The sequence below is a fragment of the Ancylobacter sonchi genome (assembly GCF_018390695.1).
Classification (GTDB): Bacteria; Pseudomonadota; Alphaproteobacteria; order Rhizobiales; family Xanthobacteraceae; genus Ancylobacter; species Ancylobacter sonchi.
This window is the reverse complement of the sequence record NZ_JAHBGF010000013.1, coordinates 57,443-143,783: the sequence shown is the minus strand read 5'-3', so window position 1 is coordinate 143,783 and position 86,341 is coordinate 57,443. Positions and strand designations below refer to the sequence as shown.

General features: G+C 64.6%; 80 protein-coding genes, 1 tRNA gene and 3 pseudogenes. 47 read left to right on the top strand and 37 right to left on the bottom strand.

The features are described 5' to 3' along the window. Nucleotides 1-337 precede the first annotated feature (337 nt). A complete protein-coding gene (locus KHC28_RS06815) occupies nucleotides 338-802 on the top strand; it encodes a CBS domain-containing protein (protein ID WP_214007591.1) in 465 nt (154 codons plus the stop codon). 47 nt (nucleotides 803-849) lie between these two features. Here KHC28_RS06815 and rpoH read toward each other — a convergent pair whose 3' ends face one another. Both rpoH and KHC28_RS06805 read right to left on the bottom strand, forming a co-directional pair. Then, entirely contained in the window at nucleotides 850-1,758 is a 909-nt protein-coding gene (gene rpoH, locus KHC28_RS06810) for an RNA polymerase sigma factor RpoH (RefSeq protein WP_214007590.1), read from the bottom strand. 147 nt (nucleotides 1,759-1,905) lie between these two features. Further along, nucleotides 1,906-2,958: an RluA family pseudouridine synthase gene (locus KHC28_RS06805; RefSeq protein ID WP_214007589.1), complete on the bottom strand. Its 1,053-nt coding sequence runs from the start codon at nucleotides 2,956-2,958 to the stop codon at nucleotides 1,906-1,908. Nucleotides 2,959-3,004: 46 nt separating this feature from the next. Here KHC28_RS06805 and KHC28_RS06800 point away from each other — a divergent pair, with 46 nt between their 5' ends. The 4 genes from KHC28_RS06800 to KHC28_RS27260 all read left to right on the top strand — a co-directional run bounded on the left by KHC28_RS06800 (nucleotide 3,005) and on the right by KHC28_RS27260 (nucleotide 4,097). After that, the gene (locus KHC28_RS06800) at nucleotides 3,005-3,295 is read left to right on the top strand and encodes a hypothetical protein (RefSeq protein ID WP_312893117.1); all 291 of its coding nucleotides are present in this window, start codon (nucleotides 3,005-3,007) and stop codon (nucleotides 3,293-3,295) included. Between the two features lie 106 nt (nucleotides 3,296-3,401). Beyond that, nucleotides 3,402-3,476, top strand: a tRNA-Glu gene (locus KHC28_RS06795). A 78-nt stretch (nucleotides 3,477-3,554) separates the two neighbouring features. Then, nucleotides 3,555-3,737, top strand: a complete 183-nt coding sequence (locus KHC28_RS27265) for a hypothetical protein (RefSeq protein WP_246564435.1) — start codon at nucleotides 3,555-3,557, stop codon at nucleotides 3,735-3,737. After that, nucleotides 3,738-4,097 (top strand): hypothetical protein, encoded by a 360-nt coding sequence (locus KHC28_RS27260; protein ID WP_246564433.1) that lies wholly within the window; start codon nucleotides 3,738-3,740, stop codon nucleotides 4,095-4,097. Here the strand turns inward: KHC28_RS27260 and KHC28_RS27255 are convergent. The 3 genes and pseudogenes from KHC28_RS27255 to KHC28_RS06780 form a co-directional block, all read right to left on the bottom strand. Then, nucleotides 4,035-5,084: pseudogene (locus KHC28_RS27255) on the bottom strand (recombinase family protein); the annotation flags it as partial. The gene KHC28_RS27260 and the pseudogene KHC28_RS27255 sit on opposite strands and share 63 nt — an antisense overlap. A 34-nt stretch (nucleotides 5,085-5,118) precedes the next feature. After that, nucleotides 5,119-5,406: a hypothetical protein gene (locus KHC28_RS06785; protein WP_214007587.1), complete on the bottom strand. Its 288-nt coding sequence runs from the start codon at nucleotides 5,404-5,406 to the stop codon at nucleotides 5,119-5,121. Nucleotides 5,407-5,834: 428 nt separating this feature from the next. Beyond that, on the bottom strand, nucleotides 5,835-6,611 hold the full coding sequence (locus KHC28_RS06780; RefSeq protein ID WP_214007586.1) for a DeoR/GlpR family DNA-binding transcription regulator: 777 nt from the start codon (nucleotides 6,609-6,611) through the stop codon (nucleotides 5,835-5,837). Nucleotides 6,612-7,069: 458 nt separating this feature from the next. Here KHC28_RS06780 and KHC28_RS06775 point away from each other — a divergent pair, with 458 nt between their 5' ends. The 6 genes from KHC28_RS06775 to KHC28_RS06750 all read left to right on the top strand — a co-directional run bounded on the left by KHC28_RS06775 (nucleotide 7,070) and on the right by KHC28_RS06750 (nucleotide 14,228). After that, nucleotides 7,070-7,579, top strand: a complete 510-nt coding sequence (locus KHC28_RS06775) for a TRAP transporter small permease subunit (RefSeq protein ID WP_214007585.1) — start codon at nucleotides 7,070-7,072, stop codon at nucleotides 7,577-7,579. After that, the gene (locus tag KHC28_RS06770; RefSeq protein ID WP_214007584.1) at nucleotides 7,579-8,916 is read left to right on the top strand and encodes a TRAP transporter large permease; all 1,338 of its coding nucleotides are present in this window, start codon (nucleotides 7,579-7,581) and stop codon (nucleotides 8,914-8,916) included. Before KHC28_RS06775 ends, KHC28_RS06770 begins: the two co-directional genes overlap by 1 nt. Before the next feature lie 49 nt (nucleotides 8,917-8,965). Further along, a complete protein-coding gene (locus KHC28_RS06765) occupies nucleotides 8,966-10,060 on the top strand; it encodes a type 2 periplasmic-binding domain-containing protein (protein WP_214007583.1) in 1,095 nt (364 codons plus the stop codon). Nucleotides 10,061-10,201: 141 nt separating this feature from the next. After that, nucleotides 10,202-11,611 (top strand): NAD(P)/FAD-dependent oxidoreductase, encoded by a 1,410-nt coding sequence (locus tag KHC28_RS06760; protein ID WP_214007582.1) that lies wholly within the window; start codon nucleotides 10,202-10,204, stop codon nucleotides 11,609-11,611. Continuing rightward, complete coding sequence (locus KHC28_RS06755; protein ID WP_214007581.1) at nucleotides 11,608-12,834, top strand: NAD(P)/FAD-dependent oxidoreductase; 1,227 nt, start codon at nucleotides 11,608-11,610, stop codon at nucleotides 12,832-12,834. Before KHC28_RS06760 ends, KHC28_RS06755 begins: the two co-directional genes overlap by 4 nt. Further along, nucleotides 12,834-14,228, top strand: a complete 1,395-nt coding sequence (locus KHC28_RS06750) for an FGGY family carbohydrate kinase (protein WP_214007580.1) — start codon at nucleotides 12,834-12,836, stop codon at nucleotides 14,226-14,228. The genes KHC28_RS06755 and KHC28_RS06750 overlap by 1 nt, the downstream gene beginning before the upstream one ends. Before the next feature lie 33 nt (nucleotides 14,229-14,261). On the opposite strand, the gene KHC28_RS06745 is transcribed toward KHC28_RS06750, so the two are convergent. Continuing rightward, the gene (locus KHC28_RS06745) at nucleotides 14,262-14,897 is read right to left on the bottom strand and encodes an NrsF family protein (RefSeq protein WP_214007579.1); all 636 of its coding nucleotides are present in this window, start codon (nucleotides 14,895-14,897) and stop codon (nucleotides 14,262-14,264) included. A 13-nt stretch (nucleotides 14,898-14,910) separates the two neighbouring features. Beyond that, on the bottom strand, nucleotides 14,911-15,459 hold the full coding sequence (locus KHC28_RS06740; protein ID WP_214007578.1) for a sigma-70 family RNA polymerase sigma factor: 549 nt from the start codon (nucleotides 15,457-15,459) through the stop codon (nucleotides 14,911-14,913). A 197-nt stretch (nucleotides 15,460-15,656) separates the two neighbouring features. On the opposite strand from KHC28_RS06740, the gene KHC28_RS06735 reads away from it, so the two are divergent. The 11 genes from KHC28_RS06735 (at nucleotide 15,657) to KHC28_RS06685 (ending at nucleotide 25,865) form a co-directional block, all read left to right on the top strand. After that, nucleotides 15,657-15,944: a BufA1 family periplasmic bufferin-type metallophore gene (locus tag KHC28_RS06735; protein WP_214007577.1), complete on the top strand. Its 288-nt coding sequence runs from the start codon at nucleotides 15,657-15,659 to the stop codon at nucleotides 15,942-15,944. 64 nt (nucleotides 15,945-16,008) lie between these two features. Further along, nucleotides 16,009-16,893, top strand: a complete 885-nt coding sequence (bufB, locus tag KHC28_RS06730) for an MNIO family bufferin maturase (protein WP_214007576.1) — start codon at nucleotides 16,009-16,011, stop codon at nucleotides 16,891-16,893. 3 nt (nucleotides 16,894-16,896) lie between these two features. Continuing rightward, nucleotides 16,897-17,655 (top strand): HvfC/BufC N-terminal domain-containing protein, encoded by a 759-nt coding sequence (locus tag KHC28_RS06725; protein WP_214007575.1) that lies wholly within the window; start codon nucleotides 16,897-16,899, stop codon nucleotides 17,653-17,655. Continuing rightward, nucleotides 17,652-18,116 (top strand): DoxX family protein, encoded by a 465-nt coding sequence (locus KHC28_RS06720; protein ID WP_214007574.1) that lies wholly within the window; start codon nucleotides 17,652-17,654, stop codon nucleotides 18,114-18,116. Before KHC28_RS06725 ends, KHC28_RS06720 begins: the two co-directional genes overlap by 4 nt. 280 nt (nucleotides 18,117-18,396) lie before the next feature. Continuing rightward, complete coding sequence (locus KHC28_RS06715) at nucleotides 18,397-19,416, top strand: Zn-dependent oxidoreductase (RefSeq protein ID WP_214007573.1); 1,020 nt, start codon at nucleotides 18,397-18,399, stop codon at nucleotides 19,414-19,416. A gap of 70 nt (nucleotides 19,417-19,486) precedes the next feature. Beyond that, on the top strand, nucleotides 19,487-20,461 hold the full coding sequence (locus KHC28_RS06710; RefSeq protein WP_312893116.1) for a TRAP transporter substrate-binding protein: 975 nt from the start codon (nucleotides 19,487-19,489) through the stop codon (nucleotides 20,459-20,461). A 61-nt stretch (nucleotides 20,462-20,522) separates the two neighbouring features. Then, nucleotides 20,523-21,017 (top strand): TRAP transporter small permease, encoded by a 495-nt coding sequence (locus KHC28_RS06705; protein WP_214007572.1) that lies wholly within the window; start codon nucleotides 20,523-20,525, stop codon nucleotides 21,015-21,017. Continuing rightward, a complete protein-coding gene (locus KHC28_RS06700) occupies nucleotides 21,017-22,294 on the top strand; it encodes a TRAP transporter large permease (RefSeq protein ID WP_214007571.1) in 1,278 nt (425 codons plus the stop codon). Before KHC28_RS06705 ends, KHC28_RS06700 begins: the two co-directional genes overlap by 1 nt. A gap of 13 nt (nucleotides 22,295-22,307) precedes the next feature. Next, the gene (locus tag KHC28_RS06695; RefSeq protein ID WP_214007570.1) at nucleotides 22,308-23,810 is read left to right on the top strand and encodes a mannitol dehydrogenase family protein; all 1,503 of its coding nucleotides are present in this window, start codon (nucleotides 22,308-22,310) and stop codon (nucleotides 23,808-23,810) included. Nucleotides 23,811-23,823: 13 nt separating this feature from the next. Then, a complete protein-coding gene (uxuA, locus tag KHC28_RS06690; protein ID WP_214007569.1) occupies nucleotides 23,824-25,011 on the top strand; it encodes a mannonate dehydratase in 1,188 nt (395 codons plus the stop codon). 2 nt (nucleotides 25,012-25,013) lie between these two features. Next, nucleotides 25,014-25,865 (top strand): sugar phosphate isomerase/epimerase family protein, encoded by an 852-nt coding sequence (locus KHC28_RS06685; protein WP_230360797.1) that lies wholly within the window; start codon nucleotides 25,014-25,016, stop codon nucleotides 25,863-25,865. Here KHC28_RS06685 and KHC28_RS06680 read toward each other — a convergent pair. Next, a complete protein-coding gene (locus KHC28_RS06680; RefSeq protein ID WP_214007567.1) occupies nucleotides 25,853-26,599 on the bottom strand; it encodes a GntR family transcriptional regulator in 747 nt (248 codons plus the stop codon). The two genes, KHC28_RS06685 and KHC28_RS06680, sit on opposite strands and share 13 nt — an antisense overlap. Before the next feature lie 302 nt (nucleotides 26,600-26,901). Here KHC28_RS06680 and KHC28_RS06675 point away from each other — a divergent pair, with 302 nt between their 5' ends. The 3 genes from KHC28_RS06675 to KHC28_RS06665 all read left to right on the top strand — a co-directional run bounded on the left by KHC28_RS06675 (nucleotide 26,902) and on the right by KHC28_RS06665 (nucleotide 31,685). Beyond that, nucleotides 26,902-27,882 carry a TAXI family TRAP transporter solute-binding subunit gene (locus tag KHC28_RS06675; RefSeq protein WP_214007566.1) on the top strand — a complete coding sequence of 327 codons (981 nt, stop codon included), beginning with the start codon at nucleotides 26,902-26,904 and terminating at the stop codon, nucleotides 27,880-27,882. A 16-nt stretch (nucleotides 27,883-27,898) separates the two neighbouring features. Beyond that, a complete protein-coding gene (locus KHC28_RS06670; RefSeq protein WP_214007565.1) occupies nucleotides 27,899-29,986 on the top strand; it encodes a TRAP transporter permease in 2,088 nt (695 codons plus the stop codon). Between the two features lie 439 nt (nucleotides 29,987-30,425). Next, nucleotides 30,426-31,685, top strand: coding sequence for a hypothetical protein (locus KHC28_RS06665; protein ID WP_214007564.1), 1,260 nt, complete (start codon nucleotides 30,426-30,428; stop codon nucleotides 31,683-31,685). Here the strand turns inward: KHC28_RS06665 and KHC28_RS06660 are convergent. Next, nucleotides 31,682-33,790, bottom strand: a complete 2,109-nt coding sequence (locus KHC28_RS06660; protein WP_214007563.1) for a DUF3363 domain-containing protein — start codon at nucleotides 33,788-33,790, stop codon at nucleotides 31,682-31,684. The genes KHC28_RS06665 and KHC28_RS06660 overlap by 4 nt on opposite strands. Nucleotides 33,791-34,424: 634 nt before the next feature. Continuing rightward, nucleotides 34,425-34,640 carry a transcriptional regulator gene (locus KHC28_RS06655; protein ID WP_214007562.1) on the bottom strand — a complete coding sequence of 72 codons (216 nt, stop codon included), beginning with the start codon at nucleotides 34,638-34,640 and terminating at the stop codon, nucleotides 34,425-34,427. A 156-nt stretch (nucleotides 34,641-34,796) separates the two neighbouring features. Here KHC28_RS06655 and KHC28_RS06650 point away from each other — a divergent pair, with 156 nt between their 5' ends. Continuing rightward, the gene (locus KHC28_RS06650; RefSeq protein WP_246564431.1) at nucleotides 34,797-35,549 is read left to right on the top strand and encodes a hypothetical protein; all 753 of its coding nucleotides are present in this window, start codon (nucleotides 34,797-34,799) and stop codon (nucleotides 35,547-35,549) included. Nucleotides 35,550-35,688: 139 nt separating this feature from the next. Here KHC28_RS06650 and htpG read toward each other — a convergent pair whose 3' ends face one another. After that, nucleotides 35,689-37,563 (bottom strand): molecular chaperone HtpG, encoded by a 1,875-nt coding sequence (htpG, locus tag KHC28_RS06645; RefSeq protein ID WP_376772617.1) that lies wholly within the window; start codon nucleotides 37,561-37,563, stop codon nucleotides 35,689-35,691. A gap of 148 nt (nucleotides 37,564-37,711) precedes the next feature. Beyond that, nucleotides 37,712-38,623, bottom strand: coding sequence for a LysR family transcriptional regulator (locus tag KHC28_RS06640; RefSeq protein WP_214007560.1), 912 nt, complete (start codon nucleotides 38,621-38,623; stop codon nucleotides 37,712-37,714). Nucleotides 38,624-38,974: 351 nt separating this feature from the next. Here KHC28_RS06640 and KHC28_RS06635 point away from each other — a divergent pair, with 351 nt between their 5' ends. The 3 genes from KHC28_RS06635 to KHC28_RS06625 are packed head-to-tail and all read left to right on the top strand — an operon-like array spanning nucleotide 38,975 to nucleotide 41,847. Continuing rightward, a complete protein-coding gene (locus tag KHC28_RS06635; protein WP_246564429.1) occupies nucleotides 38,975-40,069 on the top strand; it encodes a serine hydrolase domain-containing protein in 1,095 nt (364 codons plus the stop codon). 33 nt (nucleotides 40,070-40,102) lie between these two features. Continuing rightward, on the top strand, nucleotides 40,103-40,984 hold the full coding sequence (locus tag KHC28_RS06630) for an NmrA family NAD(P)-binding protein (protein ID WP_214007559.1): 882 nt from the start codon (nucleotides 40,103-40,105) through the stop codon (nucleotides 40,982-40,984). A gap of 35 nt (nucleotides 40,985-41,019) precedes the next feature. Then, nucleotides 41,020-41,847 (top strand): aldo/keto reductase, encoded by an 828-nt coding sequence (locus tag KHC28_RS06625; protein ID WP_214007558.1) that lies wholly within the window; start codon nucleotides 41,020-41,022, stop codon nucleotides 41,845-41,847. Nucleotides 41,848-41,942: 95 nt separating this feature from the next. Here the strand turns inward: KHC28_RS06625 and KHC28_RS06620 are convergent, their stop codons facing one another. From KHC28_RS06620 to KHC28_RS06610, 3 genes are all read right to left on the bottom strand, one after another. Next, on the bottom strand, nucleotides 41,943-43,328 hold the full coding sequence (locus KHC28_RS06620; RefSeq protein ID WP_214007557.1) for a transposase: 1,386 nt from the start codon (nucleotides 43,326-43,328) through the stop codon (nucleotides 41,943-41,945). 157 nt (nucleotides 43,329-43,485) lie between these two features. Continuing rightward, nucleotides 43,486-44,259, bottom strand: a complete 774-nt coding sequence (locus tag KHC28_RS06615) for an IS110 family RNA-guided transposase (RefSeq protein ID WP_214007556.1) — start codon at nucleotides 44,257-44,259, stop codon at nucleotides 43,486-43,488. A gap of 374 nt (nucleotides 44,260-44,633) precedes the next feature. Continuing rightward, on the bottom strand, nucleotides 44,634-45,218 hold the full coding sequence (locus tag KHC28_RS06610; protein WP_214007555.1) for a TetR/AcrR family transcriptional regulator: 585 nt from the start codon (nucleotides 45,216-45,218) through the stop codon (nucleotides 44,634-44,636). 108 nt (nucleotides 45,219-45,326) lie between these two features. Here KHC28_RS06610 and KHC28_RS06605 point away from each other — a divergent pair, with 108 nt between their 5' ends. The 6 genes from KHC28_RS06605 to KHC28_RS06580 all read left to right on the top strand — a co-directional run bounded on the left by KHC28_RS06605 (nucleotide 45,327) and on the right by KHC28_RS06580 (nucleotide 50,928). Beyond that, complete coding sequence (locus KHC28_RS06605; protein ID WP_214007554.1) at nucleotides 45,327-46,115, top strand: SDR family NAD(P)-dependent oxidoreductase; 789 nt, start codon at nucleotides 45,327-45,329, stop codon at nucleotides 46,113-46,115. A 57-nt stretch (nucleotides 46,116-46,172) separates the two neighbouring features. After that, on the top strand, nucleotides 46,173-47,255 hold the full coding sequence (locus KHC28_RS06600; protein WP_214007553.1) for an alkene reductase: 1,083 nt from the start codon (nucleotides 46,173-46,175) through the stop codon (nucleotides 47,253-47,255). Nucleotides 47,256-47,359: 104 nt separating this feature from the next. After that, nucleotides 47,360-48,346 (top strand): acrylyl-CoA reductase (NADPH), encoded by a 987-nt coding sequence (gene acuI / locus KHC28_RS06595; protein WP_214007552.1) that lies wholly within the window; start codon nucleotides 47,360-47,362, stop codon nucleotides 48,344-48,346. A 39-nt stretch (nucleotides 48,347-48,385) separates the two neighbouring features. Next, complete coding sequence (locus tag KHC28_RS06590) at nucleotides 48,386-49,387, top strand: NADP-dependent oxidoreductase (RefSeq protein WP_214007551.1); 1,002 nt, start codon at nucleotides 48,386-48,388, stop codon at nucleotides 49,385-49,387. 29 nt (nucleotides 49,388-49,416) lie between these two features. Beyond that, nucleotides 49,417-50,268 carry an alpha/beta fold hydrolase gene (locus KHC28_RS06585; protein ID WP_214007550.1) on the top strand — a complete coding sequence of 284 codons (852 nt, stop codon included), beginning with the start codon at nucleotides 49,417-49,419 and terminating at the stop codon, nucleotides 50,266-50,268. 204 nt (nucleotides 50,269-50,472) lie between these two features. Next, nucleotides 50,473-50,928: a MaoC family dehydratase gene (locus tag KHC28_RS06580; RefSeq protein WP_214007549.1), complete on the top strand. Its 456-nt coding sequence runs from the start codon at nucleotides 50,473-50,475 to the stop codon at nucleotides 50,926-50,928. Nucleotides 50,929-51,011: 83 nt separating this feature from the next. Here KHC28_RS06580 and KHC28_RS06575 read toward each other — a convergent pair whose 3' ends face one another. From KHC28_RS06575 to KHC28_RS06530, 10 genes and pseudogenes are all read right to left on the bottom strand, one after another. After that, entirely contained in the window at nucleotides 51,012-51,794 is a 783-nt protein-coding gene (locus KHC28_RS06575) for an SDR family NAD(P)-dependent oxidoreductase (RefSeq protein ID WP_214007548.1), read from the bottom strand. 52 nt (nucleotides 51,795-51,846) lie between these two features. After that, nucleotides 51,847-52,884: an NADPH-dependent curcumin/dihydrocurcumin reductase gene (gene curA, locus KHC28_RS06570; RefSeq protein ID WP_214007547.1), complete on the bottom strand. Its 1,038-nt coding sequence runs from the start codon at nucleotides 52,882-52,884 to the stop codon at nucleotides 51,847-51,849. Nucleotides 52,885-52,960: 76 nt separating this feature from the next. Continuing rightward, complete coding sequence (locus tag KHC28_RS06565; RefSeq protein ID WP_214007546.1) at nucleotides 52,961-53,365, bottom strand: tautomerase family protein; 405 nt, start codon at nucleotides 53,363-53,365, stop codon at nucleotides 52,961-52,963. 22 nt (nucleotides 53,366-53,387) lie between these two features. Then, nucleotides 53,388-54,572, bottom strand: coding sequence for an acetyl-CoA C-acyltransferase (locus tag KHC28_RS06560; RefSeq protein WP_214007545.1), 1,185 nt, complete (start codon nucleotides 54,570-54,572; stop codon nucleotides 53,388-53,390). A gap of 30 nt (nucleotides 54,573-54,602) precedes the next feature. Continuing rightward, a complete protein-coding gene (locus tag KHC28_RS06555; protein WP_214007544.1) occupies nucleotides 54,603-55,610 on the bottom strand; it encodes an aldo/keto reductase in 1,008 nt (335 codons plus the stop codon). A gap of 26 nt (nucleotides 55,611-55,636) precedes the next feature. Further along, nucleotides 55,637-56,841, bottom strand: a pseudogene (locus tag KHC28_RS06550) (MFS transporter). Between the two features lie 150 nt (nucleotides 56,842-56,991). Further along, nucleotides 56,992-57,390, bottom strand: coding sequence for a MarR family winged helix-turn-helix transcriptional regulator (locus KHC28_RS06545; RefSeq protein WP_214007543.1), 399 nt, complete (start codon nucleotides 57,388-57,390; stop codon nucleotides 56,992-56,994). A 634-nt stretch (nucleotides 57,391-58,024) separates the two neighbouring features. Next, nucleotides 58,025-58,870, bottom strand: coding sequence for an MBL fold metallo-hydrolase (locus KHC28_RS06540; RefSeq protein WP_214007542.1), 846 nt, complete (start codon nucleotides 58,868-58,870; stop codon nucleotides 58,025-58,027). 21 nt (nucleotides 58,871-58,891) lie between these two features. Beyond that, complete coding sequence (locus KHC28_RS06535) at nucleotides 58,892-59,218, bottom strand: hypothetical protein (protein WP_214007541.1); 327 nt, start codon at nucleotides 59,216-59,218, stop codon at nucleotides 58,892-58,894. 5 nt (nucleotides 59,219-59,223) lie between these two features. Next, on the bottom strand, nucleotides 59,224-59,769 hold the full coding sequence (locus KHC28_RS06530) for a sugar ABC transporter (RefSeq protein ID WP_214007540.1): 546 nt from the start codon (nucleotides 59,767-59,769) through the stop codon (nucleotides 59,224-59,226). A gap of 165 nt (nucleotides 59,770-59,934) precedes the next feature. Here KHC28_RS06530 and KHC28_RS06525 point away from each other — a divergent pair, with 165 nt between their 5' ends. Both KHC28_RS06525 and KHC28_RS06520 read left to right on the top strand, forming a co-directional pair. Continuing rightward, nucleotides 59,935-60,834, top strand: a complete 900-nt coding sequence (locus tag KHC28_RS06525; RefSeq protein WP_214007539.1) for a LysR substrate-binding domain-containing protein — start codon at nucleotides 59,935-59,937, stop codon at nucleotides 60,832-60,834. 639 nt (nucleotides 60,835-61,473) lie between these two features. After that, nucleotides 61,474-61,983 (top strand): annotated as a pseudogene (locus KHC28_RS06520) (transposase); the annotation flags it as partial. 257 nt (nucleotides 61,984-62,240) lie between these two features. Here the strand turns inward: KHC28_RS06520 and KHC28_RS06515 are convergent. The 9 genes from KHC28_RS06515 to KHC28_RS06475 form a co-directional block, all read right to left on the bottom strand. Beyond that, nucleotides 62,241-63,080 carry an ABC transporter ATP-binding protein gene (locus KHC28_RS06515; RefSeq protein ID WP_214007538.1) on the bottom strand — a complete coding sequence of 280 codons (840 nt, stop codon included), beginning with the start codon at nucleotides 63,078-63,080 and terminating at the stop codon, nucleotides 62,241-62,243. Further along, nucleotides 63,073-63,993 carry a FecCD family ABC transporter permease gene (locus tag KHC28_RS06510; RefSeq protein ID WP_312893114.1) on the bottom strand — a complete coding sequence of 307 codons (921 nt, stop codon included), beginning with the start codon at nucleotides 63,991-63,993 and terminating at the stop codon, nucleotides 63,073-63,075. The genes KHC28_RS06515 and KHC28_RS06510 overlap by 8 nt, the downstream gene beginning before the upstream one ends. A gap of 29 nt (nucleotides 63,994-64,022) precedes the next feature. Continuing rightward, nucleotides 64,023-64,988, bottom strand: a complete 966-nt coding sequence (locus tag KHC28_RS06505; protein ID WP_312893113.1) for a FecCD family ABC transporter permease — start codon at nucleotides 64,986-64,988, stop codon at nucleotides 64,023-64,025. Nucleotides 64,989-65,034: 46 nt separating this feature from the next. Beyond that, a complete protein-coding gene (locus KHC28_RS06500) occupies nucleotides 65,035-65,967 on the bottom strand; it encodes an iron-siderophore ABC transporter substrate-binding protein (RefSeq protein WP_214007536.1) in 933 nt (310 codons plus the stop codon). Further along, entirely contained in the window at nucleotides 65,964-66,791 is an 828-nt protein-coding gene (locus KHC28_RS06495; protein ID WP_246564427.1) for a (2Fe-2S)-binding protein, read from the bottom strand. The genes KHC28_RS06500 and KHC28_RS06495 overlap by 4 nt, the downstream gene beginning before the upstream one ends. A gap of 140 nt (nucleotides 66,792-66,931) precedes the next feature. Next, on the bottom strand, nucleotides 66,932-69,382 hold the full coding sequence (locus KHC28_RS06490; protein ID WP_214007534.1) for a TonB-dependent receptor: 2,451 nt from the start codon (nucleotides 69,380-69,382) through the stop codon (nucleotides 66,932-66,934). Between the two features lie 106 nt (nucleotides 69,383-69,488). Next, a complete protein-coding gene (locus KHC28_RS06485; protein ID WP_214007533.1) occupies nucleotides 69,489-70,442 on the bottom strand; it encodes a FecR family protein in 954 nt (317 codons plus the stop codon). Nucleotides 70,443-70,529: 87 nt separating this feature from the next. After that, a complete protein-coding gene (locus KHC28_RS06480) occupies nucleotides 70,530-71,027 on the bottom strand; it encodes an RNA polymerase sigma factor (protein WP_214007532.1) in 498 nt (165 codons plus the stop codon). A gap of 821 nt (nucleotides 71,028-71,848) precedes the next feature. Continuing rightward, a complete protein-coding gene (locus KHC28_RS06475) occupies nucleotides 71,849-73,225 on the bottom strand; it encodes a transposase (RefSeq protein WP_214007531.1) in 1,377 nt (458 codons plus the stop codon). A gap of 475 nt (nucleotides 73,226-73,700) precedes the next feature. On the opposite strand from KHC28_RS06475, the gene KHC28_RS06470 reads away from it, so the two are divergent. From KHC28_RS06470 to hxsA, 4 genes are read left to right on the top strand one after another with little or no spacing between them, the layout of a single operon-like run. Beyond that, nucleotides 73,701-73,937 (top strand): hypothetical protein, encoded by a 237-nt coding sequence (locus KHC28_RS06470; RefSeq protein WP_214007530.1) that lies wholly within the window; start codon nucleotides 73,701-73,703, stop codon nucleotides 73,935-73,937. Beyond that, on the top strand, nucleotides 73,934-75,343 hold the full coding sequence (gene hxsB, locus KHC28_RS06465; protein ID WP_214007529.1) for a His-Xaa-Ser system radical SAM maturase HxsB: 1,410 nt from the start codon (nucleotides 73,934-73,936) through the stop codon (nucleotides 75,341-75,343). Before KHC28_RS06470 ends, hxsB begins: the two co-directional genes overlap by 4 nt. Continuing rightward, entirely contained in the window at nucleotides 75,340-76,443 is a 1,104-nt protein-coding gene (gene hxsC, locus KHC28_RS06460) for a His-Xaa-Ser system radical SAM maturase HxsC (RefSeq protein ID WP_214007528.1), read from the top strand. The genes hxsB and hxsC overlap by 4 nt, the downstream gene beginning before the upstream one ends. After that, entirely contained in the window at nucleotides 76,440-77,093 is a 654-nt protein-coding gene (hxsA, locus tag KHC28_RS06455) for a His-Xaa-Ser repeat protein HxsA (RefSeq protein WP_214007527.1), read from the top strand. Before hxsC ends, hxsA begins: the two co-directional genes overlap by 4 nt. A 252-nt stretch (nucleotides 77,094-77,345) precedes the next feature. On the opposite strand, the gene KHC28_RS06450 is transcribed toward hxsA, so the two are convergent. From KHC28_RS06450 to KHC28_RS06440, 3 genes are read right to left on the bottom strand one after another with little or no spacing between them, the layout of a single operon-like run. Next, nucleotides 77,346-78,686, bottom strand: a complete 1,341-nt coding sequence (locus KHC28_RS06450; RefSeq protein ID WP_214007526.1) for an anti-phage deoxyguanosine triphosphatase — start codon at nucleotides 78,684-78,686, stop codon at nucleotides 77,346-77,348. A 39-nt stretch (nucleotides 78,687-78,725) separates the two neighbouring features. Further along, nucleotides 78,726-79,637: an ImmA/IrrE family metallo-endopeptidase gene (locus KHC28_RS06445; protein WP_214007525.1), complete on the bottom strand. Its 912-nt coding sequence runs from the start codon at nucleotides 79,635-79,637 to the stop codon at nucleotides 78,726-78,728. Further along, entirely contained in the window at nucleotides 79,624-80,022 is a 399-nt protein-coding gene (locus tag KHC28_RS06440) for a helix-turn-helix domain-containing protein (protein WP_214007524.1), read from the bottom strand. The genes KHC28_RS06445 and KHC28_RS06440 overlap by 14 nt, the downstream gene beginning before the upstream one ends. A 158-nt stretch (nucleotides 80,023-80,180) precedes the next feature. Between KHC28_RS06440 and KHC28_RS06435 the strand changes: the two genes are divergently transcribed. The 6 genes from KHC28_RS06435 (at nucleotide 80,181) to KHC28_RS06410 (ending at nucleotide 86,153) form a co-directional block, all read left to right on the top strand. Then, the gene (locus KHC28_RS06435) at nucleotides 80,181-80,891 is read left to right on the top strand and encodes a multiubiquitin domain-containing protein (protein ID WP_214007523.1); all 711 of its coding nucleotides are present in this window, start codon (nucleotides 80,181-80,183) and stop codon (nucleotides 80,889-80,891) included. After that, the gene (locus KHC28_RS06430; protein ID WP_214007522.1) at nucleotides 80,888-81,220 is read left to right on the top strand and encodes a hypothetical protein; all 333 of its coding nucleotides are present in this window, start codon (nucleotides 80,888-80,890) and stop codon (nucleotides 81,218-81,220) included. Before KHC28_RS06435 ends, KHC28_RS06430 begins: the two co-directional genes overlap by 4 nt. Further along, nucleotides 81,217-81,720 carry a hypothetical protein gene (locus KHC28_RS06425; protein WP_214007521.1) on the top strand — a complete coding sequence of 168 codons (504 nt, stop codon included), beginning with the start codon at nucleotides 81,217-81,219 and terminating at the stop codon, nucleotides 81,718-81,720. Before KHC28_RS06430 ends, KHC28_RS06425 begins: the two co-directional genes overlap by 4 nt. Then, on the top strand, nucleotides 81,717-82,616 hold the full coding sequence (locus KHC28_RS06420; protein WP_214007520.1) for a HesA/MoeB/ThiF family protein: 900 nt from the start codon (nucleotides 81,717-81,719) through the stop codon (nucleotides 82,614-82,616). Before KHC28_RS06425 ends, KHC28_RS06420 begins: the two co-directional genes overlap by 4 nt. Before the next feature lie 175 nt (nucleotides 82,617-82,791). After that, a complete protein-coding gene (locus KHC28_RS06415) occupies nucleotides 82,792-83,919 on the top strand; it encodes an AAA family ATPase (protein ID WP_214007519.1) in 1,128 nt (375 codons plus the stop codon). Between the two features lie 8 nt (nucleotides 83,920-83,927). Beyond that, complete coding sequence (locus KHC28_RS06410; protein WP_214007518.1) at nucleotides 83,928-86,153, top strand: S8 family peptidase; 2,226 nt, start codon at nucleotides 83,928-83,930, stop codon at nucleotides 86,151-86,153. Nucleotides 86,154-86,341 lie beyond the last annotated feature (188 nt).

Here is an 86,341-nt window from a genome sequence, read left to right as displayed (position 1 = left end):
ACCCCGTCCGAGTGATCGGGCGGATCCCGTCCCCGGCTTCCCGGCCCGTTCGTCGCCATCGCGACATCGACACACGGCAGAGGGCGCTCTCCCACCCGGGAGGGCGCCCTTCGTGTTCAGAGCCGGCCGCAGGCCCGAGGCGCCCCGCCACGCTGGCCCCACCCGACAACCAACCCGCCAGATCGGCCCCATCGGCGACCCCACTGCACTGCAAAGTGGTGTGCTGCGGCGCGCAACGTCTTCTCGTTGACAACAGGTGTATTGCATACCAGCATTAGGCCTAAGAATAAGTCCAAGATGCTGATGACCGTGCAGGCCCCACAGGGAGAGGACCGCCATGCTCGTCGCCGATCTCATGCAGCTGAAACCCGCGCGCGTCCCCACCGTGCGCATGACGGAAAGCGTTGAAATCGCAGCTACTTTGCTTAATCGCGAGCGCATCGGCGCCGTGGTGGTGAAGGACGCCTGCGGCTCGGAGGGCGACACCGTCGTCGGCATATTCTCCGAGCGTGACGTGGTGCGCGCCATTGCCGAGCGCGGCGTCACCGCACTCAAGACGCCGGTCGCCGACCTCATGTCGCGCAACATGATCTCCTGCCAGATGGATGACAGTGTCGACCATGTCCGGGCGCTGATGGATACGCACCATGTCCGCCACCTGCCGGTCCTTGAGGACCATCAGCTGGTCGGGGTGCTCTCCATCCGCGACGTGCTCGCCTATGATGTTAGAAAAGCTGCGGAATCTTCCCTGCGGCCGAACACCGAGCGCTCAGGAGTCGAGGCTCCTCGGCTGCAGGCCTGACAGGCGCAAGCGATTTCCGGCGCCCGGGACGGGCGCCGGCCGCCGCCTCAATGCGCCGGCACGGCCTCGCGCGCACCGGTCGCCTCCATCTGGCTGACCCGGTCGATGACCGCCTTCTGCACCTTCTCGAAGGCGCGGACCTCGATCTGGCGGACACGCTCGCGCGACACGCCGAACTCGGCGGCGAGGTCCTCCAGCGTCATCGGATCGTCGGACAGGCGGCGAGCCTCGAAGATCCGCCGCTCGCGGTCGTTCAGCACCGAGAGCGCGCCGGCCAGGGCATTGCGCCGGTTGTCGAATTCCTCGGTCTCGGCCAGCAGGGTCTCCTGGCTGTCGCGATCGTCGGCGAGCCAGTCCTGCCATTCACCGCCGCCCTCGACATCGCCGCGCAACGGAGCGTTGAGCGAGGAATCGCCGCCGAGGCGACGATTCATCTCCACCACGTCCTGTTCGGTGACGCCGAGCTTGGTGGCGATCTGCGCGACCTGGTCGGGCCGCAGATCCCCTTCCTCGAGGGCGGAAATCTGGCTCTTCGCCTTGCGGAGATTGAAGAAAAGCTTCTTCTGGGCCGCGGTCGTGCCCATCTTCACCAAGCTCCAGGAGCGCAGGATGTATTCCTGGATCGAGGCCTTGATCCACCACATGGCATAGGTGGCCAGGCGGAAGCCCTTGTCGGGTTCGAAACGCTTGACCGCCTGCATCAGGCCGACATTGCCCTCGGAGATCACCTCGGAAATCGGCAGGCCATAGCCGCGATAGCCCATCGCGATCTTCGCCACGAGGCGCAGATGGCTGGTCACGAGTTTCTGAGCGGCATTGGGATCGTTATGCTCGCGCCAACGCTTGGCGAGCATATATTCTTCCTGCGGTTCCAGCATCGGGAACTTGCGGATCTCGGCCAGATACTGGCCAAGGCCGCCTTCGGCCGACGGTATCGTCATTGCGGAACGGGCCATGGCAGCGCCCTCCTTTCGTTTTGGTCCCCTGAGGGCGACCAGAATGCTCGGCCGCATGTCGCCGGCCGGGAAACTAGCATAGCAGCATCGTATCGGTTTTGCGCAATGGCATCATGAAAACCGGTCACGATGGCTTGAGCCGGAGGATCAACCCGCGTCGGCGAGGGCGGCTTCCAGCCGGGCGAGATCGGGTCGCAGCGAGCTCTCGAAACGCATCACCTCGCCGCTCGTCGGATGGGCGAAGCCGAGCCGGGCGGCGTGAAGCGCTTGACCGGAAAGGCTTTCCAGTGCCGTGCGAGCGGGCGCCGTGAGCCGTGCGGCCTTGGTGCGGAAACCCTGGCCATAAAGCGCGTCGCCGAGCAGCGGATGGCCGATATGTCCCAAATGCACGCGGATCTGGTGGGTGCGGCCGGTCTCCAGCTGGCACTCGATGCGGCTCGCCACCGGCCGCCCCTCGGCGTCGACATAGATGGCCGTGCGCTCCCAATGGGTGATGGCGAAGCGCCCGCTAGGCCGCACCGCGATGCGCTCGCGCGAGACCGGATGGCGGGCCAATGGCGCCTCCACTGTGCCGCGCGGCTGCTCCGGGACGCCCCAGGCGAAGGCGACATAAAGCCGCTCCAGCGGGCCGGTGCGGCCATGGTCGGCGAATTGCTCGGCGAGGGCGCGATGGGCGCGATCGTTCTTGGCGACGACGAGCAGGCCGGAGGTCTCCTTGTCGAGCCGGTGCACGATGCCGGGGCGGCGCACACCGCCAATACCGGAAAGACTGTCACCGCAGTGATATAGGAGCGCGTTGACCAGAGTGCCATCCGGGTTGCCCGGGGCGGGATGCACCACCATGCCGGCGGGCTTGTCGACGACGATCAGGTCGTCGTCCTCATAGACGATGGCAAGCGGGATGGGCTGGGGAACCGGCTCGGCCGGCTCGGGGGGCGGCAGGGTCAGGGCGAAGCGGGCGCCGGCCGTCACCCGCGTCGCGCCGCCGGTGACCGGCCTGCCGTCGCGGGTGAGGCGCCCGTCGGCGAGCAGCGCCTGCAGCCGGGTGCGGCTCATATCCGGCAGGTGACGTACCAGCATGCGATCGAGCCGCAGGCCTTCATCCTCCGGCGCGGCGATGATATCGAGGCGCGTGCCGTCGGCCGCAGCGTCGTCGGCATCATCGAAATCCTCCAGCGGCTCGTCCGGCGGTATGCTCATGACTTCTCCCGATACAGACGACAAGCTTGATCCCCAGCAGGAGCGCGTGCTGCGCAAGCTGCGCGGCTTCGCGGCCTTTTCCGGCATATTGATGGGTTTCGGCTTTCTCGCCCTGTTCGGGGCCATCGGATACAGGGTCATGGTCGGCTGGAAAAGCGCGCCGAAGGAGATCGGCGGCACAATTTTGCTGCCGCAGGGCGCGCAGGTGCTGTCGAGCACGGTGGCCGACGGCCTGCTGGCCGTCACGGTGAACCGCCAGGGCGTGGTCGAGACGCGGCTGTTCGATCTGGAGACGCGGGCGCCGCGCGGTGTGGTGAGCTACGCTCACGAGCCGTGAGGCGATTTCCGCCGATGAGCGGGGGGCTGTGGACATGCCGCGTGAATTTCGCGGGACGCCCTTGCCATGCATCCGCTTTGCCCTTATGAGACGCGCCTGTCGCTAAGCTCCCATCGTCTAGCGGTTAGGACGTCGCCCTCTCACGGCGAAAACTGGGGTTCGATTCCCCATGGGAGCGCCACTTCCGTACAAAACCGCGAACACCTGGCTGGGTGGCTTGATCGGCGAGTACGGCTCTTTCAAGCACTGACCTTGATCCGTGAATGCGCACGACGTGCTGGTCGACCTCGACAGCATCGATCAGCGAGCGCAGATAGACTTTGCGGAACGACACTTCACCATTCGTGATGTTTTTGCGTATCAGCTGCCCGAAGCGGGCAAGCTTCTCCGGGTCAAGCCGACCAGCGGCTGCACCTTGATTCGCGATACGCTCCAGCGCTGAATGCGACCGATCCCGGTCTGCTTTGAGCTTGGTGAGCTGCTCCTTGAGCATGTCGTCCGGTTCGGCGATGCCGTCGGCGACAAGCTGGTAGAGCCGGCGAAGCTTATCTTCCGCCGTCGTCCTTTCGCGCGACAATTCATCGATCCGCGCCTGAACTTCAGCATCGGCCTTCGTTCGCCGCTCGACGACAGACTGCAGCAGCGCCTCCAGCCGCTCGGGCATCAGGACCCGTTCCGCCACATGACGCGTGACCAGATGGTCGAGCTTTTCCATCGGCACCGTTCGTCCTTTGCACGCGGATTTACCGACACGGCCAGAAGTGGAGCAGCTGTAATAGCGATAGACCCTGCCGCTCTTTGATGTGCCGGTGCGCAACGTCATGGCGCTGCCGCAACAGGCGCAGTAGGCAAGCCCGGTGAGCAGGATCGGGCCTGAAATTGCCCGAGGTGGGCTGTTGCGTGGGTTTTTCGCTCGAAGCGTTTTGTGCACTTTCTCAAAAGTACTACGCTCAAGGATCGCCGGCACGGCAATCGGAATGACCTCATGCTGCGGCTTCACCTGGCCGGTTTTCGAGCTGCGCTTATTAAAGCTCCACTCCCCGATATAGACGGGATTGGTCAGGATTCCGTGGATAGTGCCGACGCCATAACGGGCTCCCACGCGGGTGCGGTAGCCCTTGGCGTTGAGGTGCTTGGTGATCTCCTTGATGCCCATGGGGCCAGATGTGCCGTCTCCCTGCAGGTAAAGATCGAACATGAGCCGCACCAGTTCGGCCTCAACCGGATCGATGACGATCCGCTTCTTGGTGCGATGGCCGCGCTTCTCGACCTCTTCGAGCGTGAAGCCGAGCGGCGGGCGGGCGCCGTTATAGAAGCCCTGCCGGGCATTCTCCTTCATGGCCCGCAGCACGTGCTTGGCGTTCTCGCGCGACTGGTACTCGTCAAACAGGGCGATGACCTGCCGCATCATCACCTGGGCCGGATCATCCCCGAGCTCCTGGGTGATGGAGACGAGTCGCACGCCGTGTTTCGCGAGGCGGCGGATATACATTTCCAGCCCAAAGGCATCGCGGAAGAACCGGCTGAAGCTATGGACGACGATGACATCGAATGGGCGATCATCATCGCTGGCGCGTTCGATCATCCGCTGGAATTCATGCCGACTGTCGTCCATGGCCGACGCACCGGGCTCCACATACTCCGCAACAACGGACCATCCTTGCCGTTCGCAGTAGGCGGCGGTCTGGAGGCGCTGGTCTGGGATGGAGAGGTCAACGTCGGCCTGCCGTGTGGTCGAGACCCGAAGATAGAGGGCGGCCCGGCTGGTGATCGGCAAGGTAACGTTCACGGCCCATCGTCTCCCTAAGGTTCCTTCGACACCGTCACCTTAGCAGCGCATCAATCTCGCGCCTGAGGAAGGCCTCGATCACATCGACTTCTTCATGTGTGATCGGAACGCTCGATGGCCAGTCATCGGTGACATGCAAGATCTTGGAATCATGACCGCCTAACCCAGCCGGCGCAAGGCTTTGGGCGGAACTTTGAACGTTGCACGCATCACGGGACCGCATCTTTGAGAGCGGAGCGCCAGCCGAGCTCGCATTTTGCGATGCCGCTTCACTGCCCACAATGGCTGATTTCTTTGGATTGAAAGGGCGGGGCTGGCGCATGGGCGGAGGATCACGGGCATCCCCCACTTGGCCAAGGCACCAATTCTACGCCGCAGAGCAACCGCGTGCAGCTGCGCAAAAATACTTGTCAGATGCGGCGCGGAAGGCTTACCGGGGATGCGCTTGGTGGAGCGCCCTAGCGGCAATGACCCATACTTGGCGTTCGACTGCCCGTGTAGCGACGTCTGCTTTGCGCCGCGATCTCGGTCATTGATCTGGTAACGGCCGAGGCCCGAAGGCATCCATCAGCGAAACACGGCACTTCGGCACCTTTGCGCCATTTGCGGACTCTCGACCGACGCCCGGGAGCAGACACTCAGCGGTTCGAGAAATCTGCTTGGAGGCGAAGACTTATGATCCCAGACCACATGCGCTGGCCGTTGCGAATGCCGGTGTTCAGGAATGAGGGCTGATCCAGCAAGCCACACTCACGGTTCGGCGACGATCAGCTCTATCCCTGCGTTGCGGATCGCGCTCTTCATCGTCTCGGCAGGCGGGAGGTCGGTGACGAGCGTGTTTATGCGGCCAAGCGGAGCGACCTCGAAGACCGCCCTCCGGTCGAATTTCGAATGGTCGGCCAGCACCGTGACCCGATCCGCCCTCGTGATCATCGCCTTGGCGACCTCCGCTTCCTGAAGATCGAAATCCATGATGCTGGTCTGGTCGATCGCGCCGACGGTGAGCACGGCGTGGCGTACCCTGAACTTGCCGATCTGCTCCAAGGCGAGCGGGCCTAGGCTCTCGCCCGCATCCACGCCATAGGCTCCCCCGATCAGGAACACCTTGTGGGTATGATCGCTCGCCAGCGTCGCGGCGATGCGCGGGGAATTGGTGACGATCACCAGCGAATGCCGCGCTGTGAGCGCGTCGGCGAAAGCGATGGTCGTGCTGCCGGTATCGATGAACAGCGAATCGTCCGGCTGGAACAGGCGGCTCGCTGCCGTGGCGATCGCCCGTTTGCCCGCCGCGTTCAGCGCCATGCGGTGAGCAAACGGCCATTCGGTCTCGATCGTCGGGCCGGGAGCGGTGAGGGCCATGGCCCCGCCATGCCGTCGCCGGATCCGTCCGGTCGCGTCGAGGCGCGCGAGATCGCGCCGTACCGTCTCGCGCGACACGTGCAGATGCTCGGCAAGCGCCTCAACGCTCATTTCGCCGGAGCGAGCGACCAGCGCGATGATCTCATCATGACGCGAGGAAATGGCCACGCTCGTTACCCCAAATCAGGATCGGGAATTTCCAACGCCTGCCGATGGCATGGCATGGATCCTAGCCTGCCGGCCAATGCCCGTATGTCAGTCCCTTCACACGGTCAATGTGACGTAACGGCGGCACGGCGCTTGCAACGCTTGTCCGAACAAGCAGCCGCCAAGGCACAGCATCACACACTGACCGATCGGGCAACATAATCCGGCTAAAATTGCCCGATTATCCCTTAATGTCGGTCACGATGATAATCGATCAGGCAATACAGCCAAAATTCGGGCTTCCCAATGGGAAGGATCCCGGTACATTGCTCGTCCGTGCCGCCAAAGCGAGCAAGCGTAAAGCGGGTGCAGTTCCGTTGCGCCGCGACGGCCACTCGTGAGGTGCCGGCACGCCGGGAGCAGAAAACGAACGGAGTGACGGCGTGGATGCAGATGTAGTGACAGGCGAGCGGGCAGGCATGTGGCGGTTCATTGCCTGCTATGTCCGCTGGACCGACCGGATTTCCGACTATGTCGGCTATCTCGCCGCCTCGCTGGTGTTCTTCATGGGCGCCGCACTTATGTTCGACGCCGTCACCCGCAACCTGATCAAGATGCCGGTGCACTGGGCGGTGGAACTCACCCAGTTCATGCTCGTCGCCTATTACTTCATGGGCGGTCCGTTCACGCTGAAGAACAACGAGCATGTGCGGATGGACCTCTGGTACTCGACGCTCTCCGAGCGCGGCAAGGCCAAGGTCGAGCTCGCCACGCTGTGGATGCTCATCCTCTATCTCGTCGTGATGTTCATCGGCTCGATCTCGAGCCTCGAATACGCCATCGCCACCAATGAGCGGCGCTTCTCGATCTGGAACCCCTCGGTGATTCCGATCAAGGCGCTGCTAGTGGCCTGTCTGTTCCTCATGCTGCTGCAGAGCTTCTCGCTGGTGTTCAAGAAGATCGCCACCCTGCGCGGGGAGACGCTCTGATGAGCTATGAGATGATCGCCCTGCTGATGTTCGCCTCCATGCTGCTGGCACTCGGCACGGGACAGCTGGTTTTTGCCGGTATCGGTGCCGTCGCCTCCGCCGCCGCGCTGCTGCTTTATGGTCCCGGCGCCATGGACCTGCCGTTCAACCAGGTCTTCAAGCTGTTCAACTGGTACGCGATGCTTACCCTGCCCATGTTCATCTATATGGGCTACATCCTCGCGGAATCCGGCATCGCGGAGGATCTGTACAAGGCCCTGCATGTCTGGTTCGGCCGCTTCACCGGTGGCCTCGCCATCGGCACCATCTTCCTGATGGTCATCATCTCGGCGATGAACGGACTTTCCGTCGCCGGTATGGCGATCGGCGCCACCATCGCCCTGCCGGAGATGATCCGCCGCGGTTATGACAAGGTGCTGATCTCCGGCGTGGTGCAGGGCGGCTCCTCGCTCGGCATCCTCATCCCACCCTCGGTCGTGCTGGTGCTCTACGGCATGATCGCGCGCCAGCCGGTCTCGAAGCTGTGGTTCGCCGGCGTGTTCCCCGGCCTGCTGATGGCGGCGCTGTTCATCCTCTACATCTACATCCGCGTGAAGATGAACCCGAAGCTCGCGCCGAAGCTGACGGATGAAGAGCTCAACATGCCGTTCCGCGAGAAGCTGGCGCTGGCGCGGGCGGGCATCATTCCCTTTGCCATCTTCTTCTTCATGACCGGCCTGTTCGTGTTCGGCATCACCAGCCTGGTGGAAAGCTCGGCGGTCGGCGCGACCGCGGCCACACTCGCCGCCATCGCCAAGGGTCGGTTCAACTGGCCGCTGGTCCGCGAGACCTCGCTCAAGACGCTGAACGTGTCCTGCATGTTCATGTGGCTGATCCTCGCCGCTCTGGCGTTTGGAACCGTGTTCGACGGGCTCGGGGCTGTGAAGGCGATCGAGTTCCTGTTCGTCAAGCAGTGGGATCTCAACCCCTGGACCATCATCATCATGATGCAGCTCAGCTTCATCGTCATGGGGATGTTCCTCGATGACACCGCGATGCTGGTCATCGTCGCGCCGCTCTACATCCCGCTGGTCAAAGCGCTCGATCTTGGCTTCGACAACCAGCTGATCTGGTACGGAATCCTGTACACGATTACCTGCCAGATCGCCTACATCACCCCGCCCTTCGGCTACAACCTGTTCCTGATGCGCTCGCTGGCGCCCAAGGAGATCAGCCTGATCGACATCTACAAGTCGATCTGGCCCTTCGCCGCGATCATGGCCTTCACCATCGTCATTCTGATGGTGTTCCCGCAGATCGCGCTGTGGCTGCCCGAGCAGATCCGGGTGAAGGGCTGACCTGCTTCCATCGCCAATCGTCTTCCAGAAAAATCCAGAGGAGAAACCGATGACCGACGTGAAGAAGCACGATCCTGCCGCCGACAAGATCCTTGCCACACGCCGCAACTTCCTTGGCAAGGCCGGCCTTGGCGCGGGCGCCGCGCTGGCGAGCACCACGCTGGCGGCGCCGGCCATCCTCGCCCAGACCGGCCCGATCAAGTGGCGCTTGCAGACCTATTCCGGCGCGCCGCTCGGTGCCCATGTCATCAAGCCGCAGATCGACGCCTTCAACGCCGCGGCCAATGGCGAGATGGTGATCGAGCTCTATTATGCCGACCAGCTGGTGCCGACCTCCGACCTGTTCCGCGCCCTGCAGTCCGGCACGCTCGACGCCGTGCAGTCGGACGAGGCGACCATGGCTTCGCCGGTCGATATCGCGGTGTTCGGCGGCTACTTCCCCTTCGCCACCCGCTACAGCCTCGATGTGCCGGCGCTGTTCCGCTACTACGGCCTCAAGGAGATCTGGGAAGAGGCCTATGCCGGCGTGCCGAACGTCAAGTGGCTTTCCACCGGCGCCTGGGATCCGCTGCATATCTTCACCGTGAACAAGCCGATCAAGAGCCTCGCCGACATGAACGGCCTGCGCGTGTTCGGCGTGCCGACCGCCGGCAAGTTCCTGTCGAAGTACGGCCTCGTGCCCGTGACCATCCCGTGGGACAATGTCGAGGTGGCGCTGCAGACCGGCGAACTCGACGGCGTGGCCTGGTGCGGCTTCACCGAGGCCTATGAAGTCGGCTGGGCGGATGTGTGCAACTACGCGCTCTCCAACTCGGTCACCGGCGCGTGGTTCGGCAGCTATTTCGCCAACACTGCGAGCTGGGACAAGGTGCCGCCGCACCTGAAGGAACTGTTCTTCATGAGCATCGACCAGTCGCACTATTATCGCGACGTCTGGTACTGGGGCGGCGAGGCCAAGCTGCGCGTCGAGGGCCAGAAAATGGAACTCACCGCGCTGCCGCCGGCCGACTGGGACAAGGTGGTCGCCGATTCCAAGGGCTTCTGGGACGAGATCGCCGCCTCCAGCCCGCGCGCGGGCCGGGTGGTCGCCGCGTTCAAGAAGTATGACGAGACCATGCAGAAGGCCGGCTACCCCTATCGCTGAGCCGTCCGCCGGCTGCCGGCACGACGATCCCCGCCGCTTCCGGGCGGCGGGGGCCTGACAACCCGGCCTTGCGCCGGGTGCTTCCAAAGTGCCGCGACCGGCCAGGCTGGTCGCGGTGGGACGACTGAAGGGGGAGCGGTCATGCTCCATAAATCGGCTCCCGACATTTCCGCCCCGTTCGACGTCGCCATCATCGGCGCGGGCGTGGTCGGCTGCGCGGTAGCGCGGCGCTTCGCGCTCGCCGGGGCCAAGGTCGTGGTGATCGAGAAGGGCAGCGACATCCTCTCCGGGGCCTCCAAGGCCAACAGCGCCATCCTGCACACCGGCTTCGACGCGCCGCCGGACAGCCTCGAGCTGGAGCTGGTGAAGGCCGGGCGCGAGGAATATCTCGACGTTCACGCTGGCCTCGGTCTCTCGCTGATCCCGACCGGGGCGCTGGTCTGCGCGTGGAATGCCGATCAGGCGGACCGGCTGGAAGCGATTGCCGGGCAGGGCCGTGCTAACGGCATCGCCGAACTGAGACTGCTGAGCGCCAGCGAAGCGCGGGGTTCCATGCCTTCGCTCTCCGATCGGCTGGTCGCGGCGATCGAGGTAGCGGGCGAGTACATCATCGATCCCTGGACCGCCCCTCTGGCCTACCTCACGCAGGCGGTCGCGCTCGGCACGGTGCTGCTGCGCAACGCGGAACTGAGGCAGGGCCGTTTCGACGGTGACTGGCGGCTGTCGACCTCGGCCGGCGAGGTGCGGGCGCGTGCCGTGATCAATACGGCCGGCCTCTATGGCGACGTTGTCGACCAGCGGCTCGGCTTCACGCCGGAATTCACCATCAAGCCGCGAAAAGGCCAGTTCGTGGTGCTCGACAAGGCGGCATTCGCGCATGTGCCGCGCATCGTGCTGCCGGTTCCGACCGAGATCACCAAGGGCGTCGTGGTGTGTCCCACCGCCTTCGGCAATGTGCTGGTCGGCCCCACCGCTGAGGAGCAGGACGACCGTGTGCGGGCTACCGTCGAGACCGATACCCTCAAGGCGCTGCTCGCGCGTGGTGCCGAGATCGTGCCCGCGCTCGCCGACGTTCCGGTAACGGCGGTCTATGCCGGCTTGCGCCCGGCGACCGAGAGCAAGGGCTACCGTGTTTTCGCCCGACCGGAGCAGCGCGCAATCACCCTTGGCGGCATCCGCTCGACCGGGCTTTCCGCCGCGCTCGGCCTCGCCCGGCATGCGGTCGAGCTCCATGCGGCATTCGGACTGCCCGCGACGGCTCCCGCGACGGCGCCGCCGGTTCGCCTTCCCAATCTTACCGAAACGGCGGAGCGCGACTGGCAGCGGCCGGATCACGGCGAGATCGTCTGCCACTGCGAACTGGTCACCCGTCGCGAGATCGAAGCGGCGCTGGCGAGCGCGGTGCCGGCCGGTGATTTCGGCGGGCTGCGGCGACGTACCCGCGCCGGCATGGGGCGCTGCCAGGGCTTCTACTGCAATGCCCGCCTTGCCGAGATGACGCGCGGCCGCCTCGCCGAGCCGCTGGCGGTCGAGGAAAGCGAGCCGGCATGAGCGGGCCGGCGGATGTCATCATCGTCGGCGGCGGGCCTTCCGGCGTCGCCGCGGCGGTGGAACTGCGCCGTCGCGGCGTTGAGCGGGTGATGTTGCTCGAGCGCGAGCCGCATCTCGGCGGCGCGACCCGTCACTGCGTGCATTCACCTTTCGGCATGCGCGAATTCGGCCGTGTCTATCTCGGACCGTCCTACGCCCGCCGGCTGGCGCGCGAGGCGGCAGAAGCCGGTGTCGATGTGCGCACCGGTCATTCGGTAGTTCGGGTGGGCGCAGGCGGTGCGCTCGATATCGCCAACATGCATGGCGTCGAGACCCTCGCCGCCCGGCGCATCATGATCGCCACGGGCGCGCGCGAGCTGCCGCGTTCCGCGAGCCTGCTGCCGGGCGACCGGCCGGTGGGCGTGCTGACCACCGGCGCGCTGCAATCCTATGTCGCGTTTCACGGGCTGATGCCGTTCCGGCGGCCGGTAATCCTCGGCTCCGAACTGGTGAGCTTTTCCGCCGCGCTCACCTGCCTGACCCACGGCGCCCGTCCTGTCGCGATACTGGAGAGTGCGTCCAATCCGCTGGCCCGAGCGCCGTTCCATTGGCTGCCGAGGCTGGCCGGGGTGCCGTTCCATCTCGGCGTGGAAATCGTCGATATTCGCGGCGCGGGCCGCGTCGAGGCGGTCAGCTTCCGCCGGCCGGATGGCACGGTCGAGACGCTCGCCTGCGACGGCCTTCTGCTCACGGGCTGTTTCATTCCGGAAGCGGCATTGTGCCGGCAGTCCACGCTCGGCATCGCGCAGGGCAGCGCCGGTCCGGCGATCGATCAGGACGGACGCTGCGCCGATCCGCTCTTCTTTGCCGCCGGCAATGTGCTCCGCCCCGTCGAGACCGGCGGCTGGGCATTTCGCGAGGGCCGCGCCGTGGGGCGCGCGATCGCCGAAGACCTCGCGCGAGCCGACAGCGCGGCGGAGGCCGTGCCGGTGACCTTCGATGCCCCGCTCAAGCTGGTGGTACCCGCCCTGTTGCGGCGGGGCGGCAATGCCACGCGCGCGTTTCGCGATTTCCAGCTCCGCTTCCTGCGCCGCGCGCGCGGCCGGCTGTCGCTGGAGCTCGATGGTCGCGAGTTCTGGCATTCGCAGGGGCACTGGCTGCCGGAGCGGCGCATTCTGGTGCCGATCCCGCCACACGCCACCAGCGCGCAGAACGTCCATTTCCGCCTCCGGGAGAACGGCTGATGCGCGTCGCGGCGATCGATCAGGGCACGACCTCGACCCGCTGTCTTCTGGTCGAGGATGGCGGGACGGCCCACCTCGTCGCGAGCCGCCGTCACGCGCAGCACTATCCCGCGCCCGGCCGTGTCGAGCATGAGCCCGAGGAACTGCTCGCCAATATCCGGGCCGTGCTGGCTGCGGCGGGCAAGGTCGATGCCATCGGCATCGCCAATCAGGGCGAGAGCTGCCTCGCCTGGGACGCCAGGACCGGCGAGGCGCTCTCGCCGGTGATCGTCTGGCAGGACGCCCGCACGGCGGAAAGCCTGGCGCGGCGTGGTCCCGAGGCGCAGGCGCGCTCCCGGGCGATCTGCGGCTTGCCGCTCGATCCATATTTCTCGGCAAGCAAGCTGAGCTGGATGATCCGAAACCTGCCCGCCGTGGCGTCTGCGCTCGCGGCGGGACGGCTCCGGCTCGGCACCACCGACGCCTTCTTCCTCGACCGGCTGTGCGGGCATTTCCGCACCGACATGGCCACGGCCTCCCGCACCGGGCTGATGGACCTCGCCGCCGGCCAATGGAGCGAGGAGCTGTGCGCGCTGCACGGCGTGCCGCTCGCCTGCCTGCCGCCGATCGGTGCGGTCGACGCCGAATGCGGCGCCGTCGATGGGGTACCGGTCAAGGCTTCCATCGTCGACCAGCAGGCCGCTTTGTTCGGCCATGGCTGCCGCAAGCCCGGGGATACCAAGATCACCTTCGGCACCGGCGCCTTCCTTCTGTCGGTCACGGGTGGAGCGCCTCGGTCGGACGCCGGTCTGCCGCCCACGCTCGCCTGGCAGCGCAACGGCGAACCGCCGGTCTTCGCCCTGGAGGGCGGCGTCTATGATGCCGGCGCCGCGCTGGAATGGCTGCAGCGTCTCGGCCTGTTCGCGACGCCCGCGGAGCTTGACGGTTTTGAGCGCAGCTCCGCCCTGTCGCGCGGGCTGGTTTTCGTGCCGGCGCTGTCGGGGCTCGCCGCGCCCTATTGGGACCGCAACGCCGCCCCGCTGTTCATCGGCATGGAGGCGGCGACCGACCGCCGCGACATGGTGCAGGCGGCTCTCGAGGGCATCGCCTTGCTGACGGCAGGATTGATCGAGGCAGCGGAGGCCTCGGTCGGGCGGATCGAGGAAATCTCCATCGATGGCGGCCTGTCGCAGAGCGGCTATTTCGCGCGGTTCCTCGCCAGTGCCAGCGGGCGCAACGTGCGGGTGCCAGCCATGCATGAAATGACGTCGCTCGGCCTTGCGGAGCTTTGTGGAGCCGATGTCGAACATCTCCGCGGCGCCGCACCCCGCTTCGAGCCCGATGGCTCGGTGACGGCCCGCGATCATCAGCGTTTCGCTGCCGCGATTGCCCGCAGCCGCGACTGGCGCGAGTGAAATTCAGTCTCGCGCCGCCGCGTCAGCCGCATGCTACCACGACAGCGTGCGTCGGCCGATCAGTGCGCCGGCGGCGGTCATGAAGCCGATGGCCAGTCCGTACCAGGTCAGCACGAAGAGCGGGGAATCGTCGACGCAGTGTAGCGCGTAAAGGGCCGCGCCCAGGCTTCCCGCCAGCGCTCCGCCGGCCGCGCCGGCCCATGCGGGATGTTCCGGCGCCCCGCGCTTCAGCGCAAACAGCGCTGCCGCGAGTACCGGTGCGCCCATCAGCGTCACCAGGGACAGGCAATAAACCGCGTTGTGGCCGACAAGGCCGGGCATCCAGCCTTGCGCCGGCGTAACCAGCAACTCCGCCGCGACCCCGACGGCGAGGACGCTGCCGGGCACGGCCAGCGCCCAGGCCAGTGGCCGCGCATCCGCGCCCGGACGGGCGAGGCGCAACGCCAGCCAGACCGACACTGCCGCGAGCGAAAGCGACACGACGAATTTCATCAGCACCCGCGGCTCCATGAGCAGTCCGGGCATGCCCGCGCGAGGCGACAGGATCATCGCGAACAGCGCCACCGCGCCAGCCAGCCCGGCGGCGAGCGCGAGAGCAAGACCGCTCTCCAGGCTCCGCTGGCGCTGCGCATCGGCGGCGAGGCCACGTATGAGATCGTCGGTCTTCACGTCACATCGTCCTTCATTCGTCCGCTTTCAACCGGGCCGAGAGGCTGGCAAAGGCGCGGTGCAGCGCCACGCGGACCGCGCCCGGCGTCATTCTCATGCGTTCGGCGGTCTCGCCGACCGAGGCTCCTTCGACCGCGATCGAGCGTATCACTGAGCGCTGCTTGTCCGGCAACAGCGCCAGATGCCGTTCCACGTCGTCTGCCTCGGTGCTGGGGCGCTCTTCGGGCGCCGCCAGCAAGTCGGCGAAATCCTCCACCGGCACTTCGGCGCGCCGGCCGCGACGGCGCAGATGATCGACCAGCTTGTTACGCGCGATGGTCCGCAGCCACGGTCCGAGCGGATCGCTCGGCCGCCATGTATGCCGCTTCAGATGGACCGCCAGCAGCGTCTCCTGCACCACGTCCTCGCTCTCGCCCGTCGGCGCGCCCATCTGCCTGAGGCGCCGCTCCACCACGGAACGTATCGCAGGCGCGATCTCGCGCAGCAGCCGCTCATAGGACGGCTGGTCGCCGGCCAGCGCGGCCTGCATGAGCTGCATCCAGCGCCGCTCGCGATCGTCCATCAATACATTCCCGAAGGTAAGTTCGCCGGCTACCGGCCGATCGTTACAGCCCGCCCGGCACGGCCGGAGAATTTTTCCGCGTGGCATATTTCGTCGCCCGCCGCTGTAACGCAATGGCGCCGGCCGCCGAAAGAGGAGGTAGCGCCGGGGCAAACGGAGGCCTCGCGCTCAAGCCAACCTCACAGAGGACACACCCCATGACCACCAAGACCACCTTCGTCGCCGCCACCCTTGCCGGGTCGCTTGCCGCCGCGCTCGGTATGGTGGCCAGCGCCGCCGCCACCCCGGCCGCGCCGCAGCCGAACATGGACAAGTGCTACGGCGTCTCGCTCGCCGGCCAGAACGACTGCGCGGCCGGTGCCGGCACCACCTGCGCCGGCACCTCCAAGGTGAATTATGACGCCAGGGCCTGGAAATACGTCGCCAAGGGCACCTGCGAGACCATCAAGACCCCCAAGGGCATGGGCCATCTGAAGGCGATGTGACGTCGGGGTTCGCGAACCGGGGGGCGCCCGTCGGCGCCCTCCGTGCCCTAGGCAGGAGATTCTCATGACCACGCGTCTTCCCGCCGGCGCCGGCGTCGGCTTCAAGCCCGAGCATTTCGACGCCATCCTCGCCGATCCCGCCGTGCCGATCGCCTTCCTCGAAGTCCATGCCGAAAACTATATGGGAGCCGGCGGCCGGCCGCATGCTCAACTGGCCGCCTTGCGCGAGCGCTTCGCCCTCTCGCTCCACGGCGTCGGCCTCTCCATCGGAGGCGAAGCGCCGCTCGACAGGGCGCATCTCGCGCGGCTGAAAGCGCTGATCGAGCGCTACCGGCCGGAGAGCTTTTCCGAGCATCTCGCCTGGTCCTCCCATGGCGGGGCGTTCTTCGGCGACCTGCTGCCGCTGCCCTACACGCCGGCGACGCTGCGCCGTGTCGGCGATCACATCGCTGAGGTTCAGGACACGCTTGGCCGCCGCATGCTGCTGGAGAACCCCTCGACCTATGTGCGCTTCGAGGAGAGCACCATTGGCGAGGTGGATTTTCTCGGTCGGCTGGTCGCACGCACCGGTTGCGGCCTCTTGCTCGACATCAACAATGTGTTCGTCTCGGCCGTGAACCACGGCACCGATGCGCGGGCCTATCTCGCCGACTTTCCGTTGGAGGCGGTGGGCGAAATCCATCTCGGCGGCCATGACGAGGACATCGACGACAGCGGGGCGCCGCTGCTCATCGATGCGCATGGCAGCCCGGTGGCCGATCCGGTCTGGGCTCTTTTCACCGAGGTGATCGCCCGCACCGATCCGCTGCCCAGCCTGATCGAGTGGGACAATGATGTGCCGGCCTGGCCGGTATTGTGTGCCGAGGCGGCGCGGGCCGGCGCGGTGCTGGCACGCCATGCGACGAGCGCGGCGGCAAGCAGTGCGGCGGCAAGTAGCGTGGCGGCCTGAGCCATGACCTCGCTCGCCTGCTTCGCCGCCGCGCTCACGGCGCCGGACCGGCGCTCGCCGCCTGAGTTCGCCGGACGTGCCGAACGTCGTTTCGCGGTCTATCGCAACAATGTCGCGGTCGCGCTGATCCGCGCGCTGGAGACGCGATTTCCGGCGCTCGTCTCGCTGGTAGGCCAGGAGTTCTTCCGCGCCATGGCGCAAGAATTCATGCGGACCCGTCCACCGACCTCGCCCTTGCTCACGAGTTTCGGCGACGAACTCCCGGGCTTTCTCACCAGCTTCGCGCCGGCGGCGGACCTGCCTTATCTCGCCGATATCGCGGGGATCGAGGTTACCCGCACCCGCGCCTATCACGCCCCGGACCCGGCCCGTCTCGGCGCCGATGCGTTCTCGGTGCTCGTGTCGCGGGGGATCGCGGCCCTGCGGGTTGAACTGCATCCGGCGGTCGTCGTGATCCGTTCGCCGCATCCGGTCTGGACGATCCTCGCCATGGCGAGCGGCTGGCAGCCTGTCGCGGCCATCGACGACTGGCAGCCGCAGGCGGTGCTGGTCGATCGCCCCGAACTCGACGCCATCGTGCGTCCGCTCGCCCTGGGGACCGCGTTGTTCGTCGAAGCACTCCACGCCGGCGAACCGCTGGGGACCGCGGCGAACGCGGCGGCGTCCGAGGTCCCGGATTTCGATCTGCCGGCCGCGCTCGCCACCGTCATCGGCGGTGGGCTGGCGACCGGCATCCATGTTCTCGATGGAGATCTGCCATGACCGCGATCAACCCCTCTGCAAGGGCGACCAACAGGACATCCGCGGTGTTGCGTCTGCGCGACCGTCTCGATGCCGTCCCGCTTTCGTTGGTACTGTTTTGCGCGCGTGTCTTTCCCGCCGCCGTGTTCTGGCAATCCGGCCAGACCAAGGTCGAAGGCTGGCAGGTCACCGACAGCGCGGTTGCCCTGTTCCAGGAGGAGTACCGGTTGCCGCTCGTCGATCCGTGGCTGGCCGCGCATCTCGCCGCTTTTGCGGAGCACTTCTTCCCGGTGCTGCTGGTGGTCGGCCTTACTACGCGGCTCTCGGCCCTCGCGCTTCTCGCCATGACGATGGTGATCGAGATCTTCGTCTATCCCGACGCCTGGCCGACGCATGGCGTCTGGGCAACCTGCTTTCTGCTGCTCGCGCTGCGCGGGCCGGGGAGCCTTTCGCTGGATGCGATCATCGCCCGGCGCTTCTGAGTTTTGGCGATGCGACGGTTTCTCGGTACCCTGTTGCTGTGGGGCGGCCCCTGAAAGCGGCTGCTAGGACCCCTCGCCGCGTCGACGGATGGCCCGGTTTCCACATCGGGCATCTCCTGGCAATCAAGCACGGCAATGGTTTGTGCGCGGCGACATGGCAAAGGCCGGTCGGCCGGAATGGTGGGTTCTGCACGGGCCTGAAAGGTCGCCGATCCATCGATTGACAACTTGCATACTAGTGTTGCAATGTCACCTCAAGCCATAAGGCAGGAGGAACGCCATGATCGCCGTCAGTGTCGCTCGCCCTCACGATCTGCGTGTCGTCGAGGCCGAGATACCCGCGGTCGCGTCGGGCGAGGTGCTGGTCCGTGTGGTGCGCGCCGGCATTTGCGGCTCGGACATGCATATTTTCCACGGCAGCAATCCCTTCGCCCGCTACCCGCGCATCATCGGCCATGAGTTCGCCGGCGAGATCGCCGAGGTCGGGCCGAACGTTACCGGCTTCAAGGCCGGCGATCGCGTCGTGGTCGATCCGGTCGTCGCCTGCGGGCATTGCTATCCCTGCCGCATCGGTCGCTCGAACGTCTGCGCCCATCTCGAAGTGATGGGCGTGCACCGCGACGGCGGCTTCCGCAACTTCATCGCCGTGCCGGCGGGCAATGCGGTGAAGCTCAAGGCCGAAACTCCCATCGGCATCGGCGCGCTGGCCGAGCCGTTCTCCATCGCCGCCAACATTCTGGAGCGCACCGGCTGCGGGCCGGACGACACCGTGCTGCTCTACGGCGCCGGCACGGTCGGGGTGACAGTGATGCAGGTCGCCAAGATGAACGGCGCCCGGGTGATCGTCGCCGATCCCGACCGGGCCCGGCTGGAGCGCGCTCTCGGCTTCGGTGCCGACAAGGTGCTGGTCTCTGGCGTCGACGACATTCCCGCCCGCGTCGCCCCGGAGACCGACGGTCTCGGCCCGACGCTGGTGATCGACTGCGCCGGGGTTCCCGCGCTGCTGGAGGAGGCCTGCCGCGTCGCCTCTCCGGCAGGGCGGGTCGGGGTCATGGGGTTCTCCCCGGCGCCTTGCAACATCTCGCAGCAGGAGATCGTCAAGAAGGAGCTCACGCTCTACGGCTCGCGGCTCAACCGCCGGCTGATCCCGAAGGTGGTCGAGTGGCTGGAGGGCGGCAAGCTGAAGCCCGAGGCGATGATCACCCAGACCTTCGCGGCAAAGGATGCCGCCGCCGCCTTCGAGCTCTTCGAGAAGGAGCCGGGCAAGACCATCAAGATCCAGCTGGATTTCGCGCAGTAACGCCGCTGCCTGCCGGCCTGCTGCCAAGTCTTGCTGCCAGGCCGAACATCAAAAAACTGGGAGGAAAGACGTGTTTGCACATCTGAAGAGCGCCATTCTGGCCGGCGCGATGACCGCCGCGCTGTTCGCCGGCACCGCCGACGCCAAGACGGTGATGAAGCTCGGCCATCTCGCCAACGAGCAGAACTCGTGGCACCTCGCCTCGCTGAAATTCGCCGAGGAGGTGAAGAAGCGCACCAATGGCGAGATCGAGATCCAGGTCTTCCCGAACGACACGCTCGGCAAGGAAGTCGACCTGATCAAGGGCATGCAGTTCGGCACCGTCGACTTCACCATTTCCGGCGAGTCCATGCAGAACTGGACGCCCTATGCCTCGCTGCTGGCGGTGCCCTATGCGATCCGCGACCTCGATCACCTGCAGAAGGTGGTGGACGGCCCGGTCGGCCAGAAAATCTCCGAGGAGATCCAGAAGAGCGTCCGCGTCATCCCGCTGACCTATTTCGCCCGCGGCCCGCGCGAGCTGACCTCCAACCGGCCGATCAAGAGCCCCGCCGACCTGCAGGGGCTGAAGATGCGCGTCTCCAACGTGCCGCTGCATGTGGTGTTCTGGAACGCGGTCGGTGCCAAGGCGACGCCGATGGCGTTCTCGGAAGTGTTCACCGGCCTCCAGAGCCACGTCATCGACGCGCAGGAGAACCCGCTGGCGCTGATCCGCTCGGCGAGCTTCAACGAGGTCCAGAAATACGTGAACCTCACCGATCACGTGCGCAGCTGGATCTATCTCGTGGTCAGCGAGCGCAACTTCAACAAGCTGACCAAGGAACAGCAGGAGGCCATCCGCGAATCCGCCAAGATCGCGCAGGCCTATGAGCGTGAGCTGTTCACCAAGACCGACGCGGAAGACCGCGCCGCCCTCGAGAAGGCCGGCATGGAGTTCGTCACCGTCGACAAGGAGGCCTTCGCCAAGGCCGGCCAGGAGGCGGTGTCGAAGGCGCTCGGCGACCAGCTGCGTCCGCTCTACGAGCAGATCCTCTCGACCAAGTGACGCCCTCCCGTGGCGCGGCCTCGATGGGGCCGCGCCGTCCTGCCTGTCGCGGAGCATCTGGATGCGTACGCTGTTCGAGCTGGCGCTCTGCGCCATGAAATGGATTTGCCGGATCGGCACGGTGGTCGCGTTCGTCGTGCTGATCGCCGTCGTCACCATGCAGGTGCTGGGGCGGCTGCCGAATGTCTACGTGCCGGCCTGGACGGAAGAGGTCTCGCGTTTCGCGCTCATCCATCTGGTGTCGTTCTCCTGCGGGCTCGCCCTGCTGGACGGCGAGATGGTCAATGTCGACATCGTCACCTCGATGCTGCCGGAGCCGACGCGAAGCCTCGCCGCCAAGCTGGTTGACGTGGTCATCCTGCTGTTCGGCCTCGCCATCATTCCCAGCGCCTGGGTCTATCTGGAGATGAGCCTCGGTGAGCGGGCGCGCTCCTTCGACGCGCCGATGCTTTGGTCCTATGTCGACGTGATGATCATCCCGGTCTGCCTGGTGTTCTTCGCCCTGGCCCGGCTTCTCGGCTATGGCCGTACCCCCACGCTTGAGGAGCTGGTCTGATGCTCGTCGCGCTCCTGTTCGGTACCTTCGCTGCCTGCCTGATGCTCGGCGTGCCGGTCGCCATCTCGCTCGGCGTCGCCTCGCTGGCCTATCTGCTCGGCGCCGGCATCGACCTCACCGTCGTGCCGCAGTTCATGTACACCGGAATGGACAGCTTCGTGCTGCTCTGCATCCCCGGCTTCGTGCTCGCCGGCAATCTGATGAACCGCGGCGGCATCACCGACCAGATCGTGCGGTTCTCCAGCGCGGTGCTCGGCCATATTCGCGGCGGCCTCGGCCTCGCCAATGTCGGCGGCTCGATGATCTTCGCCGGCATCTCTGGTACCGCCGTGTCCGAGACCGCCTCGATCGGCGCGGTGATGATCCCGGCGATGAAGAAGTCCGGCTATTCCGCCGGCTTCGCCGCCGCGCTCACCGCCTCGGCCTCGACCGTCGGTCCGATCATCCCGCCCTCGGTACCGATGATCATCGTCGGCACGCTCACCGGCCTGTCGGTCGGGCGGATGTTCCTCGCCGGCGCCATTCCGGGCGTGCTGATGGGCCTCGGGATGATGGTGACCTGCTATCTCATCGCGCGCGCCCGAAACTATCCCAAGGGCACGTGGGCCGGCTTCGGCGAAATCTTCAATTCCGGCAAGGCGGCCTTCTGGGCCATCCTGATGACGGTGATCATCCTCTACGGCATCGTCGGCGGCATCTTCACCCCGACGGAGGCCTCCATCGTCGCCTCGATCTACGCCTTCCTGGTCGGCCTGTTCATCTACAAGGGGTTCCGGCTGCGGGAGCTGCCGAAGATCCTGCTCGACAGCGCCATCGGCTCCGGCGCGCTAATCCTCCTGGTCGGCCTCGCCAACCTGTTCGGCTGGATCCTTACCTCCGAGCAGATCCCCCAGCAGATCGCCGCCTCGATGCTGGCGATGACCGAGAACAAGTACGTCATCATCCTCCTGGTGAACGTGCTGCTGCTGATCGTCGGCACCTTCATGGAAACCATCGCCGCGCTGATCATCCTATTCCCGCCGCTCTTGGCGGTGGCGACGGCGGTCGGCATCGATCCGATCCACTTCGCGATGATCTGCGTCATCAACCTGATGCTGGGCCTCACCACGCCGCCGGTCGGTGTCTGCCTGTTCGTTGCCGGCAACATCGCGCGGGTGCCGCTCGGAACGGTGGCGCGCGAGACTGTCCCCTTCCTGCTGTGCAACATCCTCGTGCTGATGCTGGTCTCCTTCATGCCGGCGATCTCGCTGTGGCTGCCTAGCCTGATGTTCGACTGAGCCGGGAACACCGATGACGGACACGACGTCTTCCTTCGAGCGCCTCGACCGGCGCAGCCTTCCGTGCGCCCGCGCCCGGCTGCCCGGCTTCGATCCCGCCCATGTCGGCACCGGTATTGTCCATATCGGGCTCGGTGCCTTCGTGCGGGCCCATGTCGCCGCGTTCAACGACGAGGCGATGGAGGCGACCGGCGACCTGTCCTGGGGCCTCGCCGGCGTCAGCCTGCGCAGCCCCGATCAGAAGGCGCGGCTGGAGCCGCAGGACTTCCTGTACACCGCCGTCGAGCGCGGGCCGGGCGGCAGCCATGCCCGTATCATCGGCTCGCTCGCCGCGGCCATCCACGCGCCGAGCGAGGGTGAGCGGCTGGCCGCGCTCATGGCCGATCCCGCGACGCGGATCGTCAGCCTGACCATCACCGAGAAGGGCTATTGCCACGACCCGGCGACCGGGCATCTGCGCGCCGACCATCCGGAGATCCGCGCCGACCTTATGGCGGGGAGCCGGCCTGCCACCGCTCCCGGCCTCATCGTCGCGGCGCTGGCGGCGCGCCGGGCGGCCGGCGTCGCGCCGTTCACCGTTCTGTGCTGCGACAACCTGCCCGGCAACGGCCATGTCACCCGCCGCGTCGTCACCGACTACGCGGCGCTGAAGGACGAGGCGCTGGCGGCGTGGATCGAACGGGAGGTGGCGTTCCCCTCCACCATGGTCGACCGCATCGTGCCTGCCGTCACGCCGGAGGGCATCGCCGCGACGGCGGAGCTGATCGGCCTGCGCGACGAGGCGCCGGTGCTGCACGAGCCGTTCCGCCAATGGGTGATCGAGGACAATTTCCCGTCCGGCCGCCCGCGCTGGGACCTCGCCGGCGCGCAGATGACGACCGACGTCGAGCCGTTCGAGCTGATGAAGCTGCGCATGCTCAACGGCACCCATTCGGCGATGGCCTATCTCGGTACGCTCGCCGGCGTCGAGACGGTCAGCGCTGCCATCGCCGACCCGGATATCGGCCCCTTCGTCGAGGCGCTGTGGCGCGAGGAGATCATCCCCACCGTGCCGCCGCCGCCCGGCGCCGACCTCGCCGCCTATGCCGCGCAATTGCGCGCGCGCTACGAGAACCCCGGCGTGCGCCATCTCACGGCGCAGATCGCCATGGACGGCTCGCAGAAGCTGCCGCAGCGCATCCTCGCGCCGATCCGCGACCGCCTGGCAGCGGGGCAAAGCTTCGAGCGGCTGGCGCTGGTGGTGGCCGCCTTTCTGCGCCACGCCGGCGGGAGGGCCGACGACGGCGCGCCGCTTCGCGTGTCGGATCCCCTGACCCCGAAGCTGGCCGAGGCGCGGCAACAGGCCGCCGACCCGGCCGACTATGTGCGGCGGGCGGTCGGCATCGAGCCGATCTTCGGCACGCTGGGCACGGTCGACCCCTTCGTCGCGGCCGTCACGGCCGCTCATGCCCGGCTGGCAACCGCCGGGACGCGCTCCACGCTTCGCCGCCTCCGCGAGGCCGGCACCTTCCGATAGACCGGAGACTTTCATGGAACAGACCTGGCGCTGGTTCGGCCCCGACGACGCCGTCGAGCTGAAGCACATCGTGCAAGCCGGGGCGACCGGCGTCGTCACGGCGCTGCATCAGATCCCCTATGGCGAGGTGTGGACGCGCGAGGAGATCGGGCGGCGCAAGGCGCTGGTCGAAGATCCCGCGCTCGGCCTGCGCTGGAAGGTAGTCGAAAGCCTGCCGATCCACGAGCGCATCAAGCTCGGCGATGGCGACCTCGCGCCACTGTTCGACACCTACCGCGCCTCGATGCGCAACCTCGCCGCCGAGGGCCTCAAGGTCATCTGCTACAACTTCATGCCCATCCTCGATTGGACGCGCACCCAGATCTACGCGCCGCTGCCGGGCGGCGGCACGGCGCTGCGCTTCAATATCCACGAATACGTCGCCTTCGACCTGCACATCCTTAAGCGCCCCGGCGCCGAGGCTGGCCACTCGCCGGAGGTGCTGGCGCGGGCGGCGGAATGGTTCGCGCTCTCGACGCAGGACGACCGCGACCGGCTGCTCGCCAACATCATGGCCGGCCTGCCCGGCGCCTATGACCGCTATGACGTGCCGCAGCTCCGCGCCATGCTGGAGCGTTATGACGAGGTCTCGCACGAGGATCTGAAGGCCAACTACAAGCGTTTCCTCGAGGAGATCATCCCGACCGCCGAGGAATGCGGCATGCGGATGTGCGTGCACCCGGACGATCCGCCGCGCGCGCTGTTCGGGCTCGACCGCATCGTGTCGAACGCCGAGGACATCGCCTTCGTGCTCGGCTGCGTGCCCTCGCCGGCCAACGGGCTGACTCTGTGCTCGGGCTCGCTCGGCGCCAATCCCGCGAACGATGTCCCGGCCATCGCCGCCCGCTTCGCCGACAAGATCCACTTCGCCCATTTGCGCAACGTCCGCAAGGATGCCGACGGCTCGTTCATGGAGGCCGACCATCTGGGCGGCGACACCGACATGGTGAAGCTGGTGCGCACGCTGATGGCTGAGGAGCGCCGTCGCAAGGCGGAAGGCCGCGCCGACTGGGAAATCCCGATGCGTCCGGACCATGGTCATGAGCTGATCGACGACGCCACGCGCAAGACGCATCCCGGCTACCCGATCATCGGCCGGCTGCGCGGCCTCGCCGAGCTGCGCGGCGTGATGGCGGCGGTCGATCAGCTGGAAGGCACGTGACCATGGCCAATCGCTCGATCCACTCCTTCTCGTGGATTCCCGGCTGGTCCGCCGAGGCGGCCGACTATGTCGCGCCGCGCGCGGCGGCCGCCGGCTTCGACCATGTCGTGGTGCCGCTGCGCGACCATTCGGTGATCGATGCTCCGGCCATCGCGCGGATATTCGGCGCGCATGGCATCACCGCGGTCGGCTCGGCCAACCAGCTGCCCAGCGCCGACATCACCAGCGATGATCCGGCGATCCGCAAGGCGGGGATCGAGCGGCACCGCGCCGCGCTGCGCCTCGCGCGCGACATGGGCGCCGTCCATGTCGGCGGCATCACCTACGGGCTGTTCGGCAAGGCCGACGCCGTCGCCACGCCGGATATGCGCCGGCGCAGCGCCGAGGCGCTGGCCGAGATTTCCGAGGAGGCGAAGGGCTTTGGCCTGCGCTTCGCGATGGAAATGCTGAACCGCTACGAGACCAACATGCTGACCACGGTGGAGGAGGGTCTGGCCTTTCTCGATCTGGTCGGCCGCCCGGCCAATCTCTGGCTGCATCTCGACACGTTCCACATGCACATCGAGGAAGCCGATCCGATGGCGGCGCTGGACGCCGCGCTACCGCATCTCGCTTATTTCGAGCTCGACCAGAACGATCGCGGGCTGCTCGATCGCGGACAGATCGACTTCGCGCCGTTCCTCGCCCGGCTCAAGGCGGCCGGCTACGACAAGCTGATCGGCGTCGAGGCGTTCTCCTCGGCGGTCAGCGGGCCGGACGTGGCACGCGGCGTCGCCGCGTGGCGGCCGCTGTTCCGCGATGGCGACGAGGTGGCGCAGAGCGGGGGCCGCATCCTCGACCGTCACGGGCTCTGAGGCGCGTCGAGGTCGTCGATGATCAGGTCGGGGTGGCGTTCGGCGAGTTCGAACGTCACCTTGAGCACTTCCGAGAGGTGGATCTTCACCGCCTCTTCCGCCGCCATCGGATCGCGGGTGCGCACTGCCTCCAGCATGGCGCGATGCTGGCCGATCAGCGTGTCGATCGGCGTCACATTGGGTAGGCTGAGAAAGCGGATCCGGTCGAACTGCGCCTTCTCCTGCTCCAGCACGGTCCATAGATCGCCCATGCCGATGCCGTCGGCGAACAGCCGGTGGAAGGCGTCGTCGGCGCGGGTAAAGCGCTCCGGGTCGGCCTCGGCCGCCACCTGCTCGTCGATGACGTCCTCCGCCGCCCCCAGCATGGCACGCGACAGGCCCTGCTCGGCGGCGCTGCGGAAGATCGCGACTTCCAGCGCCAAGCGCAGGAACCGCGCCCGCCGCACGCCCTTCAGCGAAATATAGGTGATGTAGGTGCCGCGCTGGGGCAGCACCGCGATCAGCCCCTGATCGACGAGACCGAGCAGCGCCTCCCGCACAGGAGTGCGGCTGGTGCCGAAGCGGGCGGCCAGCTCGTTCTCCGAGACACGCGTGCCCGGCTTCAGCTTCAGGGCGATGATGTCGCGGCGGATCGCGTCGCGAATGCTGGCGGTCGACGGCGGCGCGCCGACGAGTTGTCCATCCTCGCCGCGCCGAATGCCGTCGAACTTGCCCAGGCGAGAGCCGCTGCCCATTGCATCACCCGATGAGAAAATGCGATTCTAATATGTAGAAAACTAGTATGCAAGTTTGCGACCGGGGATGGCAACGGCTTCGACCTCCCGCCCACCGCGAAAACCGGGCCGCCTACGCAAGGTGATTCGTCGGACATTCCCAGTCCGACAGCAAGACCGCCGCACCGGATCGGCCGGATGTGCGTACAGATCGGCTGTTTCCGGGGCGTCCGGCGCAATCTTCATGCGTCTCTTGTCGGCTCCGCAACGAGAGGGCACCATCATTGCTTCGCGATCACCGGCGCCCGTAGCGGAGACGATTCATGAAGTTCTTCGGCAAGTTGAATCTCGTGGCGGCCCTTGCTGGCCTCACCGCGATGACGGGGCTGGCGCTGGCTCAGCAGCCCACCTTCTTCCGCATCGGCACCGGCGGCACGGCGGGCACCTATTATCCGGTCGGCGGCCTGATCGCCAACGCGATCTCGGCGGCCGGCGACAAGGGCGTTCCCGGCCTCGTGGCGACCGCCATCGCCTCCAACGGTTCGGTGGCCAATGTGAACGCCATCCAGTCCGGCGCCGCCGAATCCGGCTTCTCGCAGTCCGACGTCGCTTATTGGGCCTATACCGGCACCGGTCTCTATGACGGCAAGCCGAAGGTCGGGGACCTGCGCATCATCGCCACGCTCTACCCGGAGACCATCCACCTCGTCGCCGCCAAGTCCGCCGGCATCAAGTCGGTGAAGGACCTCAAGGGCAAGCGCGTCGCGCTCGACGAGCCGGGCTCCGGCACGCTGGTGGATGCGCGCATCGTGCTCGGCGCCTACGGGCTGACCGAAAAGGACATCAAGCCGGAATATCTCAAGCCCGGCCCGGCCGGCGACCGGCTGCGCGACGGCGCGCTCGACGCCTTCTTCTTCGTCGGCGGCTACCCGACCGGCGCCATCTCCGAGCTCGCCTCCTCCTCCGGGATCGAGCTGGTACCGATCACCGGGCCGGAAGTCGACAAGCTGCTCGGCGAGTACAAGTTCTTCGCCAGGGACAAGGTGCCGGCCGATACCTATAAGGGCGTCGGCGCGACCGACACCATCTCGGTCAACGCGCAATGGCTCACCAGTGCCAAGCAGCCGGACCAACTCGTCTACGACATCGCCAAGGTGCTGTGGAACGATGCCTCGCGCGCCGCGCTCGACGCCGGCCATGCCAAGGGCAAGCTGATCACCCTGCAAAATGCCACCAACGGCCTCGGCGTCCCGCTGCATCCCGGCGCCGAACGCTTCTACAAGGAAGCCGGCGTGCTGAAATAGCCCCGGCGACCGCGCCATGAGCGTCCGGGAAAACTCCTCCTCTCCGGCTGTCGAAACCGTTCCCGCCGAGACCATCCCGCTCGAATTCGACGAGGCGAAGGTCCGGGAGCTGGAAGAGGCCTATGACCCCGAGATCCGCTTCCGGCCGCTGGCGCCGGGAGCCGGCTATCTGGTCGGCGGGCTGCTGGTCGTCCTGTCGCTGTTCCACTACTACACGGCGGGCTTCGGGCTCTTGCAGGAGACGATGCACCGGGGCATCCACCTGTCCTTCGTGCTCGGCCTGGTCTTCCTGGTGTTCCCGGCGGCGCGGCGCGGCTACACGCAGCCGGCGCGGTCCGGGCTGCTGCGCCCGCTCGGCATCGGGCTGCCGGACTGGGCGCTGGCCATCGCCGCCGTCGTGGCGGTGATGCACATCCCGCTGATCCCGCTGGACGACCTCGCCTTCCGGGTCGGCAACCCGACGACGCTCGACGTCGTGCTCGGCGGCCTGCTCATCCTGGCGCTGCTGGAGGCGACGCGCCGCTCGCTCGGCGTGCCGCTGCCGATCATCGCCATCGTCTTCATGGCCTATGCGCTGTGGGGGCCGCACATGCCGGGCATCCTGGTGCATCCCGGCGCCAGCGTCTCCCAGCTCATCGACCATCTCTACCTGACCACGCAGGGCATTTACGGCGTCGCGCTGGGCGTGGTGGCGACCTATGTGTTTCACTTCGTGCTGTTCGGCGTGTTCGCCACCCGCATCGGCCTCGGCCAATTGTTCCTCGACTGCGCCGCCTGGGTCGCGGGGCGCTATGCCGGCGGCCCGGCCAAAGTGTCGATCTTCGGCTCGGCGCTGTTCGGCATGATCTCCGGCTCCTCGGTTGCCAATACGGTGACGGTCGGCTCCCTCACCATCCCCGCGATGATCCGCCTTGGCTACAAGCGCCACTTCGCCGCCGCGGTGGAGGCGACCGCCTCGACGGGCGGGCAGATCACCCCGCCGATCATGGGCGCCGCCGCGTTCCTGATGATCGAGTTCCTGAACCTGCCCTATACCACGATCATCCTGGCGGCGATCGTGCCGGCCTTCATGCATTTCTTCGGCGTGTTCATCCAGGTGCATTTCGAGGCGAAACGCAACGGCCTGCGCGGCCTCGAGCCGCACGAGATGCCGGACGTGAAGGCGGCGCTGAAGCGCGACTGGCCGACCATCATCCCGCTGGTGGCGCTGATCGGCATCCTGCTCGCCGGCTACACGCCCTATCTCGCCGCCTTCTGGGGCATCACGCTGTGCATCGCCGTCGGCCTGCTCAATCCGCGCAACCGGATGAGCATCGCCGACATCGCCGCCGGATTGCGCGACGGCGCCAAATATGCGCTCGCCGTCGGCGCGGCGGCGGCCACCGTCGGCATCGTGGTCGGCGTGGTGACGCTGACCGGCGTCGGCTTCAAGGTGTCGTTCATCGTCACCTCAACCGCCGCCTCGATGGCGTCCTGGGCCGGCGCGGTGCTGCCGGCCGTGCTGGTGGCGCCGCAGACGCTGACGCTGCTGTTCACACTCCTGATGACCGGCGTGGTCTGCATCCTGATGGGCTGCGGCATCCCCACCACGGCCAACTACATCATCATGGCGACCATCGCCGCGCCGGCGCTCGGCCTGCTCGGCGTCGAGCCGATCGTGGCGCATTTCTTCGTGTTCTATTACGGCGTGCTCGCCGACATCACGCCGCCGGTGGCGCTCGCCGCCTATGCCGCCGCCGGCATGGCCAATGCGGATCCGTTCCGCACCGGCAACACGGCGTTCCGCCTCGGGCTCGGCAAGGTGCTGGTGCCCTTCGTCTTCGTGTTCTCGCCCTCGCTGCTGCTGGTCACCAAGGGGTTCAACTGGCCGGACTTCGTCCTCGCCTTCGCAGGGTGCGTGATCGGCATCACCTGCCTCGGCGCCAGCATATCCGGCTGGCTGCTGACGCGGCTGCAGGCATGGGAGCGGCTCGTGCTGGCGCTCGCCGCCATGCTGCTGGTGGCGCCGGAGCTCTATTCGTCGCTGCTCGGCCTCGCGCTGTTCGTGCCGGTGCTGCTGTTGCAGCGCAGGAGAAAGCCCGAGATTGCTCAGAGCCTGAGCTGATCGCTGCAAAGCGGACATTCTCAGAGGCAGCTTTGGGTCAATTTCGGCCTCAGTCATTCATCGACGATAAGTTCGCTTCTCGTTTTAAAGTCCCCAATAGCGGACCGTCCACAACCGGCCACAATCTAACCTTTCGTTAGCCCGCAGCGAGCTTCCGCTTGCCGCGCGCCCTGACCGTTCTGCTTCTCTCGCTAGCGGAGCAAGCTGCTCGCACTCCGCGTTACGCGATGGCTAGCCCCTGCCGGTCTGCCGCGGCGGGGTCAAGGCCGTAGCCGCGTGAGCGGTGGTGCGAAGCGCCAGCCTTGATGCGGCTGCGGCGGACCGGCCTACTCGTTCTTCGCGAAAGTTCTTTTCTGTGAATGGCGTTGGTCGGCTGGCGGGAGATGTCATCGATCAGCGATAGATTGCGGGCTTCCGTTGACGTCGCTCGCATATCCGCATGATTGCCCATATCACCCGCCGCGAGATGTACGATCTCGTTTGGGCCGAGCCGCTTGAGGCCGTCGCCGGCAAACTCGGCCTTTCGCATTGGCGGTTGAAAGATCTCTGCGTCCAGCATCGCGTGCCGCTGCCGACGGGAGCCTATTGGCGTGACCGAGCGGCCGGCAAGAACCCGAGGCAGACAATCTTTGCCTCCTCGGCCGATCCCGCGGTCGAGCTCATCAGCCTCGATCCGACGAGCCCGTCAGATCCGTTCGTAGAGGAGCGCCTCGAACGGGCGCGCAAGGCAGCGAGCGCGCCTCGCCGGCTCATGAAGCCGCGAGAGCCGAACACACGGACGATCGAGTGCAGCCGGGTGAACAGCCCCCACACTGCCGTATCGCTGACCGCCCATACGCTGCGCCACGCCAAGCCGGATCACGACGGCATCATCGCCATTAGCGGGGAAGGCCTGCTGTCGATGCGGCTGGGAGCCGGTTCGATCGAGAGGGCGATCTTCATTCTCGACAGCATCGCGCGCGGGATGGAGGCGCGGGAAATTTCCTGCACCCTCGCGGGCAAGCACGTCGAAGTTCGCCGGGGCGTCGACAAGGTGCCCTTCATCCTGGCGGAGACGATAAAGCGCCGAAAGCACGATCCGACGGTCGATGAGTTGAAGGCGGAGGAACGCTATCGGCGCTCGGCCCGCTACCGTGATTGGGATTTCGCCTACGAACGCCAATATCCCGAGTTCGATTTCATCCCGAGCGGTGAGCTGACGATCTCCATTGAAGCCTGGAGCATGGACCAGCGCCGTCGCAACTGGCGGGACAACACTCGTGCGACCCTAGAGGCCCAACTCAACTCCATCATCGAGGAACTCCACGGCTGGATCGACTACCGGCGCGATGACCGTCTCAAAGACGAGCGCAATGTACGTCTACGCCGCCGCGCGGAGGAGAACCGGAAGCGGACGGAGGCGCGCACGAAGCGCGAAACGGAGCGCGACGAACTGCTCGACGAGATTGTCGAGATGGGCCGCAGGGCTGACCAGCTGCGCTCGTGGATCGTCTGGGCGGAGGGGATCGAGGACACCGAGACGCAGCGCATGCTGGACTGGTCTCGCCAGCGCCTCAGCGAACTGGAGCGTGCGCTCGATCCCGCCTCGTTTGGCGATTGGCTGCGTGAACGCACGCTGTTCCCGGAAGTCGACCCCTTCTCTCCGCTGCCGGCCGATCCTGATCTGGAGACACCGCCGCCGCAGGAAAGCTCGATCTAAAGCCCAAGTCCCCGATTGCGGCCAAGGCTCCACTCGACCCCGCCGTCGCGGGAGACACCGGAGATGTGCCGGCCGATCTGCTTCTCCAGCACGGGCTGCCAAGGCACGAGCTGGAAGCCGAGACCGTCGTCCATCATGGCGAAACGCCCGCTGACCAGATTGACCGAGCCGGCGAGCCGGCCGGACACATAGTCGCCCGGTTGGCTCGGAGCGTAGGCCAGGCCGCGCTCCGCCGCTATGGCACGTCCGACCCGATCGACTTCGACCGCCTCAAGCCGGGCGAGGATGTCGCGCGGCGCACGGATATTGCCGTTCTCCAGCCGCACGGCATGCCCTTGATCGACGAGGCTCTGACGGCGACGCTCCAGAGCGTCGTTCACCTCGCGGCCGAAGCCCGCGTCGGAAAGCTCGGTGCGTTGGCGTGAGGCCAGTTCCCGATCGAGCCAGGTGGCGCCATCGCTGGCAACCTGCTGGTCGAGATCGAAGGCGGAGAGCGTGCGCACCGCAAAGTCCTTCCGCTCGGTTCGCGCATCATGGGCGATGCCGCGCTCGGGAAGATCGTCCGGGATCTTCCAGTGATCCGCATCGATGCGCTCGATATGGCCCGCGCGGCGTAGCGATTCCAGCCGGCGCACATGAGCGCGAATGAAGGCATCCGGATCGCCGCGCTGCTGCTCGATCGCCGGGCGCGCCAGCTCCAGATGCTCGCTCGGCCGATATATGCCGCCGCTCCTCTCGGCCATGGAGGCGATGTTGAGGTCCGCAGGTCGTGGGGCTGATCTCGTCGGCAGCGGGTCGAGCGCGACGATGTGGCCGCGCTTGATGTCGTCCAGCCGGGAGGCGTCGCTGGTCTCGACATGATGGGTGCGTCCGTCCACCCCATCGATGACCAGATAGAACCGCTCGCCCATCTCAGCTCCGGCCAGTCCCTTGTCGAGCACGCGTCCGACGAGGGCATGGGAGATGCGATTGCCATGGGTGACGTATTGTTCGGCGCCGCGCTCGTCAGCGAGCCCGTGATCGGTCAGCGCGCGGTGCATGGTGCGCAGAATGTCCTCGCGCTCGCCCAGTGCCAGGAGCGTGCGCTCCGCTCCCTCGGCAATGCTCCAGCGTCCGGGCTCGATCTCCTCCGCGATACCGAAGTTCTCCAGCCGCTTCACCCGGTCGATGAGGAAATGCCGGTTGGTCCGTACGAGGTAGCTCTCGCCAGCGTCCGGCCGCAGATCAAGGACACCATGGTCCCGCTGCTCGGCGATCATCATCCGGTCCAGTCGGGTGAGGCGGTCGGCGTCCACCTCATGGCGCAGCTTGTTCTGCAGCTCGACCTCGGTCTGCGGGCCGAGCTCCAGCGTCATCAGCTCGCTCGCCCGATGGCGGATGCCATGGGCGATGTAGTCGCCGGCGATGTTGAGGATACGGCCATCATCCAGCACGCCACGCACGAGGATGTGGCTGTGCGGGTGGCCCGTATTGTGATGATCAACGGCGATCCAGTCGAGCTTGGTCCCGAGGTCACTCTCCATCTGCCGCATCAGGTCACGGGTGAAGCGCTTCAGGTCGCCGAGCTCGGCGGCATCCTCCGGTGCGACGATGAAGCGGAACTGGTGGCGATCCTCACCGCTCCGCTCCACGAAGACCTTGGCGTCGACTTCGTCACCAACCGCCGAGTAGGCGCGGCCCTTCTCGCCGTCGCGGGTGACGCCGTCACGTTCGAGGTAGCGCAGATGAGCCCCGACCGCGCCAACCGAGACGGCGCCGCGCATCTTCGGGGCCCGCGCGCTCTTCCCATTTCCGGCAAGCCTCACCACCCGCGCCTTGACCACGACGCGGCGAGAACGGAACCGGCCGGACGAACCGCTCTGCCATCCACCACTGTCGCGCGGCAGCGACGCCATCACCTTGGCGCCGCGCCCCCGCGCATTGAACCGGCCGCTGCCGCCCCCTTCCCAGGCAACTCCACCACTCGACCGCGCCCCGCCACCGGCATGGCGCGTGGCAATCAGCGCCTGCTGGACGAACGGTAGCTCGTGCGTCTTCAGCCGCGTGTCACGGCTTCGCGGGCGGCCCGGCGTGATGCGGAAATCATCGTCGTCGCGGCGTGTCATGATCGCAGGTTTGGCCGCGCAATCGCTTCCTGCAAGGTGAAATTCAATCGATCAAAGTATAGCGTGGAAACGTCGTCTCTGGCGCAGGCCTGGCGGAGCGCACATTGCGCATGCGCGCGAAAACTAGAAATCTATCAATAGTTTGAACGATCAGGGTGCAAACTAGCACCTTTCAAAAAGCCACTAAGATCCGTTTTCCGGCACGGAAAACAACGTGCAGACAACGCACTAAGGGCACCGCCCGCGCGGATTTAAAATCCGCTTTATCTTGCCATCAATCCCCTATGCTTTATCTCTGGCCATCAATCCCCTATGCTTTATCTCTGGCTAAAATAAGCAAAAAATACATGCCAAATATACTATGAAGCTGGAACCGATCAACGTCAGCTACTGCCCAGGTCAACCTATGACGCGCTAACGCCGCCTCAGCTGCTGCAGCCAGCCTGGTAGGGGCGAATATTGATGCCGCGAGTTTGCGGTCAAATGCCGATTAGGCCGCAGTCGCGCTGCTGTCGAACCTCAATCGAAGATGCGAACGAGTGTCCGCTCCCGTGCTGAAACATTGCAACAAAACTGCCGTCGAGCTGCGTTGAGCCCGCAGCTTCTTCACGCGTCAGCTGCAGCCAACGCATCCTTATTCGGACGCTGATGGTTTGCGGAAGCGCACGCCGACACCGCCGCCGTTCTCTGGAATGAATTCGATGCCGGCGGCTTCGAGAGCGTCCCGCATCGCTGAAACGGTTGAAGAACGAAGCTGTTCACCGCGTTCGAAACGCACGATCGTCTGCGTGGAAATAGAAGCCTCGCGAGCGAGATCGAGCACTCCCCACGTCAACGCCGCGCGCGCCATCCTGCACTGCGCCGGGGTCACGAAGTCACCATAATATGGTGATTTTTATTGTTCATCGATCTACAGAAGTGTACCTTTGGTGACTCATGACGGCCGAACGCGTGTTTGCACCACGCGCCCGGCCTGACCACACCCAAGCTGAGTGGAGCTCGGATCATGGCTGATTCTGAGATTAGCACGAGTCTGTCCAGACCATCCCGGAGGGACGTTCTCTCTGCCGCCCTGATGACGATCGGCGGCACCTCCTTCAACAATTCCGCTGCAGCTGCGCCGCAGGATGGCGGCGCAGCGGATGCGGCTGTCCTTGCATGGGAGGCGTGGCGCGCCGCGCATCGGCGCACGCTTGCTCTGTGCCGGAAACAGCAGCGAATGGAATCCGAACTGGCGCGGACGATCGGTTTTCCGCAGGCGGTCCTTACTGTAGCCGAGCTGCCGTCGCCGATTCGGATCGGCTCGTTGCGGCAGCTCGATGAGCTTACGGTCGATCTGCCATCGCTTTGCACACGGCGCGTCGAAGTCGCGGAGGCGCTGCGCGCACATCAGCAGCGCTGGGACGACGCGGATCACGCTATCGGCTATTCCGTCACCCGGCAGGAAGAGACGGCGGCATCCGCCGATGAAGAGCGCTTGATCGCGAGGCTCTTTGCGGCAGACGCCACGTCTCTGCGCGGTCTTTCAGCAAAGCTCGACGTGCTCATTGCCGTCGGCGCTGATGGCGCAGAAGGGCGGCAGTTTCCCTGGCCGGAACTCCGGCGCATTCGCAGGGATATCGGGAGCTTGATGCAGTTGCACCGACACAGGGCAGCCGGCTTCACTGCTTCACGCACTACACGCGTTTCTAACGCAGAAAGTAGGGATGCGGACGTTCGATCGTCCGTTACGCAGCAATGGCGCGTTAGCTCCGGTTGATCAAGGAGCGCACGCCACTTCCCACGCCGCCGCTCAGGTGCTGTTCGAGATTCTCTGCATGTCGGTCACCGCGATGAAGGCACGGCAGGCCTGAGCGAGTACCGGCGGCGGCACGCGCGGCCGCCGGCCAACCCTTGCTTCACGCCCCGAAGCTGCGCGTCACCAGTCGGGTCATGCGCTCCGAGAACGCCTTCGCGTCGCCCGGCCGGTCGCCATCGAGCACGCGCGCGGTATCGAGCAGGAGATGCGCGACATCCGCGCGTGAAGCGTCGTCAGAATGGCCGGCAAGGCCGACAATCATCGCGTGCTTCGGGTTGATCTCAAGGATCGGCTTTGCCGCACTGCCGAGGCGACCGGAAGCGGCGAGGAAGCGCTCATATTGCCGGTCTGGCCCGCTCTCGCTGGCCACAAGGCACACCGCACTATCGGTGAGGCGGTCGGAGGCGCGCACATCGGCCACCTCGTCGCCGAGCACGTCCTTCATAGCGGCGATCAGCGCGACGACCTCCTCGCCCGCCTCACTGGAAGGCGCAGCCTCGGCGTTGAGCAGCGGGATCAGCCCGAGATCGGCGGCGCCCTGCGTGATCGACTTGAACGGCTTGCCCTCATAGTCGATCCCGCTCGCCACCCAGAACGCATCTACCGGATCGGCCAGCAGCAGCACCTCGATGCCACGCGCACGGAAACCTTCGAGATGCGGCGAGTTGGCGATCCGCGCGGCGTCGTCGCCGGCGATGTAATAGATCGCGGTCTGGTTCTCCTTCAGCCCCGCCGCGTAATCCTTGAGGCTGCGCGTGCCTTCGCCCGAAGCCGTGGTCTTGAAGCGCGCGAGGTTCAGCAACTGCTCGCGGCGCTCGAAGTCCTCATAGAGGCCCTCCTTCATCACCGCACCGAAATTCTCCCACACCTTGCCGAACGCCTCGGCGTCCGATTCCGCGAGCTTCGACAGCTCGGAGATCACCCGGTTGGTGACGCCTTTCTTGATGGCGCCGAGCAGCGGGCTGTCCTGAATCATCTCGCGCGAGACGTTGAGCGGCAGGTCGGCGCTATCCACCACGCCGCGCACGACGCGCAGATAGCGCGGTAGAAGCTCGGCATCGTCGGTAATGAAGACGCGCTTCACATAGAGCTTGATGCGGCCCTTGCGGTCGGCGTCGAATAGGTCGAACGGTCGCGCGCCCGGCACGAAGGCGAGCGCGGTGTATTCGTGCCGGCCCTCGGCGCGGAAATGCACGGTGAGCGCTGGCTCGTCATACTGGCCGGCGACGCTGCGGTAGAAGTCGGTATATTCCTGCGAGGTGATCTCGGACTTGGAACGCGTCCACAGCGCCGCTCCATCCGAAAGCGAGGTGGCCTCCTCGCCGGGCTTCTCGACGAAGCTGATCGGCACAGGCACATGGCCGGACTGCTCCTTGACGATGCGCTCCAGCGTCCAGCGCTCGGCATAGGATTTGGCTTCCTCGGTCAGGTGCAGCACCACACTTGTGCCGCGCGCCGGAGCGTCTTCCAGCGCGACCGGCGAGACCGAGAACTCGCCCTTGCCGTCAGAGGCCCACTGCCACGCCTCGTCGCTGCCGGCGCGGCGGCTGATCACCTCGACCTGTGAGGCCACCATGAAGGCCGAGTAGAAGCCGACGCCGAACTGGCCGATCAGTTGGGCGCCTTCCTTGCCCTCAGCCTGCGCGATGCGGTCGACGAAATTGCGAGTGCCGGAGCGGGCGATGGTGCCGAGCGCCTCGATCATCTCGTCGCGGCTCATGCCGATGCCATTGTCGGCGATGGTGAGCGTGGCAGCCTCGGGATCGGCGGAGATGGTGATGCCGAGCTCGGCGTCGCCGCCGAGCAGTTCCGGGCTGGTGATCGCCTCGTAGCGAAGCTTCTCGCAGGCGTCCGCCGCGTTAGAGACCAACTCGCGCAGGAACACATCGCGGTCGGAATAGACCGAATGCACCATCATGTGCAGCAAGCGGGAAACATCGGCCTCGAAAGGGCGGTTTTCGCTGGTCTCGATCATCATAGGATCCCGTCGCGTCGATGAAAAGTCCGGCGCGACAGATGGCAAGGAAGTCCGCGGCTTTCAAGATGACGAGTGCAACGTTCACCTAGCGCCAACTCTGGACATTCGACGCGCGCCGACAATCCGACATTCACACCGCCCTGGTTCACGCCACCCCGGCGTCCAGCGCGATCTCCCGTACGAAGTCCAGAAAGGCCCGGACTTTTGCCGGCGGCAGGTGACGCGAGGGATGATAGGCGTAGAGCGGATAAAGCTCATCCGACCACTCCGGCAGAACCTGCACGAGGTCGCCGCGTGACAGAAAGGGCGCGAGACCGACCGCGAGGCTCTGGAAGATCCCCTGGCCCGCCACACACGCGGATATTGCGACAGAGGGGTCGTCCAGCATTAGGCGGCTGGAGACCTTGACCTCGACGAACTCACCGTCGCGGTTAAATTCCCAAGGGAAGGGCAGACCGGTCTGCGGATCGCGAAACAGCAGCGCCTCGTGATGGGCGAGGTCGTGCGGCGAGTGCGGCTCCCCGTGCCGCTCCAGATAGTCGGGGGCGGCCACCGTCACCACGTGGGTCTCCAGCAGCTTGCGGGCGATCAGAGAGGATGCATCCGGCGGCCCGAAGCGCACGGCCACGTCGAAGCCCGCCATCATCTCCTCGCGATAATTGCTGGTGGAGACATCCACCGACAGCTGGGGATGGCGCTGCAGAAACGTCTGCAGCTTTGACGCCAGCATCATGCGCGCGAACCACGGGTCCACCGAGACACGCAGCCGTCCGCGCACCACCGCTGCGGCACCGGCGGCCTCGGACGCGGCCTCCTCCAATCCGGCAAGCAGTGGCACCACCTGCGCGTGGAAGCGTCGCCCCTCTTCCGTCAGGCTGACTTCGCGCGGGTTGCGGTCGAACAGCCGCACGCCGACCCGGGCCTCCAGCCGCGCGACGGCCCGGCTCACCCCGGAAGACGTCAGGCCCAGCATTTCGGCGGCGCGGGCAAAATTGCCCGCCTCGGTGACCGCGGCCATGACGCCCACTCCGGTCAGAAGTCGCGTGTCGAACACCATGCCTCGCGCGCTCCGTCGTCGGCCAAGAGTGAACCTCAGTCAGCATAGCACTGATAGTAATGCGCGTGAGTCACCCGGCGGCACGGCGTAGAACCGCTTCATCGCAACACCATCGCGGGCGAGCAGCCAAAGGCCGCGTTCTTGCGATCCCCGAAAGGAGCCGGTGATGAACCCGATGACTCGCAGAACCATTCTCCAGCGCGGCGGCTTGCTGGGCGGACTTCTGGCGCTCGACGCCGTCCGCCCGGCTTTTGCCGCGACGCGACCTGCCGCCTCCCTGCCGAGCGCGAGCGCATCGATGCCGCCCTGCGGGGCGGTGTCTCCCGCAACGATGTTGCCGGCGTCGTCGCCATGGCAGCGACGCGCAAGGGCCTCGTCTACGAGGGCACCTTTGGCACATCGAACGCCGCAACCGGAGCGCCGATGACGGTCGACACCGTGTTCTGGCTGTTGTCGATGACCAAGGCCTTCACCGCGACGGCCTGCATGCAGCTGGTCGAGCAGGGGCGTATCAATCTCGATGACGAAGCGTCGAAATACCTGCCGGAACTGGCCGTGCCCCAGGTCCTCGAGGGTTATGCCGCTGACGGCACGCCGCGCCTTCGCCCCGCCAAGCGGGCGATCACCGTGCGCCACCTGCTGACCCACACCTCCGGCTTCACCTATTCGATCTGGAGCGAAGCGCTGACCCGCTACCAGCAGGTCACCGGCATGCCGGACATCGCCACCTGCAAGAACGCCGCCTTCACCGCGCCGCTGGAATTCGATCCCGGCGAGCGCTGGGAATATGGCATCAGCCTGGACTGGGTCGGCAAGCTCGTCGAGGCGGTCTCCGACCAGTCGCTGGAGGTGTATTTCCGCGAGAACATCTTCGACCCGCTCGGCATGAAGGATTCCGGCTTCCTGATCGGAAGTGCGCAGAAGAAGCGCGTCGCGACCTTCCACAGCCGCGGCACCGATGGCGGGCTGGAGCCCGGTCCGTTCGAGATGCCGCAGCGGCCGGAATTCTTCATGGGCGGCGGCGGCGCCTTCTCGACCCCGCGCGACTACATGGCCTTCCTGGAGGCGCTGCTGAACGGCGGCGCAGTGGGCGGCGTGCGCATCCTGCGGCCCGAGACGGTGGCGCTGATGATGCTAAACCAGATTGGCGAGCTGAACGTTCACGAGATGCGCTCGGCGCAGCCGGGCTACTCCCGCAGCTTCGACCAGTTTCCCGGCCAGCCGCACAAATGGGGCCTGTCGTTCGACATCAACACTGAGCCAGGCCCGAACGGGCGTTCGGCCGGCAGCGTCTCCTGGGCCGGCCTGCTCAATTGCTATTTCTGGATCGACCCGGTGAAGCACGTCACCGGCGCACTCTTCACGCAGGTCCTGCCGTTTTACGACGAGCGGGTGGTCGCCCTCTACGGCGCCTTCGAGCGCGAACTCTATGCCGGCCTCGCCTGAGCCGCGCGATCCCAATGCCACTGGAGAACCACCATGTATGCCATCACCGGAATCACCGGCAAGGTCGGCGGCGCACTGGCGCGCAGCTTGCTCGCCGAGCAGCTGCCCGTACGGGCCGTGCTGCGCGACGAAGCCAAGGCGGCCGAGTGGCGCGCCAGAGGTTGCGCCGTCGCCATCGCCGAAATGAATGACGCGACAAGCCTTGCCGCCGCCTTTAGGGATGCGGAGGGCGTCTTCATCCTGCCGCCGTCGGAATTCGACCCGGAGCCCGGCTTTCCCGAAGCCTGTCGCGTCATAGAGGCGGTGACGCAAGCTCTTACAGAGGCTCGCCCCACCAAAATCGTCTGCCTGTCGACCATCGGCGCCGACGCGCCGCATGAGAACCTGCTGACCCAGCGCACGCTGCTGGAGGAGGCGGTGGCCGCACTCGGCCTGCCGGTCACCTTCCTGCGACCCGGCTGGTTCATGGAAAATGCGCAGTGGGATATCCCCGCCGCGCGCGATGAAGGCGTGCTGCGCAGCTTCCTGCAGCCCGCCGACAAGCCCTTCCCGATGATCGCGACGCAGGACGTCGGCCGCACCGCCGCCAGCCTGCTGCGCGAGGACTGGAGTGGAACGCGCGTCGTCGAGCTCGAGGGTCCCGCCCGCGTCTCCCCGAACGATATTGCCCACGCCTTCGCTGTTGCGCTCGGGCGCCCTGTCTCGGTCGAGATCGTGCCGCGCGAGACATGGGAGAGCCTCTTTCGCGCGCAGGGCACCCGCAACCCGGAGCCTCGAGTCCGTATGATCGACGGCTTCAATGAAGGCTGGATCGACTTCGCCGATCAGGGCCGCGCGGCGCGGAAGGGGTCCATCAAGATTGAAAGCGTCATCGCCGAGATGGTGGCAGCCGGTCGCGGAAAGTCTGCAGCCTGAGCCGCCGGCTCCGCAGGCACCTATAGGAGAAGATCATGGAAACCATCACCACGCAGGGCGTCGCCATCCCCCGTCTCGGTTTCGGCACGTTCCGCATGCCCGGCGCCGACGCCCAGCCTGTGGTCGAAAGCGCCATCGCGCTCGGCTACCGGCATATCGACACGGCGGCGATGTATGAGAACGAGACTGCCGTCGGCGCCGCCATCGCAAGTGTCGGCGTCGCGCGGGACGAACTCTTTGTCACCACCAAGGTCTGGCACGACCAGCTCGCACCGGAGGCGCTGCATCGCGCGTTCGACGCCAGCCTGCGCAAGCTCAGTCTCGATCATGTCGACCTCTACATGATCCATTGGCCCTCGCGGGACATGGACATGGCGGCGACGTTGGACGCGCTGATGTCGCTGCGCGAGCGTCGCCTGACGCGGGCGATCGGCGTGTGCAACTTCAACCTGCCGATGCTTCGTCGTGCCGTGGAGGAGATTGGCGCGCCGATCGCGAGCGTGCAGCTGGAATATCACCCGTTCCTATCGCAGGCGCCGATGCTGGCCTACCTCCGGCAGAAGGGCATTCCACTGACCGCCTATGCACCACTGGCGCAGGGGCGGGCAGCGAATGATCCGACGCTGGCCGCGCTCGGCGCCAAGCATGGCCGCAGCGCCGCGCAGATGGCGATAGCCTGGCTGCTGGACCAGCCGGGGGTCGCGGTCATCCCCAAGGCCGCCCGTGCCGAGAGCCAGCGAGCCAATCTCGATGCCCTCACTATCCGCCTCGACGCAGAGGACCGCGCCGCCATTGCCGCGCTCCCGAAGGACCAGCGTTTCGTGCGCCCGCCCTTCGCGCCAGATTGGGACGCGACGGCGTAGGCGACCCATGGACGGGAAGCGCCGATGTCGTTGAAAAAGTCGGTGCTGGAAGGCGGTGACATCACCGCTCGCGTCGGGCGTGCAACCTCTCCTTCTCAGGCTCCCGTGGCTTGCGTCCCATTCGGGAGGAGCTTGGCGAGCTTCCTGAGGTTCTGGGCTGCGGCGGCGAGGTGGAACTCGTCGCGAGCACCGTTCGGGCCGCGTAATCGCAGCCGATCGAGCTTCAGGATGCGTTTGAGATGGGCGAAGAGCATTTCGACCTTCTTGCGCTGCCGTCGTGAGGTGACATAGGCGTCGGTGGCGGCGATGTCCCGTGCCATATCGCGGGCGCCCTCGTGGATCGAGCGTGGGATCTTGCGAGCGGGCGTATTGGGACAGCACCGGGGCTTCAACGAGCAGGCGTCGCAGTCCAGCTTGCTGGCGCGGTAGCGCATCATGCCGTCATCATCGACCAGCGGCCGCGGCGTTCGATAGGCCTTCTGTCGCTGCCGCAACAGCTTGCCGGCAGGACAGACATAGGCGTCGGTATTGCGATCATAGGTGAAGTCGGACCGGCTGAAGGAGCCGTCCTGGCGCTCGGATTTGTCGAACACCGGGATGTGGGGCTCGATCCCGCGCTCGTGGACCAGCCAGGCGAGGTTCTCCGCGCAGCCGTAGGCACTGTCGGCGGCGAGGCGTGCAGGCCAGAGGTCGAACCGGTCCTGCGTACGTTTGATCATGGTACGGGCCGCCCCGACCTCGGCTTGCCGGATGGCGCGGCAAGCTTCGACATCGACGATGACGGCGTGGTCGAGATCGATCAGATAATTCGTGGCATAGGCGAAGAAGGCATGTCCCTTCAGGGCTCCAGTCCATTGTGCCGCTGGATCGGACCTTGAGACGAACTTCGGCTTCACCTCGCTGGCCGCACCCCAGGCCGCCTCGTCGAGCGTGTCGAGATATTCCCGAACCGAGCGGCGGCTTTCGGCGAGGGTGTTCCACTCGACCTCCTCCGAGCCCTCGGCGGAGCGCTGCTTGTTCGCATCCGCCTTGATCAGGCTGGCATCGACGGCGAAACCTTCACCACCCACCAGGCCTTCCTCGATGCAGCGCCGGACCGTGGCCTCGAACAACTCGCGCAGCAGATCGCTATCGCGGAAGCGGCCGTGCCGGTTCTTCGAGAAAGTTGAGTGATCGGGAACTGATCCTTCGAGGCCGAGCCGGCAGAACCAGCGATAAGCGAGGTTGAGATGCACCTCCTCGCACAGCCGCCGCTCCGAACGGATGCCGAAGCAATAGCCGACGAGCAGCATCCGGATCATCAGTTCCGGGTCGACGGAAGGACGGCCCATGTCGCTGTAGAAAGGCCGCAGATGCGCACGAATGCCAGACAAATCGACGAACCGGTCGATCGCCCGGATCAAGTGACTGACCGGCACGTGGCGTTCGAGGCTGAACTCGTAGAACAGCGCCTCCTGCGCCATCGCCCGCTCGCCCATCATCAGCTTCGCCCTCTATCGCCAAGGACGACTGAATCAGGACTTCACCCCCGCAGCAATGCCGAGTTTTTCAACGGTATCCGCCAGAAGCAGAAATTCGCTCCTAACACAACGAATGGCCGGTTTGGGGCCGATAGCAGATCGTCCGCTATTGGCGACTTCAACCGGGAAGCGGACGTGTCAGCCCGAAGTGAGCTCCGACCGTGCGAGAGCTCTTGAAGCGGGCAGGATCGTCCACGGCAGCCTTGAAGCTCAGGGCGGTGATCTCACCAACGCCCGGCACGGTCATGAAGCGCCGACAGATCGCGTCTTCGCGCGCAGCCCGCTTCACCCGCCGATCAAGCTCGGTGAAGGTCTCGAAGAGCATCGCCCGCGCCTCCAGCATTGGCAGGAGCGCATGGCTGAGCGCAGGGTCGGTCTCGATCGTCTCGCGAACAGCGACATCGAAAGCGCCGCGGGATAGCCGGATAGGCAGGACGACGCCGAAGATCCGCAGCAGGCCGCGGATCTCGTTCTCGAGGTCGATGCACTTGCGCTGCATCACCTTGCGGCTGGTCAGCAGCGCTCGCATGTGGTGGCTCTCGACGCTCTTCACATGCACCCGGCTGTACCACCCCGATCGGAGAATCTGGGCGATGCCACGGGCGTCGTGCTTGTCCGTCTTGTTCCGCATGGCCGAAAGCGCAGCCGCGACCTGACGCGCTTCCATGCAGACGACGTCGTAGCCAGCCTCCGTCAGTCCGTACGTGATGGGCTGTGTCAGCGCACCGGCCTCAAACCCGACCTGGTGGATGGGTTGATCGAACCCCGCGAGGCAAAGAAGGACATCGGGAACGTCGGAGCGCACCGAGCGCTCAAGGCAAATCTTCCCGTCATGGTCGATGATGCAGATCGCCACCGAGCGCAGCGACACGTCCAACGCAGCGTAGAACATCGCTAATTCCTCCCTCTTGGATCTGCCAAGATCCTAACGGGAGCTTGAACCCTCGCGGGTCCGCCCGATTACGCATGCTTTTGGGCCGCGGTCGTCACCAGATCAATGACCGAGATGATGGCGCAAAGGTGCCGACGTGCCCCACCTCGCTAATGTCCGTGTGTGGACGCCCTGTTGGATGCAAGAGGTTTTTGAGGCATGTTGCGCGGGTTCAGGTGCTTCCGTGTGTCCGGCCTGTTGATGCAGCCATCATCACGGCTGCTGGCCTGTATGGAGATCGCGGATCGAGTCCAGATCGCTTTTTGGGCGAACGACTTACCGTCGATAACCCGATATTCCCGCCGATTCCACGCTAACGCTTAATGCCCGCATATTCATGCCGCGCGGCCCTTCTGCGCCGGGCTGGGTTTGTCGGGCGCCTTTCTGTCGTCGATCCAGGCCCGAGTCTCGGACAAGAGTTCGTCCGACAACGCGGGGCTATCGATCGATCGGGCGAGGATGAGCGCGCCGACCATTGCCGACCAACTGCCGATGGCCGCCCGGCGGCGCTTGGCGAGATCCTCACCCGGCATGATGTCTGTGAGAGTGGCGATCTGCGCGGCGAGGACCTGGGCCATGGACGCGCGTGCCGCGGGGGCCTGTTGCCGCATGAAGCCCGCTAGGGCGGCCATCGGGCAGCCCAGATCCGGATGCTCACGGTGGGGGTCCGAGAGATAGATGTCGATCCAGGCGCTGAGATCGTCGATCACGGACTGGCTGCCGACGGCATGCGCGATGGTCTGGGCGACCAGATCGTCCTTCGACTGGAAGTGCCCGTAGAAGCCGCCATGGGTCATCCCGGCAGCCTTCATCACCTCGGCGACGCTCACGGCATCGAAACCCTTCTCGCGGAACAGGCGTCCTGCCTCAGTCAGGATGCGACTGCGGTTCTGCGCCTTCTGATCCTGGCTCACTTTCATTCCCGGGGTCTCCGTTCGGCATTGACATTTTGATGACGATGATCATATTTACGCCCATTGATGATGATTGTCATGAATATAGTTTCGATGCCGCGAAAGGGCAATGCCATGACCGCCAAACCGTCCGTCCTCATTACCGGCGCCTCCACCGGCATCGGTGCGGCCTATGCCGAGCGCTTCGCGCGGCGCGGCCACGATCTGGTGCTGGTCGCCCGTAACACCGGGCGCATGGAAGCCCTGGCGGACCGGCTGCGTCAGGAGACGGGTGTGTCGGTCGACATCATCAAGGCCGATCTTACGCAGCCCGCCGATCTGGCGGCGGTGGAGACGAGGCTGCGCGACGACGCGCGCATCGGGATCCTGATCAACAATGCCGGAACCGCCATCGGCGGCAGCTTCATCGAGCAGAGCACCGATACCGTTGCGCAACTGCTGGCGCTCAACACCACCGCGGTCTTGCGGCTGGCCAGCGCCATCACTCCGCGACTTGCAAAGGCCGGCGAAGGCGCGATCGTCAATATCGGCTCCGTGGTCGGTCTGGCGCCGGAGTTCGGCATGAGCGTCTACGGTGCGACCAAGGCCTTCGTTCTGTTCCTGTCGCAGGGGCTCAGCCTCGAACTCGGCCCGAAGGGCGTCTACGTCCAGGCCGTGCTTCCCGCCACGACGCGGACGGAGATCTGGGACCATGTCGGCGCCGACCTCAGCACGTTCTCCGGTGTGATGGAGATAGGCGACTTGGTCGATGCGGCGCTGGTGGGCTTCGACCGCCGCGAACCCGTCACCATCCCGCCGCTTCCCGATGCCGGGCAGTGGGACGCGCTTCAGGCCGCGCGCCAGGCCATGCTGCCGAACTACCGGAACGCACTTCCCGCCGAGCGCTACCGCGCGGGCGTCTGAGCCGTCGCGCAGCCACTCCGGTGATCGAACGAAACAGCCTCACGAGAGAAACGCGACATGTCCACCCCCTCGCTCTTCGAGCCGTACAAACTCGGCCCGCTAAATCTGTTTAACCGCATCGTCATGGCGCCGCTGACCCGGAACCGTGCCGGCTCTGACCTCGTGCCGAGCCCGTTTGCGGCAGACTATTATGCCCAGCGCGCCAGCGCCGGGCTCATCATCACCGAGGCCACCCAAGTCTCGAAGCAGGCTCAAGGCTATCAGAACACGCCCGGGATCTACACGCCCGAGCAGATCGCAGGCTGGCGCCCGGTGACCGATGCGGTTCATGCCAAGGGCGGTCGCATCTTCGTCCAGCTCTGGCATGTCGGCCGCGTTAGCCATGTCGATCTTCATGGCGGTGAAGCCCCGGTCGCGCCCTCGGCGATCCGCGCCGAGACCAAGACATTCGTGAACAACGGATTTGCCGATGTGTCTGAGCCGCGCGCGCTGGATCTGGAGGAGATTCCGGGCATCGTCGAGGATTTCCGTAAGGCCGCCGCCAATGCGATCGAGGCCGGTTTCGACGGGGTCGAGGTGCACGGCGCGAACGGCTATCTGCTCGACCAGTTCCTGCGCGAAACCGCCAATGTCCGCACCGACGCCTATGGCGGTTCGATCGAGAACCGCGCCCGGCTGCTGATCGACGTGACCGCTACGGTGGTAAGCGAGATCGGCGCGCAGCGCACGGGCGTCCGCCTCTCACCAGCGTCGCCGGCAAGCGGCATCGTCCCGTCGAAAGACGAGCAACCGCAGTTCAACCATGTCGTGGAAGCTCTCGATCGGCTCGGCATCGCCTACATTCACGTGGTCGAGGGCGCGACAAGCGGGCCGCGCGATGCAAGGCCGTTCGATTTCGATGCACTGCGCAAGAAGTTCCGCAATACCTACATCGCCAACAACGGCTATGATCTTGAGCTGGCCAAGTCCCGCCTTGCCGAGGGCAAAGCCGACCTGTTCGCCTTCGGCCACAATTTCATCGCCAATCCCGATCTGGTCGAACGGCTGAAAAGCGGCGCCCCGCTCGCCCCGCTCAATCCGGCCACGCTCTATGGCGGCGGCGCGCAGGGCTACACCGATTATCCCACGGTTTCCGGCTGACGCGACCATCGGCCGAACAGGCGGTCGTCAAACCCATCAACCCGATCCATGCCTTCCGCATCCGCATGTGCGCGGTGATCGGCAACCCAAAGGAGGATAGCGCAATGACTTTCAGAGCACTTGTAGCCACGCGAGAGAATGAAGCGCTCTCGACGAAGGTGACCGACTTCGACGACGCCGATCTGATGCCAGGCGATGTCACGGTCAGGGTCGATTATTCGACCGTGAACTACAAGGACGCGGGCGCGCTGAGCGGCCGGATCGACGTCGTCAAGCAGTTTCCGCTGATCCCGGGCATCGATCTGGCCGGTACGGTGGAAGCCTCGTCCCATCCAGGCATCGCGGTGGGTGACAAGGTCGTCGCGAATAGTTGGGGCCTCAGCCAGACCCACCACGGCGGCTATGCTCAGAAGGCGCGGCTGAGCGGGGACTGGCTGGTCAAGATCCCGGCGCCCTTTTCTACAAAGGACGTCATGGCAATCGGCACGGCCGGTTACACAGCCATGCTGTGCGTACTGGCCCTCGAACATGGCGGCATCACGCCCGATCGCGGCGATATCATCGTCACGGGTGCCAATGGCGGGGTCGGTTCGATTGCGATCGCGCTCCTCTCCGGTCTTGGCTACCGCGTGGCCGCCTCGACCGGCCGTCTCGAAGAAGCTGACTATCTGCGTGACCTCGGTGCGGCCGACATCATCGATCGCCGCACGCTTTCGGAGCCGGGAAAGCCGATCGCGGGCGAACGCTGGGCCGGTGCGGTGGACTCCGTGGGTAGCCATACGCTGGCGAATGTGCTGGCCCAGACCCGATATCGGGGCGTCGTGACGGCGTGCGGTCTGGCCCAGGGCCTCGATCTTCCCGCGACCGTCCTGCCCTTCATCCTGCGCAATGTCACGCTTGCCGGCATCGATTCCGTCAACGCGCCGCAGGATGTCCGCATCGAGGCGTGGTCGCGCCTGGCCCGTGATCTCGATCTCAACAAGCTCGCCCGCACGACGACGGTGGTCGGCCTCGCCGACGTGCCCGATATCGCGAGACGCGTCCTTGCGGGCCAGATCCGGGGGCGCACCGTCGTCGACGTCAACGCCTGAGGATTCCGTGAGGATTCTCGAACCGATGAGAGAGACAGCATGAAGGCCTTCATCCTCGACCGCTACAGCAAGAAACAGGCGCTGCGTCTCGGCGACATGCCCGAACCCGTGCCCGGTCCCGACGACGTGCTGGTCGAGGTCGAGGCCGCCGGACTCAACCAGCTCGATTCCAAGATCAGGGACGGCGCGTTCAAGCCGATCCTGCCCTACAAGCCGCCGCTCGTGCTCGGCCATGATCTGGCCGGGACCGTCGTCAAGGTCGGCGCAAATGTGCGGCGCTTCAAGCCGGGCGATGCCGTCTATGCGCGACCGCGCGACGGACAGATCGGCACCTTCGCCGAACGCATCGCCGTCAAGGAAGCCGATCTCGCGCTCAAGCCTGCCAATCTGTCGATGGCGGAGGCCGCATCGATCCCGCTGGTCGGACTGACCGCCTGGCAAGTGCTGATCGAGCGCGCGCAGATCAAGCCGGGACAGAAGGTCCTGATCCATGCCGGATCGGGCGGGGTCGGCACCTTCGCCATCCAGCTCGCCAAGCATCTCGGCGCGACCGTCGCGACGACGGCGAGCGCCGCCAATGCCGCGATGGTGAAAGAACTGGGGGCGGATGTCGTCATCGACTATCGCAGCCAGAAATTCGAGGAAGAGCTGTCAGGCTACGACGTCGTCCTCAATAGTCTGGACGCGGCCACGCTGGAAAAATCGCTGAAGGTCCTGAAGACTGGCGGCAAGCTGATCTCCATCTCCGGTCCGCCCGATCCCGCCTTCGCGCGCGCCCAGGGCTTGAATGTGGTGCTTCGGTTTGTGGTACGCCTCTTGAGCGCGGATATCCGGCGCAAGGCGAAGCGCGCGGGTGTCGGCTATTCCTTCCTCTTCATGCGCGCTGACGGGAGACAGCTCGAGCGGATCACGAAGCTGATCGAAGACGGCACGATCCGTCCGGTCATGGATCGCACATTCCCGTTCGAGAAGCTGAACGACGCGTTCGCCTACATCGACACCGGTCGCGCCAAGGGGAAGGTCGTCGTCACACAGAGGTGACGCGATATCCCGAAACGAGGACTTCGATCATGGCCACTTACACCCGCAGCGCAGACTGGAAGACGACGCCCACCCGTCACGTTGAGGCTGCCGGCACGCGCTTCGCCTATCGTCGTCCCGGGCCTGACGCCGGCGTACCGGTGGTGTTGCTCAATCACTGGGGCGCGAACCTCGACAATTTCGATCCCCCCATCGTCGAGGGTCTGGCGGCCGATCGGCCTGTCTATGCACTCGACTATCGCGGCATCGGCACATCCGGCGGCACGGCGCCGCTCAGCGTGGCCGAGATGGCGAACGACACGATCGCAACGATCCGCGCGCTGGGACTGACATCGGTCGACCTGATTGGCTTTTCGCTTGGCGGCTTCGTCGCGCAGCAGATCCTGTTCGAAGCGCCCGATCTCGTCCGTCGTGCCATCCTTGCCGGCACGGGTCCGGCAGGTGGGACCGGGATCGAACGGGTGGGCGCCGTATCGTGGCCGCTCATCATCAAAGGCCTGCTCACCTTCCGCGATCCCAAATTCTATCTCTTCTTCACATCAAGCGCGGCAGGCAGACATGCCGCCTCTGAATTCCTTGCTCGATTGAAGGAGCGGACGAGGGATCGTGACAAGGCGGTTTCGCTAACAGCCTTCCTGCGCCAGTTGAAGGCGATCAAGGCCTGGGGCCAACAGGCGTCGCAGCCGCTGGAGTCCATCCGCACGCCCGTCCTCGTGGCGAACGGCGATCATGACATCATGGTGCCGAGCGAGAACTCGTCGGACCTGGCGCGCCGCATCCCCGGAGCCGAGCTCGTCCTTTACCCCGACGCCGGGCATGGCGGCATCTTCCAGTACAACGAGGCCTTCCTGACGAAGGCAAAGGTCTTCCTGGCTGCCTGACAGGTGAGGCTCGATCCAACAGGGATACACATGATGAACGATATGACGCTCGGCCGGACCGGCCGTTTACGGCTTCTTCGCCATGGGTTTTGCCCTCTATTTCACATCCCAGGGCGCCGGGCCGCTGGCTGCTGCGGGCCGGAGCCGACGTCACCTATCTCCTGATCGACCCCATGACGACGTAAACGGAAGAGGAAAGCGGCGATGTCCCTGCGCTATCTGGAGGACTTTGCAGTGGGTCAGACCTTCACGGCCGGACCAGTGCGGATCGAGGAGAGTGAGATCAAGCAGTTCGCCGGCGCGTTCGACCCCCAGCCGTTCCATCTCGACAGCACAGCGGCGCAGAGCAGTTTCTTCCGTGGACTGGCGGCCAGCGGCTGGCACACTGCCGCAATCACCATGCGCTTGCTGGTGGAGAGCGAATTGAAGCCTGCCGGCGGGATTATCGGCGCCGGATTCGACGAACTGCGGTGGCCGCGCGCTGTCCGGCCAGATGATGAACTGCGGATCGAAGCCGAAATCCTTGAAGTTCGACCGTCGAAGTCGAAACCGGATCAGGGCATGATCAAGGTCCGGACCACAACGCTGAACCAGAATAACGATCCAGTGCAGATTTCAGTCGGCAACCTTGTCGTGCTTCGGATGCGACCTGCTGAGTAACCAGCCGCATGTTCGCTGCGGTGTCGCCGAGTCGTCAGCTTCCATATCTGATCACGTAAGCCATCCAGCCCATGGGTCAGGGATCAGAAGCTCTCCGACCACGGCCGTAAATCCAGCTCCTGCGTCCAGGCGCTGCGATGCTGATGGTGCAGGGTCCAGTAGGCGTCGGCGATCGCGTCGATGTTCAGAAGACCATCCGGGCCACGCCTGTCCTGCAATTCCGGGCGCTTCGACAGCAGGCGCTCGCCGGCGATTCCCCCGTCGATCACCACATGCGCGACATGCACCCCCCAAGGGCCAAATTCGCGCGCAAGGGACTGGGAGAGGTTGCGAAGCGCGCCCTTCGCGGCGCTGAACGGCGCGTAATTCGCCTTGCCCCGGAGGCTGCCGCTCGCACCCGTGAAGATGAGGCTCGGCCCATGGTTGAAGGGTTGATCGCGGTTCTGGCGGGCGAGGAGCGCGGGCAAGGCTGCGCGCGCCAGATGGTATGCTCCCAGCGCATGTTCGCGCCAATGCGCCTCGAATTCCTCCTGCGCCAACTCGAGGAACGGCGCGGGGCGATTGCTGCCGGCGTTGTGGACGGCGACCGCGAGCGGCGCCTGCTCCTCGGCGGCGGCGACGAAGCGCTTCACATCTTCCTGGTTCGCCACATCGCCTGATGTCGCGCGGACGGTGATGCCATCGGCGTCCAACCGGGATCGGGTCGCTTCCAGCTTCTCGGCATTGCGTCCGGCGAGCACGACAGGATAGCCCTCCCTGCCAAACCGGCGCGCGATGGCCGCCCCAAGGCCTTGGACGGACCCGACACCGGCAATCAGGATGCTTCCGCGAATTGCCGCATCCCCTGGTTCCGAACTGGATATCATCTCGCTTTCCTTCTTCACCCGAGGGCAGACCGCAATGCGGCTTTGGCGGCCGTCATTCGGCGTCACCAACCCGGACGATGAGCTTCCCGAAGTTTTGGCCGTCGAGCAGGCCGATGAAGGCTGACGGGGCGTTGTCGAGGCCGTCGACAACGTCTTCCCGGTAGCGAACCTCACCCGATGCGATCCAGGCGGAGACGTCGCGCAGGAAATCCGGATACTGGCAGACGAACTCGCGCTGGATGAAGCCCCGCAGAAGGAGGCTCTTGCTCAGGATCGCGCGCATCAGCCCGGGCAGGCGGTCGGGGCCGGGAAAGCTCTCTCCGGCATGGTTGTACTGAGCGATGAGGCCGCAGACCGGAATGCGGGCGAAGTCGTTTAGGAGCGGAAAGACCCCATCCCAGACCTTTCCGCCGACATTCTCGAAATAGACATCGATGCCGTCGGGACAGGCGGAAGCGAGTTCCGTGGCGAAGTCCGCAGAGCGATGATCGATCACGGCGTCGAAGCCGAGCTCGTCGCGCACGAAGGCGCATTTGTCCGCCCCGCCGGCGATGCCCACGGCCCGCGCCCCCTTGATCCGCGCGATCTGCCCGACCAGCGAGCCGACCGGGCCGCTGGCCGCCGCGACGACGACGGTCTCGCCGGGCTTGGGCTGCCCGATCGTGAGCAGGCCGGAATAGGCGGTGAATCCGGGCATGCCGAGAACGCCCAGCGCGGTGGTAATGGGCGCTTGTGTGGGGTTGAGCTTCCGCAGGCCGCTGCCGTCGGAGACCGAGAAGCTCTGCCAGCCGGAATAGGAGAGGACAATATCCCCGGCCGCAAAGCCAGGATGGCGGGACAGAAGCACCTGCGCGACCGTGCCGCCCTCCATCACGTCCCCGACTTCGACCGGTTTGGCATAGGACTTTGCGGCGCTCATTCGGCCGCGCATATACGGGTCGAGCGAGAGATAGAGGGTCTTCAGCAGCACTTCGCCTTCGGCCGGATCAGACGCCGGCCGGTCCTCGAAGCGGAAGTTCTCAAGCGTGGGCGCGCCCTCCGGCCTGGAAGCCAGGAGCACCTGGCGATTGAGATAGGGTGGTGTCGTCATGCGGTCTAACTCCCTTATCCGCCGGGCAAAGGCGGGCTCAGCACCGGTCCCTGGCGAATTGTATCGGCTCGGCGGCCTACCAGCGCGGTGCGGCGTCCGCCGACTGAAGCTCACCCCGGCCGAATGAAAAGTTCTCGTTCGGGATCGGGATGAGCGTGATGAAGATAACGTCCGGCGAAATGTCGACGGCTTCGACGACAAGGCGGTTGATGGCGGCCAGCAGATTGCGCTTGTCGTCCAGGGGACGATGAGCGCCAACCATGACGGTGACGATCATCGCATTGGCCGGATCGCGCTCCATGCCGAAGAATGTCGGGTGGATGAACAGTTCGTCGGGGCCGTGCTCGCTCAGGATGACGAAGCGGTCGTCCTCCGGGATTCCGAGGCCCTGGACGAGGGACTGGTTGAGCGCGTCGGCAAGCGCACGCTTTTGCTCACGCGAGAAGCGGCCTGCGGGAATATGGGCGTTGAAAACCGGCATGGCTGGTCCTTTCGCCGCGGGATCAGAGCGCCTCGAGCGCGAGCGCGATGCCCTGTCCGCCGCCGATGCACAGCGTGACGATGCCCTTCGACAGACCGTCACGCTTCATGGAGTAAAGGAGACGCGTGGTCAGGATCGCGCCGGTCGCGCCGATGGGATGGCCATGAGCAACGGCGCCGCCTTCGGCATTGACGATGTCCTCAGGCAACCCGAGTTCCTTGATGATCGCCAGAGGCACGGCCGCGAAGGCCTCGTTGATCTCGATCCGCTCGATGTCGCCGAGCGTCCAGCCGGCGCGGTCGAGCGCCTTGCGCACGGCGGGAACGGGTCCGAGGCCGAACAGACCCGGCTCGACGGCGGCGACCCCGAAGCCGGCCAGTCGCGCGAACGGTTCGATGCCCTTGGTCTCGGCGAAGCCGCGCTCGGCGACGATCATCGCAGCGGCGGCGCTGTTCAGGCCGGGCGCGTTACCGGCGGTGATCGTCCCGTCCTTGCGGAAGGCGGGCTTCAGCCTGGCGAGCGTCTCCGCCGTCGTATCGGGGCGCGGCGCTTCGTCGGTGTCGAAGATCTCGGTTCCCTTGCGGCCCTTGATCTCGACCGGCACGATCTCGTCCGAGAATTTTCCGGCGTCGCGTGCCGCAGCGAAACGCTGCTGGGAACGCGCCGCGAAGGCGTCCTGCGCCTCGCGCGTGATCTGGAGCTGTGTGACGAGGTCTTCGGTGTGCCAGCCGGAGTGCTCGCCTGAAAAGGCATCGTTGAGCCCGTCCGTCAGCATGCTGTCGAGGATCTGGGCGGGGCCCATGCGGTAGCCCCAGCGCCCGCCATCCATGAGATAAGGCGCGCGGTCCATGTTCTCCATGCCGCCGGCGATGGCGGCATGGCTCGCTCCGGCGGCAATCTCCAGCGCGGCGCTCAGGATCGCCTGAGCGCCGGAGCCGCAGACGCGGTTGACGGTCAGCGCCGGCACGGACACCGGCAGGCCGCCACCGAGCGCCGCCTGTCTTGCCGGATTCATCCGGTTCCCGGCCTGGATGACGTTGCCCATGACCACCGTGCCAATGTCCTCTCCCGACAGGCTGGCGCGCTTGAGCGTCTCTTTCACGGCGATCGCCCCGAGCTCGGTGGCGGGCACACCCTTCAGCGTTCCGTTATAGGCGCCGATGGCGGTGCGGATCGGATGGGCGAGGATGATATCGGTGGTGCTCATGGGGTTTCTCCCGATTGGAATTCGTGTCTGTCAGGCGACCGGAGCTCGGACACCTTGCGCGCCGGTCGGCACGGGCCTCCCTTTCGAAGCGGCCGGGTCGAGGCTGCTGACGGCATCGAGCCGCTCGATCTGCTCGTCCGAGAGCGCGACGGCGAGAGCGCCGAGATTGCTGGTAAGGTGCGTCACGGAGCGCGGGCCGATCATTGGGACCGCGCCGTGGCTGCCGGCCCAGGCGATCGCGACCTGGTCGGCGCTGACGCCATGCTCTCCGGCGATCGCCAGAACCGTGTCGAGGATTTTCGTGCGCTGCTCGGAGTTTTCCGGCTGGAACACCTTGCCGCCGAAGCCTTCGGCGCGGCCCTTTTCGCCTTGCCTATATTTCCCGGTCAGCATGCCACCACCCAGCGGTGACCATGTGACGACACCGAGGCCCAACGCCTGCGAGGCAGGAAACAGGTCCGTTTCGGGCTCGCGATGGACGAGGCTGTGCTCGAACTGTGCCGCGGCGATCGGGACTGCACCGGTCAGCTCCGCCAGGGTGACCGCGCGCACCAGCCGCCACGCCGGGAAGTTGGAGAGGCCCGCATAGAGGATCTTGCCGGCCCGCGCGAGGCCTTCGAAGCCGCGGACGATCTCCTCGGCAGGCGTCACATTGTCCGGCCAATGAACCCAGTAGATGTCGATCCGATCCGTCTTGAGCCTCTTCAGGCTGGCGTCGACGCAAGCCGCCATCGCCTTGCGGCTGTTTCCGGTGACCAGACGGCCGGCGTTTGGCGCATCGCCTCTGGTAAATTTCGTCGCCAGCACGAACTCCTCGCGCCGGCCCTGAAGCAGGTCGCCGAGGATCTCTTCCGACTGGCCGAACTGATAGACATCCGCCGTGTCGATGAAGTTGCCGCCGGCCTCGGCATAGGCGTTAAAGATCGCCTTGCTCGTGTCGGGATCGGCGCCGTGTCCCCAACCGGTCCCGAAATTGCCCGTTCCCAGCGCGATCCGCGAGACCTGAAGCCCTGTGGTTCCGAAGGTCGTGTAATCCATGAAGATGCCTTTCGTTTCTGGAAGGGTCAGGCCAATTGCGGTTCCGCGCCGCCCTGTGAGCGGCGGATCGCGAAGATGGCGAGCGCGGCGATGAGGCAGAGGAGCCCCGCGATATAGAATGCCGGCAGGTAGGTGGCGTAGACGTCGCGGGTCAGGCCAGCGCCATAAGCTGCGACCGCAGAACCGATTTGATGGCCAAAGAAAATCCAGCCGAAGACGATGGTGGCGTTGGGCCCGAACCTTTCGGCCGTCAGCTTGACGGTGGGCGGAACGGTCGCCAGCCAGTCCAGACCGTAAAAGACGGTGAATAGGGAAAGTTCGTAGAGCCCGAAATCGGTGAAGGGCAGATAGAGCAGCGAGAGCCCGCGCAGGCCATAGTACCAGAACAGCAGCCAGCGGCTGTCGAAGCGGTCCGACAACCAACCCGAACCAATCGTGCCCATGAAGTTGAATGCGCCGATAGCGGCAAGCAGTCCCGCAGCCGTCACCGCAGTGATCCCGAAGTCGCCACAGATGGAGACGAGATGCGTTTGCACCAAGCCTGTCGTCGTGGACCCGCCGATGAAGAAGGTGCCGAACAGTATCCAGAAGGTCCCGGTACGGGATGCCTCCCCGAGCACGCGGATCGGCGCAATCAAGGTGTCGCCCCAAGACGCGTTGTGCGAGGCTTCGGCCGGCGCCTCGGTAGCGCCATAGGGCAGAAGACCGACATCCACCGGCCGGTCCCGCATCAGAAGCAGCACGAGGAGCGTTGCAAACGCCAGCATGGCGAAAAGTAGCCCCAGGGCGAGTCGCCATCCCCAGGCTTCGGACAGCGCGGCGAAGGCAGGCAGGAACAGCACCTGGCCGGTTGCGACGCTGGCGCTCAGCAGGCCAACGACTAGCCCACGGCGGGCTGCGAACCAGCGAGTAGCGACTGTCGCGCCGAGCACCATGGCGGTGAAACCGGTGCCCAGGCCCACCACGACACCCCAAAGCAGGAACAACTCCCAGAGGCTGGTCATGGCGAAGGAGCCAATGACGCCTGCAGCGATAAGAACGAGCGCGAAGACGCAGACACGCTTGACGCCAAAGCGATTAAGGAACGCGGCGCAAAAGGCCCGACTGCACCGAACAGCAGGAAGCGTACCGCGAAGGCAGCCGAGATATCCGCGACAGTCCAGCCATACTCCCTCTGCAAGGGGCCGATCAGAACACCCGGCGCACCAACCGCGCTCGCCGCCACCATCATCGTCAGGAAGGTCACGGCGACGACGACCCACCCGTAATGGACCCCGCGCGCGGCAAGACGGTCCGGCAGGGGAGATGACTGCGAGGATTGCGGCGTTGGGCCTGTCACGAACGTCTCCAGTCACGGGCATATACCCGCTTATGGGCAAAATCAGACGGAACGAAGTATCTCTTGCAATGCGGTCACCTTCACGGGACCGAGCTGGGTCTCGATCTTGCGTTGGCAGTCCTCCCAGAGCGGACCGGCCTGCTCGAGAATTTCGACTCCACGGGCTGTGAGCTTCACGGCGGCCTCGCGGTGATCATCCTCTCCGCGGTCCATCGCCGCCAAGCCGAGACGCTCCAAGACCCGAACATTGCGCCCGAGCGTCGAGCGATCCAGCACGACGCTCCGGGCCAGCTCCGTCAAGCTCACGGGCTGGCGACGCTGGATGGTTCGCAGCAGGGAGAACTGGGCGATATTAATGCCAACCGGCGCGAGCGCCCGATCGTAGACCGAGCCTATCCTTCGGGTCGCCAAGCGCAGCATGGAACAGTAGCAGCGAGACATAGCGCGTGTATATACCCTCATTCGATGAATGTCGACCCACGAACCGGCCCGTGACAATGGCCGGCCATTCACCCTCAACCGTCATTGGGCATCGATGATGCTTACCGTCGCCGGCGCGACACGAGATCGGATCGCCTCAATCCCATCCTCAAGATGGCTGACGGGGCGCTCAAAACGTTGCCATCTCCCGTGCAAAATAAAACCTATACGTGGCGGGCTCTTACGCCACATCTAAACGGCGTGATTGGAAATCGGAAAAATAATATGTGATTTCTGCTAGTTGCGCCCAACACCCGAAGAGCATTTTAGAGGGGTATAGAGTAGACAAAGTTGTCATCGCTATCCCGCACGGCCCGCCAGCCTCCGCCGTTGCACGTTGCGGTGCGACAGTCTGCGCGATGGCTACTCAGTCGTCGCCGATTGCCGCGGGAACTTCAAAAGCAGATTTAGCTGCAATTTGGGGCTCCTGATGAAAGCGGTCGCCCTCGACCACTAAATCAGGTTGGGATGTGCCCGGTCCCCACCGTAGTTATTCAGATGAACTGCCCGCGACGATCGAGGAATTTTCTATGCTCCCGTCGATATTGGGCCCAGACTGACAGGGTCCCCATTCAGGACATAAACACGCTTGGTGTCATGTGCATTTTTCATATGCGACAGCATAGGTATCGCCCGTCCGTCTGATGCGCGCGAACCCGGGTTCCCCCAGGTGCATGCCGGCGATCAGCAGGTGCTCGGTGGCGACGCAGTCCAGCAGCCTCGTTCGTGTTTCGGCGGCGAGATGCGCATCCTGGTCGAACGCGATCGAAACGTCGGGCCGGGGAATCTGGATCTGCGGGAAATGAACGATATCGCCCCAGACCAGCAGGCTCTTATCGCCTGAATCGAGCCGATATCCGGTGTGCCCAGCTGTATGTCCCGGCAGAGGCATCGCCGTGATGCCGGGCAGCACCTCGCCATCCTCGAACTCGCGCAGTTTGGCGCGATAGCTGTCGAACGCTTGCCGCGCCAAGAGGAAGTTGCCACGGGAGCGCTCGGGCGCGCGGCTGAGATTGCCGTCGTCTTGCCAGAACGAGACTTCCCGATGGTGCGCGACCAGCTCGGCATTCGGAAAGACGGCTTCCCCGGATGCGTCGATCAAACCCCCGACATGATCGGGATGGGCGTGCGTCAGCAGGATCGCGTCGATCTCGCAAGGCTGGATGCCGGCAAGCCGCAGATTGGTTTTCAATCGGCCGCCCCACTGCTTGAAACCACCCGCTCCGGCATCGATCAGGACGGTGTGACCGCCTCCGCGCACCAGGTAGCCGTTGATATGGATCGAGGTGTGATCCCTTATCCCCGCATCCTCCTGCATCCGGGAGGCGTCAGTCGGATCGATATTCGCGAGAAAGTCGAAACTGGCGTGGAGATAGCCATCGCTGATTGCGGTGATGGTGAAGTCACCGATTTGTTGGCTCGGAAATGCGAGACTAGACATTGGTTTTCTCCAGGCACCCGCTCAATTTCGCGCGTGAATGCTCGACGTTTCATAGCCAAAGCAACGGATGCGCGCGGTAAGGCCAGCGTTGCGCGTTATGGCGTTGTCCAACCCCTCCATGAACCGCTCCATGACCTGCGGCGTCCGAAAAGGCTCAAGGCGATATTGGATTTCCGCGAAGGCCGGGTGGCCCCGGCCGTGCCGGACAGCGACATAGACAATATGCACATTCGCCAATGCGGCCCGGAGAATGCCGGTGCAGAGGTCGGTGCATTGCCCCGTGAGTTCCGCAAGAGCTTCGTCCGGCGGCATCCTGTCTGTCGGAATATAGATCGTGACATTTGGCATCGGGCCTACCGCTCCTTCTCGAAGGAAGCGTGATGCTCATTCCTCAACTGCGCCGTCATCGGCGCGTAGAGATGGACGTCGACCGGCAGTTGCTCGATGTCGGGCCCGGCGCTCCGCTCGACCTTGGCGAGCCAGCGGTGTTCGGGGACCTTCTCCATGGCCACCGCCCGCATCGCCGAGGGGGTGAGGCCCAGCCGGACCAGAGGGTCGGGGCCTGTTGCGCTCAACGCCAGATATTCGCCCTCTGCAATGGCCGGCGCGCGGTCGATCCCGCCATAGAGGTTACGGTGCCAGTCGGTGATGTGCTGTTGCCAGCGTGCGAAATTGCCGCCGCCCTTCCGGCGGTATTCCTCACCCGTCAGGATGTCGAGGCCGTCTATCGAATGAAGGGCGAGATAGGCGGGACAGCCACGGCTCAACGCCTTGAAACGCTGCGAGGTGTGGAAGCCGCTCACCGATATGAGGGCGGGCAGCTTGTCCAGGCTGTAAAAGTCGTTCCATTCCGCTTCGCTGACCGGGTCGGCAAAGCTGCATTCTACCGTGTAGATCATCGGACCATCCTCGGCCGGTCGCTTGAGGCGACAGGCTTGTCTTTCATTGATGTTTGATCATGATAGTTCCGCGAAATTCGGCCAAACAGCGATATGAGGTCATCCTTCAGTGACTAAATGTCATTATGAAGGGGTCGCATTTCGGTCATTGCCGCGGAGAGGCTCGTGCGCCGCAAGATTCCCAGTCATTCCGCGCTCATGGCATTCGAAGCGGCAGCTCGTCACGGCAGCTTCGCGCGGGCGGCGGACGAACTGGCACTGACCGAAGGGGCCATTAGTCGCCAGATCGGCCGGCTGGAAGCGTTCCTCGGCGTTACGCTGTTCGAGCGGGTGGGCAATCGCGTCAGGCTCCTGCCGAACGGCGAGCGTTACGCGGTTCAGGTTCGCGAGTCCCTCGACCGGCTGGAGCGCGACAGCCAATATCTGATGGGGCAGCCCAGCGACGGCGCGAGCCTCGACATCGCCACCCTGCCGACCTTCGCCACGCGCTGGCTCATTCCCCGGTTGGCGCGGTTTCGTGACCTGCACCCGAACATCATCGTGCACCTTGCCGAACGCATGGAGCCGTTTGTGCTTGCCGGAAGCGGCTTCGACGCCGCGATCCATTTTGAGCATCCCGCCTGGACGGGGATGAGAACGCACCGGTTGCTGCACGAGACGCTGGTTCCGGTTTGCCATCCGGCGCTTCTCGGTAGAGGTGAAGGAGCGGTATCGCTAGATGAGCTGCCGCGCCTTCATCGACGCCAGAACCCGGATGCCTGGGAACGCTATGCGCTGGAGAGCGGGATCGTGCTGACCAACCCTGCGGTTGGTGCCCGGTACGATCTTCATTCCATGCAGATCGAAGCCACGCTGGCCGGTCTCGGCGTCGCGCTGGTGCCGCGCCTTTATATAGAAAAGGAGTTGGTGGAGGGGCGTCTGGTCGCGCCTTGGCCGGACGGGCAGTCGATCTCCAAGACCTTCAGTCTCATCCTACCGGAGCCGATCCGATTGAGTGAAGGGCCAATACAGCTTTTTGCAAATTGGTTGCTGGCGGAAGCGCGATCTTCAAATCCAACGCCTTGAGGTCATCCGCAGCCCCCTGGCCCGCAGGCGGACAGATTGGGACAACAAATCCCCCCGCCCATTTAGTGAGGCCTTCGTCGTATCCGTGCATCATAGGGCTATAGCGAACACATAGTTCTCTTCTTGATCGCTCGCCGCCCGCCAAACACCGCCGATTGCGCGATATTGCCGCCGATCGCCCTCGATCACCGCACAACTTAGTCCGCTGTGGGTTGAGCAACCCCGCCGATAGCTCTCCACAGTACGATTAAGGGGCTGGTTCACGTACCCCCATCGGGCTTTATAGCCAGCCCCCGTAGATGACCACCGATTGTAAGCCTCAGTCCGCCTCTCTCAGACAATCGCGGCTGAACATGACCGCTGTGCGCCGATTCCGTTCTCTAACGGGTCAAGTCTGGCTGCTCGGTTTGAGCGGTTGCTGCCATTGGGTGCCTGCGTTCTCTGCGTGCTCATCGGCACTTGATGGGTTAGCTGGGTGCAGGGTGGCTTGGTTGAAACCGCAGTCGGCCGACCTGGTCGGCAGCATGCTACAGTATCGGCGCCATCACCTGCTCCCTCCCTCGGGCGTCGCTCCCGCTCGGGAGCTCGTTGCGGCCTCCTGTCTCGCCCATCTGTCGTGGCTTAGGCTGGCCGGAACTCGGTGCCGTGCCGCAGCACGGCGTGCATCGCTGGCTGGTCCATAAACGCGGGACCGAGCCGCACATCCCGGTGTTCGACAAGAGCGTCCCGACCGACGGCACCTTCAGCCGCTCGGACTTCGCCTATGACCACGCCCGCGATCTTTACACCTGCCCGGCCGGGAAGAAGCTGAGACCCCGCCAGAGGGTCTACCGAAGCTCGGCTCCGCTCGTCGATGACGACGGCATGATGCGTTACCGAGCAAGCAAGTTCGACTGCGACGCCTGCTCCCTGAAACCGCAGTGCTGCCCGAACACGCCGGCCCGGAAGATCCCTCGCTCGATCCACGAGGGCGCTCGCGACATGGCAAGGGACATCGCGAAGACCGACGCTTACGCCGCCTCCCGGCGCGAGCGGAAGAAGGTCGAGATGCTGTTCGCTCACCTCAAGCGCATCCTGCGGCTCGACCGATTACGCCTTCGAGGGCCATGCGGAGCCCGCGACGAGTTCTTGCTCGCCGCCACCGCCTAAAACCTCAGGAAACTGGCGAAGCTGGTCCCCACCCCCAGCCCAATCCTGGGCTGAAAAAGCCGAAAGGCCGCTCATATCCCGGCCGCCAACTCGGGGCGCACTGTCAAACAGCCGACTTCTTCAACGCAATCGGTCATTCAGAGCCGGCACCGTTCGGAATCAGGACGATCTGTTACTCGCTGCACGACAGTGCTGTAAGACCTCAGCATCATTGAGGGCTCAGGTCGTCCGTACCGTCACAGTTCCGGCGCAGGTGCCTAGCTTCGCATAGTATCATCATCCGCGGCATCGATGCTCGCTAGCGCCGTCCTCGGCAGGAAGAGCGGGCATGGCGCCATCGGATTGACAAGCACCATCCCGTCGACATGGAACACTGTCCGAATGGTCTCGGTGGTTATGACATCGGCCGGCGGCCCTATACTGGTGATGGCGCCATCGCTCAGCAGGGCCAGCTTGTCGGCGAACTGCCCGGCCTGGTTGATGTCGTGCAGCACGGCGAGGATCGTCTTGCCGCGCTCGTCGACCAGCCGGCGCAGCAGCGCGAGCAGCTCCAGCTGGTGGGCCATGTCGAGATAGGTGGTCGGCTCGTCGAGCAGCAGGATGTCGGCGGATTGCGCCAACGTCATCGCCAGCCAGGCGCGCTGGCGCTGCCCGCCCGAGAGCGCGGCCAGTGGCCGCTCTGCCAACGCCACCATGTGCGTCAGCTCCAGCGCTTCGGTGCAGGCCGCCCGGTCGGCTGCCGACCACGGGGCGAGCGGCCGACGATGCGGGTAGCGGCCCTGTTCCACCAGATCGCGCACCGTGATGTCATCCGGCGCACGCGGTATCTGGGGCAGAAAACTCAGTCGCCGTGCCAGCTGCTTGCGCGAGAGCTGCGCGATCGGCTGCCCCTCCAGACTGATCGCGCCGGACTTGGGAGCGAGCAGCCCCGCGAGAGCCCGCAGGAGAGTGGATTTGCCGCAACCATTCGGGCCGAGCAGGGCGGTGAACCGGCCGCGCTCGATGCCGATCGAGAGCCGATTCACGACGTTCCGGCCCTGATAGCCGATGGTGACGTCGTGCGCTTGCAGCAGCACCGGAGATGTCGGTTCAATCATTCCTTCGCCTCCACAGCAGGAGCCCGATGAACGGCACGCCGATCAATGGCGTCAGAAGCCCTGCCGGCAATTGCACCAGGCGCCCAACCAGATCGGCGCTCGCCAGCAGGAGCGCCCCGCAGACTGCGGCCGCCGGCAGCCGGATCGCGTGCCGGGAAGACAGGCCGCGCACCAGTTGCGGGGCAAGCAGGCCGACAAAGCTGATCGGCCCGGCAGCTGCCACCGCCGCCCCGGCGAGCAGAGTGCACAAGGCGGTCAGCACTGCGCGCATCGCCTGCAGCGGCAGGCCGAGCGCGCCGCTGACATCGTCGTCAAAGGCGGACAGATCGAGATCGCGGGCGAGGCACCACGTGATGGCAAGAGCGGGCAGCGACCACATGGCCAGCCATCGGAGCCTCGTCCAGTCGGCATTGTAGATGCTGCCCGCCATCCAGGCGAGCGCCCGCTGCACATCCCTGATATCGCCGAGCACGGTGAGCAGCGAAGTCACCGCGCCCGTCGCTGCGCCGATGCCGATGCCGACCAGTATCAGCCGGATCGAGGATGTGCCGCCTCGCCAGGCCAGCACATAGATCGCGGTGGCAGAAAGGGCGGCCCCAGTAAAGCCGGCCAGCGGCATGAGGTGGCCGACCGCTCCCTCCGCGCCGATCACAAGCAGCGCGACGCCGAGGCTCGCCCCGCCATTGATGCCGAGCAGTCCGGGCTCGGCGAGCGGGTTGCGCATCACCGCCTGGGTGATGGCGCCGGCGACGCCGAGGCAGGCACCGACCAGCAGCGCGGTCGCGATCCGCGGCGCACGTACCGTGCCGAGGATGATCGCGGCGATCGGGTCGCCCTGAAGCGCCGCGAAAATGTCCTGCGGCGCGAGCCCGCGATCGCCCCAACTCAGCGACAGCGTCGCGACGATCACCACCAGAAGAACGAGGAGTGTCAGTCCGCGGTTCATCGCATCATCCCGCTGCGCCGGCGCGCCAGTGCGATGAAGACCGGGGAGCCGATCAGCGCCATGGTGATGCCGACCGGTAGATCGATGCCGGCGAGCCAGCGTATGCCGGTGTCGGCGAGAAGTACCAGCAGCGCGCCAAGCGGGGCGCTATAGCCCATGATCCATCGGTAGTCGGCTCCGACGAGCAGCCGGGCGGCATGGGGAACGACAAGGCCGACAAAGCCGACCGGACCGGCCAAGGCCACGGCGGAGCCCGCCAGCACCACCACCAGCAGGCCCGCGAGCAGCCGCCACCGCACCACGTTCTGGCCGACCGTGCTGGCAAGGTCGCCGCCGAGGCTCAGCGTCATGATCGGCCGCGCGGCGACAAGAGCACATGCCAGCCCCGCAAGGCCATAGGGTGCGAGCTCTGCCACGGTCGATAGCGATCGCCCCGTGAGGCTACCGGCTGCCCAAAGCCTCAGATTGTCCAGCGTGCCCTGGTTCAGCAGCAGCAGGCTGGTGGTCGCCGAGGTCAGGAAAGCGGTCAACACCGCGCCGGCCAGAGCAAGCTTCAGTGGCGTCGCACCGCCACGGCCGATCGAACCCAGCGCATAGACGCAGAGCGCTGCGACACCCGCTCCACCGAACGCGAACCACACCAGACTGCCGCTGGCGTCGATGCTGGTGAAGGCGAGAGCCAGCACGACAGCGAAGGCGGCGCCGGCATTGATGCCGAGCAGGCCCGGGGAGGCCAGCGGATTGGCGGTCACCGCCTGCATGATGGCGCCGGCAACCGCGAGCTGTGCACCGACCAGAAGTCCGGCCAGCATCCGGGGCAGGCGTACGTCCAGCAGCACGATATGCTCGCGCGAGCCGTCCGGGTGCATCAGGGCCTCAAACCACACGTCGGGGGCGATCTGCGAACTGCCTACCGTCAGGTTCCACAATGCCATCGGCGGCACCAAGGCAATGAGCAGCACGAGGCCGAGCGCCCGCCGGTTCCCGCGGCGGCGCGGCGGGAGAGCGTCAGGGTTTGGCAATGATCAGGCGCTCAATATCGTCCAACACGCGATGGGCGGAGGCAACGCCGCTGAACTCCATCCAGGTGCCGGCATCGACCCGGTGCACACGTCCGGCCTCTACTGCCGGAAGCATGCGCCAGAGCGGATTGCTGGTCACTTCCTCGTGCCGACCGTTGGTGTCCGATCTGTTCGCGCCGCCAACGATGTAGAGCAGCGTGTCGCCCTTGAGATTGGCGAGTTCCTCCCAGTCCGGCCGCTTCAGCGTCGCGTTGCCCTGCGCTTTCTCATAGTCGGTTCGGCGCACGCCGACATCCCGGAGTACCAGGAACGGGCCATAGGCGTTCGACGCATCGAGATAGACCTGAAAATCCCAGGGGGTGATACGCACCACAGAGACCCGCTGGTCTGGAATGTGCGGCTTCAACGTCGCAACGCGAGCGTCATAGGCCGCGAGCAGTTCCACTGCCCTGTGCTCGCGGCCGGTGGCTTTGGCCATGAGCGACAGATAGCTCTTCCAGTTCCCTGCCGAGATCAACAGCGTCGGCGCCAGCTTCGAGAGCAGCGGATAGGCGCTGTCCGCCATGGAGCTGCCGATGATGAGGTCGGGCTTGAGCACGACCAGCCTCTCGATGCTCGGCTCAAGATAGCTGCCGAGATCGGCGACGCCATGGCGCATGGCTTCATCGCGAAGGACCCGGTCGCTCATCAGGCTGAGCGGCGCCCCGACGATCGGCAGGCCAAGCTCCAGGCCCATGCCGAGGCTGTAGGTCGGGTCCAGCACCACGATGCGCGCGGGATCCTTGGGCACGCAGACCGGCGCATGCAGCACGTCAGGGTCGTCGATCAGCCGGCCGCCGCAACTGCCCTGCGCATGGGAGGGAGGGAGCAAGAGGACGAGTGCGGTCCAGCAGGCAAGCAGAGCGGCCCGTAATGTCATGAAGAGAGGTCTTTCGGGTACGCGCCATCGGCGGAGGTCGTCTCGTCGAGTGCGGGCAGGCCGAGGCGATGACGCATCTGTGCTTCGATGCGGCGGCGGCGCTCGTGCGGAGCAACCAGCACGCAGGTCGAGCAATAAGAGCCGCCCGGCGCCGTGTAGAACCGGCAGCAGCCGCCTCGCGCACGGAAGTTGCGACGGGCGATGATGCGGCGCGGGCTCGCCTCGTCGCGTATGACGATCTCGAAGAAGTGCAGCTGCCGGTTGGCGAGCGGCGAGCCGGGTTCCTTCAATATGGCGAGGGCTTCGACCTGCGCTTCCTCCTCGCATCCAAACTGCCGGCCGGCTTCCAGGAAGCGTGCGGCGACGGAATCCGAGACGAGGCGCCACATCGCCTGCCAGGGCAGGCCGGTGCGCCCTTGCAGACGATGGATCAGAGGCTCCATATGGGCTTCCAGCCCCTCGCGCAGATCGCTCCGCAATCCTTCTCGATCAACAGGACGGCAGCTTGAGCCTTGTCGCGATTTGCCCGGTCTGTCGGTGACACAGTGCGGGTCGAGCAGCCGCAGCCGCACCCTCGGCCTGCCTTCGGCAGGCAGTTCGAAGGCCAGGGCGCTGTTCTCCGGCACGAACGCCGGAACCAGACCGTGCGACAGATAGGGCGAGGCGGCAGCAAGGCCGAGCACGCCGGCATATTCTGAGATGAAGTACGCCGCCGCGCCTTTGGCATCGAGGCCGGGCGTGCCCGCCTGCTGGCGCGCGAGCATGGCGGCAAGGAACCGGTCGTCGGCGAACAGCGACGGGACGGGTGTGAAGCCGGGCGCCATGGGCCCGATCTCCACCTCCGGCAACGACCAGTGCTGCGCCATGACGGCGAAGGCGGCGCGAAGCTTTCGCGCCGCCGCGTTGGTGTTCTCGCGGTCGTCTGTCCGTCCGCTCATGGCAATGGCCTTGTCACCGGAGCCGTTCAGAACGTCGCCCGGGCACGCACGCCGATCACGCGTCCGTCGCCGACATTGGCCTCCGAGCCGACGGAGTCGACATAGATGCTTGTCAGATACTGCTCGTCGAAGATGTTCTTGGCATAGAGCGTGACCGACCAGTTCTCCGCCTCATAGCCCACGGCTGCATTGACGAGGGTAAAGGCGGAGACTTCCTGGTCCGCAGTATTGGCTAGGTCGCCAACCGAATAGTAGCCGTCGGTGTAGGTGAGATCGGCGGAGGCGAAGAGGCCCGAGGCATGGCGATAGACGCCGCCGATGTTGAAGGTGACGGCGGGCGCCTCGGGGAACGCGTTGCCGGTATAGTCGCCGGTCGCCGTTACCGCGCTGTCGAATTCAGTCTTCAGCAGGCCGATAGAGGCAAATGCCGAGAATTCCTGCGTCAGCCGCGCGCGCAACTCGAATTCCGCGCCATAGGAATGCGCCTCGCCGGCATTCATGGTGATGGATTGCCGCAAGAGCGGGTTCGGATCCTCCACCGTGATCTGAAGGTTGCTGTACTGATAATAGAAGCCGTTAATATTGAATTCGAGCCGGTCATCGAACCACTTGGATCGATAGGCCACCTCATACGCCCACAATCTCTCGGGATCGACTTCGTAGGAGTTGCCGAAGCTGTCTATGGCCGCGAAGCCAGCGCGGAAACCTTCGCTGGCGGTGATGGCAATGTTCTGCTTCGGGTCGATCTCGTAGGCGATGCCGATCTTGGGCAGGGCGACCGTGTAGTCGGTGGACGCGTTCTGGTCGATCTGGTTGTAGCCGAGACTGCGGAGGTTCAGCACCTCGCCGCTGTTGGTTACATCCACGGTCTCATAGCCGAGGCGCCCGCCAAACAGCAGCGACCATCGCTCGGCGAAAGCGTAGCGCATATCGGCGTAGAGTGCGTAAGACGTCAACGTGCTCGTTGCCAGGAGATCCTGATATAGCTGATTGTACAGGCCGTAGAAGGCATTGGTTACGGTGATGTTGGAATCGCGCTTGTAACTGAAGTGCCCGACATTCAGGCCGATGACGCCGCTCAGGGGCCGCACGCCCTCTTCCAGCTCGAGGCGCAGGTCCTCCGTGAAATCGTTGCCCGGACGCACTTCGTCGCGGATGAACGCCACCGCTCCGGCGGGACTTTCGATCGTCGCGTCGGTCTCCACATAGGCGGTGACCGAGCGTAGCGTGATACCCTCACCGAGTTCCTGCGAGAGATTGGCGACGACGTTGGTCACCTCGGTCTGGCGTAGCTCGACAGCGGAGACGTCGGAATCGAAGCGGCGGGCGAAGAAGTCCGGGCCGGTCACCGCCGAGACCGACGGCTTGTCCGAAGTGTGGCTGATAGTGAACAGCGCCTCGAACCCGTCGAGCGCGGCGGGGGTGAGCAGGAACTTCGCCCGCAACTGGCCAAAATGTCCCTGGCCCAGATCCTCGTTCAGCGGGTCGGCATAGCCGATCCCGCTCTCGTCCTCGAAATACTGGCCGGTGACGCGGAAGGCGAGCTGGTTCTCGATCATCGGGCCGGAAAGCATGAAGGCGCCGTTGCCGAAATCGCCGGAACCCGATGACGTGGCGAAGTCGCCTTCGAGGGCTGCCTGGTAGTTCCACGTCGGATCGTTGGTGTTGACCACCACCGCGCCGCCCATGGCGTTGCGGCCCTGCAAGGTCGATTGCGGTCCGCGGAACACCTCGACATTGGCAACGTCCCAGGTGCCGCGATTGCCGCGCCGCAGGCCCTCGCCGTTCTGCGAGGCGCCGTCGACGATGAGCGCGATGGTCGGGGACGAGTTGGCCGGCTGCGAGATGCCATCCGAGGACAGGCCGCGAATGACGATGCCGCTATTGCCGCGATTGGCGGAGGAAACGCGGGTATTTGCCAGCTTGTTCAGCGCACCGCGCAGATCCTCAATGGCATAGTCAAAGAACTGCTGTCCGGTGACGACGCCGACACTCGAATAGACGTTTGCAAGATCGCGGGTCAGCTTCTCGCCGGAGACGGTGATGGCGTCGAGCTCGATCATGTCCTCGCTGACCACCACCGAGGCTGTGGAGCCCGAGGCAGGCGCTTCGATCGTCACCGAGCGCGGCGAGGTGAAACGCCAGTTCAGCCCGGTGCCGTTGAGCAGCTCGACAAGCGCCTGCTCGCTGGTGCGTGCGCCACGCACGCCGGGAGAGCGCAGCCCCTGGGCAATCGAACTGTCATAGACGATCTGCACGCCACTAGCCGCGCCGAAGGCCGCTAGTGCACCGGAGACCGGACCGGCGGGGATCGCGTAGACGGCGGTCTGCGTTACTGCGGCCTGGGTCTGCGCGGTGCCGGGGCTGGGTGCCGCGACGCTCGCCAGAGCGATCAGCGCGCAGCCGGCGAGCAGACGTTGACGATGGTTTACGCACCGGCATCGGTTCGCGCGCGCGGTCAGGCTGTTTGCGGTCATAGTCCAGTGATCCCCATCGTCTTTGAGCCCCAGGGAGCGCGTCGAGGCACCCCGTTAGGTAAAGACGTCGGCGCGCGGGGAATCCGAATCCCGCTCGGCAAAAAATTCAGATCAGGATGACGATGTTTCCGGGAAGCCGCGTCTCGCTAAGCGCGAGTGAGGCGACGAGATTGTCCACAATCTCGTCCGGCCGCTGGAGATGAAACACGCCGTCCACCCGTCGGGCTCCGAGGCCCGGCCGTGCCAGCACGACTCGGCCGCGGCGATGACGGTTGATGTCGTCGACGACCTCGGAGAGCGGACGGTTCTCGAACACCAGAAGCCCGCGCCGCCATGCGCCAGCCATGGTCGGGTTCATCGGCTCCGCTTCTGCCGGGTAGTCGGGGGCAAGGGTGATCCGCTCGCCGGCATTTAGCCTAGCCGTGACGGCCCCCGAAATGGCGAGACTGCCGCGGGTGCATTCGATGCGGATCGGTCCCGAGCCCGCCGTCAAGGTAAAGTCGGCATCGTTGGCGGAAATCACGCAGGGACCCGCAGCGACACGGAAAGGGAAGGCGCCGGCCGCGATGTCGAAGGCGGCGGCTCCGTTCACCAGCTTTGCCGTACGCGCATCCTGCGTCAGGTCGACATCAAGCGCGGTGGCGCCGTCGAGATAGATCATGGAGCCGTCCGGCAGGGCGAAGCTGGCCTGCTCGCCGACACCGGTCGCGTAGTCCGACATGATCTGGTCAAGGCCGGGGAGCAGCCCGAGCGAAACCCCGACCCAGCCGGCGGCAAGCGCCGTCCCGGCTCCAACGAGCACGAGCCGACGCGTCAGTGCCGGCCGGCGGACATTAGCGGTCGCGAGAAGGCCGGCATGACGCCATGTCTGGCTGGCGAGACGAAACGCCTCCTCATGCGCCCGGCTGCGTCCGCGCCAGGCTTGGAGCTGCTGGGCATCCTCGACCGTCGCTTCGCCGGAGGTGAGGCGGGTCACCCAGCCGATGGCCTCGCGCTGCAGGGCATCGAGTTCCCTTCGGCCGCCGTTCGTGCCGCCCACCGTGTCGTCACCCGATTCCATCGCGCCCAAAAACCGCCTGTCCAAGCGAAGCTCGCCGGCCTGTATAGGCGATATGGGGGGAGGCCGGGGAGACCATCGGTGCGGTACCTAGTCCAGCAGGCACCGGGCGCAGGACTCGAGCGCCTTGCGGATTTCGATATCGACCGTTCGTGTGGAGATGCCGTGCCTCTCGGCAAGCTCGCGGTGCGGCACATTCTCGAGCCGCGAGGCCAGGAAGATGTCGCGCCGCCTTTGCGGCAGTTCGGCGAGTGCGATGAGCACGCGATCGACGCTGTCCCGAGCAATCAGAAGGGCTTCGGGGTCGGCGCCGGGATCAGGCACGTCGAGCAGGTCGTTGATCTCCGCCTCGGCCAGCCGGCGGCGGACATGGCTGCGGTTGACGTCGGCGATGAGATTGGACGAAATCCGGCGCAGATAGGCCGATGGATTGGCCAGCGCGGCGACATCGATTGCGGCGAGCCGCAGAAAGGTTTCCTGCGTCAGGTCTTCCGCAATGGCGGAGGAGCCGGTCGCGCGGCGGAAGAACCCAAGCACCGACGAGCGCTCAGAGACGAAAAGTGCTCGCAACCGATCCTTACTGCGCATTGAGAAGCGACCCGCCCCATCCCAACAGGGTGCAGGTTTTTAGGTGCCAATCAAACCAGAAAGCAATATCTTGGGTCTATATTGTAATGTTTCTTGAAATTTTTAGATTTATTCTAATAATGTTTTGGTATGATAAATGCCTGATAGGCTGCATATTATTCTCTTCTCGCTTTACTCGCATCATGCCCTACAAGCCCAGCGGCGAACGATCCAAAACCGGACGTTCTCAATGCCGGCTTATGCCTGGGCAGGCCGAAGGTCCCAGCTGAGCCCTGGTCCAGCAGGCATAGTAACGATAGCGGCCCGCTTTGCCGGATTATCGGGCAGTTAAACAGGCGAACCGTAGCATCCTCCGGCCCGCCCGGTAATGTTTTCCACCGAAAGATGTCCGCCCTTGCTCCCTTAAGGAGGCTTTGGCGTGGATTAGAGAGCTATGGAGTAGACGTAGTACCCATCCGGTTCCCGTATGGCCCGCCGAACACCGCCGATTACCGCACAAACTGACCGGCTATATCTTTATTTATCAATTAGATAGGCACTTGGGCTATGGGGAGTGGTTCTCGCACGTTCAACCAAGCGGGATAGCTCTACCCGTACACCGCCGATCGCCCGCCACAGTCCCCTTTGTCTCAATCAGCGAATAGGCTTGGGGATGACCGTATCGGGGCCGAGCTGACTGTCGACTTCTAGCGTCAGGCCGGTCAAAGTGGACGTCATGGTTGACCGACGCGACATCCTGAAGTGACCGATTGCGTTGAAGAAGTCGGCATTAGAGCGGGCTGCGGTCGGCGCCGAGAGCTACAAAACGGGGTCGCCCCTCGTCACGTGGGCTGGGCTTGCGGTCCGATCGGCATGAGCTTTGCCATTTTCCGGAGGTTTTGGGCGGTGGCGGCGAGGAGGAACTCATCGCGGGCACCGCATGGCCCTCGCAGCCGCAAGCGATCGAGCTTCAGGATGCGCTTCAGGTGCGCGAACAGCATCTCGACCTTCTTCCGTTCGCGCCTTGAGGTGACATAGGCATCGGTGTCCGCGATGTCGCGCGCCATGTCGCGGGCGCCTTCATGGATGGAGCGCAGGAGCTTGCGGGCTGGCGCCTTCGGACAGCATTGCGGCTTCAACGAACAGGAATCGCAGTCGAGCTTGCTCGCCCGGTAGCGCATGAGGCCTTCGCTATCGACGCCGTCGCGCGGCACCTCGAACTGGCGGCGGAACTGCCGGAGCTCCTTGCCGCCCGGGCAGGTGTAGAGATCGCGCTTGTGATCATAGGTGAAGTCGGACCGACTGAAGGTGCCGTCACTGCGCTGGGACTTGTCGAACACCGGGATATGCGGCTCGATCCCACGCTCATGCACCAGCCAGGCGAGGTTCTCGGCCGAGCCGTAACCGGCATCCGCCACCAGCTTCTCGGGCCAGGTGCCCAACCGGTCCTGCGTGCGATCGATCATCGTGCGGGCAGCGGTCACTTCGGCCTGCCGCACAGCTGTCGTCGCCTCCACATCCATGATGACGGCATGCTTCAGGTCGATCAGATAGTTCGTCGCATAGGCGAAGAAGGCCTGCCCGCCATGGGCGGCGGTCCAGCGCGCGGCGGGATCTGCCGGCGAGATGAACTTTGGCACGACCGGCGTCGCCGCGCCGAACGCGGCATCGTCCAGCACGGCCAGATACTCGCGCACGGCCTGGTTCGTGGCCTCGGGTGGCAACCCGTCACGGCCCGGCGCGCCACGTTGGCGGTTGGCGTCGGCCTTGATCAGGCTGGCATCGACCGCGAAGCCCTCGCCACCGACCAGGCCCTCCGCCATGCAGCGCTGAACCGTCGTCTCGAACACCTCGCGCAGCAGATCGCTGTCGCGGAAACGGCCGTGCCGGTTCTTCGAGAAGGTGGAATGGTCGGGCACATCGCCCTCAAGCCCGAGCCGGCAAAACCACCGGTAGGCAAGGTTCAGATGGACCTCGTCGCAGAGCCTGCGCTCAGAGCGGATGCCGAAGCAGTAGCCGACGACCAGCATCCGGATCATCAGTTCGGGATCGATCGAGGGCCGACCGGTCTCGCTGTAGAAGGGCCGCAAATGCGCTCGGATGCCGGACAGATCGACGAAGCGGTCTATTGCGCGTAGCAGGTGGTGGCCGGGGACATGCCGCTCCAGGCTGAACTCGTAGAACAACGCCTCCTGCGAGACCGTCCGCTCGCCCATCATCAGTTCAGCCTCCTGACCCGCGAGGAGTGAATCAGGACTTCAGGCCGCCAGCAACTCCGACTTCTTCAACACAATCGACCCTTTGCTGACCCTCGACTGCCCTTTCAGCGACGTCCGCTTTGCGCCGCCATCTCGGCCGTAGAGATCGGACTTGCGATTTCCCGAAAGCAGACGTTTCGTTTAAGGCTCTGGAGGTCATTGTTGCGCCAGAGAGCCGACGTTGGCGGTCCGACCGAAACCAGACCTCCGGCATCGCCATAACGGGCCCGATAGCGCGACGCGTCGGCAATTGGCACCAGCTTGCCTCAGCGGATCGGGCGAGCAAGCGGTGATCAACCGGTTGACATCGTGGCTCGGCGTTTCGAAAATCGAAATAACGACTGGCTGATTATCGTAGGGGTTGTAAACTGCGATCCGTCGGAAGCCGCCTCTATATCGACGCGGCTGATATCAGTCACTTGGTGCGCGCGCCGTCATGCAAATCGATATTCCATCGTCGCTAGCCGGCTTCGTCGATGCCGCGCTAATTAGACTGCAGGGTCAGTTTCCCGAAATCCTTTTTGAACGAACGCAAGGTGGCATTCAGACGAACGCGGGCTGTCTAGTTCCGGAAAATCTTCGATCTACCGTGCTGCACGCAGTCTATCGCGAAAAAATCTATACCGAAACGTTGCCCCTGCGCGAGGAATTGCTGAATCGGGTGCTCAGGTGAACATCTGGCCGCTTCGCTTTCGCGACCTCGGCCGCGGCTCGCTCCTTTTCGCTGATGACGCCGGGGGATTCTTCAAGGGAACCGAAGACTTTCTGGATCGCTATGCCCTTAATGCCCTGACCGACGAGGACCAAGCGTTTCTCCACGAAGGCGGCCATACCTTTCAGCGAGAACTCGATCTCTCTTATCTCGGTTTCGCCTATCGCTGGTGCGCGCGCCAGGCACCCCGCCGCCAACTGGGATATGTAATCCTCGTCCCGACGCTTCGTTGCAATCTGACCTGCAGCTATTGCCAAGTGTCGCGGGCGCCCGAAGGTGCGCGTGGCTTCGACTGGACCGAAGACACCCTCGACGCCGTGCTGGCCTTTATCGGGGGACTGGCAGCCCCGGAAATCAAGATCGAATTCCAGGGAGGTGAGCCGCTACTACGCCTCGACCTCCTTGAGCGCGTGCGGGATTTTTGCCGCCAACGGTTCGGCAAAGCCGAGTTCGTCGTGTGCACGAACTTGCAAGCGGTGAGCGCGGAGGCGTGGGACTATTTGGCGGCACCGGATACCTTCATCAGCACTTCGCTCGACGGCGATGCAGTGACGCACCAGCGCCAACGTACCCGGTCAACCGAGCTTACTAATGCATTCTTTGGCAACCTTGACCGAGCCATCGAGCAGTTCGGTTCGAGCAAGGTCTCGGCTCTGCCAACCATCGACATTGAACGCCCGCCTGCGGTCGACGAAATCATCAGCAGTTTCGTGGACCGCGGCTTGCGATCGATTTATCTCCGTCCGATCAATCATCAAGGCTTTGCCCGTCGCGGCAGGGACCCTGATGTGGGTCTTGATCGCTGGAATGCCTGGCATGCGGCCTTCATCGAGCATCTGATCGAGCGGAACTTCCGTACAGGCACTATCCTTGAGGAGTATTATTTCAGTCAGTGTCTCAAGCGTGTGCTGCGCGCTGGCGCCGACGAGCATGTCGATCTGCGCAACCCCAATTTCTTCGCGTCGGACTACCTCGTCATTGACCACGATGGCGTGCTGTATCCAACGGATGAGGCCCGCATGCAGTCGCGCATCGGTCGGATCGATCTGTCAGTCGGCCATGTCCACCATGGCATCGACACCGAGAAGGTAGCTACGCTCAACGCGGCCTCGTGCAACAATTTCGACCCGGACTGCATCCATTGTCCCTATCAGCCGTTCTGCGGCTCTGATCTGGTCGACGACATTTCGCGATACGGCCGCATTGACCTCCCCAAGCAAGCGACATGGTTTTGCCGCCGCCACACAAGCCTGTTCGATAAGGTTTTCGAGCTCTTGTATCGCCGTGATGAGGCGACGCGCTTCTCTCTGAGCCGCTGGGCGGACCTGGAGAGCTGGCCCGAACATCTCGTGCGAGAGCACCAATGATTCCGCTCAGGTTCGCAGCTCGATCGTCACAGCCTGAACCCTTCGTCATGCGGCTTAACGCCGAGGTGCGGGCATACGAACTCGATAGAACGGGCCTGCGTACGGAATTTGATGGAGACCTGGTTGAGGTGGCGGGTCAGCGTCTGACCTATGCGAGCCCCCGGGGCACACTCGTCATCGAAGGTACGACCGCCGAAGAGGTTGACGGCGACGTAGTGCTGGCGTTGCCTGGCGGACGGGCTGCCCAGCGACTGATCCGGGCAACATCACCCCACAACACGTTTTTGATCACCGAGCGCTGCGACCAGCTATGCTTGATGTGCTCTCAGCCACCGAAGCATCATCACGCGGATTTGCTGCCGTTCTTCGAGGCGGCGGCGCTGCTCGCGCCCGCCGGCATGACAATCGGCATCTCAGGGGGAGAGCCGCTGCTCTATAAGGCGGCGCTCCTGCCGATGATGCAGAGGGTCCTCACGCACAGACCGGACCTCGGATTTCACGTACTGAGCAACGCCCAGCATATCGACGAAGACGATCTGGATCCTCTGGTTGGCATGCGCGACCGCGTGCTGTGGGGCATTCCGCTTTATGCGGCCGACGCCGCCACGCACGATCGCATCGTCGGCAAGTCGGGTGCTTTCCTCCAGCTGATGGAGACCCTTCCCATCTTCGCCCGTGCCGGTGCATCGATCGAACTGCGTACGGTCATCATGCGCGAGAACGCTGCCTTACTTGCGCGCCTCGCCAGCTTCGTGATCATGCATTTGCCGTTCATCAACCGCTGGGCTCTCATGCAGCTGGAGAGCATCGGCTTCGGCCGGCAGAATTGGGACCGGCTTTTCTTCGACCATTCGACCGAGTTCACGCCGATTGCAGATGCCCTGAATATCGCAAAAGCGCGAAACGTCGAAGCCGTACTCTTCAACTTTCCTCGCTGCACGGTCCCACAGCCTTATCGCGATCGCGCGCCGTCGACGATCTCAGACTGGAAACGACGCTATCTGGGGGAGTGCAGCGGCTGCCAGGAGCGGGACATTTGCGGTGGGTTCTTTGAGTGGTATCCAGAGGATCGAGGCTTCCAGAGGCTCGCTCGCATATGAAACGCAGGCTTTTTGCCATTCCCTCGCTGCTCGCGGCTGGCCTTCTCCCGTCAAAAGGCCTGGCCCTTCCGCTCAGCGCGCCGCCAGGCTTTGACCCCCAGAAGAGCAAATCGCTCTTCGACATCTTCAAACTCGACCACATTTATACGTTGGCCGGACATCGCAGTCATAGCTCGCATCGAAGCCATAGCAGCCACACGAGCCACCGCTCCTCGACTGGCGGCAGCTACTATAGTCCGAGCTATAGCCCCTCACCCTCCTACGCGACGCCCCTCTATGCGCCGCCGCCAGTTGTACCAACACGACCGGCCGCACCGGCCCCCACCATCAGCGGTTCGCCAGCAACAGGAAGCTACGCGACGACGCCGGCACCGGCTCTGTCCGCGCCTGTGGAGATTGGACCAAACCCTGTTCCGCCAACGCGCACCGGACCGGTCCCGCTTCCTGGAAACACCGACAAGTTTGCGGCTATCGTGCGCCAGGTTCAGACCGCAATGGTTGCCTTCGGATATTTTAGCGGTCCTGTTGACGGCAAGGTCGGTCCGCAGACCCGTGACGCACTAACGCGCTTGCAGGCAGATTACGGACTAAAACCGACGGGAACAATTACGCCGGAAACATTGAATGCGTTGAGGATTGTTGCTCAATAGTAGCTAGTATGCGGCGGCGATCAGTCGAAGGCCGATAGCAACGTAGTGCGCCAGAACCGGACCTTGCCAAATGCGTGTATGAACGTCCGGTATGGGGCCGAGAGCGGAACAGCAGCTTAGCTGCTCAAGGCCCACTCAAGCGGACCTAGTGACATTCGAGCTATCCGGTAGGCCGCGCAACCTACAGTCAATATTAGTAGAGTTACATTTTCTGACAGGAAAAAACTTTGCATATCACGACGCGAAAGCGGACTAAAGCTTGTCGAATACCGAGCCCATGCGCGGGCTGAACAGGCGGTCATAGGTCCGCAGCAGATACCCATCCGTCATGCCGGCCACGTAGTCGCAGATGAGGCGCAATGGATCAGCGGCATTCTTGAACCGTGCGAACACATCGGCAGGCAGAAACTTCTCCGGCTCGGAACGCAACACCTCGAAGACGGCGATGACCATCATCTGGCCCTTGAATTCGAGGTGCTGAACGCTCGGGCTGTAAACGACTTCCTCCCGCACAAGATTTTTGATCGCCAGCACGAATTCCATGACGGGCGCTGGCAGTATCGCCTGATACTTTATCCGCGACTCCTTGAATTCCTCCTTCATCTGAATATCGACGGCGGGGATCACCATGTTGAGTACACGATTAATCTGATGCTTCCGCTCGCTTCCGTCGCCGAAAAGCCGGTCAGCGAAGCCGGTGTAGACGTCGTTGCCGTACTGGCCGGGATATTCCGTGTTGAGGTAAGTCAATAGCGCTGTGCAGTGCTCTGGCGTTACGTGCTTCTCAAAGTCAGCACGCGAGATGAGCCCCATTGCGAGAACGTCTTCGAGGTCGTGGATTCCGAAACTGATGTCATCCGCGAGATCCATCAGGCTGCACGCGAATGATTTATGCCGGGCCTCTTGGTGCTTTCCGGGCACTTCGTTGAATGCCTGGAACTCCTCGCGATCGCTCCCGGCCAACGGTTTAAGCATCCAGTCAACGACATCCTGTTCGCAATCCATATAGCATTTGGGCGGCTTCGACGCCTTGCGGTCGAGGATTGGCGTGCCACTGGTGTCGGTAAGCAGTTTCGGCTTGCGGCTGTCGTTTGTCGCCGCTGTGTACGCGACTGGGTATTTCAGCACGCCGAGCATCGTCTCGCGCGTGAGATTGGAGCCAGCTGCTTTGGACATCTTCTCGAGCTTTGAGAGGATGCGCAGGGTTTGCCCATTGCCCTCGAAGCCGCCGGCATCGCGCATGCAGTAGTTCAGCGCGACCTCGCCGCCATGGCCAAAGGGCGGATGTCCAAGATCGTGTGTGCATGCAATCGCCTGCATCATGCTGCGCTCGGGCAGGTACTTGGTGGCATCGTGATCGGGCCGATTATGCCGGAGCTGGATCGTCAGCCCGACCGCGATCTGCGCAACCTCAAGCGAGTGGGTCAGACGTGTCCGGTAAAAGTCGCTGTCGCCCAGATTCAGGATCTGAGTCTTGCCCTGGAGGCGGCGAAACGAAGCGGAATGGATGACGCGGGCGTAGTCAACGTCGCCGGACGTGCGCGCATCGAACGATCGTTGCCGCCATACCTCACGGCGCTCTTCCCACACCATTGCCCCCCACCCTGCGACGACATGGTCCCGACGAGCCGATCAGCTTGGCTTCAATTTCGAGCCAAGCTCCCGGATCGGGTAGACCAAGACGATGATATTAAAGGTGGTATCGAAGGCCTCCGCAAGACACGCATGGGCATGCCCGTTGCGATCGGTGACCGAGACGGGCGTTGCCCGTATCATTTTGCGTCCGATGGGCAGCACTTTGCCGAGTGAATGGTTGAGTGTTATGGCCGTCTCCGTCGGCTGGCCGAACTGCCGCGCATACTCCGCAGAGACTTCGATGCGGCGAACCTCCGCTCGCGCCCCGGTCCTTTCACAAAAGGTGACCGGCTCCAGGATATACACCGCGCAGGCTCGCCGGTGGGTCCGGGCGTACTCACGGCTCGATGCATAGATCGACGCCCCGAAGTCGGGCGCGATTTTTAGGATCGATTTGATCTCGAGCGGATGATCTGCCGCGACATCGCGAAACGCGTTGCCCTGGAAGAGGACGAACCGGGCAAAGTTGTTAGCTTCGCGCTCGAACGCGTCAGCAATGTCGGGGTCGAGGTGTTTCTCGCAATCCTGGAAAAAGCGAAAGATCTTCCTATGCGTGGGCATCTCGTGATGCCCTGCCTCATGGAGTTTGAGAAATGTCTGCTTGGACCGATGAACCGAATCGTCGATATGGATGATGCTCTCGCCGGCATCGTAAATGCCGAGCACCTTCTCGATCGCGGATTTCAACACCGAGGCGGACCGTTCGGCTTTGTCGGCGAGATAGGTGACGATGCGGCGCGGATCGAACGCGCTCGTCGGCGCGACGCGCAGCTTCGCGGCCGTCAGGATATCGGCGACGGGCGTTGGAAAGACACCCCACGCGGATGCTCGGTCGAGAGCGCGCCGAGCTGCATCATGCACGGCGCGCTGCTGCTCTGGGTCGATGGAACTGTCGTCAGTCTTGACCACCCGGCTTCTTCCTAACGCTGCGTAGATACCCGAGATACTTGATCAGCTCCGCCTCTTCCTCGGCGGTGAGGTTGTGATCGGCGAATGTCGGCAGCCGACCATGGCGCTGGTCGTCGCCGCTCCGACTGCGGGTGGGAACAACAAAGCCCGCGCGCTCCATCAGATTCTCGTAGCTTACCGCGTAGAGTTCCGCGAGCGCGTGCAGTATGTTCGGGCTGGGTTTCTTGATCTGGTCGTTCTCGATTTGGCTGAGGTAGGCGTTGGAAACCACCTTATCTGTGGCTTTTTCAACGTCACGCTGTGAGAGACCGCGGTCGGTGCGTATTGAAGCGAGATACCTCCCCAGCGTGAGCCTGCTCTCCGGCCCTGCGCCGCTGCTCGGCATAAAGTCCTCCTGAAGTCCTTGATTCAAAATGTGAATTTAAGCCGGGTCGCTTGATATGTCAAGCATGCTCGCGATGTGCTTGACATTCTTTGCATGCCGCATCACATTAGCGTCACGCTTTGGCATTGGGCCGGGAGCATCACGCTAAGAGTTGAACCATGAACCATATCGCCCTCCCGGAGGAATCCGGTCCCAGCAGCCTCATTGGACCGGCTGCCCGTCACCCTGATGCTGACGGCTCGTTCGCCACGACCGTGAACGGTGTGGCTGTGAAGTTTGCCAAGCCTGAGCCGACTGGCGGGCGCATCCTCGAGAAGGCCGGCTTCGATCCGATTGGCGACCATGTGTTGATCCTTTTCACCCGCCGTGGGTCGCGTTCCATCGGTCTCGACGAGACCGTCGACCTGGCGCTCGCGGGCACGGAGGCCTTCCGCGCATTCAAGAGCGATCGCATCTTCCGCTTTACGCTCAACGGCTACGGATTCGAATGGGGCGTCGGCAAGGCGCTGGTGCAGGAGCTGCGCGAATCCGGGCATGTGGGTCGGGACGAGGTCGTGGTCCTTGAGCGCGACGGCGATGAGATCGAGCTGCCGCGCGATGGGGTGATCAACCTCACGCCGGACGGCACGGAGCATCTGCACACCGAGAAGCGTCTGATCACCGTCTACTTCGAGAACGATCCGCGCGAGATCCCTCGCGGCAAGTACTCGACCGAGCAGCTGGTTAGCCTGTTCGGCGTCCACGCCGGCTACATTCTGGAGTACCTCAATGACGAGGGCCAGCTGACTCCCCTGGGGCCGGACGGCAAGCTCCGCATCAAGGAGGGGATGAAGTTCTTCCAGCAGGTACCCTGCGGGGGTTCGTCGTGAGCGACCCGTCGCAGGAATTCGCCGGCTTGCAGGCGATGCATGGCAGCGCCGTCCTCCTCAAGGAGGGCGGCCAGCATGTCGCCTTGTTGCCCGCCTTTGCCTTCCTGGCGGGCGGCGAGCCGCAGCGCATGGACCTTCTCCTCGTTCCGTTTTTCCACTCCGGTTATGTCACCCGCCTCTTCTTCGCCCAGCAGATCGCCGGGCGGGGCGCCAATTGGAACCAGCATCGTGTGATTGAGCGCCCATGGTGGGCGCCATCCTGGAATGATGTGCCCGCTACATTGAAGTGGACACAGATGCTCTCCGCCCACCTGAGGGCCGTGGCATGAGAATCCGGTTCAAGATCACCCAGCGGCTCCTTGACGCGATACGCAGCGACCTTCGACGCCGGCATGCGATCGCGCACGAGCGCATCGGCTTTGTCGCGGCGGGTTTGGCCGCCGCCCACGACGAGTTGCTGATCCTGGCGCGCGACTATCGCCCGGTCGACGACGGGGATTACCTCGACGATCCGCACGTCGGCGCGATGATTGATGCGTCGGCAATACGCCGCGCCCGCCAATGGGCGATGAACAGCCGCGCCGCCATGTTCCACGTCCACACACACGGTGGTCGCGGCATTCCCAGTTTCAGCTCTGTCGACAACCGCGAGAATGCGAAGTTCATCCCCAATTTCGTATCTGTGGCGCCGTTCGCGGTGCATGGCGCCATTGTTCTTAGCGATACCGCCGCGTTCGGACAGGTCTGGCTTGGCAGGGACAGACCGCGTCCCTTCATCGCGACATTCAATGCGATCGGCGCACCGACCAGCATGTGGAGCGCAGCATGACCCGGCTTGAGCGGCAGAGTTTCCTTGGCGCAAACAGCGAGAACATCCTGCGCGGCGCGACGGTGGGTATCGTCGGTGCTGGTGGTGGTGGCTCGCACATGGTGCAGCAATTCGCGCATATGGGGATCGGCGGCTATGTCATCGCGGATCCGGACTTCATTGAAGATACCAACACAAACCGCCTGATCGGCGGGACCCTCGACGACGTGCTAGCCGCGCGACCGAAAGTCGACATCGCGGCGCGCCTGATCCGCGGGCTTCAGCCGGACGCGCGCATTGTCCTCGTTCCGGGCAAATGGCAGGACGCCGTCGATGACTTCAAGCAGTGCGATGTGATCGTCGGGGCGGTCGATAGCTTTAAGGATCGAGACGAGCTTGAGCGCTTCGCCCGCAAGCATCTCATCCCCTACGTCGACATTGGGATGGACGTGCATACTATCGGCGCCGCCGGCTACCTCGTGACCGGCCAAGTCATCCTCTCGATGCCGGGCGAGCCCTGCCTGCGCTGCTGCGGTCTGATCACCGATGAACGGTTGGCGCAAGAGGCACAGCGGTACGGCGCAGCCGGCTCACGGCCTCAGGTGGTCTGGTCGAACGGCGCGCTCGCTTCAACTGCCGTCTCGATCGTGACGCAGATCCTGACCCCCTGGTTCAAAGGTCCGCCCGTATTTGTGTTCCTCGACTATGACGGCAACAAGGGCTCGATCACGCCGAACAAGCGCATGGTAATGCTCAAAGGCTGCGGCTGCACACACCATCCGCTGGATGAGGCCGGTGATCCGCTTTTTGACATTCGCACCCAGCCGTTCCACCCCCGCCCGAAGGCAAGCAAGGTCGTTGGTCCCGCGATCATGAAACCGTGGTGGTGGCGCGCCTGGGATTGGCTCTGGAGGTGAGGCCAAGCCTTGACCTCGGTGCATGCTGCCGCAGGGGGCGCTACGAGGAATGCCAGCATACACCTGTAACCATTAGAAAAAACGTGGAAGTGGACGATTTAAGAAGGGCGCCCTTTCAGAATCGTCCACACTTCGGTACGCTTGCGCCTCTTCACTTCTGGCTACCATAGGAACCATGACCGAAGGCAAAAAGTCTGATCTCACCGGCGATTATCTGAAGCTCGCGCGCATCGCCCTTTCTGGGCGCATACAGGACGTACAGCTCATGCTGCATCGGACGGCGAAGCGTTACCGCGACAGTGACGGTGTGCTTGCGGATTCGCTCACCACGCTTCTCCATGAGTCGCCGACCCCTGCCTCGCCGCTGCGCAAGCAGGCCGAGATCCCGCTTCCGGTTGACCTTGATTCACGCCTGCATCTCTTACGGGTCGAGACCGAACCGGCGATTGACCATGAACCGATTTTCGCGCCGGAGGTGGCGGCGGCGTTCGATCAGATTGTTGCAGAGCGGCGCAATGCGGCGTCACTTAGCCGGGCCAGCCTGCAACCGACGCGCTCGGCGTTGTTCGTCGGCCCTCCGGGCGTCGGGAAAACAATGGCCGCGCGGTGGCTGGCGCGTGAACTCAAACGCCCGCTGCTCATCCTCGACCTTGCCGCAGTCATGAGCAGTCTGCTGGGTCGGACAGGCGGGAACCTGCGCCATGTCCTCGACTACGCAAAAAGCATCAATTGTGTCCTTCTCCTCGATGAACTCGACGCCATCGCGAAACGGCGCGACGATCAGGGTGAAATCGGCGAACTGAAGCGGCTTGTCACGGTGTTGATCCAGCAGATCGACGACTGGCCGCCCTCGGGCATCCTTCTCGGTGCGACAAACCATCCTTCCCTGCTGGATCCTGCGATCTGGCGCCGCTTTGAAACCCATATCGCGTTCCCGTTGCCCGACAGCGCCGCCATCGCGCAGTTCTTGGCAGAAACGCTGGCGCCGATCTTTCCGCACACGGCAGCATGGACCGGTCCACTGGCTGTCGCATTCGCAGGCAAGTCGTTTAGCGATATTGAACGCGAGCTCACAGCGGCCCGGCGCTACGCAGCGATCAACGATGCGCCGCTTGATGATCGCTTGGCCATCCTTGCGGGGAGTCAGGTCACCGACAAAGCGGGTCGCATCGCGGTCGCTGCGGCCCTGGTGGATCAGGGTCTCGTCTCGCAGCGCAAAGCGCGAGAGCTGACGGGCGTGGCCCGCGATACAATCCGCAGTCGCACCGTGCCGAAGCGCAAGATGCGCCGCCATTCCGACTGAGGGGCGCCATGAAAAGGCAGAACTTTCTTCTCGGCAAAGGCGAACGGCTCATTGAAGACGTCGTCGGTGTTCGGGGTGGCGGCCCGAAGGACCATCCGTACACCTTCGCCGCTGCCCGGCAGCGGCTCACCCCGATGCTCTCAAGGACAGTGCGCGGCATCGACGCGTTGCCGGCGGAAGCATGCCCAGATGATCGCGCTGTCGCGACGATCACGTTGAATCCAGAATACATCGCGAAATCCTACTTTCCCGATAAGCTTCTCGATCGGTTGGGGCTCGATACGGTCGGCAGCCGACCGCGGCGCATCACGCCCGAGAAGCGCTCGCGAGGCCGCGAGCCTGAAGAAACAATCACCACCGAACTATTCGTTATGGGGACCCGCGCCGCATTCCGGGCTTGGCAGTCATCGATGCCACAATGGAACGAGGGGGCACCCGCTGCGGACGAACTTGCGACCATCGAACAGGTGGGCATGGTGCGGACGCGTGAAAAACTAAAGGGCACTCTTCCAGAAGCGGGCATTGCCATCCTTGAAGCGGTGCTTCACGCCGATGGACCGTTGGGGCTCAAGCGCGTCCTTGCGCAATTCAAGGACTATCTGAAGCAGATCGACATCGACCAGCCGCTGACCCGGCGCTTCTTTGCAGGGGGGCTCTGCTTCGTCGAACTGGAGGCGCCAGCCGCGCTTGCTGAGCGTATCGCTATGTTCACACCTTTACGGGCACTCCGGCAAATGCCGGCGCTACGCATGCTCCGCCCGGCATTCCGCTCGTCCCGCATCCCGATTGATGGGGTGCAACTGCCGAAGGAGGTGGCGCTTGATACGACGATCCGAGCTGCAATCTTTGATGGCGGCATTCCGGAGAAGCACCCGATCCGCAGGTGGGTGAATGCAATCGATCCGCCAGGCATTGGCAAGCCGATCGGATTTTTTCAGAAGCACGGACTCGGCGTGACCTCGGCGTTTTTGTTCGGCCACATCGATCCCACGAAGCCGATCCCAAGGCCCTATGCCACCGTTGATCACTACCGCGTGCTCGACGTCGGGACGCTGACCGAGAACCGTTATGAACTCTATGATGTCCTAGGTCGTATCGATAAGGCCCTTGTCGACGGCGAATATGACTTGGCCAATTTCAGCCTTGGGCCTGAGCTGCCGATTGAGGACGATGAGGTCCATGCCTGGACGGCCGTCATCGACGATCGGCTTTCGCGCGGGTCGGTTCTTGCCACGGTCGCGGTCGGCAATAACGGGGACGGGTCGGCTGAAGACGGGTCGAACAGAATTCAGGTCCCGGCAGATTGCGTGAACGCCATCGCGGTCGGAGCCTGCGATGCACCCGATGCGGTGTGGAAGCGATGCGGCTACAGCTCGATCGGCCCGGGCCGAAGCCCGGGCTTGGTGAAACCCGATTTCGTTGAGTTCGGCGGGTGTCTCCAGCGCCCCTTCATTGTGGTCGGCGACAATAACGCCGTGGAACTCGAAGCGACGGAGGGAACGTCCTTTGCATCACCTTCGTCGCTTCGACTCGCCGCTGGAATTCGCGCCCATCTCGGACCGGGCATCAGCATGCTCGCTGTGCGCGCCTTGCTGGTGCACAGCACGGAAACGTCAGAGCTGGCATGCGCGGAAGTGGGGCGTGGCCGCGTCGCGCGATCGGTGCAGGATATCCTGCTGTGCGACGACGATACGGTCCGGGTCATCTACCAAGGCAGTATCGCGCCTACCCGCTATATTCGGGCACCGATACCTGTCCCATCCGGTTCAATTCCGGGGAAGGTTAGGATCACGGCAACGCTCTGCTATCCGACCGGCGTCGATCCCCACCATCCCGGAAATTACACACGCGCCGGGCTTGAACCGACATTCCGGCCGCATGATGAAAAACGGAAGGACCCAAAGCAGGTCCACGCCGATAGCAAGAGCTTCTTCGGCAAGACGCAGAACGGTCTTATGGAGGACGAACTAAGGCGGGATGCGTGGAAATGGGAGAACTGCCTCCACACATCTGTTTCATTCCTTGGCCAGACGCTGCAGAATCCTGTGCTGGACATCCACTACAATGCCCGCATGGGCGGGCGGAATTTTACACCTGACATTGAACTGCCATATGCGCTTGTTGTCAGTGTTCAAGCCAAGAAAATCAGAGACCTGTATGAACGTATTGTGAGAAGATATGCTCTGCAGCTGGAAACGCTGCGACCGGTGATTGATATCCCGGTCGCCGTCTAAATAGGCGGACAAGTCTGCTTTCAGGCGTTTTCGAAACCGACCGCAAAGGCTGATTTCGCGGCGCAAAGCAGCCATTCGCAATCCGGTGCCGGGAGGGCCGCTAAGGGTCAGATCCAGCCTCGGGCGTTCACCGGCGATATGTCCGTTTCTCGTTTGAAATCCCGAATAGCGGACAGTCTGCCACCGGC

Coding starts and splice junctions, on each gene's coding strand:
- KHC28_RS06605 (WP_214007554.1), top strand. CDS start 45,327: ATGACCGCCAAACCGTCCGTCCTCATTACCGGCGCCTCCACCGGCATC.
- KHC28_RS06755 (WP_214007581.1), top strand. CDS start 11,608: ATGAGCGGGCCGGCGGATGTCATCATCGTCGGCGGCGGGCCTTCCGGC.
- KHC28_RS06450 (WP_214007526.1), bottom strand. CDS start 78,686: ATGGTGTGGGAAGAGCGCCGTGAGGTATGGCGGCAACGATCGTTCGAT.
- KHC28_RS06515 (WP_214007538.1), bottom strand. CDS start 63,080: ATGATTGAACCGACATCTCCGGTGCTGCTGCAAGCGCACGACGTCACC.
- KHC28_RS06425 (WP_214007521.1), top strand. CDS start 81,217: ATGAGAATCCGGTTCAAGATCACCCAGCGGCTCCTTGACGCGATACGC.
- rpoH (WP_214007590.1), bottom strand. CDS start 1,758: ATGGCCCGTTCCGCAATGACGATACCGTCGGCCGAAGGCGGCCTTGGC.
- KHC28_RS06590 (WP_214007551.1), top strand. CDS start 48,386: ATGAAGGCCTTCATCCTCGACCGCTACAGCAAGAAACAGGCGCTGCGT.
- KHC28_RS06500 (WP_214007536.1), bottom strand. CDS start 65,967: ATGACATTACGGGCCGCTCTGCTTGCCTGCTGGACCGCACTCGTCCTC.
- hxsA (WP_214007527.1), top strand. CDS start 76,440: ATGAAACGCAGGCTTTTTGCCATTCCCTCGCTGCTCGCGGCTGGCCTT.
- KHC28_RS06805 (WP_214007589.1), bottom strand. CDS start 2,958: ATGAGCATACCGCCGGACGAGCCGCTGGAGGATTTCGATGATGCCGAC.
- KHC28_RS06585 (WP_214007550.1), top strand. CDS start 49,417: ATGGCCACTTACACCCGCAGCGCAGACTGGAAGACGACGCCCACCCGT.
- KHC28_RS06680 (WP_214007567.1), bottom strand. CDS start 26,599: ATGGGCAGCGGCTCTCGCCTGGGCAAGTTCGACGGCATTCGGCGCGGC.
- KHC28_RS06640 (WP_214007560.1), bottom strand. CDS start 38,623: ATGGTGTTCGACACGCGACTTCTGACCGGAGTGGGCGTCATGGCCGCG.
- KHC28_RS06495 (WP_246564427.1), bottom strand. CDS start 66,791: ATGGCGCCCGGCTTCACACCCGTCCCGTCGCTGTTCGCCGACGACCGG.
- KHC28_RS06610 (WP_214007555.1), bottom strand. CDS start 45,218: ATGAAAGTGAGCCAGGATCAGAAGGCGCAGAACCGCAGTCGCATCCTG.
- hxsC (WP_214007528.1), top strand. CDS start 75,340: ATGATTCCGCTCAGGTTCGCAGCTCGATCGTCACAGCCTGAACCCTTC.
- KHC28_RS06735 (WP_214007577.1), top strand. CDS start 15,657: ATGACCACCAAGACCACCTTCGTCGCCGCCACCCTTGCCGGGTCGCTT.
- KHC28_RS06785 (WP_214007587.1), bottom strand. CDS start 5,406: ATGCGCCAGCCCCGCCCTTTCAATCCAAAGAAATCAGCCATTGTGGGC.
- KHC28_RS06670 (WP_214007565.1), top strand. CDS start 27,899: ATGAGCGTCCGGGAAAACTCCTCCTCTCCGGCTGTCGAAACCGTTCCC.
- KHC28_RS06410 (WP_214007518.1), top strand. CDS start 83,928: ATGAAAAGGCAGAACTTTCTTCTCGGCAAAGGCGAACGGCTCATTGAA.
- KHC28_RS06435 (WP_214007523.1), top strand. CDS start 80,181: ATGAACCATATCGCCCTCCCGGAGGAATCCGGTCCCAGCAGCCTCATT.
- KHC28_RS06685 (WP_230360797.1), top strand. CDS start 25,014: ATGGCCAATCGCTCGATCCACTCCTTCTCGTGGATTCCCGGCTGGTCC.
- KHC28_RS06655 (WP_214007562.1), bottom strand. CDS start 34,640: ATGGCGCGCGCGGCGTTGACGTGGGGAGTGCTCGATCTCGCTCGCGAG.
- KHC28_RS06765 (WP_214007583.1), top strand. CDS start 8,966: ATGACCGACGTGAAGAAGCACGATCCTGCCGCCGACAAGATCCTTGCC.
- KHC28_RS06725 (WP_214007575.1), top strand. CDS start 16,897: ATGACCTCGCTCGCCTGCTTCGCCGCCGCGCTCACGGCGCCGGACCGG.
- KHC28_RS06470 (WP_214007530.1), top strand. CDS start 73,701: ATGCAAATCGATATTCCATCGTCGCTAGCCGGCTTCGTCGATGCCGCG.
- KHC28_RS06530 (WP_214007540.1), bottom strand. CDS start 59,769: ATGATCTACACGGTAGAATGCAGCTTTGCCGACCCGGTCAGCGAAGCG.
- KHC28_RS06490 (WP_214007534.1), bottom strand. CDS start 69,382: ATGACCGCAAACAGCCTGACCGCGCGCGCGAACCGATGCCGGTGCGTA.
- KHC28_RS06540 (WP_214007542.1), bottom strand. CDS start 58,870: ATGTCTAGTCTCGCATTTCCGAGCCAACAAATCGGTGACTTCACCATC.
- KHC28_RS06475 (WP_214007531.1), bottom strand. CDS start 73,225: ATGATGGGCGAGCGGACGGTCTCGCAGGAGGCGTTGTTCTACGAGTTC.
- KHC28_RS06715 (WP_214007573.1), top strand. CDS start 18,397: ATGATCGCCGTCAGTGTCGCTCGCCCTCACGATCTGCGTGTCGTCGAG.
- KHC28_RS06720 (WP_214007574.1), top strand. CDS start 17,652: ATGACCGCGATCAACCCCTCTGCAAGGGCGACCAACAGGACATCCGCG.
- curA (WP_214007547.1), bottom strand. CDS start 52,884: ATGACGACACCACCCTATCTCAATCGCCAGGTGCTCCTGGCTTCCAGG.
- KHC28_RS06635 (WP_246564429.1), top strand. CDS start 38,975: ATGGCAGCGACGCGCAAGGGCCTCGTCTACGAGGGCACCTTTGGCACA.
- KHC28_RS06420 (WP_214007520.1), top strand. CDS start 81,717: ATGACCCGGCTTGAGCGGCAGAGTTTCCTTGGCGCAAACAGCGAGAAC.
- KHC28_RS06750 (WP_214007580.1), top strand. CDS start 12,834: ATGCGCGTCGCGGCGATCGATCAGGGCACGACCTCGACCCGCTGTCTT.
- KHC28_RS06620 (WP_214007557.1), bottom strand. CDS start 43,328: ATGATGGGCGAGCGGGCGATGGCGCAGGAGGCGCTGTTCTACGAGTTC.
- KHC28_RS06660 (WP_214007563.1), bottom strand. CDS start 33,790: ATGACACGCCGCGACGACGATGATTTCCGCATCACGCCGGGCCGCCCG.
- bufB (WP_214007576.1), top strand. CDS start 16,009: ATGACCACGCGTCTTCCCGCCGGCGCCGGCGTCGGCTTCAAGCCCGAG.
- uxuA (WP_214007569.1), top strand. CDS start 23,824: ATGGAACAGACCTGGCGCTGGTTCGGCCCCGACGACGCCGTCGAGCTG.
- KHC28_RS06740 (WP_214007578.1), bottom strand. CDS start 15,459: ATGGACGATCGCGAGCGGCGCTGGATGCAGCTCATGCAGGCCGCGCTG.
- KHC28_RS06555 (WP_214007544.1), bottom strand. CDS start 55,610: ATGGATTACACGACCTTCGGAACCACAGGGCTTCAGGTCTCGCGGATC.
- KHC28_RS06615 (WP_214007556.1), bottom strand. CDS start 44,259: ATGTTCTACGCTGCGTTGGACGTGTCGCTGCGCTCGGTGGCGATCTGC.
- KHC28_RS06700 (WP_214007571.1), top strand. CDS start 21,017: ATGCTCGTCGCGCTCCTGTTCGGTACCTTCGCTGCCTGCCTGATGCTC.
- KHC28_RS06565 (WP_214007546.1), bottom strand. CDS start 53,365: ATGCCGGTTTTCAACGCCCATATTCCCGCAGGCCGCTTCTCGCGTGAG.
- KHC28_RS27260 (WP_246564433.1), top strand. CDS start 3,738: ATGCGACCGATCCCGGTCTGCTTTGAGCTTGGTGAGCTGCTCCTTGAG.
- KHC28_RS06760 (WP_214007582.1), top strand. CDS start 10,202: ATGCTCCATAAATCGGCTCCCGACATTTCCGCCCCGTTCGACGTCGCC.
- KHC28_RS06675 (WP_214007566.1), top strand. CDS start 26,902: ATGAAGTTCTTCGGCAAGTTGAATCTCGTGGCGGCCCTTGCTGGCCTC.
- KHC28_RS06665 (WP_214007564.1), top strand. CDS start 30,426: ATGATTGCCCATATCACCCGCCGCGAGATGTACGATCTCGTTTGGGCC.
- KHC28_RS06415 (WP_214007519.1), top strand. CDS start 82,792: ATGACCGAAGGCAAAAAGTCTGATCTCACCGGCGATTATCTGAAGCTC.
- KHC28_RS06815 (WP_214007591.1), top strand. CDS start 338: ATGCTCGTCGCCGATCTCATGCAGCTGAAACCCGCGCGCGTCCCCACC.
- KHC28_RS06560 (WP_214007545.1), bottom strand. CDS start 54,572: ATGAGCACCACCGATATCATCCTCGCCCATCCGATCCGCACCGCCATC.
- KHC28_RS06625 (WP_214007558.1), top strand. CDS start 41,020: ATGGAAACCATCACCACGCAGGGCGTCGCCATCCCCCGTCTCGGTTTC.
- KHC28_RS06600 (WP_214007553.1), top strand. CDS start 46,173: ATGTCCACCCCCTCGCTCTTCGAGCCGTACAAACTCGGCCCGCTAAAT.
- KHC28_RS06695 (WP_214007570.1), top strand. CDS start 22,308: ATGACGGACACGACGTCTTCCTTCGAGCGCCTCGACCGGCGCAGCCTT.
- KHC28_RS06580 (WP_214007549.1), top strand. CDS start 50,473: ATGTCCCTGCGCTATCTGGAGGACTTTGCAGTGGGTCAGACCTTCACG.
- KHC28_RS06480 (WP_214007532.1), bottom strand. CDS start 71,027: ATGCGCAGTAAGGATCGGTTGCGAGCACTTTTCGTCTCTGAGCGCTCG.
- acuI (WP_214007552.1), top strand. CDS start 47,360: ATGACTTTCAGAGCACTTGTAGCCACGCGAGAGAATGAAGCGCTCTCG.
- KHC28_RS06650 (WP_246564431.1), top strand. CDS start 34,797: ATGGCTGATTCTGAGATTAGCACGAGTCTGTCCAGACCATCCCGGAGG.
- KHC28_RS06770 (WP_214007584.1), top strand. CDS start 7,579: ATGAGCTATGAGATGATCGCCCTGCTGATGTTCGCCTCCATGCTGCTG.
- KHC28_RS06705 (WP_214007572.1), top strand. CDS start 20,523: ATGCGTACGCTGTTCGAGCTGGCGCTCTGCGCCATGAAATGGATTTGC.
- KHC28_RS06775 (WP_214007585.1), top strand. CDS start 7,070: ATGTGGCGGTTCATTGCCTGCTATGTCCGCTGGACCGACCGGATTTCC.
- KHC28_RS06485 (WP_214007533.1), bottom strand. CDS start 70,442: ATGGAATCGGGTGACGACACGGTGGGCGGCACGAACGGCGGCCGAAGG.
- KHC28_RS06575 (WP_214007548.1), bottom strand. CDS start 51,794: ATGATATCCAGTTCGGAACCAGGGGATGCGGCAATTCGCGGAAGCATC.
- KHC28_RS06440 (WP_214007524.1), bottom strand. CDS start 80,022: ATGCCGAGCAGCGGCGCAGGGCCGGAGAGCAGGCTCACGCTGGGGAGG.
- htpG (WP_376772617.1), bottom strand. CDS start 37,563: ATGATCGAGACCAGCGAAAACCGCCCTTTCGAGGCCGATGTTTCCCGC.
- KHC28_RS06545 (WP_214007543.1), bottom strand. CDS start 57,390: ATGTCTCGCTGCTACTGTTCCATGCTGCGCTTGGCGACCCGAAGGATA.
- KHC28_RS06535 (WP_214007541.1), bottom strand. CDS start 59,218: ATGCCAAATGTCACGATCTATATTCCGACAGACAGGATGCCGCCGGAC.
- KHC28_RS06630 (WP_214007559.1), top strand. CDS start 40,103: ATGTATGCCATCACCGGAATCACCGGCAAGGTCGGCGGCGCACTGGCG.